Consider the following 112,586-nt stretch of genomic DNA (forward strand, 5'->3'; position numbering starts at 1 on the left):
TGCCAGAAAGTGGCGCCGGGGTTTTATCGCATTTATGCGATGCCGGAGAATGAAGAAAAGCGTGGTCGATCCGGCGTTGTCCTTAACGCCGCGCCGCGCGTGCGGCCGAAGAGATCAATGTTCCGGCTGTTCTTCCGCCAGTTGCGCCAACAGCATCTGCTCGATGAGTTCGCTGCGGCTGATGTTGCGCTGTTCCGCCAGTTTGTTCAGGGCGTCCACCGCATCCGCGTTGATTTTCAGCTCTACGCGCCGCAATCCACGCACTTTATCGCGCCGTAACTGATTGCGCTTATTGATTCTAAGCTGTTCATCGCGGGAGAGCGGGTTGGTTTTCGGGCGCCCCGGACGGCGTTCATCTGCGAACAGATCCAGCGTCGTGCGATCCGTTTGTTCTTTTGCCATAGGTAGCGGTACTGCAAGGGAGTTTGCATCAAAAAGCGCTCGCACGCTTCCGGAGGCATCGGTTAACACACTTCGGGCCAATAAACCCTAACCCAAATTCACCCCCGAACCGGCGTTCGTGAACGCGCTGGCGCGGCGGCAAAATTATAGCGCGCCATATTACCCCAGCAGATGGAGCGGCGACAATGCCTAACTGCGGGCTAAACGCGCTAAGCCGTTATCTTTAGCGCGTTTTTTCGCCAGGGGAGCGTGTTTTTCAGGCTTCGTCGAGGAAACGGTGGATGGCGCGCAGCACCGCTTCCGGTTTTTCGGCGTGCACCCAATGGCCGGTACCGGCGACGACGTGCGCGCGGGCCTGCGGGAACTGGCGGGCGATGTCCGCACGGTAACTGTCCTGCACGTACGGCGACAGGCCGCCGCGAATGAACAGGGTCGGGTGCGGCCAGGCCGGGACTTCCTGCCAGCCGGTGATGTCTTCGTAGCGTGCGATCAGCACCGGCAGGTTGAAGCGCCATTCGCCGTTGTGGAATGACTTCAGCAGGAACTGGATCACGCCTTCTTCCTGCAGGTAGTCGCGCATCAGCTCGGCGGCCGCCTGGCGCTGGGTGATGCCGGCGGCGCTGATGGCCTTCAGCGCGGCGAAAATCTCGTCGTGGCGGCGGGTCTGGTAATCCACCGGCGCGACGTCGATAACGATCAGCCTGGCGACGCGCTCGGGCGCGATGGCGGTCAGCGCCATCGCCGCTTTGCCGCCCATCGAATGGCCGATGACGATCGCTTTCTCCAGCTGCAGTTCGTCGAGCAGCGCCAGCAGATCCTGCGCCATGGCGGGGTAGTTCATGTCGTCGGCGCGCGGGGAGAGGCCGTGATTGCGCAGATCGACCTTGATCACCGTGTGCTGTTTATGCAGATCGCGCGCCAGCACGCCCAGGTTGTCCAGATTGCCGAACAGCCCGTGGATCAGCAGCACCGGCAGTGCGTCTGACTCGGCGGCCAGCAGTTGATAATGTAATTTCATGGCGAAGTTCATACTGAGAGAGATTCAGATTAGGGTATCATGATTGAATCGCACGATGAATCATGCGGAATTTTCGCGGCGCGGGCTTGGCAGTGCCGGCTATAGGTATTAGTCTGCATTTGCCGTCCGGAGGCACATTGTTGTGTTCGCCCCAGCGCTTTTAACCTTATAATCCCATGGCTTGAATGCAGGATCTGGCTTCAGGTTCTAAGTAGAAAAAACAGTATTGGATAAAGATGAAAACTATTGAAGTCGACGAAGAGCTTTACCGTTATATTGCCAGCCACACGCAACACATCGGTGAAAGCGCGTCCGATATTTTACGCCGCATGTTGAAATTCACCGCCGGGCAGCCGGTGCGCGCGTTGCCTGCCGCCAGTGCCCCGCAGTCCGTCGAGCTGGAAAAAGCGGCGCCGGCGCAGCGTCCGCGGGATCGCGTGCGCGCCATGCGTGAGCTGCTGTTATCGGATGAATACGCCGAGCAGAACAAAGCGGTCAACCGTTTCATGCTGGTGCTGTCCACGCTGTACACCCTCGATGCCGCCGGTTTCGCCGCCGCTACCGAGGCGTTGACCGGCCGTACCCGCACCTATTTCGCCGGCGATCAGCAGACCCTGCTGGCCAACGGCACGCACACCAAGCCGAAGCATGTACCGGGCACCCCTTACTGGGTGATCACCAATACCAATACCGGCCGCAAACGCAGCATGATCGAACACATCATGCAGGCGATGCAGTTCCCGGCGGAACTGATCGAGAAAGTTTGCGGTACCGTCTAATTTAGCGAACAGCCCGTCATGCTGGCCGTGCGCGACGTATTGCCCGGTCACCGACAGGGATGAGGGAGATATGTCGATGGCGAATAATCCACGTGCCGGGCAGCCCGCCCGCCAAAGCGATCTGATCAACGTAGCCCAGCTGACGTCGCAGTACTATGTGCTGCAACCTGAAGCCGGCAATGCCGCACACGCGGTGAAGTTTGGCACCTCCGGCCACCGCGGCAGCGCGCAGCGCCACAGCTTCAACGAAGCGCACATCCTCGCCATCGCTCAGGCGATCGCCGAAGTTCGTCATCAGCAGGGCACCACCGGCCCGTGCTACGTGGGCAAAGACACCCATGCGCTGTCTGAGCCGGCCTTCATTTCCGTGCTGGAAGTGCTGACCGCCAACGGCGTCGATGTGATCGTGCAGGAAAATAACGGTTTCACGCCAACGCCGGCGGTATCGCACGCCATTCTGTGCCACAACCGCCGCGGCGGCGCGCAGGCCGACGGCATCGTCATTACGCCGTCCCACAACCCGCCGGAAGACGGCGGCATCAAATACAATCCGCCGAACGGCGGCCCGGCTGACACCAACCTGACGTCGGTGATCGAGAAGCGCGCCAACGAACTGCTGGCGCAGCAGCTGAAAGGCGTTCAGCGCCAGTCGCTGGACAAGGCCTGGAACAGTGGCCACCTGCACGCCAAAGACCTGGTGCAGCCTTATGTCGAAGGCCTGGTTGAGGTGGTCGACATGCCGGCCATTCAACGCGCCGGCCTGAAGCTGGGCGTGGATCCGCTCGGCGGCTCCGGCATCGCCTATTGGCAGCGCGTGGCGGAACACTACAAGCTGGATCTGACGCTGGTGAACGATTCCATCGATCAGACCTTCCGCTTTATGCACCTGGATCACGACGGCATCATCCGCATGGACTGCTCGTCCGAGTCGGCGATGGCCGGCCTGCTGGCGCTGCGCGACAAATTCGATCTGGCGTTCGCCAACGATCCGGATTACGACCGCCACGGCATTGTCACGCCGAAAGGCCTGATGAACCCGAACCACTATCTGGCGGTAGCCATCAACTACCTGTTCCAACATCGCCCGCAGTGGGGCGCCGATGTCGCAGTCGGTAAAACGCTGGTGTCCAGCGCGATGATCGACCGCGTGGTGGCCGACCTGGGCCGCAAGCTGGTGGAAGTGCCGGTCGGTTTCAAATGGTTTGTGGACGGCCTGTTCGACGGCAGCCTGGGCTTCGGCGGCGAAGAGAGCGCCGGGGCTTCGTTCCTGCGCTTCAACGGCCAGCCGTGGTCGACGGACAAAGACGGCATCATCATGTGCCTGCTGGCGGCTGAAATCACCGCGGTAACCGGTGAGAATCCGCAGCATCACTATGACGATCTGGCCAAGCGTTTCGGTGCGCCGAGCTATAACCGCATCCAGGCGCCGGCAACCCATGCGCAGAAAGCGGCGCTGTCCAAGCTGTCGCCGGAGATGGTCAAGGCCAGTACGCTGGGCGGGGATCCGATCACCGCACGTTTGACCGCGGCACCGGGTAACGGCGCCTCGATCGGCGGGCTGAAAGTGATGACCGACAACGGCTGGTTCGCGGCCCGTCCTTCCGGTACCGAAGAGGCTTACAAGATCTATTGCGAGAGCTTCCTCGGCGCGGAACACCGCGAGAAGATTGAGCATGAAGCGGTCGAAATCGTCAGCGAAGTGCTGGCTTCCGCCAAGTAATCACTTTCCCTGATTGATAAAAAGCGCTGTTTTTACAGCGCTTTTTTTATGTCTTCAATTTAGATATATCTTTTTATTGGTGCGCGCTTGCGCATTTAGATATATCGATCTAGATTAGCGTTATCGACGCTGTTTAGATATATCTAAACAACCTCGTATTGATGTTCACTGTTAAAGCGAGGTATCACCCTATGTTTCATCGATTAGGTTTACACCGGCATCACCATCACCATCATGAATGTGAAGAGGGCCGCCGTCATCGCGGCGGGCGCCATCATTTCGGCGGCGACGGCGAAGAGCACGGCCGGGGTGGGCGCGGCGGCCGGGGCGGGCGTCACCGTCTGTTCGAGCACGGCGATCTGCGCCTGGTGCTGCTGGCGCTGGTGGCGCGCAAGCCCAGCCACGGCTATGAGCTGATCAAGGCGATCGAGGAAGCCTCTTCCGGCCTGTACGTGCCGAGCCCGGGGGTGATTTACCCCACGCTGACGCTGCTGGAAGAGCAGGATTTCCTTGAGCCGCTCACCACCGGCAACGGCCGCAAAAGCTACCGCATCACCGCGGCGGGCGAGGGCGAGCTGCAAAAGCATCAACAGGCGGTTGACGTCATTCTGGCGCGCCTGGCGGGCGCCGGCCGCGAGCATCATCGGCACGGCAACCTGGCGGAAGGCATCTACGACGCCATGAACCGCCTGCGCAGCCTGCTGCGCGGCAACGTGATGCGCGCCGATCTTACGCCGCAGCAGGTGGAGCGCATCAACGCCGCGTTGCTGACCGCCGTGGCGGCGATCGAAAGCGAAATGCATATTCAACCCACGCAGCAGGAGAAGAACTGATGCCCGGCCACCGTTTTACTATTACCGTTGAAGCCCTGAGCGATCGCCAGGGCAATCCCGTCGCGAAAGCGCCGCTGAGTTTTGAAGTGACCAACCACGACGATATTCTCGAGATCGTCGAGCGTATCCGGGCGCGTGACGATCTGAACTTCGGCCCCGAGCAGAGCGCGGCCTTCGCCGTGGGATTGAAGCTGTTCTCCGAAGTGATGATCGAAAACCGCAAACACCCGGTGTTCGCTCCGCTGCGCGATGCGTTTAAGGAATTTATGGTCGGATTGAAGAAAGGCCCGGCGGCGTAAAGGCGCGGCACACCGCGCCCGCCGGGGTTAAGGCATGAAGCGGTAGCCGACGCCGGTTTCGGTCAGCAGGTGTTTGGGCCGGGCCGGATCGGCTTCCAGCTTCTGCCGCAGATGGCCCATGTAGATGCGCAGGTAGTGGCTGTGCTCCACGTAGTTCGGCCCCCAGACGTGGCTCAACAGCTGACGTTGGGTGATCACCTTGCCGGCGTTGGCCAGCAGTTCCGCCAGCAGGCGAAACTCGATCGGCGTCAGGTGCAGGTCTTCGTCGTTGCGCAGCACCCGGCGATTCACCAGATCGACGGTGATCGCTGAAAAACTCACCAGCGGGCTTTCCTGCTGGCTGGCGGAGTGGCGGCGCAGCGCGACCCGCACCCGCGCCAGCAGCTCGCCGATGCCGAACGGCTTGCTGAGGTAGTCGTCGGCGCCGGCGTCCAGCGCGGCGATCTTGTCCTCCTCGGCGTTGCGCGCCGACAGCACGATCACCGGAATGGCGCTCCACTGCCGCAGATCGCGGATGTAGCTCAGCCCGTCGCCATCCGGCAACCCCAAATCAAGGATGATCAGATCCGGTTTGCGCGTGCCGGCTTCAATCAGCCCGCGCTGCAGCGTTTCACTTTCAAACACCCGCAGGCCTTCGCTCTCCAGCGCGGTGCGCACGAAGCGGCGGATCTCTTTTTCATCTTCAACAATCAGAATGTTGGTTGGCGTTATGCTCACGTTTCCCCTGCGTTGATTACAGATCGAAGGCGTCGCCGTCGATCTCGGGCGGTTTTTCCAGCGGCAGCACGAAGCGGAAGCTGGCGCCGCCGTTGGCGCCGTTTTCCGCCCAGATGCGGCCATCATGCACTTCAATAATGGCACGGCAAATCGCTAACCCCAAGCCGACGCCGGGGATCGCCGACTCTTTATTGCCGCGTGAAAACTTGTCGAAAATCAGCTGCAGCTGATCGGCGGGGATGCCGGGGCCGTTATCCCAGACCTCGACTTCCAGCCACTCGGGCAGCGTGCGGGCGCGAATGCCGATGGTGGCCTCGGCGCCGGCGTATTTATTGGCGTTTTCCAACAGGTTGGTGAACACCCGTTCCAGCAGGCTGCCGTCGCAGTTGACCAGGATCTGTTCCGGCGGCAGCTCGACCACGATCGGATGCTGGCTGAGCAGCGGCTCCAGCATGTGCAGCGAGGCGCCGACGATCTCTTCCAGCGACTGCCACTCTTTGCGCAGGCTGAAACCGCCGGACTGGATGCGCGCCATATCCAGCAGGTTGTTCACCAGCCGGGTGGTGCTCAGCACCTGCTGGCGGATCTGGCTGGCCTGGGTGGCGTGATTGGAGCCTTCGGCCGCCAGATCCAGCGTGAGGATTTCCGCCTGGCCGAACAGCACGGTCAGCGGCGTGCGCAGATCGTGCGACAGCGCCGCCAGCAGCGAGTTGCGCAGCTGTTCGCGCTCGGCGTCCAGCTTGGCTTCTTCGGCGCTGCGCGCCAGGTGCAGCCGCTCCAGCGCGCTGGCGATCAGCACCGCGAAGGTCTGCAGTAGCCGCTGCTGTTCCGGCACCATCAGCTGGCGCAGGTTGTTGGGCTCGATCGCCAGCAGGCCGAAGGTCTGCTTGGGGGTATTGAGCGGCAGCAGCTGGTAAGGCACGCCGGGCAGGGTGTCGGTGCCGGCACCTGCCGGCAGGCCTTTGTCGAAGCTCCAGCGCGCGATGGCCTCGTCTACCGACAGCAGCCCGCCTTCCTCGCCAACCATCTGTTGCAGGCGGCCGTCTTCCTGCGGCAGCAGCAGCACGGTTTTCGCCTGGAAACTGCTGGAGAGGAAGTGGCGGCTGGTGTTGGCGATGTCGGCCACGGTCAGCGCGCGGCTCAGCCCGCGCGACATTTCGTACAGGTGACGCGCCCGCTGCTCGCGGTAGCGCGCCACTCGGGCCTGATAACGCACCCCGGCGGTCAGGTTGCCGATGATGATGCCGACGGCGAGCATCACGCCGAAGGTCAGCAGATACTGCATATCGCTGACGGCGAACGACCATTCGGGCTGGACGAAGAACAGATCGAAGCTGGCGACGTTGATCACCGCCGCCAGCACCGACGGCCAGCGGCCGAAGAACAGCGCGACGATCGCCACGCCGAGCAGATAGATCATCACCAGGTTGGCCTGATCGAAGCCCGGCAGCAGCCACTGCGAGAGCAGGGTGATCAGCGCGCACAGCGCCACCGCCACCGCGCAGCCGCGCAGCTGCATGCGCCATTTCTCATTGAAGCTGCGGCCGTCGTGCTCCTTGCCCGGCGGCGGCTGCGCGGCGTCGTTCTCCAGCGCCACGATCACCAGATCGAGATCCGGGCCCAGTCGGCCGAGGCGATCGGCGAAGCTGCCGCGCAGCTTCCAGCGCTGTTCGCTGCGGCGGCCGATGATGATTTTGCCGAGGTTATGCTCGCGGGCGTAGCGCAGCACCGCGCGCTCTTCGGACGGATCGGCCAGGGTGGCGGTTTCTGCCCCCAGCTCCTGCGCCAGCCGCAGCGCGCGCAGAATGGCGCGGCGCTGGTTTTCCGGCAGCCGGTGCAGCTTGGGGGTTTCCACATAGACCGCATGCCAGTGGCAGCCGAGCCGCGCCGCCAGCCGGGCGGCGATGCGCACCAGCTTTTCGTTGCCGCTGTTGTGGCCGACGCACAGCAGAATGCTGTCGCGGGTGTGCCACACTTTCTCGCGCCCCTGGGTATCGCGAAACTCGCGCATCTGATCATCGACCCGATCGGCGGTGCGGCGCAGCGCCAGCTCGCGCAGGGCGATCAGGTTGCCTTTGCGAAAGAAGTGCTCGATGGCGCGCTCGGCCTGACCGGGAATATACACTTTGCCTTCGTGCAGCCGCCGGCGCAGATCGTCCGGCGGCAGATCGACCAGCACCACTTCGGCGGCTTCGTCAAACACGTGGTCGGGCACCGTTTCGCGCACCCGCACGCCGGTCACGCCGCCCACGACGTCGTTCAGGCTTTCCAGATGCTGCACGTTGACGGTAGTCAGCACGTCGATGCCGGCGTCCAGCAGCTCTTCCACATCCTGCCAGCGTTTGGGGTGGCGCGAACCCTGGGCGTTGCTGTGCGCCAGTTCGTCCATCAGCACCAGCGCCGGGTGGCGCGCCAGCGCGGCGTCGAGATCGAATTCATGCACCAGCCGGCCGCGATGCTGGATGCGTTTTTGCGGCAGCAGCGACAGGCCGTCGAGCAGGGCGGCGGTCTCGCTGCGGCCGTGGGTTTCCACCACGCCGACCAGCACGTCCAGCCCCTGAGCGCGCAAACGCTGGGCCTCCTGCAGCATGGCGTAGGTTTTGCCCACGCCGGCGCAGGCGCCGAAGAATACCTTCAACCGGCCGCGCGGCTTTTCATTGGCCAGCGCCAGCAGGCTATCGGGATCGGGGCGCTGCTGCTCTTCTTCGACCATGACAATTCCTTGTGTTACCAAGCAAAAAGGGGTTCGGCATGCCGAACCCTATCACTATGCTGAATACGGCGCGTTACTTCAACGCATCCAGCGCCAGGTTCAGCTTCAGCACGTTGACCACCGATTCCCCCATGAAGTTGGGCGTGGCCCGATCGGTATTGTCGTCGATCAGTTTGGCGACCTGTTCCGGCGGCAGATGACGCGCCGCCGCGACCCGCGCCAGCTGATATTGCGCGGCGGCGATCGAGATCTGCGGATCCAACCCGCTGCCGGAGGCGGTCAGCAGATCGACCGGGATCGGGCCGCTCATTGCCGGGTTGGCCTGGCGCAGCTGCGCTGCGCGTTCGGCGATAGCCTTATCCAGCGCCGGGTTGGTGGCCGCCAGGTTGCTGCCGGCGGAGGCCTGTGGATTATAGGCCGAATCGCCGGTGGCCGACGGGCGGCCCCAGAAATAGTCGGCGCGCATAAAGTTCTGGCCGATCAGTGCTGAGCCCACCGCCTTGTCGCCTTGGTACAGCAGCGAGCCGTTGGCCGCGGCCGGAAACAGCAGCTGCGCCAGCCCGGTGGTCAGCAGCGGATAGGCGATGCCGGTGATCAGCGTCAGCAAAATCAGCATCACCAGCGCAGGTCGTAAATAAGTCATGTTCATTTCCCTCAATGGTTAACCGGCGACGTGCAGCGCGACCAGGATCAGGTCGATCAATTTGATGCCGACGAACGGCACCAGCAGACCGCCGACCCCGTACAGCCACAGGTTGCGGCGCAGCAGGGCCGCGGCGCTCATCGGTTTATAGCTCACCCCTTTCAGCGCCAGCGGGATCAGGAACACGATCACCAGGGCGTTGAAGATCACCGCCGACATGATGGCGGAGGCGGGGGAGTGCAGGTGCATCACGTTCAGCGCGTTCAGCTGCGGGTAGGTGGCCGCGAACGCCGCCGGAATGATGGCGAAGTATTTGGCCACGTCGTTGGCGATGCTGAAGGTGGTCAGCGAGCCGCGCGTCATCAGCATCTGTTTGCCGATATGCACCACTTCGATCAGCTTGGTCGGGTTGGAATCCAGATCGACCATGTTGCCCGCCTCTTTGGCAGCCTGGGTGCCGGAGTTCATCGCCACCGCCACATCGGCCTGCGCCAGCGCCGGGGCGTCGTTGGTGCCGTCGCCGGTCATCGCCACCAAACGGCCTTCTCCCTGATACTGGCGGATCAGCGCCAGCTTGGCTTCCGGCGTGGCTTCCGACAGGAAATCGTCCACCCCGGCTTCGGCGGCGATCGCCGCCGCGGTCAGCGGGTTATCGCCGGTGATCATCACCGTTTTGATGCCCATCTTGCGCAGCTCATTGAAGCGTTCCTTGATGCCGCCCTTGACGATATCCTTCAGCGCCACCACGCCCAGCACCCGGGCGCCTTCCGCCACCACCAGCGGCGTGCCGCCGGTGCGCGCCACGCTTTCCACCAGATCGTCCACCGCCCGCGGGAAGTGGCCCTGATTGGTTTCGACGTGGCGGCGAATGGCGTCCACCGCGCCTTTGCGGATCATGCGCTCCTGCACGTTGACGCCGCTCATGCGGGTCTGGGCGGAGAAGGGCACGAAGGTGGCGTTCAGCGCCTGCAGATCGCGTTCGCGCAGGTTGAAGCGCTGTTTGGCCAGCACCACGATGCTGCGGCCTTCCGGCGTTTCGTCCGCCAGCGAGGCCAGCTGCGCGGCGTCCGCCAGCTCTTGCTCTTTCACGCCCGGCGCCGGCAGGAACTCCGAAGCCTGGCGGTTGCCCAGCGTGATGGTGCCGGTTTTATCCAGCAGCAGCACGTCCACGTCGCCGGCGGCTTCCACCGCGCGGCCGCTGGTGGCGATCACGTTGGCACCGAGCATGCGGCTCATCCCGGCCACGCCGATGGCGGACAGCAGGCCGCCGATAGTGGTGGGGATCAGGCAGACCAGCAGCGCGACCAGCACGGTGATGGTGACCACGCTGCCGCTGCCGGCCGCTTCCACGCTGTATTGCGAGAACGGGAACAGGGTGGCGGTGGCCAGAACGAACACGATGGTCAGCGCCACCAGCAGGATAGTCAGCGCGATCTCGTTCGGCGTTTTGCGGCGTTTGGCGCCTTCCACCATGGCGATCATGCGATCGAGGAAGGTTTCCCCCGGGTTGACGCTGCACTGCACCACCAGCCAGTCGGACAGCACTCGGGTGCCGCCGGTGACCGAGGAGAAGTCGCCGCCGGACTCGCGGATCACCGGCGCGGATTCGCCGGTGATGGCGCTTTCATCCACCGAGGCGCCGCCTTCCAGCACTTCGCCGTCGCACGGGATGGTATCGCCGGCTTCCACCAGCACGATATCGCCTTTGCGCAGGCTCTCGGCGGCCACTTTCTCCGTGGCGCCGTCGCGGCGCGGGCCGGCCAGCTTTTTCGCCCAGCTGGTTTTCTTGGTGCCCTTCAGGCTTTCCGCCTGGGCCTTGCTGCGCCCTTCGGCCAGCGCCTCGGCGAAGTTGGCGAACAGCACGGTGAACCACAGCCACAGGGCGACGCTGCCGGTGAAGGCGGCGGCGCCGTCGGTTTGGCCGGTGAGGATCGCCAGCCAGATGGCGGTGGTCAGAATGCTGCCGATATACACCACGAACATCACCGGGTTGCGCCATTGAACGCGAGGGTCCAGTTTTTTCACCGCATCGATCAGCGCGGTGCGCACCAGAGCCGGTTCAAACAGCGCGCGTTGTTTGCGAGTCATCTCTTATTCTCTCTCTGTGACGTCGATTAGTTTGCCAACCAAAGCTGCAAATGCTCGGCCACCGGGCCCAGCGCCAGCGCCGGCACGAAGGTCAGCGCGCCCACCAGCAGCACGGTGCCGATCAGCAGGCCGATAAACAGCGGCCCATAGGTCGGCAGGGTGCCGTTGCCCGCCGGCTGGCGTTGCTTGGCGCTCAGCGAGCCGGCGATCGCCAGCACCGGCAGGATCACCCCGAAGCGGCCGACGAACATGGCGAAGGCCAGCAGCAGGTTGTAGAACGGCGTATTGACGCTCAATCCGGCGAAGGCGCTGCCGTTGTTGTTGGCGGCGGAGGACAGGGCGTACAGCACTTCGCTGAAGCCGTGGGCGCCCGGGTTGAGGATGCCGGCGCGGCCCGCGTCGGTGCCGATGGCCAGCGCGCTGCCCAGCAGCACCAGCGTCGGCGTGACCAGGATCGCCAGCGCGGTCATCTTCATGTCGTAAACGTCGATCTTCTTGCCCAGATATTCCGGGGTGCGGCCGATCATCAGACCGGCGATAAACACCGTCAGCAGCACGAACAGCAGCATGCCGTACAGGCCGGAGCCGACGCCGCCGAACACCACTTCGCCGATCTGCATCAGCCACATCGGCACCATGCCGCCCAGCGCGGTGAAGGAGTCGTGCATGGCGTTGACTGCCCCGCAGGACGCGGCGGTGGTGACTACCGAGAACAGGCTGGTGGCGAGAATGCCGAAGCGCGACTCTTTGCCTTCCATATTGATGTTGCTGTCGGCGCCCAGCGCGCTCAGGTGCGGGTTGCCTGCCAGCTCGGCGACCATCACCGCCACCACCGCCGCCACGAAGATCAGCGCCATCGCCCAGATCAGCGCATGGCCCTGGCGGTTTTCACCGGCCAACTGGCCGAAGGAGAAGCACAGCGCGCAGGGGATCAGGAAGATGGCCAGCATCTGCACGAAGTTGGTCAGCACGGTTGGGTTCTCGAACGGGTGCGCCGAGTTGGCGCCGAAGAAGCCGCCGCCGTTGGTGCCGAGCATCTTGATCGCTTCCTGCGAGGCCACCGGCCCCATCGGCAGCGTCTGCTGCGCGCCTTCGAGCGTGGTGACGTGCAGGTAAGGCAGGAAGTTTTGCAGCGTGCCCTGGCTGACGAAGAACAGGGCGATCAGCAGCGCGATCGGCAGCAGCACATACAGCGTGATGCGGAACAGATCGGCCCAGGCGTTGCCGACGGTCTTGCCGGCGCGGCGGGTAAAGGCGCGGATCAGCGCAAAGGCCACGGCGATGCCGGTAGAGGCGGAGACGAAGTTCTGCACCGCCAGCCCGGCCATCTGGCTTAAATAGCTGAGGGCGCTTTCGCCGCTGTAGGCCTGCCAGTTGGTGTTGGTGACGAAGCTGACGGCGGTGTTGAGCGCCAGATCCCAGGAGAGGCCCGGGAAGCCTTGCGGGTTGAGCGGCAGCGAGCCCTGCGTCATCAGCAGGGCGAACAGCAGCGCCAGGCCGAGCAGGTTGAACACCAGTATTGCCAGCGCGTACTGCCACCAGTTCATCTCGGTGACGCGGATGCCGCAGGCGCGCCAGACGCCGGCTTCCACCCCGCGTAGCACAGGCAGCGGCTCACCTTCGATCAGGCGCGCCATAAAGCCGCCCAGCGGCCTGGCCAGCAGCAGAAGCACCAGCAGGAAGCTGGCGATCAGTAAAAAGGCTGAAGCCGCCATCAGAAATCCTCCGCGTTAAACAGGGCGTAGACCAGATAGGCCAACAGCAGCAGAACCAACAGCGCACCACCAATAACGCTGAAACTCACGGGACACCTCCAGAGGTGTTGTTTTTGATAGAAGCAGTGTAGGGAGAGGGGTAGAAAGAAGATGAAAAAATCGCGTGGGCGGGTGTAAAAAAAGTATAAAAATGGCTGAAATTTCAGCGAAAATTTAGCATTTCAATCATCAGGCCGGTGGCGAGATTGTCCCTGATGGGGGAGGGAGAACAGGCGTAAGCGGGAAATAATGAACCAGATAATAACCACAATGTAACTCATGGTAAGTTAAAAATTAACCTTGCTGTAACAAAATTACGGATCGCGGCGGTGGTTAGCGATTTTTTGTGCGATTTAGTGGTCGGATGAGTAGTAAACTTTCATCAAGTGCGCTAAAATTTTGTCCAGTTACCAAATTACCGATTGTTCATTTGATACGTCGACGCCGTTTTCCCTGACAAATCAACGGCAGGCGTTTTTAAGGAGGTTCGCATGTCTACGACCTATCACGCTTATTCACTGCATCGGATTCTCCTGCGCCGCAGCGCAGTGGTTATCGCGGGCATTTTGGCCCTGCCGGTGATGCTGTTCCGCAGCGATCGCGGGCGTTTTTACAGCTACCTGCACCGCGTCTGGTCAAAAACCAGCGATAAGCCGGTCTGGCTGCAGCAGGCGGAACTGGCGTCCTGCGATTTCTACTGAGCCACTGCCGATTCACGAAAAACCCTCGCCCTGCGGCGAGGGTTTTTTTATGCCTATAGTCGGCCCTATCAAGCGCAAGGTCGTATTCGGCAAGCCATTCTTCTACACTTTCCTCATCGGTCAACAACACGGGAGAGCGGTATGAGCGACAAGATCCCTATCGGCATCAGCGCCTGTTTACTGGGCGACGCGGTGCGTTTCGACGGCGGCCACAAACGGCTGGCCTTTGCGGTGGAACAGTTGGCGCCCTATGTGCGCTTTGAGCCCATTTGCCCGGAAATGGCGATCGGCCTGCCTACACCACGCCCGGCGCTGCGCTTGGTGAAGCAGGCGCAGCCGTGGCCGGCGATGCGCTACAGCAACGACGCCGGCGTGGATCTGACCGAGGAGATGCGCGGCTTCTCCGCGCAGCGCGTGGCGGCCTTGCAGCATCTGTGCGGCTATATCGTCTGCGCCAAGTCACCGAGCTGCGGCCTGGAGCGGGTGCGGGTCTACAGCGAAAACGGCAAGGACTCGCGTAAAAACGGCGTCGGGCTGTTTACCGCCGAACTGCTGCGCCAGATGCCGTGGCTGCCGGTGGAAGAAGACGGACGATTGCAGGATGCGGCATTGCGGGAAAACTTTATCGAGCGGGTGTACGCGCTGTACGAGTTGAACATGCTGTGGCGCCAGGGGCTGACCCGCGGCGGGCTGATCGCGTTTCACAGCCGCTACAAGCTGTCGCTGCTGGCGCATTCGCAGCCGGCGTATCGCGAATTGGGGCGCTTCGTCGCCGATATTCACCGCTGGGATTCGCTGGAGGCCTTCGCCGTGGAATACCGCAGCCGCCTGATGGCGCTATTGGCGCACAAGGCAACGCGGCGCAACCACACCAACGTGTTGATGCACGTGCAGGGCTACTTCCGCCGTCAGCTCAGCGCGGCGCAGCGCCAGGAGCTGGCGCACCTGATCGACCGCTACCGGCAGGGCATGCAGCCGCTGTTGGCGCCGATCGCGCTGCTCAAGCATTACATGGCGGAATACCCCGATCGCTATCTGGCGGAACAACGCTATTTCGAACCTTATCCGGAGGCGCTGCGTTTGCGTTACGGCCATTGATTGACAAGGAGTTTTATGACCACGCATCTGGTCTGGTTGCGTAACGATCTGCGTATCACCGACAACAAAGCGCTGCACGCCGCCTGCAGCGATCCCGAAGCCCGGGTGCTGGCGGTGTTTATCGCCACACCGCAGCAGTGGCGGCAACATGAGATGGCGGCGCGGCAGGCGGCGCTGATCCACGCCAGCCTGCAGGCGGTGCAGCAGGCGCTGGCGCACAAGGGCATTGCGCTGCATTGCCATTCCTGTGCGGACTTTGCCGCGTCGATCGACTGGCTGGCGGACTATTGCGAGCGAGAGCAGGTGGATGCGCTGTTTTACAATCGCCAGTACGAACTGAACGAACGGCGGCGCGATGCGCGGCTGGAACAGCGGTTGAGTGGCCGGGTGAGGTGCCACGGTTTCGATGACAGCCTGCTGTTGCCGCCAGGCAGCGTACTCACCGGCGGCGGCGAGATGTACAAGGTCTATACGCCGTTTCGCAACGCTTTTCTTCAACGCCTGACCGAGTCCGACGTGAGTTGCCTGCCGGCGCCGAAGACTCGCGCCGGTGGCGCGTTGCCTGCGCCTGAGGCGCCGGCGGCGTTCGATTACCCTATGGCGGAGACTGGGGATGGCTATCCCGCCGGCGAGGAGGCCGCGTTGCAGCGGCTGCGCGCCTTTTGCCGCGAGCAGGTGCAGGATTACCTCCGGCAGCGCGATCTGCCGGCCCTCGCCGGCACCAGTAGCCTGTCGCCCTATCTGGCGATCGGCGTGCTGTCGCCGCGCCAGTGCTTCAACCGCCTGCACGCCGAATGCCCGCAGCTGCTGGAAGATCGCGAGAGCGGCGCCTTCGCCTGGCTCAACGAGCTGATTTGGCGTGAGTTCTATCGCCATCTGCTGGTGGCCTATCCCGATCTGTGCCGCCATCGGCCGTTTATTGCCTGGACGGACAAGGTGCGCTGGTGCGATGACGCGGCGAAGCTGCACGCCTGGCAGCGGGGCGAGACTGGCTATCCGATCGTCGATGCCGCCATGCGCCAGCTGAACGCCACCGGCTGGATGCACAACCGGCTGCGCATGATCAGCGCCAGTTTTCTGGTGAAGGATCTGTTGATCGACTGGCGCGCCGGGGAGCGCTATTTCATGTCGCAACTGCTGGATGGGGATCTGGCGGCCAATAACGGCGGCTGGCAGTGGGCGGCATCCACCGGCACCGACGCCGCGCCGTATTTCCGCATCTTCAACCCGACGACTCAGGGTGAACGTTTTGATCCACAAGGCACTTTTATCCGTAAATGGTTGCCGGAACTGGCGGATGTGCCCGACAATGACATCCATCATCCCCATCGCTGGGCGGAAAAGCAGCGATGCACGCTGAACTACCCGCTGCCGATCGTCGATCATAAGCAAGCCCGGCTGGAGACGCTGGCGGCGTTCGAGGCGGCAAAACGGGGAGAGTCTTGAGGCAACTGCAAGGAGCGATGCAATGATGAAAAAGGTGCTGGCCCTGTGCCTGAGCGGCTATTCCGCGCTGGCGATCGCCGGCTTTGACGTGGTGGCGCTCGGCGTCGACGGCGGCGTCAGCGACGGCAACCTGACCTCCTACCTGATCCGCAGCGACAATCAGCCGCGGTATGTGGCGCTGGACGCCGGTTCGCTGCTGCCGGGCATCGCCAAAGGGCTGGAGAAGGGCAGCTTCCCGCAGGTGACGCCCGAGCTGGCCGCGCCTTACACGCCGCAGGGCTATGTGTTCCGGCAGTTGATCGGCAGCTACTTTATCAGCCACGGCCACCTGGACCACGTGGCGGGGCTGATCCTCGGCTCGCCCGAGGACAATAAAAAAACCGTTTACGCCCAGGCGGACACCGTGCTGACCCTGCGTAATCACTACTTCAACTGGAAGGCGTGGCCGAACTTTACCGACGCCGGCAACGGCTCGCGGCTGGGCACCTACCGGCTGCAAACGGTGCGGCCGCAGCAGCGGTTTACCCTCGGTCTGACCGGATTGACCGGCGTGATGTACCCGCTCAGCCACGATCGCTATCCTTCGTCGATGCTGCTGATTTCCAACGGCAACGAGTTCTTCGCCTACTTCGGCGATACCGGGCCGGATAAGGTGGAGCAGTCGCGCGATCTCGATACCGTCTGGCGCGCGCTGGGGCCGCTTGTCGAGCAGAAGAAGCTCAAGGGCATGATTATCGAAACCTCTTACCCTAACGGGGTGGAGGACAAACATCTGTACGGCCATTTGACGCCGGCCTGGCTGCTGAAGGAGCTGAAGAACCTGACGCAGTACAGCGGCGGCGAAGGCTCGCTGAACGGTTTGCCGGTGGTGATCAGCCACATCAAGCCCAGCCTGAAGCAGGGCGAAGACACGCGCGCCGCCATTGCGCAACAGCTGGCTCAGGGCAACGATCTGGGGGTGAAATTCATCCTGATGGCGCAGGGCGACCGGCAGACATTTTGACTATGAAGAGAGAAGAGAATGCGTAACCTCGATCTGGAACAACTGATCAACACGGAACTGAACGCCGCGGCGTTTCAGGACTACGCCCCCAACGGATTGCAGGTGGAAGGCCGCCCGCACGTGCAGCGCATCGTGACCGGCGTCACCGCCTGTCAGGCGCTGCTGGACGCCGCGGTGGCGCATCAGGCCGACGCGATTATCGTGCACCACGGCTATTTCTGGAAAAACGAGGCGCCGGCGGTGCGCGGCATGAAGCGCAACCGCCTGAAAACGCTGCTGACCCATGATATCAACCTGTACGGCTACCACCTGCCGCTGGACGCGCATCCGGTGCTGGGCAACAACGCGCAGCTGGCGCAGGCGCTGGGCATTCGGGTGATTGGCGACGTCGAGCCGCTGGTGCCGCACGGCGAATTTGAACAGCCGCTGACCGGCGAAGCGCTGCAGCAGCGTATCGAAAGCCGGCTGGGGCGCGCGGTGCTGCACTGCGGCGATAACGCGCCTGAGCACATTCGCCGGGTGGCCTGGTGCACCGGTGGCGGCCAGGGCTTTATCGACAGCGCGGCGCGCTTCGGCGTCGATGCGTTCATCAGCGGTGAAGTGTCTGAGCAGACCATTCACAGCGCGCGCGAAATGGGCGTGCATTTCTTTGCCGCCGGCCACCACGCCACCGAGCGCGGCGGCGTGAAGGCGCTGGGCGACTGGCTGGCGCAGCACCACGGCTTTGATGTGACCTTTATCGACATCCCGAATCCCGCCTGATTTTTTTCTTCCCCGGATCCAGCCCGGCCTGCGCGCCGGCTGAATCCTTCTACCGCGCTATTTCCTTATTTTCCCTATGGTTGCGTTCTATTGACAGCCGGGGCCGCGTCACGCATAACTGGTGTGTTTTTCATCGCGATAATAATAAGGAGAATAAGGGTGCAACAAGCACGTTATTACCTGTTGGGTGAAAGAGCGGTAGTGCTTGAACTGTCGCCGCCGGTGACCTTACCGAGCCAGCAGCGCATCTGGGCGCTGGCGGAAAAGCTGAATCACCACCCCGACGTGCGGGAAGTGGTGCCGGGGATGAATAACCTGACGCTGTTGCTGCATACGCCGCAGGCCGACGCCGAAGCGATGCTCGTGCTGCTGCAGCAAGGTTGGGAAAGCAAAGAGAGCCTGACGCCGGAATCGCGCCAGGTGGATATTCCGGTGGTCTACGGCGGGGAGCATGGCCCCGATCTGGATGAAGTGGCGCGCCATACCGGCATGACGCCGCGGCAGGTGGTGGAATGCCACGCGGCGGCGGCCTACGTGGTCTATTTCCTCGGCTTTCAGCCGGGCTTCTCCTATTTGGGCGGCATGCCGGAACTGCTGGCGACGCCGCGCCGCGCGGAACCGCGTCTGGCGGTGGCGGCCGGTTCCGTTGGCATCGGCGGCGGCCAGACCGGTATCTATCCGCTGGTGACGCCCGGCGGCTGGCAGCTGATCGGCCGCACGCCGCTGGCGCTGTTCAATCCGCATGAAATGCCGCCGACGCTGCTGCGCCCGGGCGATAACGTGCGCTTCGTGCCGCAGAAGGAGGGTGTATGCTGATTATTCTGCGTGCCGGCATCTATACCACGGTGCAGGATTTGGGCCGCGAGGGATTCCGCCGCCTGGGCATCAGCACCGGCGGGGCGCTGGATCAACCGGCGCTGAAGATCGCCAACCTGCTGGTGGGCAATGCGCCGGAGGCCGCCGGGCTGGAGATCACCCTCGGCCAGTTCGGCGCCGAGTTTACCCGACCTGGCTGGATCGCCTTGACCGGTGCCGGCTGCGACGCGCAGCTGGACGGCAAGCCGCTGTGGACCGGCTGGCGCTACCCGGTGAAAAAGGGGCAGCGGCTGGTGCTGGGCACGCCGAAACGCGGCATGCGCAGCTACCTGGCGATCTCGGGCGGCATCGCCGTGCCGGAAATGCTGGGATCGTGCAGCACCGACATGAAAGCCGCCTTTGGCGGCCACGAAGGCCGTAATCTGAAGGACGGCGATCGGCTGCCGCTGGGCAAATCCACCGCGCTGCCGCAACACCGCTGCGGCGTGAAGCAGCTGCTGTTCACCAACCGCATCCGCGCGCTGCCGGGGCCGGAGTACGCTGAATTCAGCGAAGAGGCGCAGGACACGTTCTGGCGCACCGCCTGGCAGCTCAGCCCGCAGAGCAACCGCATGGGCTACCGCCTGCACGGCGGCACGCCGCTGGAGCGCACCACCGATCGAGAGATGCTGTCGCACGGCCTGCTGCCCGGCGTGGTGCAGGTGCCGCACAACGGCCAGCCGATCGTGCTGATGGCCGATGCGCAAACCACCGGCGGTTACCCGCGTATCGCCTGCGTGATCGAGGCCGATCTCTACCACTTGGCGCAGATCCGTCTCGGCGAACCGGTCCACTTCGTTCTCTGCTCACTGGCCGAGGCGCAGCGCGCCAAAGCCGAGCAGGATCTCTTCCTTCGACAGATTGCCTGGGGGTTACATGATCGTTGATTTGAACGCCGATCTCGGCGAAGGCTGCGCCAACGACCAGGCGCTGTTGCAACTGGTGAGCTCGGCCAACATCGCCTGCGGCTTCCACGCCGGCGATGCGCAGACCATGCGTCAGTCGGTGCGCTGGGCATTGCAGTACGGCGTGGCGATCGGCGCTCACCCGAGTTTTCCCGATCGGGAGAACTTCGGCCGCACCCGCATGCAGCTGCCGCCGGAAACGGTGTACGCGCAGGTGGTGTATCAGCTCGGGGCGCTGGCGGCCATCGCCCGCGCCGAGGGCGGGGTGATGGTGCACGTTAAGCCGCACGGCATGCTGTACAACCAGGCGGCGGTTGAGCCGGCGCTGGCGGAAGCGATCGCCCGGGCGGTGCAGGCGGTCGATCCGGCGCTGCGGCTGGTGGGGCTGGCCGGCAGCGAGCTGATTCGCGCCGGGGAACAACTCGGTCTGACCACCCGACAGGAGGTGTTCGCCGATCGCGGCTATCAGGCTGACGGCACGCTGGTGCCGCGCGGTTTGCCGGGGGCGCTGATTGAGGATGACGAACAGGCGCTGGCGCAAACGCTGGAGATGGTGCGCCATCACCGGGTGCGCAGCGTGGATGGCGTCTGGACTGCCGTTCAGGCGGAAACCGTCTGCCTGCACGGGGACGGCGAGCATGCGCTGGCGTATGCGCGCAAGCTGCGGGACAGTTTTGTTCAGCAGGGCATCCGCGTCAGCGCGGAGCAGTAAAGCAATAAAGCAAGACACAACATCACAAGCAAAAAACTATTAGAAAATATCGAGGGAAGACTATGGAACAGGCCGTGAATCTCTGGCCACTGATTGGCATCGCCGCCATCGTGGTCGGGTTTGTATTGCGTTTCAACCCGGTGCTGGTGGTGATCGCCGCCGGTATCATCACCGGTCTGGCGGCGCTGATGCCGCTGGACGTCATTCTGGAAAAGCTCGGCGAGGGCTTTCTCAATACCCGCAACCTGCCGCTGATCCTGCTGTTGCCGCTGGCGGTGATCGGCCTGCTGGAGCGCCACGGGCTGAAAGAACGGGCGCAGGCGTGGATCGCCAGGATCAAAAGCGCCACCGCCGGCCGTCTGCTGATCGTCTACCTGTTCGTGCGCGAGATTACCGCGGCGATGGGGCTGACCAGCCTGGGCGGGCATCCGCAGATGGTGCGGCCGCTGCTGGCGCCGATGGCGGAAGGGGCAACGGAAAACCGCTACGGCGAGCTGCCGGAGCGCACGCGCCACCGTTTGCGAGCCATGTCGGCCGCGACCGACAACGTCGGGCTGTTCTTCGGCGAGGATATCTTCGTCGCCTTCGGCGCGATCATCTTCATGCACAACTTTATGCTGGAGTCCGGCGGCATTCAGACCGAGCCGCTGCATATCGCGCTGTGGGGCATTCCGACCGCGATTTTCGCTTTCCTGATCCACGCGTTCCGGCTGTATCGGATGGATAAGCAGCTGAGCGCCGAGCTGGCGCAGCTGAATCAGGCGGCGCTGCAGGCGAAGGGGGAGGCACGATGAACTTCCAGCAACAATATCTCTACTGGCTGGCCGGCGCGGTGCTGCTGATTGTGGCGGTGATGTCCTTCCGCGATCGCGCCAACCCGCGCCGCATCACCACCGGGCTGTTTTGGGGGCTGTACGGCCTGGTGTTCCTGGTCGGCGACTGGACTTACCGCCTGCTGGGCGACGTGCTGGGCGAGGGTAGCAACGAAAAACGCATGCTGCACATCATCGTTGGCGTGGTGGTGGTGGTGATGGCCCTGATTGCCGGTTTCGGCGGTGTGCGCCTCGGCAGCTATCATCAACGGACGCCGCAGGAGCGCGAGGCCAGCGCCAAGCGCCTGGGCAACAAGCTGTTTATCCCCGCTCTGGCAATCCCGGTGGTGACGGTGATCGGCGTGCTGCTGTTCAACAACGTGCCGGCGTTGCAAAGCGCGGTATTCGGCAGCGGCAACCATGCGACGCTGATCACCCTGTTCTCGATGACCGTCGGCTGCCTGATTGGCCTGGCGATCGCGGTGAAAATGACCCATGAGAAGGCCCTGCAGCCGATACAGGAAGCGCGGCGCCTGCTGGATTCGATCGGCTGGGCGTTCATTCTGCCGCAGATCCTCGCCACGCTGGGGCTGCTGTTTACCGTCGCCGGCGTCGGCACCGCGATCTCGCATTTGACCCAGGAGTATCTGGCGGTGGATAACCGCTTTATCGCCGTGGCGGTCTACGCTATCGGTATGGCTGTGCTGACCATGGTGATGGGCAACGCCTTCGCCGCTTTCCCGATCGTTACCGCCGGCATCGGCATTCCGATCCTGGTGTTGCAGCACGGCGGCAACCCGGCGGTGATGGCGGCGATCGGCATGTTCTCCGGTTATTGCGGCACCCTGATGACGCCGATGGCGGCGAACTTCAACATCGTGCCGGCGGCGCTGCTGGAGCTACCGGACAAGAATGCGGTGATCAAGGCGCAGGTGCCGACCGGCGTGCTGCTGCTGTTGGTTAACGTGTTCCTGCTGTATTTCCTGATGTTCCTGTAGGAGTAAGGATGCAAAAAGTATTGATTACCGGCTTTGAGCCGTTTGGCGGCGAGCGCCTCAACCCCTCCTGGGAAGTGGTGAAGCAGCTCAATGATATGGAACTGGTCGGCACGCGCATCGTGGCGCGCCAACTGCCGTGCGTGTTCGGCGCGGCGCTGGAGGCGCTCAATGCGGCGATCGACGAGGTGCAGCCGGTGATGGTGCTGGCTATCGGCCAGGCCGGCGGCCGCACCGACATCACGATTGAACGGGTGGCGATCAACGTCGACGATGCGCGTATCCCCGACAATCAGGGGCAACAGCCGGTGGACGAGCCGATCGTCGCCGGCGGCCCGGCGGCCTATTTCAGCACCTTGCCGATCAAGGCGATGGTCAGTTCGATGCGTGAGGCCGGCATTCCGGCCGCCGTTTCGCAGACCGCCGGCACCTACGTGTGCAACCATGTCATGTATGGCTTGCTGCACCGTTTGAGCGGCCAGCGCGAGGTGAAGGGCGGCTTTATCCATATCCCGTATCTGCCGGAGCAGGCGGCGGCGCACCCCGGCGCGCCGAGCATGGCGGCTTCGACGGTGCTGTTTGCATTGGAGCTGGCCGTTTCCATCGCTTTGCAGGTGGAGCACGATCTGAAAGTGGTGGGCGGCGCGACGCATTAATCATGTCATCCCCGGCGCATCGGGCTGCGCCGGGTCTACGCAAGGAGTGGTCTATGCCGGAAGGACCGGAGATTCGCCGGGCGGCGGACAAACTGGCGGCGGCGGTGATCGATCAGCCGCTGACCGACGTCGATTTCGCTTTTCCCCAGCTGAAACACTATCGCCAGCGTCTGCTCGGCGAGCGCATCGTCGCCATCGAGCCGCGCGGCAAGGCGCTGCTGACCCATTTCTCCAATGGGTTGACGATGTACAGCCACAACCAGCTGTATGGCGTGTGGAAAGTGGCGGCGGCCGGGGAGACGCCGGAGACCCGGCGCGATCTGCGGGTGCGGCTGGAAACCGCCCGCAGCGCGATATTGCTCTACAGCGCTTCCGACATTACCGTCGGGCCGCGCGAGGAGATAGAGCAACACCCGTTTTTGCAACGCATCGGCCCCGACGTGTTGGACATGTCGCTGACGGTAGACGATGTGGAGGAGCGGTTGCTGACGCCGCGTTTTCGCCGCCGGCAGCTGGGCGGCATGCTGCTCGACCAGGCGTTTCTCGCCGGATTGGGCAATTATCTGCGCGCCGAAATCCTGTGGCAGGCCGAACTGGCACCGCAGCACAAACCGCAGGATCTGCCGCCGGAAGCGCTGCGCCGCCTGGCGGAAGCATTGCTGGCGGTGCCGCGCCTTTCCTACCAGACGCGCGGGCAGGCGGATGACAACCGGCATCACGGCGCGCTGTTTCGCTTCAAGGTGTTTCATCGCAGCGGCGAGCCCTGCGAACGCTGCGGTGAGATGATCGTGCGTACCGAGCTATCGTCGCGGCCGTTTTATTGGTGCCCGGGCTGCCAGAAATAACCAAAAAAAAACGCCGCCCGAAGGGGGCGGCGCTGTGCAGCTTCAGCCGGGAAAGCGGCTTACTTGTTTTTCAGCTGGGATTTGAAATCACGCTCGGCATAGCCGGTGTACAGCTGACGCGGACGGGCAATTTTGATGCCTTCGTCGTGCATTTCGTTCCAGTGGGCGATCCAGCCGATGGTGCGCGCGATGGCGAAGATCACGGTGAACATGGAAGAAGGAATGCCCATCGCCTTCAGGATGATGCCGGAGTAGAAGTCGACGTTCGGGTACAGTTTCTTCTCGATGAAGTACGGGTCGTTCAGCGCGATGTGTTCCAGCTCCATCGCGACCTGCAGCAGGTTGTCGTCCTTCTTGTTCAGCTCTTTCAGCACTTCGTGACAGGTTTCGCGCATCACGGTAGCGCGCGGATCGTAGTTCTTGTACACGCGGTGGCCGAAGCCCATCAGGCGGAAGGAGTCGTTCTTGTCCTTGGCGCGCTTGATGAATTCCGGAATGTGCTCGACGGTCTTGATCTCTTCCAGCATTTTCAGCGCCGCTTCGTTGGCGCCGCCGTGTGCCGGCCCCCACAGGGAGGCGATGCCGGCCGCGATGCAGGCGAACGGGTTGGCGCCGGAAGAGCCGGCGGTGCGCACGGTAGAGGTAGAGGCGTTCTGCTCATGGTCGGCGTGCAGGATCAGGATGCGATCCATGGCGCGTTCCAACACCGGGTTCACCACGTACTCTTCGCACGGGGTGGCGAACATCATGTGCAGGAAGTTGCCGGCATAGGACAGATCGTTGCGCGGGTAAACGAACGGCTGGCCCAGGGAGTATTTGTAGCACATCGCCGCCACGGTCGGCATTTTGGACAGCAGGCGGAACGCGGTAATTTCACGGTGACGCTCGTTGTTGACGTCCAGCGCATCGTGGTAGAACGCCGCCAGCGCGCCGGTCACGCCGCACAGCACCGCCATCGGGTGCGAGTCACGACGGAAGCCACGGAACAGATGGGTGATCTGGTCGTGGATCATGGTGTGGCGGGTGACGGTGGTTTTGAAGGTCTCGAACTCTTCCGGCGTTGGGGTCTCGCCGTACAGCAGGATGTAGCACACTTCCAGGTAGGAAGATTCTTTCGCCAGCTGCTCGATAGGGAAGCCGCGGTGCAGCAGCACGCCTTTGTCGCCGTCGATGAAGGTAATCTTGGATTCGCAAGAAGCGGTGGAGGTAAAGCCGGGATCAAATGTGAAATAACCTTTGGAACCCAGAGCGCGGACATCGAGGACATCGGGGCCCAGTGTCGGTGTCAATACGCCCAGTTCGATCGGAGCTTCGCTGTCGTTAATGGTTAGCGTCGCTTTCTTATCAGTCATTTACTGTCTCCTTAGCGCCTTATTTTAAAAACCACTAACAACTGAAATACCTTAAATCTCTGCAGGTTGCCCGCAAAAAAATGGTGCGGACGCTAACTCTGTGAGCGACTGCGCAACTGTGCGCGGGTAGGGTACAGAGTGCTGACCAGGCGAACGAGACGGGTGACCAGTTGTTAACGATTCATAGTAATTCGTTATAGTCTGTTAATCTTACCTATGAGCTGTTCGAAGAGATGTGAACCTATCCCAATAATCTGTTTTTATTTGCTTTATTTGCTTTTTGACGCCGGCAAAATCGAGCGGGAAACAACGGCTATTGGGATAGGTTCGTCAAATACACTGTTGCACAACTCGAACCCGGGGGGAAGTGTATCTGCTGACCCATAGCGCATCATAGGACCGTTTGTGCCCCTATATGTAATGGAAATGTTGATCTCTTGTCAAATCAGATAATTAATTTTGCACTAATTGTGAAATCCGTGATCTGAATCACTGTTCGGGGGAAATGTTATCAAAGCGGTTGTATGAGAATTGTAATCAGAATGTGATCCTCCTATACTGCCGCCAGGTCTCCGGATTACCCTGAAGTAGGAGCACCCAGCGTTATAAATGCGCGCCGTTTGAGCACAGAGGATGTTGATGTTTGAGCGCGTGACGTGTAAGGGTTTTAGGCTCTTAACGCTGTCTGATCCCCGCCCAGGCCCGGAGGAAGGAAAATAATAAGAGCTGTGTGGGCAAATACGTGAAAAAACAACGACCTGTCAACTTGGATCTGCAAACGATCCGGTTCCCCGTAACTGCGATAGCGTCTATCTTACACCGAGTCTCTGGCGTAATTACCTTCGTTGCCGTGGGTATCCTCCTCTGGCTGCTGGGCCTGTCACTCTCTTCCCAAGAGGGGTTCCTGCAGGCGGCCGCCATCATGAATAGCTTCATCGTCAAATTCATATTCTGGGGCATCCTCACGGCGCTGGCCTATCACATTTGCGGTGGCATCCGTCACTTGTTAATGGATTTTGGCTACATCGAAGAGAGTTTGGCCGCCGGTACCCGTTCCGCCCAGGTGGCGATCGGCCTGACCGTCGTGCTGTCAGTTCTGGCTGGAGTCCTCGTATGGTAAACAACGTTTCTGCATTAGGGCGCAACGGCGTGCACGATTGGCTGCTGCTGCGCGCTTCCGCTATCATCATCACCCTGTACGTCCTGTATATCCTGGGCTTCTTCGTCACGGCTCCGGAACTCACTTATGACATCTGGCGCGGTTTCTTCGCCACTTCCATTACGAAAGTGTTCACTCTGCTGACCTTGCTGTCGATTCTGGTGCATGCCTGGATCGGGCTGTGGCAGGTGCTGACGGACTACGTCAAGCCGCTGGCGGTTCGCCTGGTGTTGCAGCTGGCTGTCGTGGTCGCGTTGCTGGTCTATTTACTGTACGGAACAATCGTAGTGTGGGGTGCTTAAATGAAACTGCCAGTCAGAGAGTTTGATGCCGTCGTAATCGGCGCCGGCGGTGCGGGCATGCGTGCCGCGCTGCAAATTTCCCAAGCGGGCTCGACCTGTGCCCTGCTGTCCAAAGTTTTCCCGACCCGTTCCCATACCGTGTCCGCACAGGGCGGCATCACCGTCGCGCTGGGCAACAGCCACGAGGACAACTGGGAATGGCATATGTACGACACGGTGAAAGGTTCCGACTATATCGGTGACCAGGACGCCATCGAATATATGTGTAAAACCGGCCCGGAAGCGATTCTGGAACTGGAACACATGGGCCTGCCGTTCTCTCGTCTGGACGACGGCCGCATCTATCAGCGCCCGTTCGGCGGCCAGTCGCTGAACTTCGGCGGCGAGCAGGCGGCGCGTACCGCAGCCGCAGCCGACCGTACCGGCCACGCGCTGCTGCACACCCTGTACCAACAGAACCTGAAAAACCACACCACCATCTTCTCCGAGTGGTATGCGCTCGATCTGGTGAAAAACCAGGACGGCGCGGTGGTTGGCACCACGGCTATCTGCATCGAAACCGGTGAAGTGGTTTACTTCAAAGCCAAGGCCACCGTGCTGGCGACCGGCGGCGCAGGCCGTATTTACCAGTCCACCACCAACGCCCACATCAACACCGGCGACGGTGTCGGCATGGCGCTGCGCGCCGGCGTGCCGGTGCAGGACATGGAAATGTGGCAGTTCCACCCGACCGGCATCGCCGGCGCGGGCGTGCTGGTGACCGAAGGCTGCCGCGGCGAAGGCGGTTACCTGCTGAACAAACACGGCGAGCGCTTCATGGAGCGTTATGCGCCGAACGCCAAAGATCTGGCGGGCCGCGACGTGGTTGCCCGTTCGATCATGATCGAAATCCGCGAAGGCCGCGGCTGCGACGGTCCTTGGGGCCCGCACGCCAAGCTGAAGCTGGATCACCTGGGCAAAGAGGTGCTGGAATCCCGTCTGCCGGGCATTCTGGAACTGTCCCGCACCTTCGCGCACGTCGATCCGGTGAAAGAGCCGATCCCGGTTATCCCGACCTGTCACTATATGATGGGCGGCATTCCGACCAAGGTGACCGGCCAGGCGCTGACCGTGAACGAGAAAGGCGAAGACGTGGTGATCCCGGGGCTGTTCGCGGTGGGCGAAATCGCCTGCGTATCGGTGCACGGCGCCAACCGCTTGGGCGGCAACTCGCTGCTCGACCTGGTGGTGTTCGGCCGTTCCGCCGGCATGCACCTGCAGGAATCGCTGGAAGAGCAGGGCGTGAGCCGTGACGCCAGCGACTCCGACGTGGAAGCCTCGCTGGATCGTCTGAACCGTTGGAACAACACCCGTTCCGGCGAAGACCCGGTCGAAATTCGCAAAGCGCTGCAGTCTTGCATGCAGCACAACTTCTCGGTATTCCGCGAAGGCGATGCGATGGCCAAGGGCCTGGAAGAACTGAAAGTGATCCGTGAACGTCTGAAGAACGCACGCCTGGACGATACCTCCAGCGAGTTCAACACCCAGCGCATCGAGTGCCTGGAGTTGGATAACCTGATGGAGACCGCGTATTCCACCGCCGTGTCGGCCAACTTCCGTACCGAGAGCCGTGGCGCACACAGCCGCTTCGACTACCCGGAACGCGATGACGCCAACTGGCTGTGCCATTCGCTGTATCTGCCGCAATCGGAAAGCATGACGCGTCGTGAAGTGAACATGCAACCGAAGCTGCGCCCGGCATTCCCGCCGAAAGTGCGTTCTTACTAATTGCGGAGATCGACAGATGAAACTCGAATTTTCCATTTATCGCTACAACCCGGATGTCGATGACGCGCCGCACATGCAGGATTACACCCTGGAAGCGGAAGAAGGTCGCGACATGATGCTGCTGGATGCGTTGATCCAGCTGAAAGAAAAAGACCCGACCCTGTCGTTCCGTCGCTCATGCCGCGAAGGCGTGTGCGGTTCCGACGGCCTGAACATGAACGGTAAAAACGGCCTGGCGTGCATCACCCCGATTTCGTCGCTGCGCAAAGGCAACGGCAAGATCGTGATCCGTCCGCTGCCGGGCCTGCCGGTGGTGCGCGATCTGGTGGTGGATATGGGCCAGTTCTATACCCAGTATGAAAAGATCAAGCCATACCTGCTGAACGACGGCAAGAACCCGCCGGCGCGCGAGCACCTGCAGTCGCCGGAGCAGCGCGCCAAGCTGGACGGTCTGTACGAGTGCATTCTGTGCGCCTGCTGCTCGACCTCTTGCCCATCGTTCTGGTGGAACCCGGACAAGTTCATCGGGCCTGCCGGTCTGCTGGCGGCGTATCGCTTCCTGATCGACAGCCGTGACACGGAAACGCAAGAACGTTTAGATGATCTGGACGACGCTTTTAGTGTTTTCCGCTGCCATAGCATTATGAATTGTGTCAGTGTATGTCCTAAAGGCTTGAACCCGACGCGTGCGATCGGGCATATCAAGTCCATGCTGCTGCAACGCGGCGCATAAACGGAATGAGATGCTGCGCCGGGCTCTTTTCCGGCGCACATCCCATAGGGGAGGGAACCTCTAAAAACTGACCCGCGGCTGCGGCGCTATGCAGCCTGGTTCTTCCGCCGGTTTTTAGAGGTTCCTTGTAAGGGACCGCAAGGTCCATAACAGAACGTATCGGGCCGTCATGGCCGCAAGTACGTCGAGTGAACCGTTTTACGGCAAACCGTATTCATCACGGTAATTATGTTAACCACGGCGAAAACTAAAGCTTCAAAGCTTAAGGGATCATGATGCAGAACGGCGCAATGAAGGCCTGGCTGGATTCCTCCTATCTGGCGGGCGCGAACCAGTCTTACATAGAGCAGCTCTATGAAGACTTCTTAACCGATCCGGGTTCCGTTGAAGATAGCTGGCGTTCCATTTTTCAACAGCTACCAACCGCGGGTGTCAAACCCGATCAGCTTCACTCTCAAACGCGCGATTACTTCCGCCGCCTGGCGAAAGACTCCGCGCGCTACAATACCACCATCACCGATCCGGAAACCGACGCCAAACAGGTCAAGGTACTGCAGCTGATCAACGCCTTCCGCTTCCGCGGGCATCAGCATGCCAACCTCGATCCGCTCGGCCTGTGGCAGCGCGAGCAAGTTCCTGACCTTGATCCCGCTTACCACAACCTGACCGAAGCCGATTTCCAGGAAACCTTCAACGTGGGCTCTTTCGCCATCGGCAAAGAAACCATGAAGCTGGGCGATCTGTACGCCGCGCTGAAGCAGACCTATTGCGGCTCGATCGGCGCTGAGTACATGCACATCACCAACACCGAAGAGAAACGCTGGATTCAACAGCGCATCGAGTCGGTGGTGGGGCGCGCCAGCTTTACCGCCGACGAAAAACGCCGTTTCCTGAACGAGCTGACCGCGGCGGAAGGCCTGGAACGTTACCTGGGCGCCAAATTCCCGGGCGCCAAACGCTTCTCGCTGGAAGGCGGCGACGCGCTGGTGCCGATGCTGAAAGAGATGGTGCGTCACGCCGGCAAGAACGGCACGCGCGAAGTGGTGCTGGGCATGGCCCACCGCGGCCGTCTGAACGTGCTGATCAACGTGCTGGGCAAAAAGCCGGCCGACCTGTTCGACGAATTCGCCGGCAAGCATAAAGAACACCTCGGCACCGGTGACGTGAAATATCACCAGGGCTTCTCTTCCGACGTCGAAACCGAAGGCGGCATGGTTCACCTAGCGCTGGCGTTCAACCCGTCGCACCTGGAGATCGTCAGCCCGGTGGTCATGGGCTCGGTTCGCGCCCGTCGCGATCGCTTGGACGAAGCGCGCAGCAACATGGTGCTGCCGATCACCATCCACGGCGACGCCGCCATTACCGGCCAGGGCGTGGTTCAGGAAACCCTGAACATGTCTCAGGCTCGCGGCTACGAAGTGGGCGGCACCGTGCGCATCGTCATCAACAACCAGGTTGGTTTCACCACCTCCAACCCGCTGGATGCGCGCTCTACCGAATACTGCACCGACATCGCCAAAATGGTTCAGGCACCGATCTTCCACGTCAACGCGGACGATCCGGAGGCCGTGGCCTTCGTCACCCGCCTGGCGTTGGATTTCCGTAACACCTTTAAGCGTGACGTGATGATCGATCTGGTCTGCTACCGTCGCCATGGGCACAACGAGGCCGACGAGCCGAGCGCCACCCAGCCGGTGATGTATCAGAAGATCAAGAAACACCCTACGCCGCGCAAAATCTATGCTGACGTTCTGACCGAGCAGAACGTGGCCAGCCTGGAAGATGCCACGGAAATGGTCAACCTGTACCGCGACGCGCTCGACCGCGGCGATTGCGTGGTTGAAGAGTGGCGTCCGATGAACCTGCACTCCTTCACCTGGTCACCGTACCTGAACCACGAGTGGGACGAAGAGTACCCGAGCAAGGTTGAGATGAAGCGCCTGCAGGAGCTGGGCCGCCGCATCAGCACCGTGCCGGAAGCGATCGAAATGCAGTCGCGCGTGGCGAAAATCTACGCGGACCGCGCCGAGATGGCGGCGGGCAACAAGCCGTTCGACTGGGGCGCTGCCGAAACGCTGGCTTACGCTACCATGGCGGATGAAGGCATTCCAATCCGCATCTCCGGTGAAGACGCCGGCCGCGGTACCTTCTTCCACCGTCACGCGGTGGTGCACAACCAGAAAAATGGTTCGGTCTACGTTCCGCTGGCGAACATCCACAGCGGCCAGGGCGAATTCAAGGTCTGGGACTCCGTGCTGTCCGAAGAGGCGGTGCTGGCGTTCGAATACGGCTACGCCACGGCGGAACCGCGCACGCTGACCATCTGGGAAGCGCAGTTCGGTGACTTCGCCAACGGCGCGCAGGTCGTTATCGACCAGTTCATCAGCTCCGGCGAGCAAAAATGGGGCCGTATGTGCGGCCTGGTGATGCTGCTGCCGCACGGCTATGAAGGCCAGGGCCCAGAGCACTCTTCCGCACGTCTGGAACGCTATCTGCAGCTGTGCGCAGAGCAGAACATGCAGGTGTGCGTCCCGTCCACGCCGGCGCAGGTTTACCATATGCTGCGCCGTCAGGCGCTGCGCGGTATGCGCCGTCCGCTGGTGGTGATGTCGCCGAAGTCGCTGCTGCGTCACCCACTGGCGATTTCTTCGCTGGACGAACTGGCCAACGGCACCTTCCTGCCGGCGATCGGCGAGATCGACGACTTGGATCCGAAAGCGGTCAAGCGCGTCGTGCTGTGCTCCGGCAAGGTCTACTACGACCTGCTGGAACAGCGTCGCAAGAACGAGCAGAAAGACGTGGCCATCGTGCGTATCGAGCAGCTGTATCCGTTCCCGCATCAGGCCGTGCAGGCCGTGCTGGAGCAATACTCGCACGTGCATGATTTCGTCTGGTGTCAGGAAGAGCCGCTGAACCAGGGCGCCTGGTACTGCAGCCAACACAACTTCCGTGAAGTGGTGCCGTTCGGGGCTTCTTTACGTTACGCAGGACGTCCGGCCTCCGCTTCTCCGGCGGTGGGCTATATGTCCGTACACCAGAAGCAGCAGCAGGCTCTGGTGAACGACGCGCTGAATATTGACTAATGTTCGCTCGCTTGCCGGCCGAGGGGCCGGCAAGCAGATGATAAAAAACTTAAGGGAAAGCTAAATGAGTAGCGTAGATATTCTGGTTCCTGACCTTCCTGAATCGGTTGCCGATGCGACCGTAGCCACCTGGCACAAAAAACCGGGCGACAGCGTGCAGCGTGATGAAGTCCTGGTTGAAATCGAAACCGACAAAGTGGTGTTGGAAGTGCCGGCCAGTGAAGCGGGCATTCTCGATGCTATCGTGGAAGAAGAGGGCGCGACCGTACTGTCTCGCCAGCTGCTCGGCCGCATCCGTCCGGGCGACAGCTCCGGCAAGCCGACCGCTGAGAAGAGCCAGGAGAAAGAAGCCACGCCTGCCCAGCGCGCTACCGCGAGCCTGGAAGAAGAAAGCAATGACGCGCTCAGCCCGGCGATTCGCCGCCTGATCGCCGAACACGATCTCGATGCCAGCGCCATCAAAGGCACCGGCGTGGGTGGCCGCATCACGCGTGAAGACGTGGAAGCGCACCTGGCCAAAGGCGGCGCCGCCGCCAAACCGGCCGCCGCTGCTGAAGCCGCGCCGCAGCCTGCTCTGGCCGGCCGCAGCGAAAAACGCGTGCCGATGACTCGCCTGCGCAAACGCGTCGCCGAGCGTCTGCTGGAAGCGAAGAACAGCACCGCGATGCTGACCACCTTCAACGAAATCAACATGCAGCCGATCATGGATCTGCGCAAGCAGTACGGCGAAGCCTTCGAGAAGCGCCACGGCGTGCGTCTGGGCTTCATGTCCTTCTACATCAAGGCGGTGGTTGAAGCGCTGAAGCGCTTCCCGGAAGTGAACGCGTCGATCGACGGTTCTGACGTGGTTTACCACAACTACTTCGACATCAGCATCGCGGTTTCGACTCCGCGCGGCCTGGTGACGCCGGTACTGCGCGATGTGGACGCCATGAGCATGGCTGACATCGAGAAGAAAATCAAAGAGCTGGCCGTTAAGGGCCGCGACGGCAAACTGACCGTGGAAGAGCTGACCGGCGGTAACTTCACCATTACCAACGGCGGCGTATTCGGCTCCCTGATGTCTACCCCGATCATCAACCCGCCGCAGAGCGCCATCCTGGGCATGCACGCCATTAAAGATCGCCCAATGGCGGTCAATGGTCAGGTGGTGATCCAGCCGATGATGTATCTGGCGCTGTCTTATGACCACCGCCTGATCGACGGTAAAGAATCCGTCGGTTATCTGGTGACGGTCAAAGAGATGCTGGAAGATCCGGCTCGTCTGCTGCTGGACGTCTAGTAACCCTTGCCGGGCGCGGCATGCCGCGCCCGCACTCTGTGCTATGTGGCCGGAAAACCATGCGGTTTACCGCGTAATAATGGTCCGGCTAAAAACCTTCAGAACTGAATGGATAGAACATCATGAATTTACACGAATATCAGGCAAAACAGCTGTTTGCTCGGTATGGCATGCCGGCACCAACCGGTTACGCCTGTACCACTCCGCGTGAAGCAGAAGAAGCCGCATCCAAAATCGGCTCCGGCCCGTGGGTGGTGAAATGTCAGGTTCATGCTGGCGGCCGCGGTAAAGCGGGCGGCGTAAAAGTCGTCAACAGCAAAGAAGATATCCGTGCTTTCGCGGAAGCCTGGTTGGGCAAGCGTCTGGTGACTTACCAGACTGACGCGCTGGGCCAGCCGGTTAACCAGATCCTGGTTGAAGCGGCGACCGACATCGATAAAGAACTGTACCTGGGCGCCGTCGTAGACCGTGCGACCCGTCGCATCGTGTTCATGGCGTCTACCGAAGGCGGCGTGGAAATCGAGAAGGTGGCGGAAGAAACCCCAGAACTGATCCACAAAATGACCATCGATCCGCTGGCGGGTCCACAGCCTTATCAGGGCCGTGAGCTGGCCTTCAAACTGGGCCTGACCGGTAAGCAAGTCAGCCAGTTCGCCAAGATCTTCATGGGCCTGGCGACGTTGTTCCTGGAGCGCGATCTGGCGATGGTTGAGATCAACCCGCTGGTGATCACCAAGCAGGGCGATCTGGTGTGCCTAGACGGCAAACTGGGCGCCGACGGCAACGCCCTGTTCCGCCAGCCGGAACTGCGTGAAATGCGTGACCCTTCCCAGGAAGACGAGCGCGAATCCCGTGCGGCTCAGTGGGAGCTGAACTACGTTGCCCTCGACGGCAACATCGGCTGCATGGTTAACGGCGCCGGTCTGGCGATGGGCACCATGGACATCGTTAAACTGCACGGCGGCGAACCGGCCAACTTCCTGGACGTTGGCGGCGGCGCGACCAAAGAGCGCGTGACCGAAGCGTTCAAAATCATCCTGTCCGACGACAAGGTGAAAGCGGTTCTGGTTAACATCTTCGGTGGTATCGTACGTTGCGATCTGATCGCCGACGGCATCATCGGCGCAGTGGCCGAAGTGGGCGTTAACGTCCCGGTGGTGGTGCGCTTGGAAGGGAACAACGCCGAACTGGGCGCCAAGAAACTGGCGGACAGCGGCCTGAATATCATTGCTGCGACCAGCCTGACTGATGCGGCTCAGCAAGTTGTTGCAGCAGTGGAGGGTAAATAATGTCCATTTTAATCGATAAGAACACCAAAGTAATTTGCCAGGGCTTCACCGGTAGCCAGGGGACTTTCCACTCCGAACAAGCTATCGCTTACGGCACCAAAATGGTTGGCGGCGTAACCCCGGGCAAAGGCGGCACTCAGCACCTGGGCCTGCCGGTGTTCAACACCGTGCGCGAAGCGGTTGAAGCGACCGGCGCCACTGCCTCGGTGATCTACGTTCCAGCGCCGTTCTGCAAAGACTCCATCCTGGAAGCGATCGATGCCGGTATCAAACTGATCATCACCATCACCGAAGGCATCCCGACCCTGGACATGCTGACCGTGAAAGTGAAGCTGGACGAAGCCGGCGTGCGCATGATCGGGCCGAACTGCCCAGGCGTGATCACCCCAGGCGAGTGCAAAATCGGCATCATGCCTGGCCACATCCACCTGCCGGGCAAAGTGGGCATCGTTTCCCGCTCCGGTACCCTGACCTATGAAGCGGTGAAACAAACCACCGATGCCGGTCTGGGCCAGTCCACCTGCGTGGGTATCGGCGGCGACCCGATCCCGGGCTCCAACTTCATCGATATCCTGAAGATGTTCCAGCAGGATCCGCAGACCGAAGCGATCGTGATGATCGGTGAGATCGGCGGCAGCGCTGAAGAAGAAGCGGCAGCTTACATCAAAGAACACGTCACCAAACCGGTTGTCGGCTACATCGCCGGCGTAACCGCGCCGAAAGGCAAGCGCATGGGCCACGCGGGCGCCATCATCGCAGGCGGCAAAGGCACGGCGGACGAGAAGTTTGCTGCGCTGGAAGCGGCGGGCGTGAAAACCGTTCGCAGCCTGGCGGACATCGGCGACGCGGTAAAAGCGGTGCTGAAGCGCTAAGCATTTAGTACGAAATAACACTATCTCGACATGTTTGGCCACCCATTGGGTGGCCTTTTTTATGGGCGACGATCAGAAGTCGTTGAGCGCCTTGATCAGCGCGATCCGATCCTGCAGGCGGCGCTGTTGCACCGGATCCACGGCGGCTTGGCGCTGTTGCTCCAGCGAGGTGAGGGCGGCGCGGTAATCGTCGGCGTTGCGGAACAGCGCGTTTTTGACGTTGATCGACGCGACGTTGGTGTAGCGGCCGTCGTCGGTGGTCGGTACCTGGATAACGCCCTCATTGAGCAGCCGTTTGACGATCGCCCGCTGCGGTTCGTATCCCTCCATGCCGATCAGCTTCCAGCGCTGCGGCGGCACGCCCTGATACTGGCCGTGTTTCACTTCCGTCAGGTAGCGCAGGGTCAGGTGGCGAATGGTGCCTTCTTCTTCACCGTATTGCGCTTTGCTGTCGAACAGCACCGGGAAGGATTGCCCCTCCAGCGCGCCACCCTTTTGCGTCAGGTGGCCCATGCGGTAACTGTTCATGCCCAGACGGATCGGCATATCGTCGGTGACCGGCGTGCCGTCCGTCAGGCGCAGATCGACGATGCGCGAGCCGGCGGGTTGGCGCAGGTCGATGGTGTAAGTGACGCCGTCGAAGAAATCGTTGGTGGAATATTTGGACGATCGCCGCGCCGGGTTAAAGCTGTAGGTGACGTCGCCCGGCTGCAGCTGATTGAAATAGTCGGCGGACCACTCCATGTAGCGTTTAAGCGCTTTGCCGTTGAGCTGATACACGGTGATCTCGCCGCCGGCGTATTGGTAGTTAAAGGCGATATCCTTGGCCTTGATGTCGCCGACGTCCAGTTTGGCGCGATCGTTGTCGATCTGTAGGGCGATCACCTGCGCCAGCGGCGCATAGTGGCGGGCGGCCTGCTGGAACAGCGCGCTGATGCCGGTATCCTGCACGTGCACCTGGGGAATGCCGCGGAATTCGTCGGCGGGCACCAGATCGCTGCCGCTCAGCTTCGCCACGACCCGGTTGGCATTGGCGCGCAAAATGTCATGGTACGGCTGGTAGAGCGCCTGCATGGCGCTGTCCGGCGTCATCCCCTTGATGGGATAGGTGTAGCTGTTTTTGTCGATCAGCGTGAATTTGCCGTCGCGGCGTACAAACTGCAGATCGATACGCGACAGCGCGCGGCCGTATTTATCCGGCTCGGTGATGATGACGCCGTTAACCACCGCTTTGTCGATCTTCACATGCATATGGCCGGCGACGATCGCCGCCAGCTCCGGGTTGGCGTTGGCGATGTCGGCCACGCCGGTGCCGGGGCGCTGGTTCTCATTGTCGATGCCCATATGCGCCACCAGCACGATGGCGTCGACCTGGCCGTCGATTTGCCTGATGACCTGCTTCACCGCCTGCACCGGATCGGTGAAGTTCAGCCCTTTGATGCGATCGGTGCCCTTGGCGAATTCCGCGGTCATCGGCGTGTCCATGCCGATAATGCCGATCTTCACGCCCTGGCGTTCGACGATGGTGTAGGCCGGCAGATAGGGCTTGCCGTTGTCCCAGACGATATTGCCCGCCAGCGCCGCGCCCTTGAACTGCTTGAGCGGCGTAGCCAGCACCGGCAGGCCGAAGTCGAACTCGTGGTTGCCCATCACCCAGACGTCATAATTGAGCGCGTTGAGGCCCAGCATCATCGGGCTGACGGCCTCATGCTTGAAGGTTTCGACGAAGTTGCCCTGAATGGTGTCGCCGGCGTCCACCAGGATCAGGTTGGGCTGCTCGGCGCGCACCTTTTTGACCTGGGTGGCTATCTGGCTCAGGCTGCCCGCCAGATTTTCCGTGTCGCTGGCGTAGTCCCAGGGCACGAAGGTGCCGTGTAGATCGGAGGTGCCCAGCAGGGTGATATTTACCGTTTCGGCGGCCATGGCGTTTCCCGAGAGTCCCAAGACAGAGGCAAAGATGATTTTTTTCATAAGTTATTGTCACTCAATGCAATTTTAACATAAGTGGTCATTCTGCTACAAAATCGCAACCTTTACGATCCCATCGCGAGAAATAGACTAATATTGGAGAGAGATTTGTTGTTTTGTGACTGCTATCACTGTCACGGCTTATTGGAAATAAAAGGTTAATTATGTCGCATAATAAGCGCGTAATAATACAATGGCGGCTCTTTTAAATTACATTTATTTAACACAAAAATATCATTAAAAAACAATTAAACCATTGCGCAACATGACCCTAAGAAAATTATGCGAAATGTGCTGATGAATATGGAAATAAGATGCGGATAGGCTTAAATTGTCTCAGATCAAATTAGCCCGAAGTACCTCTTTCGGCTAAGATTTGACCTGTAACCAAAAGTCTAACCCACGTCACGTAAAAACCTATTTATTGTGTGGGATTGGGCGAGTATCATCCATGTTGTGATTATGGATGGTTGATCTTGTTGCATTTGTTACCCGTTGTCGGTTTTCAGTGGCGTGCTTGTCGACGGCCCGAGGGGCTATTGGCCGAGTGTGCGGTTGAAAGCGGAGAAGCTGGATCAAATTTGTTGTGTTTAAGGGCATTCACTGCGGGGCGTTACTGGCGGCTTTGAAAGAGGCGTGCCGATAACCGCGTGTCGGAGTCTTCCTGCGAGGAGCAAGGAGTCAAGATGTTTGATATTGTCGAACTGTCGCGCTTACAGTTTGCTTTAACGGCGATGTACCATTTCTTATTTGTCCCATTAACGCTCGGTATGGCGTTCTTGCTGGCAATTATGGAAACGGTATATGTCCTGTCTGGCAAACAAATCTATAAAGACATGACCAAATTCTGGGGAAAGTTATTTGCGATTAACTTTGCTCTGGGTGTGGCCACCGGTTTGACCATGGAGTTCCAGTTCGGGACTAACTGGTCGTATTTCTCTCACTACGTCGGCGATATCTTCGGGGCCCCACTGGCTATCGAAGGTCTGATGGCGTTCTTCCTTGAATCGACGCTGGTCGGCCTGTTCTTCTTCGGCTGGGATCGTCTGAGCAAGGTGCAGCACATGGCGGTAACCTGGTTTGTGGCCCTCGGCTCCAACCTGTCCGCGCTGTGGATCCTGGTCGCCAACGGCTGGATGCAGAACCCGATCGCGTCGGATTTCAACTTCGAAACCATGCGCATGGAGATGGTCAGCTTCTCCGAACTGGTGCTTAACCCGGTTGCGCAGGTGAAATTCGTTCACACCGTGGCTTCCGGCTACACCTGCGGCGCGATGTTCGTTCTGGGCATCAGCTCCTACTACCTGCTGAAAGGCCGCGACATCGCCTTCGCCAAGCGCTCCTTCGCCATCGCTGCCAGCTTCGGTATGGCTGCCATTCTGTCCGTTATCGTTCTGGGTGATGAATCCGGCTACGAAATGGGCGACGTGCAGAAAACCAAACTGGCCGCTATCGAAGCGGAATGGGACACCCAGCCGGCGCCGGCGTCCTTCACCCTGTTCGGCATTCCCGATCAGGACAAGATGGAAAACTCCTTCTCTATTCAGATCCCGTATGCGCTTGGCCTGATCGCCACCCGCTCCACGGACACTCAGGTCACCGGCCTGAAAGATCTGATGGCGCAGCATGAAGTGCGCATCCGCAACGGGATGAAAGCCTACCAGCTGCTGGAAGAGCTGCGCGGCGGCAACACCGATCCTGCGGTGCGTGCCGAATTCAACAAAACCAAGCAAGACCTGGGCTACGGCATGCTGCTGAAGCGCTATACCCCGAACGTCACCGACGCGACGGAAGCGCAGATCCAGCTGGCGACCAAGGACTCCATTCCGCGCGTGGCGCCGCTGTACTTCGCCTTCCGCATCATGGTGGCCTGTGGCGTGATCATGCTGTTGATCATCGGCCTGTCGTTCTGGAACGTGATCCGCGGCCGCATCGGCCAGAAAAAATGGCTGCACCGCGCGGCGCTGTACGGTTTGCCGCTGCCTTGGATCGCGATCGAGTCCGGCTGGTTCGTGGCGGAATACGGCCGTCAACCGTGGGCGATTGGTGAGGTGCTGCCGACGGCGGTCGCCAACTCTTCGCTGACCGCGGGCGACATTCTGTTCTCGATGGGGCTGATCTGCGGCTTGTACACCCTATTCCTGGTGGCTGAATTGTACCTGATGTTCAAGTTTGCGCGTCTGGGTCCAAGCAGCCTGAAAACCGGCCGCTATCACTTTGAACAACCGACTGCCGCCGTGCAGGAAGCGCGCTAAACAGGAGTCCACGTATGTTTGATTATGAAGTACTGCGATTTATTTGGTGGGTCCTGGTTGGCGTACTGCTGATCGGCTTCGCCGTCACCGACGGTTTCGACATGGGCGTCGGCATTCTGGTGCGCATCATCGGGAAAACCGATACCGAGCGCCGGGTGATGATCAACTCCATCGCCCCGCACTGGGACGGTAACCAGGTGTGGCTGATCACCGCAGGCGGCGCGCTGTTCGCAGCCTGGCCGATGGTCTACGCAGCGGCCTTCTCCGGCTTCTACGTCGCCATGATCCTGGTGCTGGCCGCCTTGTTCTTCCGCCCGGTCGGTTTCGACTACCGTTCCAAGCTGGAGAGCAGCCGCTGGCGCAACATGTGGGACTGGGGCATCTTCATCGGCTCCTTTGTGCCTGCCGTGGTCTTCGGCGTGGCGTTCGGCAACCTGCTGCAGGGCGTGCCGTTCCACATGGACGAGTACATGCGCCTGTTCTACACCGGCAACTTCTTCCAACTGCTGAATCCGTTCGGTCTGTTGGCGGGCGTGGTCAGCCTGACCATGCTGGTCACCCAGGGGGCGACCTACCTGCAAATGCGCACCACCGGCGAGATCCACCTGCGTTCACGCGCTGCGGCGCAGATCGCGACGTTGATCATGGCGGTGTGCTTCCTGCTGGCGGGCGTATGGCTGGTGAAAGGCATCGACGGCTTCGTCGTGACGTCGGCGCTGGACACCCTGGCGGAATCCAACCCGATGCGTAAAGAAGTGGCGCATCAGGCCGGCGCCTGGCTGATCAACTTCAACAAGTATCCGCTGCTGTGGGCGTTGCCTGCGCTGGGCGTGGTGCTGCCGTTGTTCACCATCCTGTTCTCGCGTCTGGAGAAAGGCGCGCTGGCGTTCGTCACCTCGTCGCTGACCATCGCCTGCGTCATCCTCACCGCCGGGGTCACCATGTTCCCGTTCGTGATGCCGTCCAGCACCGTGCCTAACGTCAGCCTGACCATGTGGGACGCGACGTCGAGCCTGTTGACGCTGAAAGTGATGACCGTCGTGGCGGCGATCTTCGTGCCTATCGTTTTGGCGTACACCAGCTGGTCGTACTACAAAATGTTCGGTCGCCTCGACAAGAACTACATCGAAAACAACAAGCATTCGCTGTACTAAGGATAAGGAGCTAAACCATGTGGTATTTTGCCTGGATTCTCGGAACGCTTCTTGCCTGCGCCTTCGGCATCATCACGGCGCTGGCGCTTGAGCAGAGCGAAGCGACTAAAGCTCAGCAAGACGGTAAGTGATGAGCTCGTCCGTGATTGACAAGCTGTACGCTGTCACCGACAAGGGCCCGATCCGGGCCCTTTCCCTGGTGCTGGCGTTGGTTTTGGCGGGGTGCGTGTTCTGGGATCCGACGCGTTTCGCCGCCAAAACCAGCTCGCTGGAGATTTGGGAAGGGCTGCTGCTGATTTGGGCGGTGTGCGCCGGGGTGATCCACGGTTTCGGATTCCGCCCGCAGCGCAGCATTTGGCGGGCCTTTTTCGCGCCGCTTCCCGCAATTGTGATCTTGTGCGCAGGATTACTTTACGTTTCTTTATAATCTCCCCGATGTCCCCATGTTATGGGCCCTCACGGCCCATAATTATTTTCATTCCCATCTTGTAACCCATTCCCAACCCGATCCGTCTTGCGTATAGTAGCAGCGTTAAATTGCATTGCTGGGAAGTAGAGTGAGTAATACGTTGTTTCGATGGCCGGTTCGCGTTTACTACGAGGATACCGATGCCAGTGGTGTGGTCTATCACGCCCGCTACGTCGCCTTTTTTGAAAGAGCGCGCACAGAGATGCTGCGTCAGCACAACTTTCATCAACAGCAGCTGCTCAGTGAACAAGTCGCTTTTGTCGTCCGGCGCATGACGGTGGATTATCTGGCTCCGGCTCGTCTCGACGAGCAACTGGAGGTACAGAGCGAAATCACCTGTCTGCGCGGGGCTTCTCTCACGTTTGCTCAACGCATTGTCAATTCTGACGGGGCCCTACTGAGCCAGGCAGATGTCCTGATTGCCTGTATTGATCCACACCAAATGAAGCCGAGAGCGCTTCCTAAGTCTATTGTCGCGGAGTTTAAGCAGTGACTGACATGAACATCCTAGATTTATTCTTGAAGGCGAGCCTGCTGGTTAAGCTTATCATGTTGATTTTGATATGCTTCTCGGTAGCCTCCTGGGCGATCATCATTCAGCGCACCCGCATCCTCAATGCGGCGACGCGTGACGCCGAAGCCTTTGAAGACAAATTCTGGTCCGGTATCGAGCTTTCCCGTCTGTACCAGGAAAGTCAGGCGCGTCGCGATAGCCTGACCGGCTCCGAGCAGATCTTCCATTCCGGCTTCAAAGAGTTCGCCCGCCTGCACCGCGCCAACAACCATGCGCCGGAGTCGGTGATCGAAGGGGCGTCGCGCGCGATGCGCATTTCGATGAATCGCGAGCTGGAAACGCTGGAAACCCATATTCCGTTCCTCGGCACCGTCGGTTCGATCAGCCCGTACATCGGCCTGTTCGGCACCGTGTGGGGGATCATGCACGCCTTTATCGCGCTGGGCGCGGTGAAGCAAGCCACGCTGCAGATGGTGGCGCCGGGTATCGCCGAAGCGCTGATCGCCACCGCGATCGGTCTGTTCGCCGCCATCCCGGCGGTAATGGCCTACAACCGTCTCAACCAGCGTGTCAACAAGCTTGAGCAGAATTACGACAACTTTATGGAAGAGTTCACCGCTATTCTGCATCGTCAGGCCTTCTCCAGCGACAGCAAATAAGTAGGAGGTAGCATGGCGAGAGTACGTGGACGTAGTCGGCGCGAGCTGAAGTCCGAAATTAACATCGTTCCGCTGCTCGACGTGTTGCTGGTGCTGCTGCTGATCTTTATGGCAACCGCGCCAATCATCACGCAGAGCGTGGAGGTTGACCTGCCGGACGCCACCGATTCCAAAACGGTGTCCAGCGATGACAATCCGCCGGTGATCCTTGAGGTTTCCGGCGTAGGTCAATACACCCTGGTGGTGGATCACAACCGTATGGAGCTGTTGCCGCCTGAGCAAGTCGCGGCCGAAGCCAAGTCGCGTTTGGCGGCTAACCCGAAAACGGTCTTTTTGATCGGCGGTGCGAAGGAAGTCCCTTACGATGAGATTATCAAGGCATTGAATATTCTCCATCAGGCGGGCGTGGCTTCCGTGGGGCTGATGACCCAGCCAATCTGACCGTAAGGCGAACGGCAACCCGGTTCCTGCGCTGCGGCCCAGGAACCCCGTATAAGCAACACCAGTTTTTGGGAATCTATTTTGGTAAAGGCAACTGAGCAAAACGATAAGCTGAACCGCGCCGTTATTGTTTCGGTCGTTCTGCACTTCATACTGATTGCCCTGCTGATTTGGGGATCGCTGCAGGAAAATGTCGACATGGGCGCCGGCGGTGGCGGTGATGGCACCGTGGTGGGCGCGGTGATGGTCGATCCCGGCGCGGTGGTGGAGCAGTACAATCGCCAGCAGCAGCAGAGCAACGATGCGCAGCGTGCCGAAAAGCAGCGCCAGAAAAAGGCGGAGCAACAGGCCGAAGAGCTTCAGCAGAAGCAGGCGGAGCAACAGCAGCGCCTGAAAGAGCTGGAGAAAGAGCGTTTGGCGGCGAAGGAGAAAGCCGCGCAGGACGCCAAAGCGCAGGCTGAGCAACAGCAGAAGGCGGCGGAGCAGCAGAAACAGGCCGCCGAGCAGCAAAAAGCGGCGGAAGCCGCCGCAGCCAAGGCCAAAGAGCAACAGAAGGTCGCCGAGGCCGCCGCCGCGAAGGCGAAGGCTGAAGCGGACAAGATAGCCAAAGCGCAGGCGGACGCGCAGAAGAAAGCCGAAGCGGAAGCCAAGAAAGAAGCGGCCGCCGCTGCCGCCGCCAAGAAACAGGCGGAAGAGGCGAAGAAAGCCGCGGCCGCCGCCGCAGAGCAAAAAGCCGCAGAAGCTGCGGAGAAGAAAGCGGCCGCTGAAGCCGAGAAAAAAGCCGCAGCGGAAGCCGAGAAGAAAGCTGCGGCCGAGAAAGCCGCTGCCGCCAAGAAAGCAGCCGCGGACGCCAAGAAGAAGGCCGCCGCTGAGGCTGCGAAGCAATCGGAGGAGGTCAACGATCTGTTTGGTGGCCTGGCGGACGGCAAGAACGCGCCGAAAGGCGGCGGTGCCAAATCGAAGGGCGACGGTAAACCGGCCGGGCAGGGCAATGCCAAAACGGCTGGGGCCAGCGGGGCGGATATCAGCGGTTATATGGGGCAAATTCAGGGGGCGATTCAGAGCAAGTTCTATGACGCCAGCTCGTTCGCCGGCAAAACCTGCGATCTGCGTATCAAGCTGGCGCCGGACGGCCTGCTGATAAGCGTACAAGCGGCGGGCGGCGATCCGGCGCTGTGTCAGGCCGCGGTGTCTGCCGCCAAGTTGGCGCATATACCGAAGCCGCCGAGCGATGCCGTTTATCAGCACTTTAAGAATTCTATCCTTGAATTCAAACCGAAATAACGGTTGATTGACTGAGTGATATCACAGGGATGTACTAAGGTAACCAACAGGGATTATGTAGTTTTACGTAAGTTGGTTTGTTAAAATTCTGCTAATTTATCGCAGGCATCCCGCCTGGATAAGGGAGATGAGATGAAGCAGGCATTTCGAGTAGCGCTAGGTTTTTTAATTCTGTGGGCGTCCGTGCTGCACGCGGAAGTTCGCATTGAAATCACCCAAGGGGTCGACTCCGCTCGTCCGATTGGCGTGGTGCCGTTTAAATGGGCGGGCCCAGGCACGCCGCCGGAAGATATCGGCAAGATTGTCGGCGCGGATCTGCGTAACAGCGGCAAATTCAACCCGATCGACGTGGCGCGCATGCCGCAGCAACCGACCTCCGCGTCTGAAGTGACCCCGGCGGCCTGGACTGCGCTGGGCATCGACGCCGTGGTTGTCGGCCAGGTTCAACCTGGCGCCGACGGCAGCTACCTGATCTCCTACCAACTGGTGGACACCTCGGGTTCGCCGGGCACCGTATTGGCGCAGAATCAGTATAAAGTGACCAAACAGTGGTTGCGTTATTCTGCCCATACCGCCAGCGACGAAGTGTTCGAGAAGCTGACCGGCATCAAGGGCGCGTTCCGTACCCGTATCGCCTACGTGGTGCAGACCAACGGCGGGAAATTCCCGTATGAGCTGCGCGTAGCGGATTACGACGGTTACAACCAGTTTACGGTGCACCGTTCGCCTGAGCCGCTGATGTCCCCGGCCTGGTCGCCGGACGGCAGCAAACTGGCTTACGTGACCTTCGAGAGCGGCCGTTCCGCGCTGGTGGTGCAGACCCTGGCTAACGGCGCCATCCGCCAGATCGCCTCGTTCCCGCGCCACAACGGTGCGCCGGCGTTCTCGCCGGACGGCAGCAAGCTGGCCTTCGCGCTGTCCAAGAGCGGTAGCCTGAACCTGTACGTGATGAACCTCGGCTCCGGCCAGATCACGCAGCTGACCGATGGCCGCAACAACAACACCGAACCGACCTGGTTCCCGGATGGCCAGTCTCTGGCGTTTACCTCCGACCAGGGCGGGCGTCCGCAGATTTATAAAATCAGCGCCAGCGGCGGTGCCGCACAGCGCCTGACGTGGGAAGGCTCTCAGAACCAGGATTCTGAAGTCAGCTCCGACGGTAAATTCCTGGTGATGGTCAGCACCAACAGTGGTGCGCAACACATCGCCAAACAAGATCTTGGATCGGGCGCCGTTCAGGTTTTGACCGGTACCTTCCTCGATGAAACGCCTAGTATTGCGCCAAACGGCACCATGGTGATCTATAGCTCGACGCAAGGTATGGGCTCCGTGCTGCAGTTGGTGTCAACTGATGGGCGTTTCAAAGCGCGTCTTCCGGCAACTGATGGACAGGTCAAATTCCCTGCCTGGTCGCCGTATCTGTGATGCATGTGTAAATATGTATGGCAAACTATAAAAGGATCAAAGAAATGCAACTGAACAAAGTGCTGAAAGGGCTTCTGCTGGCACTGCCAGTTCTGGCTGTAGCAGCTTGTAGTTCTAACAAAAGCGCAAACAACGACCAATCTGGTATGGGCGCTGGCACTGGTATGGAAAACGGCAGCAGCAACCTGTCTTCCGAAGAACAAGCTCGTCTGCAGATGCAAGAACTGCAGAAGAACAACATCGTTTACTTCGGCCTGGACAAGTATGACGTAAGCTCCGAATTCGCTCAGATGCTGGACGCGCACGCTGCATTCCTGCGTAACAACCCGTCTTACAAAGTGACCGTTGAAGGCCACGCTGACGAACGCGGCACGCCGGAATACAACATCGCTCTGGGTGAGCGCCGTGCTAACGCCGTTAAAATGTACCTGCAGGGTAAAGGCGTTTCCGCTGACCAGATCTCTATCGTTTCTTACGGTAAAGAAAAACCAGCAGTACTGGGCCACGACGAAGCGGCTTATGCTAAAAACCGTCGTGCCGTTCTGGTTTACTAAGAGAATCGCATGAACAGTAACTTCAGACGTCACCTGTTGAGTCTGTCGTTACTGGTTGGCGTAGCGGCCCCCTGGGCCGCTACTGCCCAAGCGCCAATCAGTAATGTCGGCTCCGGCTCGGTCGAAGACCGCGTCACCTCGCTTGAGCGCATCAGCAATGCTCAAGGCCAGCTTTTAAATCAACTCCAGCAACAACTCTCTGATAACCAACGCGACATTGATTCTCTCCGTGGGCAAATCCAGGAAAGCCAGTATCAGTTGAATCAGGTGGTTGAACGCCAGAAGCAAATCTATCAGCAGATGGATAGCCTCAGCCAGGGCGGCGCTCAGAGCGCCTCTGCGGCCGCGGGCGCTGCCGGCGGGGCAGCCGCAGGCGCATCTTCCGATGCGGGCGGCAGCGCTCCCGCAGCCGCCTCCGCCACGCCGAGCGGCGGTGATGAGAACAGCGACTACAACGCCGCTGTTTCTCTGGCACTGGAAAAAAAACAGTATGACCAGGCGATTTCCGCCTTTCAGTCCTTCGTAAAACAGTACCCGAAGTCTACTTACCAGCCCAACGCCAACTATTGGCTGGGCCAGTTGTTCTACAACAAGGGTAAAAAAGACGACGCGGCCTACTATTTTGCGGTGGTGGTGAAGAATTACGCTAAATCACCGAAGGCGCCGGACGCCATGTACAAGGTGGGTATCATCATGCAGGAGAAAGGGCAGGCCGATAAAGCCAAAGCCGTGTTCCAGCAGGTGATTAAACAGTACCCAACCAGTGCGGCGGCCAAACAGGCGAAAAGTCGCGTAGGCGGTTAACAGTCAGAAAAATGAGCCCAGAAGTTAGTCGATTTGACCGATTTCTGGGCTCATTCGCGTGAAGAACAAGCAGTTGAACGCATCGGTAAAAAATTTAGGTTGCGCTGCCAAGATAAATTAGTAATATATGCCGCCGTTGCCAAGACATCTTGCAAGATGTTAAAGCGGCAGGGAAATTGGGTCGTTAGCTCAGTTGGTAGAGCAGTTGACTTTTAATCAATTGGTCGCAGGTTCGAATCCTGCACGACCCACCAATTTCTGAAGTAGCAGTAACCACAACAGTGGGTGATTAGCTCAGTTGGTAGAGCATCTCCTTTACACGGAGGGGGTCGGCGGTTCGAGCCCGTCATCACCCACCACACTGCGGGTCGTTAGCTCAGTTGGTAGAGCAGTTGACTTTTAATCAATTGGTCGCAGGTTCGAATCCTGCACGACCCACCATTCTTTAAGAAAGAATGGCAGCTTCAGAATCGGTTTGATGTGGCAAAGTAAAGGTCCGAGTCGAGTACCCGTCGAGTTGTCCTGAACATCCCCATCCTTGTTTTCCGCGAGTTGGTTTCAGTAACCCATTCGCCATCAGCAGTAAACCACATCAGTGGGTCGTTAGCTCAGTTGGTAGAGCAGTTGACTTTTAATCAATTGGTCGCAGGTTCGAATCCTGCACGACCCACCACTCTTTGATAGAGCAAGGTGTGAAAAATAGCAGTACCACAGCAGTGGGTGATTAGCTCAGTTGGTAGAGCATCTCCTTTACACGGAGGGGGTCGGCGGTTCGAGCCCGTCATCACCCACCACACTGCGGGTCGTTAGCTCAGTTGGTAGAGCAGTTGACTTTTAATCAATTGGTCGCAGGTTCGAATCCTGCACGACCCACCAATTCAGAAAAAAGCGCCTTTTGGCGCTTTTTTCGCATCTACGCCACCAGATTCTGCTTTATCCTCTTGCCAACAGAGTTCACCGAGTCGTGCGGGTGAGAGCCTGCGCTCAGGTTCGAGCATCGCGCAGCGATACGACAACGCGCAGCGTTGCCCGCAGGTGAGGCCACAGGCCGAATCAATCCTGCACGACCCCCCATTCAGAGAAAAGCGCCTTTTGGCGCTTTTTTCGCATCTGCAGCACCGTAATCTACATTCGTGCTTTCTCGTTTCAACAGCGCACCGATCATCACGCTGTTCTCTGAACGGCTATACGGTCTCGTCAGGCCATTTTCCGCTGTGAGCTGTGTAACCAATATCTGTGTTTTTTAATCCATTAAACACTAGGTGCGCAAATATGAAAATATCAGCGGACTTTTCGCGCAGTTTTAGGTATTTTGTTTAGTATATAAAACGAAGGGCGTTGCGGCAGGCGATATTCACGCGGCAGGCGCCCAGCCTAGCATGAGATTGCAGCGATGAGTGAAATGTTTGATGTCAATGCGGCGGTGTATCCCTTCCCGCCTAAACCGGTACCGCTGGACGTAGCCGAAAAAGCCTTTTATCGCGAGAAGATCAAAACCCTGCTCAAGCAGCGCAATGCGGTGATGGTCGCACACTATTATACCGATCCGGAAATCCAGGCGCTGGCGGAAGAAACCGGCGGCTGCGTGGCGGATTCGCTGGAAATGGCGCGCTTCGGCAGCGCCCATCCGGCTTCCACGCTGCTGGTGGCCGGCGTGCGTTTCATGGGGGAAACCGCCAAGATCCTCAGCCCGGAAAAACAGGTGCTGATGCCGACGCTGTTTGCCGAATGTTCGCTGGATCTGGGCTGCCCGGAAGAGGAGTTTCATGCGTTTTGCGACAGCCATCCCGATCGTACCGTGGTGGTCTATGCGAACACCTCGGCGGCGGTCAAAGCGCGCGCTGACTGGGTGGTCACTTCCAGCATCGCCGTCGAGCTGATCGAACACCTGGACAGCCTGGGCGAGAAGATCATCTGGGCGCCGGATCGCCATCTCGGCAGCTACGTGCAAAAGCAGACCGGCGCCGACGTGCTGTGCTGGCAAGGCGCCTGCATTGTCCATGACGAGTTCAAGACTCAGGCGCTGCGGCGCATGAAGGCGCTCTATCCGCAGGCGGCCATCCTGGTGCATCCCGAATCGCCACAGGCGGTGGTTGAATTGGCGGATGCGGTGGGATCGACCAGCCAACTGATCCAGGCGGCGAAAACATTGCCGCATCAACAGCTGATCGTCGCCACCGATCGCGGTATCTTTTACAAGATGCAGCAGGCCTGTCCGGACAAGGAGCTGTTCGAAGCGCCGACCGCCGGAGAAGGGGCGACCTGCCGCAGCTGTGCGCACTGCCCGTGGATGGCGATGAATGGCCTGAAGGCGATTGCCGAAGGGCTGGAGCAGGGGGGCGCGCAGCATGAGATCCACGTGGACGCCGCGCTGCGTGAAAAGGCGCTGGTGCCGCTGAACCGCATGCTGGATTTCGCCGCTCAACTTAAAATGCAGGTTAAAGGCAACGCTTAACCGTTTAAAAGGATGACCTCATGAGCTTCTTCAGTACCAGCAATATTCTGGTGCACATTCCGCTTGGCGCGGGCGGTTACGATCTGTCGTGGATCGAAGCCATCGGCACGCTGTTCGGGTTGCTGTGCATCTGGTACGCCAGCAAGGAAAAAATCATCAACTACCTGTTCGGCCTGATCAACGTCACGCTGTTCGCGGTGATTTTCTTCCAGATCCAGCTGTACGCCAGCCTGCTGCTGCAGCTGTTCTTCTTCGGCGCCAACATTTACGGTTGGTATGCCTGGAGCCGCCAGACCCAGGATAATCAGGCTGAGCTGCAGATCCGCTGGCTGCCGCTGCCTAAAGCGTTGGCCTGGGCGGCGGTTTGCGTCATCGGCATCGGCCTGATGACCTTCAATATCGACCGCGTGTTCGCCTGGCTGACGCAGATCGCGGTGGCGGTGATGCAAGGGCTGGGGCTGAACGTGCAGATGCCTGAGCTGCAGCCGGACGCGTTCCCGTTCTGGGATTCGGCGATGATGGTGCTCTCCATCGTGGCGATGATTCTGATGACGCGCAAGTACGTGGAAAACTGGCTGCTGTGGGTGGTTATCGATGTCATCAGCGTGGCGATCTTCGCCTACCAGGGGGTGTACGCGATGGCGCTGGAGTATGTCATTCTGACGCTGATCGCCCTGAATGGCTCCTGGCTGTGGATCAAGAGCGCCGGGCGCAACCGTTCCAACCCGCTCTCTTCCGCACCTTAACAACGCAGAGGGCGCCGTGATGGCGCCCTCTTGGCTTAGTGGCGATGTCCCAGATGGGAGTGGGCTTCGGCATGTGAGTGTTCACTCGGCTCCGGCGCCCGGTTGATACCGCAGTCCGGCGTCTCGCAGTGCCGGTACTCCATCTGAATGGTCACGTGGCCAATCTTGTAGTGTTCCAACAGATAAGCCTGAATGCGTTGCAACAGCCTATCGTGGTCATGAGGCGGGATCACCTGCGCATGCAGCGTCATCAGCTTCTGTTCGCCGATCTGCCAGACGTGCACGTGATGGATGTTGCGCACTTCCGGGATATTCAGGCACAGGTCTTTTTGCAGCTTGGCGATATCGACCTCCTGCGGCGTGCCTTCCAGCAGCTCGTGGAAACTCTCCTTCAGCAGCCGCCAGGCGCTGCGCAGCACCAGACAGGAGACGAGCACCGACAGGATCGGGTCAATCGGCGTCCAGCCGGTGGCAAGAATGACGATGGCGGCGACGATGGCGCCCACCGAGCCGAGCAGGTCGCCCAGCACATGCAGCGCGGCGGCGCGCACGTTGATATTTTTCTCTTCGCTGCCGCGATGCAGCAGCCAGAAGGCGAACAGGTTCGCCAGCAGCCCCGCTACGGCGATGATCAGCATCGGGGTACCCATCACCGGCTGCGGCTCGAAGAAACGCCGTATCGCCTCCCACAGGATGAATACCACGATCACCAGCAGCGCCGCGGCGTTGAGGAAGGCCGCCAGGGTGGTCAGGCGCAGGTAGCCGAAGGTGTGGCGCGCGTTGGGCTTGCGCTGAGAGAAATGCACCGCCATCAGCGCCACCAGCAGCGCGGCGGCATCGGTCAGCATGTGGCCGGCGTCGGCCAATAGCGCCAACGAGCCGGACAACAGGCCGCCGACCACCTCGGCCACCATAAAGACGGCGGTGACTAAAAAAGCGGTCAGTAGGCGTTTACTATTACTGTCTTTCGGCAGGTGTACGTGTGGAGTGTCCGACATTATTCATCCTTATGCATAGCCAAAGTGGGGGCGGCGGCGAGCAGAGCGTCCAGCTCCGGCACTATCTGCGCCACTAACGCCTTTAATTTAGTATAAGCGGCGGCGGCAAGCGCGCCCCGGCGTGCGGTTTCCACCAGCTGCTGGCACAGCTGCGCGGCTTCCGGCAGCTGCAGCATCAGCAGGCTGCCCTTGATGCGGTGCGCCGCCTGCTCCAGGCGCGGCCAGTCGTTCGCGGCGACGGCGTCCGCGAGCCGCTGCCGGTCTTGCCGCAGCGTATCGCCGAGCGTCTGCGCCAGCCGCTGCAGCATGGCGCGATCGCCACCCGCCATTTCGACCAGCGTTTGTCGCAGGTCAGTAAGGACTGACTTTGCTTCCTGAGCCTGCGGTTGCTGAGCCAATACCTGGCCGATCGCCGCCAGTGAAATCGGTTTGGTCAGGAAGTGGTCGATCGCCACCAGCCCCGGAGGAATGCGGGTAAACTCCTGCACGTCTGCCGAACAGAGCACGATGCGGCAAGGCGGGCGTTGCAGCCGCTGTTCGTCGCGGCGGATCAGCCTGGCCAGCGTCAGGCCGTCCGGGCGCGGCATGTTATAGTCGATAAACAGCAGATCGAACGGTTGCCGGCGTTGGGCCTTCAACAGCGCATAGCCTTGTTCGAAGCGGGCGGGTTGCAGCCCGAAGTGGCGCAGCTGGCGTTCCATCAGCAACAGATTGGTGGGGTGATCGTCGATCAGCGCGGTACGCAAGGCGGAAGACGGCAGAGCAAAGGGGCTTTCCTCCGGGGCGGCAACCGGCGCCGCGCCGCTCAGCTCGACCGGTATCGCGACCTCGACGCGGGTGCCTACGCCCGGCTGCGAGCGCAGCTCGATGCGGCCGCCCATCTGTTCGACGATCTCTTTGCAGATCGACAGCCCCAAACCGGTACCCTGCACCGAGATGCGTTGCGCGCCGCGCGCGCGGTAAAACGGTTGGAACAGCTTGTCTATTTCATCGGCGGCGATACCGCAGCCGCTGTCGTTCACCGTCAGATGCAATTCCCCCTGCCGCTCATCCTGCGCGCGCCAGCCGATCTCGACCTGAATGGCGCCGCGCGGCGTAAATTTTATCGCGTTGTTTATCAGGTTGTTAGCCACCTGAAGTAAACGCTCACCATCAATCACTACCGCCTCCGGCAATGCCGGATCCGCCACCACGCTCAGCGTCAACGGCCGCTCGCCGATCAGCGGCCGGTAGAGGGCGTCGATGCGCGCTACCCAAGGGCGCAGCACCACCGGTTTCGGTGCCAGCGTCAGCGAGCCGGTTTCCAACCGCGCGTGATCCTGCAGGTCGTTGAGCAGGTTGAGCAGCGATGAGGCCGAGCTGTATATCACCGGCAGGCCTTCCGGCGCGGGTTGGCGTTTGAGCTCCAGTTCCAGCAGGCCGAGGATGGCGTGCATCGGCGTGCGCAGCTCATGGCTGACGGTGGCGAGGAATTTGCTCTTCATGCGGTTTTCCGCTTCGGCGCGGCGGCGCGCGTGCTCGAGTTCTTCGCGTTCGCGTTTTTCACGGCGCTGCAGCATGAAACGGCGCAGCGTCAGCGCCAGCAGCAGCACGGTGGCGGCGGCCAGCAGCGCCAGCAGCCAGGTGGTCTGCGGCGGCATGCGGTTGTCGTTCACCGCGTCGATCAGGTTGCTGCGATCGACGATCCACTCGTCGCGCAGCGATTGCAGGGTGTCCGCCGGGATCTGCATCAGGTTCTTATCAAGGATCGCCAACAGAAGAGGTTGATCGCGGCGCACGCCGAAGGCCACCGGATAGGGAATGTTGTTGGCGGCGAAGGCCAGCTTGATGGCACCGGAATAGCGCGACAGCGCCAAAAAGTTGGCGGAGATGACGTTATCCACCAGCGCATCCAGTTGGCCGTTGGCCAGCGCGTCGTACATCGACTTGCTGTCGGCGAAGCTGATGGTTTGCTCCTGTTCCGGCACCAGCCCCTGCGCCAAATCGCCCTGCAGCACGCCGATGCGCTTGCCGGCCAAATCGTTCCAGGTGGAAATGCCGTCGGCGTGCTGGCCGACGTAAACCCCCCACAGCGAACGGTGGATCGGCATGCTGGCGCCGTAGCGAGCCTTGACGCCGCGCGCCAGCGGCAGGGCGGCGCGGAAGCTGGCCTGGCCGGACTGCACCAGCAGATCGGCCTGCTCGGCGTTGCGCGCCCACAGCGGCGCGAAACGCAGCCCGGTGTTTTGCGCGATGATGTTGAGAATGTCGATGGCGTAGCCGCGCGGCTGGCCGTCGGAGCCGCGGTAGGCGAACGGGAAGTTGTTCTCGATGGCGGCGTAGTAAACCACGCGGTGGCTCGCCACCCAATTCTTCTCCATCGTCGTCAGATCGGCATTGCCGGTATCGAGATAGCTGGGGATCTTCTTGCTCCAGCGGCCCTGCAGGGCGTTCATCAGCTCCATCGGCGCGTCGGCGATGGCGGTGTCCAGCGTGTCTATCAGCCGCGAGTCGTCGGCGGCGAACACGAAGGACAGGTTGCCCAGGTTCTCGTTGCTTTCAATCTGATAGAGCTGGCCGAGCTGCAGCTGATCGATGATAAAGCTGGCGCTGGCCTCGTCGGCGATAAAGTAGTCGCTGCTGCCGTTGAGCAGCGAGTAGACCGCCTGCAGATTGTTGTCGTAGCGCTGGATCTGCGACGCGACCGCCTGCAGAGCGCCGCCGGACTGCATGTCGGTCAGCGCGCCGATCGCGACGCGGGCGTTGGCGGAGTTGAGCATCACCGGCCGATCGTTGCTGCGATCGCGCAATACGCGCAGGTTGCTGACGTAATAGGGCTGAGAGATCGCCAGGCCGTGCAGCGCCTCACTCTGCGGGATGCCGTACAGAAGATCGATCTTGCCGTCGTGCAGCGCCTGCTCCAGCTGCGTCAGATCGGCAAAGCCGTAAATGGCGAAGCGAATGCCGGTCACCTGCTGGATATAGCCGAGGTAGTCGGCATTCAGCCCATACAGATCGTCATCCACGATGATGTTGTACGGGCTGGTGTTCTCACTGACGATGCCGACGCGCAGCGTACGGTCGCGCCAGGGGTTTTTCTCGCCGACGATCAGCATATTCTCGGGGGTATTCAGATTGCTGACCAGCTGATAGCGCACCGGCTCCGCCGCCTGCGCCAGACCGCACCACAGGAACAGCAGCAGCAGGACGCGGCGCATCATGGCGCCAGCTCTTTAAACACCGCCACCAGCTCCAGCAGGTTGCCGGCGCCGGTTTTGCGCTGGATGTTCTTCTTGTGGGTGCTGACGGTCTTGTTGCTGATGTGCAGCCGATCGGCGATCTGCAGGTTGGACAGCCCCTGGCTCAACAAGCCCAGCACCTCGAGCTCTTTGGGGGTGAGCAGCCCGCCGTCCGCCGTCGGCGCTTCTTCGGCCAGCGCGGCGGCGGGGAAATGGGTTTCACCGTCCAGCACCTGCTCGATCGCCTGCAACAACTCTGCCAACGAGCTGCCTTTGTTGACGAAACCGTTGGCGCCGGCGGCATGCGCCATGCGCGCATAGACCTCGGCCTCCTGCGCGGTATAGATCAGGATCGGCTGCTGCGGGTAGCGGCGGCGGATTTTTTTCAACAGCTGCAGCCCGTCGACCTGCGGCAGGCCGATATCCAGGATCACCAGGCCGAAAGCGGCCTCGGCCAGCAGGGCCAGCGCCTGGACGTCGTCCTGCGCCGCCTGCAGGCGGTAGGGGCGGGATGATTTCATTAGCGCCGCTTCCAGTGCGACATGAACCACCGGGTGGTCATCAACTAATAACAGAGAGGGCATGTTCAACTCGGGTCGCTTTATATTCCGATCGCTAGCATAGCGAAAAAGGAGGCTCTGCGCTCCCCTGATGAAACAGCACAATCTGCTGTTAATTTGGCGGTTCCAGCGGCGGGGGGCAAAGGTGATTTACAGCGCCATTCCCACAGGCTAGATTGTTGGGATCTACACCGTTACGCACTGCGAAATACCCCTCGATACCGAATGGAAAAGCTATGAATTACCAAAACGACGATTTACGCATTAATGATATTAAGGAACTCCTGCCGCCGGTGGCTTTGCTGGAGAAATTCCCGGCCACTGAACGCGCAGCAAAGACGGTGTCCCAGGCCCGCAGCGCAATTCACAATATCCTCCGCGGCAGCGACGATCGCCTGCTGGTGGTGATTGGCCCTTGCTCTATCCACGATACGAAAGCCGCCAAAGAGTACGCGGGGCGCCTGCTGGCGCTGCGTGAAGAACTGAGCGGCGAGCTGGAAGTGGTGATGCGCGTATACTTCGAAAAACCGCGCACCACCGTGGGCTGGAAAGGCCTGATCAACGATCCGCAGATGGACAACAGCTTCAACATCAACGACGGTCTGCGCCTGGCGCGCAAGCTGCTGGTGGAGATCAACGACAGCGGCCTGCCGGCCGCCGGCGAATTCCTCGACATGATCACGCCGCAGTACCTGGCGGATTTGATGAGCTGGGGCGCCATCGGCGCGCGCACCACGGAATCGCAGGTGCACCGCGAGCTGGCCTCCGGCCTTTCCTGCCCGGTCGGCTTCAAGAACGGCACCGACGGCACCATCAAGGTGGCGATCGACGCCATCAACGCCGCTGGCGCGCCGCACTGCTTCCTGTCGGTGACCAAATGGGGCCACTCGGCGATCGTTAACACCAGCGGCAACGGCGACTGCCACATTATCCTGCGCGGCGGCAAAGAGCCGAACTACAGCGCGGCGCACGTGAAGGACGTCAAAACCGGCCTGAGCAAAGCCGGGCTGCCGGCGCAGGTGATGATCGACTTCAGCCATGCCAACAGCAGCAAACAGTTCAAAAAGCAGATGGACGTGAGCGCTGACGTTTGCGGGCAAATTGGCGGCGGTGAAAAAGCGATCATCGGCGTGATGATCGAAAGCCACCTGGTGGAAGGCAACCAGAACCTTGAAAGCGGCGAACCGCTGGTTTACGGCAAGAGCGTGACCGACGGCTGCATCGGCTGGCAGGATACCGAAACCGTGCTGCGCGATCTGGCGGCGGCGGTGAAAGCGCGCCGCGGATAATAGCTAAAATGACAAGGGCCCGGCAGCGGGCCCTTGTTTTATCCTTGTCATTGCACCTCTATATATCCCACTCATTTAAGGCTTACACTTAATAGGCCAATGAAATCATTAAGCGGCCACCTTCGCATTATTCCTATTTAATAAAAGAATAATTGTCACTGCTCATGGCATTGTGCTTATATAAGACGCTTTTTTTATTCCACAAACCCCGCATGACAAATAAGCGGGGAGTGGTATGACCTATTCCTTTCAGGACGAAAGAATTATGACAAGCAATACCTCGCAGCCGCTGGGGCTGCACCGGATTAAATTTCATGGGAAAGGCGGCGAGTACTTCGCGATTTGGTTGGTTAACGCATTATTGACCATCGTGACGCTGGGCATCTATTCCGCCTGGGCGACGGTGCGCCGCCGCCGCTATTTTTACGGCAACACGGAATTGGACGGCGATCGTTTCGATTACCATGCGCAACCGCTGCAAATTCTGAAAGGGCGGCTGTTGGTGATCGGCGGCCTCATCGTATTTTATATCCTGTTGGCGGTAACGCCACTGCTGGGGCTGCTGGCTTTGCTGGTGTTGCTTGCTCTGCTGCCGTGGATCGTTATCCGCAGCTGGCGCTACAATGCGATTATGTCGAGCTATCGCGGCGTGCGTTTTAATTATGTATGCCGCACCGGGCGCGCTTATTGGGCGTTACTGTTCTGCCCGCTATTGCTGATTATCGGGCTTTATGTCGCCTTAATCATTTTGCTCAGCATTGGCAGCGGTTTTGAAAGTATCAACGCCATCGGACTGATGTTGGTGTTGACGCTGCTGTTGGCCGTGCCGGCATTCGCCGCCGTCAACGGTATTATTAGCGCGCTGCAGCACGATCTGTACGTTAATAACCTGTTTTTCGGGAATACGCCGTTTATTGCCGAGCTGAAAAAGTCGGCCTTTATCAAATTTGCCTTGATCGGCCTGCTCATTTTCCTGCCGTTTATGTTGGCAGCGCTGGTGTGTATGGGGTCGTTCATTCTGTCGCTGTACCAAATGGTATTGATGGGCATGCTGACGGATGAAACCGCCGATTTGCTGGTGTTGGAAAATATTGGCAGCCTGCTGCTGATGATGGTGGTGCTGCTGATTGGCGCCTTGATCGCCGGCAGCTACCAGGTCGTCGCCCAACGCAACTATCTGTTTAACCAGGCGACGCTGAACGGCAACGTTAAACTGCGCTCTTCCATGCAAACGCTGCCGTATATGGGGCTGTTGATCACCAATACCCTGATCACCCTGTTCTCGCTCGGTTTCGCCGTGCCAGTGGCGGAGGTGCGCCACGCCCGTTATCTGGCGGAGTGCACGGCGGTTGAAGGCGATCTGGCGTTGCTGGACATCGCGGCGCATCAGGAAACCGCCAACAGCGCGGTGGCCGAAGAAGCGGTGCAGGCGCTGGACCTGGGCGGCAGTTTCTGAGGCGCCAATGATCCTCGAGGGCGCCTACCAGTTGCCGGGGCGGGCCGCACGTGAGGCGGCCCGCCTGCTGGTGAACGAAAGCGGCGAGGGCGTGACGCTGCAGCGGCAGGATGAGCAACGTTACATCCCCTTGGCGGACATCACCGTCTCTGCGGCGCTGGGCAATATTCCGCTGACGCTGACCTTTAAGGACGGCGCGCGCTTTGTGCCGGACGACGATGCGGCGTTTCGCCGCTGGTTCTATCAGCGCCGTTCGCCGGGCTGGGTGCATCGCCTGGAACGCCACAAACGCGGCGTCGCTCTGGCGCTGCTGATGACGCTGCTGGCGGTCGTGGCCTACGTTTACGTCGTGCTGCCGTGGGCGAGCAGCGAGATCGCCATGCGCATCCCCACCTCGGTGGAACAGACGCTGGGCGAACACACGCAGACGTTTTTAAGCCAGAGCGGCTTCAAGCCTTCTGCACTCCCGGCCGAGCGGCAGCGGGCGTTGCAGCAGCTGTTCCGGCAGGTGATGCCGGCCGAAATGCGTGAGGAGCGTACGCCGCTGTCGTTGAAGCTGATGGCGGTGCCCGGTGCGCCGAACGCCTTTATGTTGCCGGACGGCACGCTGGTGCTCAGCGATAGTCTGGTCGCCCTGGCGAAAAACGACGATGGGCTGGCGGCAGTCATGTTGCATGAGATGGGGCACCACGCTCATCGCCACCCAATGCGCATGCTGGTGCGTTCGTCGCTGGTGGCGTTGACGCTGATGTGGATGACCGGTGACGTCAGCGGCATCGGCGATACGCTGCTGCAGTCTGCGTCCTTCGTGAATGAGATGCAGTTTTCCCGCGGCATGGAGCGCGAGGCGGATGCGTTCGCGATAGCGGAAATGCAGCGACAGGGGCGTTCGCTGGCGCAAATGGCAGCGATCTACCGCGCGTTGGCGCAGGCGCCTGAACGAGAACAGGCCGATGACTGGGCGCTGCCGGCCTGGCTCAGCACCCACCCGGCGATGCAGGAACGGCTGGACGCGGTGAACGAGGCGATGGCGCAGCAGCCGCCACAGTAATCAGTAATAAAAAAGCCCCCGGTTTTCACCGGGGGCTTTTTCGTTAACGGGCGAAATTACTTCGCTTTACCCTGGTTTGCCACGGCGGCCGCTTTTGCAGCGATCTCGTCGGCGTTACCCAGGTAGTAACGTTTGATTGGCTTGAAGTTCTCGTCGAACTCATACACCAACGGCACGCCGGTTGGGATGTTCAGCTCGAGGATTTCGTCTTCGCTCAGGTTATCCAGGTATTTCACCAGCGCGCGCAGCGAGTTGCCGTGCGCCGCAACGATCACGCGCTCGCCGCTCTTGATGCGTGGCAGGATCTCTTCGTCCCAGTAAGGAATAACGCGATCGATGGTCAGCGCCAGGCTTTCGGTCAGCGGCAGCTCTTGCTCGGTCAGCGAAGCGTAGCGCGGATCGTGGCCAGGGTAACGTTCGTCTTCTTTGGTCAGTTCAGGTGGGGTCACCGCGAAGCCGCGACGCCATTGTTTCACCTGCTCGTCGCCGTATTTTTCAGCGGTTTCCGCTTTGTTCAGACCCTGCAGCGCGCCGTAGTGACGTTCGTTCAGCTTCCAGGATTTTTCGGTCGGCAACCAGGCCTGATCCAGCTCGTCGAGGATGTTCCACAGGGTGTGGATCGCGCGCTTCAGTACGGAGGTGTAAGCGAAGTCGAAAGTGAAACCTTCCTCTTTCAACAGCTTGCCTGCTGCTTTCGCTTCGGTGCGGCCCTTGTCGGACAGATCAACATCGTACCAACCGGTGAAGCGGTTTTCTTGGTTCCACTGGCTTTCGCCGTGACGCACCAGAACCAGCTTAGTTACAGCCATAGCTTAACTCCTTAATAATCTGACATTTCAATGATAACGAAAATCATTATATTGCCGCGGGCCGGGGCTCGGCAATCGATAGTGTCTAACCATAGCCAATTTCTTGCCGCAAAGTAAGGGCTGGCGAAAGGAAAAAGCTGAATCGTTCAGGCTGGCGCTGCGAGGGGGGAAACGGCGCGCCAAAATCGCTTCGGGCGCGCCGTGGCGTGGGGAAAATCAGGCCGATTTTTTCAGGCAGTTGCTCATGAAGGTTTTACGCGCGTCGCCCTTCAGATCCTTGGTCTTGGCGTCGGCGTTGCAGTTCTTCATTTTCTGCTGCTGCGGCGTCAGGGTTTTGCCCGTCGCGGCGGAGCCTTCGGATTTCAGACAGGTGCTCATGAAGGTGGAACGATCGGCGCCTTTCAGCGATTTGGTGGATGCCTGCTGGTTGCAGTCGGTCATGCGTTTCTGTTGAGCCGCCTGCGCCGGCGAAGGCGTTTTCGTCGCCGTCGTCGCGTCGGCCGCCATCAGATTGGTGCTCAGCATTAAGCCAGCCAGCAATGGAAGTGCAGTAATCAGACGCATAGGTGTTCCTTCAGCTATTGATTGGCCGCCATCGGCCGAAAAAGGTGACGTTGCACAAGGCGTTGTGCTTATCACGGTAGCCTGAGTGTAGTGCGCGCTTTGGAATAAGGGAAGGCGGGCGCCGGTGGGGGGATAGCGTTAAAAGGTAAGCATTTATAACAAATTGCCCCCGGCCGCACGGCGAGGGGCGTGGCGGGTCAGATAGGATAAAACTGATAATGCGTGGCGCTGCGATAGCGGCTCCCCGGCTGCAGCCAGCAGTCCGGCTGCGGCCACTCGGGATGGTGCGGGCTGTCCGGCAAGAACTCGCTTTCCAGCGCCACGCCGGCATGGTCGGCGTAGCTGCCGCCATCGCGCGCCGGCGTGCCGGCCAGGTAATTGCCGCTGTAGAGTTGCAGCGCCGGCGCGTCGGTGAACACGCTCATTTGCACTTGCCCGTCGGCGGACCACAAATGGGCCGCCGGGCTCTCCAGCGCCCCACAGGTACGATGCAGCAGGAATGCGTGATCGTAGCCTTTCACCCGCTGCTGGTCGCTGTCGCGCAGGAAATCGTGCAGCAGCGTTTTCGGCTGGCGAAAATCCATGCCGCTGCCGTCCACCGGCGTCAGATCGGCGCAGGGAATGCCCTCGGCGTCGACGGGCAGATAGCGATCGGCGAACAGCTGCAGCCGCTGGGCGCGGGCGTCGGTGCCGGCGCCGTCCAGGTTGAAATAGGCGTGGTTGGTCAGGTTGACCGGGCAGGGTCGATCGACCTGCGCCAGATAGCTGATTTCCAGGCGATTGTCATGAGTCAGGCGGTAACAAACCTGCACGTCGAGATTGCCGGGAAAGCCCTGATCGCCCTCCGCCGAGTGCAGCACATAGCAGACCTGTTGCGCATCATGCTGTACCCGGCGCCAGCGGCGGGCATGAAAACCGTCGGGGCCGCCGTGCAGCTGGTGGGCGCCCTGATTGGCGGCCAGCGCATGGGGTTTCCCGTCGATGAGCAGACTGGCGTTGGCGATGCGGTTGGCGTAACGGCCGACGGTGGCGCCCAGATAGGCGCCCTGACGCGGGTAGTCCGCCGGGCTGCGGCAGCCGAGCAGCAACTCGCGTCTTTCGCCGGATTTGAGCGGCAAGACGGCGGACAGCCAGGTGGCGCCCCAATCCATCAGCGTCACCGTCATGCCGCCGGCGTTTTGCAGCTGCGTCAGCTGATAAGGTTGCCCATCAGGGGCGACTGCCGTGGTTGCGGTCAGCATAGGCCGGCGCCTTGCGAAGCCTGGCAGACATAGAAGGTTTCCTGTAATCCGCCGGTTTGCCGCGGATACTCGTGCGCTACGGCGGCACGCACCGTCTCCACGAGATCCTGCGGCATCAGCGCGACGACACAGCCGCCAAAGCCACCGCCGGTCATGCGCACGCCGCCGCGCGGGCCGATCGCCGCTTTGACGATCTCGACCAGCTTATCGATCGGCGGCACGGTGATTTCAAAGTCGTCGCGCATCGAGGCGTGCGACTCCGCCATCAGCCGGCCCATGCGTTGCAGATCGCCGGCCGCCAGCGCGTCGGCCGCCGCCAGCGTGCGGGCATTCTCGCTGATGACATGGCGCGCGCGTTTGGCCACCAGCGGATCCAACTGATGTTGACGCGCTTCGAACTCTTCCGGGCTGACGTCGCGCAGCGCCTTGACGCCGAAGAACCGCGCCGCTTCCTCGCACTGTTTGCGGCGGGTGTTGTATTCGCTGTCCACCAGCCCGCGTTGCACATTGGAGTTGACGATCACCACCGCGACGTTGTCCGGCATCGGCACCGCACGGGTCTCCAGCGATCGGCAGTCGATCAGCAGCGCGCTGTCGCGCCGGCCGAGCGCGGAGATCAGCTGGTCCATGATGCCGCAGTTGCAGCCGACGAACTGGTTCTCCGCTTCCTGGCCGTTCAGCGCCAGCGCTACGCCGTCCAGCGGCAGCTGATAGAGCGCCTGCAGCGCCTGGCCCACCGCCACTTCCAGCGCGGCGGAGGAGCTGAGCCCCGCGCCCTGCGGCACATTGCCGGCGATCACCAGATCCGCGCCGCCGAAGTCGGCGTTGCGGCGCTGAAGGTGCTTCACCACGCCGCGCACATAGTCCGACCAGCGCTGATCGGGGTGGCTGACGATCGGATCGTCGAGCGAGAATTGATCCTGCTGATGCTGATAATCGGCGGCCAGCACGCGGATCTGGCGGTCGTCGCGCTTGGCGCAGGCGATGACGGTTTGGTAATCGATAGCGCAGGGCAGCACGAAGCCGTCGTTGTAATCGGTATGTTCGCCGATCAGGTTCACCCGCCCCGGCGCCTGGATGGTCAACGCCGGCGCGTAGCCAAAGTGTTCGGTAAACAGAGAATGGGTAAGCGGTTTCAGGCTCATGCTTGGGCTCCGGCTTCACGGTAATGAATATCGCTGACGGCGCGCAGACGCTCTGCGGCCTGTTCGGCGGTCAGATCGCGCTGGGCTTCCGCCAGCATCTCGTAACCGACCATAAATTTGCGCACGCTGGCTGAACGCAGCAGCGGCGGATAGAAATGGGCGTGCAGCTGCCAGTGTCGGTTGTCGGCACCGTTGAACGGCGCGCCGTGCCATCCCATCGAATAGGGGAAGGAGCACTGGAACAGGTTGTCGTAGCGGCTGGTCAGCTTCTTCAGCGCCAGCGCCAGATCCTGGCTTTGCGCCGCGCTGAGATCGGTAATGCGCTGCACCGCCGCTTTCGGCAGCAGCAGCGTTTCAAACGGCCAGGCGGCCCAGTAGGGCACCACCGCCAGCCAGTGTTCGGTGTTTACCACGATGCGTTCGCCGGCGGCCAGCTCGCGCTGCGCATAGTCCAGCAGCAGCGGGGAGGCGTGTTCCCGAAAATACGCGTGCTGCAGGCGATCTTCGCGTTCGGCCTCGTTCGGCAAAAAACTGTTGGCCCAGACCTGCCCGTGCGGGTGCGGGTTGGAGCAGCCCATCGCCGCGCCTTTGTTTTCGAACAGCTGTACCCAGGGATAGTGCTTGCCCAGCTCATCGGTTTGCGCCTGCCAGGCGGCGATCACCTGCTCCAGCGCCGGCAGCGTCAGTTCGGGCAGGGTCTTGCTGTGATCGGGAGAGAAGCAGATCACCCGGCTGACGCCGCGCGCGCTCTGGCTGCGCATCAGCGGATCCTGGCTGTCGGGCGCCGGCGGCGTATCGCTCAGCAGCGCGGCGAAATCATTGGTGAAGACGTAGGTGCCGCGATAATCCGGATTGCGATCGCCGGTGATGCGCGCGTTTCCCGGGCACAGGAAACAGTCGGGATCGTGCGCCGGCAGCGTTTCCGTCGGGACGGTCTCCTGCTGGCCCTGCCAGGGGCGCTTGGCGCGGTGCGGTGAGACCAGCACCCATTGGCCGCTCAGCGGGTTGTAGCGGCGGTGCGGATGATCGATAGGGTTAAATTCTGTCATACGGTTCCTTTCTTGGCGTCGACGAGGGTGTAATCGCTTCCAATTACCGTCTTAATACGCCCTTTGCTGAACAGGGAGAGGTCATTGCGCAAAAAGATAGCACGCCCGCGGCGCTAAAAAGGTGATCTAACGCGAAAAATGGAATCGTTTACACTGTGATAAAAAGCGCCTGATGGGCGGAGAAAAGCCGTTGGCAACGTGATTGAGGGCATTGCGGTGCGCTGCCGATGATAGCGTTTTCACCCGACCTGCCGGCAGAGAAGGGCTCTCTGCCGGCGTCAGCCGTTAAGGATGCTGATACAGCGGGTAGGTAAAGAACAGCAGATGGGTCAGATTAAGCCCGAAATGGAACAGAATCGGCACCCACAGGCGGCCGCTCCACATCCACGCCAGGCCGTAGATTACCCCGGCCAGCGTCGCGAAGATCACCATCAGCATGCCGCCGGCCAAATGCGCGGCGCCGAACACCAGAGAAGCGACGATCAGCGCCGGCCAGGCGCCCAGCCACTGGCTGAGGCGCTGCTGCAGGTAGCCGCGAAACAGCGCTTCTTCGGCCATACAGACGAAGAACAGGTTCGCCATCACGAAAGGCAGGATCCAGGCGGGCGCATGCAGCTCGATTTTTAAGCCGCCCAGCGCCACGGCCAGCAGCAACAGCGCCGGCACGGCCAGCAGCAGCGCAATCCAGCCCGCTTTGCCGACGTTGCCGCCGCGTTCAGCGGAAAACAGCGTGGGCAAGCAGGCGAACAGCAGGAAGGGCACCATCGCCTTGTCGAAGTTGTAATACATGGTGAACGGCGCGCTGAGCGGGCCGGCTTTTTCACCGTCGATCATCAGCTGATTGTGGATGCCCGGCACCAGGTGCAAGAACAGCGCCACGCAGCCGGCGACCACCAACCCTTCGAACGCGATCGCCAGACTACGCCGCTCGCGAAAATGGTGACGCAGCCCCGCCAGCGCCACGATGGCCAACAGGCAACCCAGGCTGAGCGGCGTCAACACCCCATGATAAAGCCCCATGCCCGCCGAGGCGGCCAGGATAACCCAGGCTATCAGCCGGTTAAACGGTAAGAAAAATAACGAAGCAGCCAGTACGCCCCACATGATATGTCCCTTTAAAATATGTACACGGCGCTCAGCGCCTTTGCGGCGTGCGATGATGGCGAAATTGAGCGCTAGAGCGGATAGTAGCACACCAAGATGACGCTAAAGGTCGGGGCAGTGACGCATCCGTGCAGGGTGCCGGCCCACACGACCGGCGGTATTGAGGTCAGCCTTGCATCCAGGCCTGCGAACGGGCGATTTTCGCCAGGTTTTGCAGGGTGTCCAGGCTCTGCTGGTGGAGCTCCTGCGTGGGGGCTGCGCACAGATCGTGCAGCACGGTCACCTGGAAGCCGGCGTCGTGCGCCTGACGCGCGGTGCTCTCGATGGCGAGCGGCGTGCTGACGCCCGCCAGCAGCAGATGATGGCACCGATGTTGCCGCAGCCAGGCTAACAAATTGTTACCGGAGAAGGCGCTCACCGCCGTTTTATCAAACTGCAGATCGGTCTCCTCCTGATGCAGATCGGGCGTCCAGCGGCAGCCCGGGCCGTTTAGCCGCAGCGCGCCTATCTGTTTCAAATGGTTGAACAGCGGCGAGTGGAGCGGGATGTCATGATAATCGTCGGCAAATCCCGTCCGCACCCAAATCACCGGGATTTTTCGCACCCGGGCGTAGGCCGCGGCGGCATTGACGTTGGCGAGCAGGTGGCTTGCCGTCACCTGTTCGCGGCAGTGGTTGGCGCGCCCTTTGGGCCCGATCAGATCCTCGATCAGGTCGATGATAATCAACGCAGCGGACATGGCGTCTCCAGAAAATGGCCTTCTTTCTTTCTATGATAAAAGGCCAAATGTGATGTGCTGCGGTGAAGTGTTGCCGGATATGTTTACGCCGCGCTTCAGGCGGAGGTCGGCTCCAGCCGTTGCTGTTGGTAGCCGTAGCCGCCCTCGCCGTCGGGCACGAAGCTGAGGCGGTGTGTGATGCACTGCGGCGCGTCTTCGGCATGGTGCGAGACGAACAGCAGCTGGGTGGCGCCCTGGCCGATCAGCACGTCGATGAAGCGGCGCACCAGCTGGCGATTGAGCGGATCCAACCCTTGCAGCGGCTCGTCGAGGATCAGCAGCGCCGGGTGTTTCACCAGCGCGCGGGCGATCAGCGCCAGCCGCTGTTGGCCCCAGGAAAGGCTGTGGAACGGGGCGTCGCCGTGCGCGCCGTCGAGCCCGAGCAGCGCCAGCCATTGCTCGGTCAGCTGCCGCTGACGATCCGACACCGCCTGATAAATGCCGATCGAATCGAAGAACCCCGACAGCACCACGTTGCGCACGCTGGTGTTGACGCGATAATCCAGATGCAGGCTGCTGCTGACGTAGCCGATATGGCGCTTGATCTCCCAAATGGTTTCCCCGCTGCCGCGGCGGCGGCCGAACAGAGTCAGATCGTTGCTGTAGCCCTGCGGGTGATCGCCGGTGATCAAGCTGAGCAGCGTGGATTTGCCGGCGCCGTTCGGGCCGACGATCTGCCAATGTTCACCGGGGTTAACCTGCCAGTCGAGATGATTGAGGATCGGCCGATCGTTATAGCTGACTACGCCGTCGCGCAGGACGATCAGCGGCCGATCCGCCGGCAGCGCCACCTTTTGCGTTGGATCCTCCTCCTCCGGCAGCGCCAGCCCGCTGAGGTTTTCGCTGTGCGCCAGCTGCGCCACCAGCGCGTCCGCCATCACCTGGCGGCGCGGCCCGCGGTTGGTCAGGGTACAGTCCGCCAGCACGCCCACCTGCCGGACAAAATCCGGGATGTCGTCGAACCGGTTGAGCACCAGCACCACGGTCTGGCCCTGGGCGGAAAGCTCGCTCAGCAGCGTGGCGAGCTGCGCGCGCGAGTGCACGTCCAGCCCGTCGAAGGGTTCGTCGAGGATCAGCAGGTCAGGCTCGGGCATCAGCGCCCGGCACAGCAGGGTTTTGCGCGTTTCGCCGGTGGAGAGGTATTTGAAGCGGCGCGTCAGCAGGGCGGTGATGCCGAACTGCGCGGCCAGCCGCTCACAGCGCGCGGCGTCTTGCACCTCTTCCTGAATGATTTCCGCCGCGGTGCGGCCGGTGTCGTCCTCGTCCGCGCTGAGCAGATCGGTGTTGTTGCGTTGCCACTCGTCGCTGACCATTTTTTGCAGCTGTTCGAAGGAGATGCGCACCGCGTGCTGAAAGTCGCTGCGGCGCTCACCGCTCAGCAGAACCAGTTCGTCGGCCAGCGCGCGCGCCAGGGCGGATTTGCCGCTGCCGTTGGCGCCGACGAAGGCCCAGCTGTCGCCGGCCTGGATTTCCAGCGCGTCCAGCGTCAGGGTGCGGGTATCGCTTAAGCGGAATGAACCTTGCGAAATGTGCAACGACGACATCACCTGTTCCTTTTTTTGCAATTATTTGCCTTAGGAATAGGCGCATTGCAGGGTGATGTCAATCAACAAAAACGCAACGTTACGTTGCGCTTAACACAACGTGGCGACAATCACGCGATCGGCGTTGAACAGGGCGTGTACGGCGGTGCCGACGCTCAGCTGCAGGCGCTGCAGCTCCGCCGTCGTCAGGGTGGCGCACAGGGTTTCGCCGCCCGCCAGCGTCACCAGCACCTCGCTGTGTTCGGCGCCCGGCTGAATGCCGGCCACCACGCCCGCCAGCGCGTTATCCGCGCCGGCATGCTCCGCGGTATCGACGCTTAACCGCACCCAGGGCGCCTTGATCAGCGCCAGCACCTCTTTGCCCGGCGTCAGCTGCAGCCGGTCGGCGCTTTGCTGGGTGACGGCCGCCGTCAGGCGAGTGGTGCCGTCATTCAACAAAATCGCCAGGTGCTGCTGCACTTGCTGATGATCGCGTTCGATGACGGTACCGAAGAACTGATTGCGCGCGCTGGTTTGCAGCGAGAAGCGCGAGATGGCCGCCAGCAGGCTGTCGAGCGGCAGATCGTCCTGCTGCAACACGTCGAAAGCTTTTTGCTGCACCTGGCCCAGCAGGTCATACAGCTGGATCAACCGCTGGCCATAGTGCGTCAGCTGTGCGCCGCCGCCGCCTTTACCGCCGGTGGCGCGTTCCACCACCGTTTGTTCCGCCAACTGGTTCATCTCATTGATGGCGTCCCAGGCGCTTTTGTAGCTGATGCCCGCCAGTTTGGCGCCCTGGCTGATGGAGCCGGTGTGCTGCACCTGTTTCAGCAGCGCGATGCGGCGCGGATCGGCGAACAGCTTTTGCTGGAGTTTGAGAGTCAGAAGAATTTCGGCCTGCATAGCGCATCCTGTCGGCGGCAAAAATCTTATTGTCGCCGATTTGGCGGCAAAGCGCCAAGCGCAGTGCGCTGGAGGGCGGGGCAATAAAGACTGGTATTGCTTTGTTGTTATAATATAACATAACAGAAAAACGATAAGGCTTTACGCTGGCTGCGGCCGGTTTTTATTTCACCACAGGGATGCTTCACATGAGTACGACACGCTGGCGTCTTGTCACGCCCAGAAAATCGTTATGCCTTGCCGCCGCCTGGGTCGGCGGCGCACTGACGGCGCCGTTGGCTTTCGCCGCCGACTGCGATAAAGCCCGCAATGCCATGGGATGCGAAGAACAGCTCACCGTGGAGGCGGCGGCCCCCGCGGGGCGCTACGATGCGTTGAACGCCGTGAGCCGCAGCGCTTCGCAGCTTGGGCTGACCGCTCGGGAGACGCCGCGCAGCGTCGATATCATCAGCGCAAGAGCGATCCAACAGCGGGGCGATCGCTCGCTGGCCGCCGCCGTCGAGCACGCCACTGGCCTGTCCGGCGTCGCTTCGCCGACGCTGTCCAACAACTTTTCCGCGCGCGGTTTCCGGCCGATCGCCTGGCTGTATAACGGCGTGGAGATGCCCGGCAGCACGCTGCAGCTGGGCGATCCGGCGCATTACGACAGCATCGAGATACTGCGCGGGCCGGGATCGGCCTTGAACGGCCTGAGCGCCGCGGGCGGCAGCGTCAACCTGATCTCGCGGCGGCCGACCTTCAGCCGCCAGCCGCTTGAGCTCGATTATGGCTTCGGCAGCTACCGCAGCCAGCGATTGCATCTGGGAGCCGGCGGCGCGCTGGTGGACGATGCGGTGGCGTACCGGCTGGACGTCAGCGGCAACGACAGCGGCAGCAACGTGCAGTACGAACGCGATCGGCAGAAGCGGGTTTCCGGCTCGCTGCTGTTTAAACTGACGGACGATGCGCTGTTGACGCTGAGCCTGGACCGCACGCTCAACCGCACCAACAACCCTTACTACGGCACGCCGCTGCTGGACGGGCGCATTGCCGGCGAGCTGCGCGACATCAATTACAACAACCTGACCGACAGCCGCATCCAGAGCAACGCCACCGCATTTCAGGCTAGTCTGGACTGGTTTATGACGCCCGAAGTGGAGTGGCATAACCAATTCTATTACTACAGCGGCTTTCGCGAGTGGCGCAACGTCGAACGCTTTCGCGTCGCGGCGGCGGCCCGGCCCGGCGACGTCAACCGTGACTCCTTCGGCGCCCTGGCGCACGACGACGATCTGATCGGCAACCGCAGTTCGCTGGTGTTCGATCGCGCCATCGCCGGTTTCGATAACCGGTTGCTGGTCGGCCTCGATCTGAGCAAGCGGCATTTTCAGTACTACTCCAACGGCTTCCCCGGATCCGAAGACGTGCCGCTTGGCGCGCCGCCCCGAGAGCCGTTCGCCCAGGGAACCGACCGCCAACGCGCGCCGGTGCGCCACGTTACCCAGAACCAGTATGCCGCCTTTCTTGAAGATCGCTTCAGCCTGACCGAGCGTTTAGCGCTGCTGGGCCAGCTGCGCTACAACCATATGAACATGGACTGGCGCTTCCAGGGGCCGCAGGAAGAGAGCCGCGCGCATACCTACGTTTTCAGCACCTGGAGCCTGGGCCCCAGCTATGCATTGACCGATAACCTCACGCTCTACGCCAACTACACCACCGGCCAGGAGCCGGGCAACGATCTGTTCTTCCTCAGCCCAACGCAGACCGATCTGCCGCTGACGCGAGCGCGCCAGTGGGAGGCCGGCGCCAAAGGGCAGTTCTGGGGTAACAAAGGCGAGGCGACGCTGGCGCTGTACGAACTGCGCAAGGACAACCTGTTTGTGCCCGACGCGCAGCGGCCGGATGCGTTGAACGCGGTAGGCAGGCAGACGTCGCGCGGCATCGAGCTTGGCGTGGTGCTGCGTCCCGACGAGCGCTGGGAGCTGGCCGGCAACGCCGCCTACACGCATGCCCGCTACGACGACTATCGCGGCGGTAGCCCGCTGCGCAGCTACAACGGCAATCGCCCGGCCTATATTCCGGACTGGACTGCCAACCTCAGCGTGCATTATCAGGCGACGGAGCGCCTGGGGCTGGCTTCTTCGCTGCGCTACGTCGGCAGCAGTTACAACGACGACGCCAACCGGCGCAAGATGCGCGCGTATACCACGCTCGATCTGGCGGCGGACTATCAGCTGACGCCGATCGTCGATGTCGGTTTTCGCATTCGCAACGCCACCAACCAGCTGTACGCCTACCAGCGCACTTACCCGGATCAGGCGCTGATCGCGCCGCCGCGCAGTTATGAAACCTTTGTGTCGGTCAGGTTCTGACGGCGTGAAACGCCGGCTTGCTCTGCTGTTGTGCGCCCTGGGATTGGGCGGCGGCGCGCCGCTGCGCGCCGATGCCGTCAGCCTGCAAAATTGCGGGGTAACGCACGATTACCCGCAGCCGCCGCAGCGGGTGCTGGTTTACGCCAACCCGGCGCTGGAAAACCTGCTGGCGCTGGGGCTGGCCGCCCGCGCGATCGGCGTGGTCGGGTATGACCGCGCGCGCGATCCCGCGCCGACGGCCGATGCGCTGCAGGCGCCCACCAGCCCGGCGCCGCCCACGGCGGAAGCGTTGTTGCTGATGCGGCCGGATTTTGTCTATTCGGCCAGCTATTACTGGCTGCACAGCCCGGAAACGCCCGATCGGGCGCGGCTGGCAGAATGGGGCATCGGCACTTATCTCTCACCCGACGCCTGCAGCGGCCAGCAAAGCGCGATCGCCGCCGCGCTGACGTTTGAAGACATTTTCACCGAGCTGCGGGAGCTGGCGCGCATTTTCAACGTCAGCCGCGCCGGTGAAGCGCTGGTCGAACGGCTGCGCGGGCAGCTGAGGGCGCTCGAACCACAGCGTGCTCAGCTGCCGCATTTACGTCTGCTGTGGTGGTATGCCGGCGCGCAGACGCCCTACGTGGCCGGCTGCTGCGGCGCGCCAGGTTTGCTGAGCCGCAGCGTCGGCAGCGAGAACCTGTTCGGCGACCGGCCCGAGCTGTGGCCGACGGTGTCCTGGGAAATCATCGCCGCCCGCGATCCGGATGCGATCGTGCTTGGCGATCTGCCGCGTGGCGGCCTCGGCGACAGCGCGGCCGACAAGATCGCCTTTCTGGAGCATCACCCGCTGACCGCGACGCTGCGCGCCGTGCGTCAGCGGCGCTACGTGATCCTCCCCGGTTACGACATGGACCCTTCCGCCCGCACCGTGGCGGCGTTGGGCCGTTTGATTCGGGGCCTGGCGGCCTTGCCGCCGCAGGCGCCGACTTTTTCCAACAAGGAACCTTGATATGACTGCCGTTTCATTCTCTTCGCTGCTGGACTCCTGGGATCGCCAGCAGGCGGCCTACATCGCCGAGCGGGAAGCGCGTTTTAACGCCCAGCTGGACGTGCTGGCGCTGGCCGCCGGTCAGGATTTTCACGTGGTGGATCTGGCTTGCGGCCCGGGCTCGCTGAGCCTGCGCATTTTGCAGCGCTTTCCGCAGGCCAGGGTGACCGCCATCGATCTCGATCCGCTGCTGCTGGCGGTGGCGCGCGGCGCGCTGGCGGCCTACGGCGATCGGATCCGCATTCTGCAGGCCGATCTGGCGGATCCGGCCTGTTTTTCCGCGCTGTCCGGCCCCGCGCCGCAGGCGGCGGTGTCCAGCACGGCGCTGCACTGGCTGATGCCCGAGCAGCAGCTGGCGCTGTACCGCAACGTCGCCGGGCTGCTGGCCGACGGCGGCGTGTTCCTGAACGCCGATCATCAGCGCTATGACCAGCGCCAGCCGCGGCTGAAAGCGCTGGCGGAGCGGCACGACGAGCAGACCCAACAGCGCGCCTGGGACAGCGGCGTTGAGGATTGGGATCGCTGGTTCGCCGGCGCGCTGCAATCGCCGGCGCTGGCCGCTTATCAAGCCGAGCGTGAAGCGCTGTTCGCCGGCCGCCCGGTGCCGCCGCCGACGCCGGTGGATTTCCAGCTCGCGGCGCTTAGACAAGCCGGTTTCAGCGAGGCGGGGACGGTGTGGCAGCTGTTGGACGACTATGTGATCGCAGGCTGGAAATAGCATGATCCGGCGGTTACTGCCCGGCCGTGAGGCCGGCTGGCTGCTGTTGCTGGCGGCGGCGCTGCCGCTGGCCCTGCTGGGCGCCACCCTGTCGGGGCCCGCGCCGATCGCGTGGCACGACGCCTGGCGCATCGTGCTTGGCGTCAGCGGCGGTGCGGCGACCGACGCCGATGTGTATCAGCGCATCATCTGGTCGCTGCGGATGCCGCGCGCGCTGTTGGCGGCGCTGGCCGGCGCCGGGCTGGCGTTGGCGGGCACCGTGCTGCAGTCGCTGACCCGCAACCCGCTGGCCGATCCCTGGGTGCTGGGCATCTCCTCCGGCGCCGGCGTGGGGGCGGTAACGGTGCTGGTATTGGGGCTGGGCGGCGGCCTGTTGTCGGTGTCCGGCGGCGCGTTTATCGGCGCGCTGGGGGCGTTTGCGTTGGTGATGCTGCTGGCCGGGCGTTCGCTGCAGGGGGAGTCCACGCTGTTTATCCTGGCCGGGGTGGCGGTGACGCAGCTGCTCTCCGCGCTGACTTCGCTGATCACGCTCTGGCAGGCGGACGCCAACGCCACGCGCGGCGTGATGTTCTGGCTGCTGGGATCGTTCAGCGACGCGCGCTGGCCGCAGGTCGGGCTGTGCGGGTTGGCGCTGGCGGCGGCGCTGCTGCTGTGTTGGCTGCGGGCGGGTGAGCTGGACGCGCTGGCGTTTGGCGGCGTGACCGCCGCTTCGCTGGGGGTGGCGGTGGCTCCGCTGAAGCTGCTGCTGTATGTGGTGACCACCGCGCTGACGGCGGCGATCGTCGCGTTCAGCGGCGCGGTGGGATTTATCGGGCTGACGGTGCCGCATGTCGCCCGGCGGCTGGTCGGCTCGCGGCATCGGCTGCTGTTGCCGGCCAGCGCGCTGTGCGGTGCGCTGTTCGCCGTGGCGGCGGACACCCTGGCCAGAACGCTGTTTGCTCCGCGCGAGCTGCCGGTCGGCGTGCTGACGGCGCTGCTGGGGGTGCCGGTATTCCTGCTGTTGCTGTATCGGAAGGTCAATGCATGACGATTGAAAAAGCGCGATCCGGCCTGTGCGCCGAGGCGGTGAGCTGGCGAGCGGGCGAACGCACGGTGCTGGAAAATCTGGATTTCTGCGCCTTGCCCGGTGAGATCACCGGCGTGCTCGGCGTCAACGGCAGCGGTAAATCCACGTTGCTCAAGCTGCTGGCCGGGTTGCAGCCCGCCGCCGGGGGCCGCGTTTGGCTGGCAGGGCGCCAAATTACCGCGTTTTCCGGGCGGGAGCGCGCCAGGCGCATCGCCTTTCTCGAGCAATCCGCCCCCGGCGCCTTCGCGCTGCCGGTGAAGGAGGCGGTGCTGCTGGGGCGCCTGGCCCATGTCGGCCGCTGGCGAGGTTTTGGTACCGAGGATCGCCGCCTCGCCGGGCAGGCGATGGAGCAAGTGGGCATCAGCCACCTGGCCGATCGCGATTGGCAGCGGCTGTCCGGCGGTGAACAACAGCGGGTGCATCTGGCGCGCGCGCTGGCGCAGCAAACGCCGTGGCTGCTGCTGGATGAGCCCGCCAACCATCTGGATATCGCCCATCAGCAGCAGTTTATGGCCTTGCTGCGGCGGTTGAAACTCAGCGTGGTGGTGACGCTGCACGATCTGAATCTGGCGGCCTGTTATTGCGATCGGGTGGCGCTGCTGCAGCAGGGCGGGATCTGTGCGGCGGGCACGCCGCGGCAGGCGCTGACGCCGGAGCACATTCGCGCGGTGTACGGGGTGGAAGCCCGGCTGGCGGCGCCCGCCGGCTATGCGCCACCGCTGATCTACTATCCTGCGGCGGGATGAGCCGGTGGAAAGGGCACGTTTGGCCGATCACAATTTCGCCCCGCTGGCTAAAATAACTCCGGTTTTAGCGATTTTTTTGGGTTAGAATAACCCGATATGCGGTGAAAGGCATTTGCCGCTCAATGGGCAGTTAAGCGAGGCTATCATGTTGGAATTATTGAAAAGTCTGTTGTTTGCCGTGGTCATGGTGCCGGTGGTCATGGCGCTGATCCTCGGCCTGATCTACGGTTTTGGCGAAGTGTTCAACGTCTTCTCCAAAGTGGGCCGTTCGAAAGAAAACCGCACCCAGCACTGACCGTTCCCCATCCCGATACCCGCCGGCATCGCCCGGCGGGCATTCCTCAAGTTATCTCACGCTTTGCCGATAAACCGCATGACAAGCTTTCGCGCAACGTTATATTATTTTTTATATAACGAAGAGTGATAATGCACGTTAACTTGCGGAGAAAAACAATGAAACAGCAATGGACCAAATGGGTTGGCGGGATCGTGTTGGCATCGGGCCTGGTGGCACAGGCTTCGGCGGCGGAAAAGATCACCGTGTTCGCCGCCGCGTCGTTGACCAACGCGCTGCAGGACATCGCCACCCAGTATCAAAAAGGCAAGGACGTGCAGGTGGTTTCCTCCTTCGCGTCGTCCTCGACGCTGGCGCGCCAAATTGAGCAGGGCGCCCCGGCCGATCTGTTCATCTCCGCCGATCAACAGTGGATGGATTACGCCATCGACAAACAGCAGATGGTGAAAGACACCCGCTACACGCTGCTGGGCAACGAACTGGTGCTGATCGCCGCCAAGAGCGATAAGCAAGACAAGATCGCCATCGACAAGCAGACCAACTGGGCCAAGCTGCTCAACGGCGGCCGCCTGGCTGTGGGCGATCCGGATCACGTGCCGGCCGGCATCTACGCCAAAGAGGCGCTGGAATATCTGGGCGCCTGGAGCGCGCTGGAGCCGAAACTGGCGCGTGCCAACAACGTGCGCAGCGCGATGGCGCTGGTGGAGCGCGGTGAAGCACCGCTCGGCATCGTCTACGGCTCCGACGCGGTCGCCAGCGACAAGGTGAAAGTGGTGGGTGTATTCCCGGAAGACAGCCACAAACCGGTTGAATATCCGATGGCGATGGTGAAAGATCGTCAAAATCCGACGGTCAGCGCTTTCTATACCTATCTGAAGGGCCCGGAAGCGGCCGCTATTTTCGAACATTATGGATTCACCCCGCGTAAATGATTCTGAGTGAGTACGAGTGGCAGGCGGTTGAGCTGAGCCTGAAAGTCTCCGGTTTGGCGGTGGTCTGCAGCCTGCCGTTCGGCATTCTGATGGCCTGGGTGTTGGTGCGTTGCCGCTTTCCCGGCAAGGCGCTGCTGGACGGCGTCATTCATCTGCCGCTGGTGCTGCCGCCGGTGGTGGTCGGCTATTTGCTGCTGATCGCCATGGGGCGGCGCGGCGTCATCGGCGAGTGGCTGTACGACTGGTTCGGCTTCAGCTTTAGCTTTAGCTGGCGCGGCGCCGCGCTGGCATCGGCGGTGGTGGCGTTTCCATTGATGGTGCGCGCCATTCGGCTGGCGCTGGAGGCGGTAGATACCCGGCTGGAGCAGGCGGCGCGCACGCTGGGCGCCAACCCGTGGCGGGTGTTTTTCACCGTCACGCTGCCGCTGTCGCTGCCCGGCGTCATTGTCGGCGTGGTGCTAGCCTTCGCCCGCTCGCTGGGGGAGTTCGGCGCCACCATCACCTTTGTCTCCAACATTCCCGGTGAAACCCGCACCATTCCGCTGGCGATGTATACGCTGATCGAAACGCCGGGGGCGGAAGCCGCCGCCGCGCGGCTGTGCGCGATCGCCATCGTGCTGTCGCTGGCTTCGCTGATGGTGTCCGAATGGCTGGCCCGCTGGGGCCGCAAACGGATGGGGGTGTAAATGCTGGAGCTGGATTTCTCGCAGCAGCTGGGCGACCTTAATCTCAACGTCCGCGCCGATTTGCCGGCGCAGGGCATCACCGCGATTTTCGGCCTGTCCGGCGCGGGCAAAACTTCCCTGATCAACGCCATCGGCGGCCTGACCCGTTTGCAGCAGGGGCGCATCGCGCTCAATGGCCGCACGCTGGTGGATACCGCCGCGGGCCTTTGCCTGCCGCCGGAAAAGCGCCGTATCGGCTACGTGTTTCAGGATGCGCGGCTGTTCCCGCACTATCGGGTGCGCGGCAACCTGCAATACGGCATGGCGGCCGGCATGCGCGCGCAGTTCAACACCATCGTCGAGCTGCTGGGCATCGGGCCGCTGCTCAATCGGCTGCCGCTGACGCTCTCCGGCGGTGAAAAACAGCGGGTGGCGATCGGCCGCGCGCTGCTGACCGCGCCGGAACTGCTGCTGATGGACGAGCCGCTGGCCTCGCTCGATCTGCCGCGCAAACGTGAACTGCTGCCGTATCTGGAGCGGCTGGCGCAGGACGTCAACATCCCCATCCTCTACGTCAGCCATAGCCTGGACGAGATCCTGCGCCTGGCCGAGCAGGTGATGGTGTTGGATCGCGGCGAGGTGCGCGCGTTCGGCGGGCTGGAAGCCGTTTGGGCCAGCAGCGCGCTGCGGCCGTGGCTGCAGCGTGAAGATCAGAGCAGCGTGCTGCGCGTCAGCGTGATTGAGCATCATCAACGCTATGCCATGACCGCGCTGGCGCTCGGCGATCAAAGGCTGTGGGTCAGCGGCATCGACGCCGAACTGGGCACCCAGCTGCGCATTCGCATCAACGCCGCCGACGTCTCGCTGGTGCTGCAACCGCCGGTCAACAGCAGCATTCGCAACGTGTTGCCGGCCAAGGTAAGCGAGTGTCTGGACGTGGACGGGCAGGTGGAAGTGAAGCTGGCGGTCGGGGAACACGTGTTGTGGGCGCGGATCACGCCCTGGGCGCGCGATGAACTGGCGATCCGCCCTGGGCAGTGGCTGTACGCGCAGGTGAAGAGCGTGTCTATCAGCCGCGAGAGCCGCTAAGACAGACCCTCCCGGCGGGAGGGCGAAAAAACTAGAGTACGCGGGTGCGGATCACCTCGGCGATGCCCGGCTGCAGGTTATCGGCGATCACCAGATCGGCGCGTTCCTTGATCGCATCATCGGCGTTGCCCATCGCCACGCCCAACCCGACCGCTTCCAGCATGCTGATGTCGTTGTAGTTGTCGCCGAACGCCACCACCTGATCCATGCTCAGCCCCTGCGACTCCACCCATTGGCGCAGGCGCTTGCCTTTGCTGTTGCCGCCTTTGGCGATATCCACCTGATCGTGCCAGGACCATTCGCACGCCAGCCCCAGCTCTTTCTCCACCGTGTCGGCAAACTCGCGCAGCGCCAGGGTATCGGTGTGCGAGGTGGCGAATTTCCAGATCGCCTGCGCGTCGTCGGCCGCCTGCGCCAGGCTGCCGACCTGCAGCAGCGTCGGGCGCTGCGCCGCCGGCAGGGTTTCGGCCCAGGCCAGCGAGCGGATCACGTGGCCGCTCGGCTCCTGATACAGCATGGCGTCGTCGACGTACATCAGCCCGTGAATATCGGTCTGTTTGAGCATCTGCAGCACCTGCCTGGCCTGATCTTTCGCCAGCGGATCGGCTGCCAACACCTTCTTCTGCTGAAAATCATACAGATAGGTGCCGTTGCAGCAGATGGCCGGGGTATCTATCTGCAGCGCCTGGTAGAACGGATGGATAGCGACGTGGTGGCGGCCGGTGACCACCACCACCTGGATGCCGGCGGCGCGCGCCTGCGCCAGCGCTTCCAGCGATTGCGGTAAGATGCGTTTTTGGTTGTCCAGCAGGGTGCCGTCAAGATCGAGGGCGATGACGCGGTAGCTCATAGGGTTCTCGTTATCGTTAGCCATAAAATTAATCCGATGGTACACCGGATAGCCAACGGAGAAAACCGCGTGAGCTTACGGTGCTAAGCGGGGTTGCCATGCGACGGATGTGCGGTAAGCTAGGGGCAATCGAACGGCCTGAAACCGGTTCCTCTTTTACCCTTTGCAAGGAGAACACATGAAGCAAATCGTTTATGTCGCCAGCCCGGAGAGCCAGCAGATCCACGTTTGGCAGTTGGATGACGCCGGCGCGCTGGCGCTGCTGCAAACCGTTGACGTGCCGGGCCAGGTGCAGCCGATGACCCTTCATCCGGACAAGACCCACCTGTACGTCGGCGTGCGTCCGGCGTTCGGCATCGTCAGCTACCGCATCGAGGCGGACGGCACGCTGCAGCAGGCCGGCATGGCGCCGCTGCCGGGCAGCCCGACCCATATCTCCACCGATTTGCAGGGGCGTTACCTGTTCTCCGCCTCCTACAGCGGCAACTGCGCCAGCATCAGCCCGATCGGCCACGACGGCGTGGTGACGGCGCCTATTCAGCAGATCGACGGGCTGACCGCGCCGCACTCGGCGAACATCGATCCGACCAACCAGCTGGTGCTGGTGCCTTGCCTGAAAGAAGACCGCATCCGCCTGTTCAACCTGAGCCTGGCGGGCCAGCTGACGCCGCACGCGCAGGAAGCGGTGGCGACCGCCGCCGGCGCCGGCCCGCGTCATATGGCGTTCCACCACAACGACAAGTTCGCCTACTGCGTCAATGAGCTGGACGGCACGGTGGACGTGCTGGCCATCTCGGAAAACGGCGGCAAATACACCGTCACGCAGACGCTGGACATTATGCCGGCCGACTTCGACGGCACCCGCTGGGCGGCGGACATCCATATCACGCCGAACGGCCGCTTCCTGTACACCAGCGACCGCACCGCCAGCATTCTGACCATCTTCAGCGTTTCCGCAGACGGCGGCACGCTGAGCGTGGTCGGCTATCATCCGACCGAAGCGCAGCCGCGCGGTTTTAACATCGATCACAGCGGCCGTTTCGTGATTTCGTCCGGCCAGAAATCCGATCACATCGCGGTGCATGAAATTGACCAGGCCAGCGGTAAGCTGACCACGCTGGCGCGTTATCCGGTGGGCAAAGGCCCGATGTGGGTGAGCGTGCTGGCGAAGTAATTCGGCGGTCAGACGAGTATGGAAAAAGCGCGATTCGGTGGAATCGCGCTTTTTTATTGGCGGGGGATCAGTTGAACGTCACCGTCAGCGTGGCGCTGCCGAGGCTGTGGAAATGGACGTTAAAGCCCACCAGCGCGCCGCTGGAACCCTCATCCACCTCGATGCGCTCCACGTCCAGCGCATGCACGGTGAACTGGTAGCGGTGGCTTTCGCCACTCGGCGGCGCCGCGCCGCCGTAGCCGGCTGAGCCGAAGTCGGTGCGGGTCTGCAGCGCGCCGGCGGGCAGCGGAGCTTTGCCGGAGCCCGCGCCCTGCGGCAGCTCGCGCACGTCGGCGGGAATGTTGGCCACGATCCAGTGCCACCAGCCGGAGCCGGTCGGGGCATCGGGATCGTAAACGGCGATCACGAAGCTTTTGGTGCCGGCCGGCACGCCGTCCCAGGCCAGGTGGGGCGACAGGTTATCGCCGTGATAGCCCATGCCGTTGAAAACCTGCTGCTGCGGCAGTTTGCCGCCGTCCTGCAGATCGTTGCTGTACAAACGAAAAGCCATAGTGACTCCCAGTTGTCGGTAAACGCGAACCCTTAAGCTAGATCTTTTCGGTGGAACAATACAACCCCTTGCGCCAGCGGCGGACGGTTGATCTCGACGGTGACATGCACCAGTTCGGGACGCGCGGCCAACAGTTGGCGTACCCGATCGGGGGTGAGGGTGCGATCGGCGCTGCTCAAGGCGATGACGCAATGATACTTTCCTTTGCCGATGCGGCCTAAATGCAAATCGGTCAGCGTGAGCGAGTGGCCGGCAGTGGCCAGAGTTTGACGAATTTCTTGTGCAACGGGAGCGTCCATTTCGGCATCCAGCAAAATCTTTCCACTATCGCGCATCAGGCTATAGGCCCAGGCGGCCACCATCATCGCGCCGACGATGCCCATCAACGGATCGAGCCAGACGGCGCCCCAAAGCTTGCCGCCGAACAGCGCCACGATCGCCAGCACCGAAGTGGCGGCGTCGGCGATGACGTGGATATAGGCGGAACGCAGGTTGAGGTCATGATGATGGTCATCGTGGTCATCCCCGTGATGATGGTGGCCGCCGCCGCGCAGCAGCCAGGCGCAAAGCAGATTGACGGCCAGCCCAATCGTACCGATGGCGATGGCTTCGTTGTAATGAATCGGGCTGGGATTCATCAGCCTTTGCGCAGACTGGAACAGCATCAGCGCCGCCACCAGCACCAACAACACCGCGCTGGTGTAACCGGCCAGCACTTCTATCTTCCAGGTGCCGAGGCTGAAGCGGCGGTCTTTGGCCAGCCGTCGTGCGGCGCCGTAAGCCAGCACCGACAGGCCCAGAGCCAGCGCGTGTGAGCTCATATGCCAGCCGTCGGCCAGCAATGCCATCGAGTTAAACAGCCAGCCACCGGCGATCTCGATGGCCATCATACCGGCGGTGAGTATCACCGCCCATCTGGTGTTTCTTTCAGCCAATGGGTTACCATCGTCAAAAACGTGGCTGTGCTCGCGGTGCAAAGCGGGCGCGTGAGAAGTCATGGTGAAGTTCCTCAGCAAAAGGTAGTGTGCTGAAATATACTATACCCCAGTATAGTAAATGACAATCAGGCGGAAATGATGAGCCATACCATCAGAGATCAAAAGAAGCTGTTGGCGCGGGTGCGCCGCATTAAAGGGCAGGCCGAAGCGCTGGAGCGCGCGCTGGAAAGCGGCGGTGAGTGTTCTGCTATTCTGCAGCAGATCGCAGCGGTGCGCGGCGCGGTCAACGGTTTGATGGCGCAGGTGCTGGAAGGGCACGTGCGCGAACACTTGGCTGCTGCGGACGCCACGCCGCAGCAGCGTGAGCAAGACATCGAGCAATTGATGACCGTCTTACGTTCCTATATGAAATAAGCATGATCTCACTGAAAAAACGCACGCCGTGGTTCGGCTGGCTGCGCCGTTGGGCCAAAGGCATCAAGCGCGATATTTACGCGCTGTGGCTGGCCGCCCGTGATAAGCGCACCCCGTGGTACGCCAAACTGATCGCGCTGCTGGTGGCCGGCTATGCGATCTCGCCGATCGATCTGATCCCGGACTTCATTCCGGTGCTGGGCTATCTGGACGACGTGATTATCGTACCGTTGGGCATCATGCTGGCGGTGCGCCTGATCCCCAAGCCGCTGATGGCCGAGCTGCGCGAGAAGGCGCAAAAGCGCGTGGATAACCCCACCGGCCGCATGGCGGCGGTGATGATCATTTTACTCTGGCTGCTGTGTCTGGGGCTGCTGGCCCGCTATCTGGACCAGCATTGGTAAGCCATTAACGCGCGGCGGCGGCCACGGCGGCGGTCAGGCGGCTGAGCTGTTCCGCTTCGATGATGTAAGGCGGCATCAGGTAAATCAGCTTGCCGAACGGCCGGATCCACACCCCGCGTTCGACGAACCCGCGCTGCAGCTCGGCGACGTTCACCGGTTCACGCATCTCCACCACCCCAATCGCGCCCAGCACCCGCACGTCCGCCACCTTCGGCAGCGTCGCGAGCGGCAGCAGCTCCTGCTTCAGCTGGGCTTCGATGGCGCTCACCTGCGCCTGCCAGCGATTTTCTGCCAGCAGCGCCAGGCTGGCGTCCGCCACCGCGCAGGCCAGCGGGTTGGCCATAAAGGTCGGCCCGTGCATAAAGCAGCCGGCCGCGCCGTTGCTGATGGTCTCCGCCACGTGGCGGGTGGTCAGGGTGGCGGACAGCGTCATGTAGCCGCCGGTCAGCGCCTTGCCCAGGCAGAGAATGTCCGGCACCACCTGCGCGTGCTCGCAGGCGAACAGCTTGCCGGTGCGGCCGAAGCCGGTGGCGATCTCGTCGGCGATCAGCAGCACCTGATGGCGATCGCACAGCTCGCGCACCCGCTTGAGGTAGCTTGGGTGGTAGATGCGCATGCCGCCGGCGCCTTGCACCACCGGTTCCAGGATCACCGCCGCCACTTCACCGGCGTGCTGCTCCAGCAGCGCGGCGAACGGCGCGATGTCCTCTTCACGCCATTCTTCGTCGAAGCGGCACTGCGGCGCGGTGGCGAACAGGTGCGGCGCCAGATAGCCCTGATAGAGGCTGTGCATCGAGTTGTCCGGATCGCAGACCGACATCGCGCCGAAGGTATCGCCGTGATAGCCGTGGCGCAGCGTCAGGATGCGCTGCCGCCGCTCGCCGCGCGCCTGCCAATACTGCAGCGCCATCTTCAGCGACACTTCCACCGCCACCGAACCGGAATCCGCCAGGAACACGCACTGCAGCGCTTCCGGCGTCATCTCCACCAGCCGACGGCACAGCGAGATGGCGGACGGATGGGTAATACCGCCGAACATCACGTGCGACATCTTCTCCAACTGCTGGCTGGCGGCCTGATTCAGGCGAGGATGGTTGTAACCGTGGATCGCCGCCCACCAGGAGGACATGCCGTCCACCAGACGCCGGCCGTCCGCCAGCTGCAGCTCGACGCCGCTGGCCGACTCGATCGGGTAACAGGGTAACGGGCGGCTCATGGAGGTGTAGGGGTGCCAGATATGACGTTGGTCAAACGCCAGGTCGGAAGCGGTGACAGACATACTTGTAAACCAAATTGAATTAAGATTGGTTGACAGTATATCCACAATATTTAAACTGGCGACACTTTTTCGTTTTGGAGACGCCATGATGGCCGATCGCATTCACTGGACAGTAGGGCAAGCCCAGGCCCTGTTTGATAAACCGCTGCTTGAACTGCTGTTCGAAGCGCAAACCGTACACCGTCAGCACTTTGACCCGCGTCAGGTGCAGGTCAGCACGCTGCTGTCGATCAAAACCGGCGCTTGCCCGGAAGACTGCAAATACTGCCCGCAGAGTTCGCGCTACAAGACTGGCCTGGAGGCGGAGCGGCTGATGCAGGTCGAGCAGGTGCTGGAATCGGCGCGCAAGGCCAAGGCGAACGGATCGACCCGTTTTTGCATGGGCGCGGCGTGGAAGAACCCGCACGAGCGCGATATGCCTTATCTGCAGCAGATGGTGCAGGGCGTGAAAGCGATGGGCATGGAAACCTGCATGACCCTGGGCACGCTGGATGGCACTCAGGCCGAACGGCTGGCGGAGGCCGGGCTGGATTACTACAACCATAACCTCGACACCTCGCCGGAGTTCTACGGCAGCATCATCACCACCCGCAGCTACCAGGAACGCCTGGATACGCTCGACAAAGTGCGCGACGCCGGCATCAAAGTGTGCTCCGGCGGCATCGTCGGGCTGGGTGAAACGGTGCGTGACCGCGCCGGGCTGCTGGTGCAGCTGGCCAATCTGCCGAAGCCGCCGGAGAGCGTGCCGATCAACATGTTGGTGAAGGTGAAAGGCACGCCGCTGGCGGATAACGACGACGTCGATCCGTTCGATTTCATCCGCACCATCGCGGTGGCGCGCATCATGATGCCGTCTTCTTATGTCCGCCTTTCCGCCGGCCGTGAACAGATGAACGAACAGACGCAGGCGATGTGCTTCATGGCCGGCGCCAACTCGATCTTCTACGGCTGCAAGCTGCTGACCACGCCGAACCCGGAAGAAGACAAAGACCTGCAGCTGTTCCGCAAGCTGGGACTGAACCCGCAGCAGACCGCCACCGAACACGGCGACAACCAGCAACAGCAGGCGCTGGCTAAGCAACTGCTGACCGCCGATACCGCCGAGTTTTACAACGCGGCGCTGTGATGAGCTGGCAACAACGCATTGAGCAGGCGCTGGCAGAGCGGCGCCTCAACGCCGCCTACCGTCGGCGACAGACTACCGAGGGCGGCAATGGCCGCCAGATTCGGCTCGGCGATCGTTTCTACCTGAATTTCTCCGGCAACGACTACCTGGGGCTGAGCCAGGATGCGCGGGTGATCGCCGCCTGGCAGCAGGGCGCGCAGCGCTACGGCGTCGGCAGCGGCGGTTCCGGCCACGTCACCGGCTTTAGCGCGGCGCATCAGGCGCTGGAGGAGCAACTGGCGGCGTGGCTCGGCTATCCGCGCGCGCTGCTGTTCATCTCCGGTTACGCCGCCAACCAGGCGGTGCTGGCGGCGTTGATGCAAAAGGGCGATCGCATTTTGGCCGATCGCCTCAGCCACGCCTCGCTGCTGGAGGCGGCGGCGCAGTCGCCGGCCGAGCTGCGCCGCTTCCAGCACAATCAGCCGCAGGCGCTGGCAGATCTGCTGGCCAAACCCTGCGACGGGCAGCGGCTGGCGGTGACCGAAGGAGTGTTCAGCATGGACGGCGACGGTGCGCCGTTGGCGGAACTGCATCGCCTAACCCGCGCGGCGGGCGCCTGGCTGATGGTGGACGATGCCCACGGCGTCGGCGTGCGCGGCGAGCAAGGCCGCGGCAGCTGCTGGCAGCAGGGCGTGCGCCCTGAACTGCTGGTGGCGACCTTCGGCAAGGCGTTCGGCGTCAGCGGCGCGGCGGTGCTGTGTGATGAGCCGACCGCCGAGTATCTGCTGCAGTTCGCCCGTCATCTGATTTACAGCACCGCGATGCCGCCGGCGCAGGCCTGCGCGCTGCAGGCGGCGCTGGCCTGCATTCGAGAGGGCGATGAACTGCGCGCCCGGCTGCAGGACAACATCCGCCGTTTCCGCCAGGGCGCTGCGCCGCTGGCGCTGACCCTGACGGACTCCGACACCGCCATCCAGCCGCTGCTGGTGGGTGACAATCAACGCGCGCTCGATCTGGCGACCCGCCTGCGCGAGCGCGGGCTGTGGGTGAGCGCCATCCGCCCGCCGACGGTGCCGCCGGGCGGCGCGCGGCTGCGCATCACCCTGACGGCGGCGCATCAGCCGCAGGATATCGATCGCCTGCTGGAGGTATTGCATGACGTCAGCCAATGACTGGGTGAACAAACAGGCGGTCGCTTCGGCCTTCAGCCGCGCCGCCGGCAGCTACGACGCCGCCGCCGCGCTGCAGCGTGACGTTGGCGAGCGCTTACTGGGGATGGGGAGTGCCCATCCGGGTGAACGGCTGCTGGATGCCGGCTGCGGCACCGGCTATTTCAGCCGCCTGTGGCGCGAGCGCGGCAAGCAGGTGACCGCGCTCGATCTGGCGCCGGGCATGCTGGATGTCGCCCGTCAACGGCAGGCGGCGCACCATTATTTGCTGGGCGATATCGAACAGGTGCCGCTGCCCGACGCGGCGATGGACATCTGTTTCAGCAGCCTGGTGGTGCAGTGGTGCAGCGATCTGCCCGCCGCGTTGGCGGAGCTGTACCGCGTGACCCGCCCCGGCGGCGCGATCCTGTTTTCCACGCTGGCGGCGGGATCGCTGCAGGAACTGGGGGATGCCTGGCAACAGGTGGACGGCGAGCGCCACGTGAACGCCTTTCTGCCGCTGGCGCAGATCCGCGCCGCCTGTGCTGGCTATCGACACGAGCTGGTCACGGAGTTGCGCACTCTGAACTACCCGGACGTGATGACGCTGATGCGTTCGCTCAAGGGCATCGGGGCCACGCATCTGCATCAGGGGCGCGAGGGCGGCCTGATGTCGCGCGGCCGTCTCGCCGCGCTGCAGGCGGCTTACCCGTGCCGGCGGGGGCAGTTCCCGCTCAGCTATCATCTGGCTTATGGAGTGATTTATCGTGATTAAACGTTGGTTCGTAACCGGCACCGACACCGAAGTGGGGAAAACCGTCGCCAGCAGCGCCTTGCTGCAGGCCGCCAACCGGGCGGGCTACCGCAGCGCCGGGTATAAGCCGGTGGCTTCCGGCAGCGAGATGACCGCCGAGGGACTGCGCAACGGCGACGCGCTGGCGCTGCAGGCCAACAGCGGCGTGGCGCTCAGCTACGATGAAGTGAACCCTTACGTTTTTGCCGAACCCACCTCGCCGCATATCGTCAGCGCCGATGAAGGCCGGCCGATCGACGCGGCGCGGCTGTCCGACGGCCTGCGCCGGCTGGAGCAGAGCGCCGACTGGGTGCTGGTCGAGGGCGCGGGCGGGTGGTTTACCCCGCTGTCGGCGGAGTACACCTTTGCCGACTGGGTGCAGCAGGAGCAACTGCCGGTGATCCTGGTGGTGGGCATCAAACTAGGCTGCATCAACCACGCGGTGCTGACGGCGCAGGCGGTGCAGCAGGCCGGGCTGACGCTGGCCGGTTGGATCGCCAACGACGTGGCGCCGCCGGGGCGGCGGCATCAGGAATACCTGGCCACGCTGCGCCGCATGCTGCCGGCGCCGCTGCTGGGCGAAATCCCGCACCTGCCGCAGGCTGAGCGGGCGCCGCTGGGGCAGTATCTGGATATCAGCCTTCTATAAACTCTCAATGAGGGGAGCTTCTCTCCCTCATCCTTCTTCTTGCCCTGTCAACCCGGCGCCGATCAGCGCCTCATCCAGCTGCGCCAGCGCGCCGTGCGCCACCGTGCGCCCGCTGTCCAACAGGCAGAAGCGGTCCGCCACCCGGCGCACGAACGGCAGCTGATGCTCCACCAGTAAAATGGTCATGCCCAGTTCGCGGTTGAGCCGGCGGATCACGTTGCCGATGTCGGCGGCGATCGAGGGGGGGACGCCCGCCGTCGGTTCGTCGAGGATCAGCAGCGCCGGCTCCTGGGCCAGCGCCCGACCGATCGCCAGCTGGCGCTGAGCGCCCACGCACAGATCGCCGGCGCGGCGCGCGCGCATCTGGCGCAAATGGGGAAACAGGCTGTAGATCAGCGGCGGAATACGGCGAGGGGCGCCGCGCCCGGCCATTTGCGCCACCTGCAGATTCTCCTCCACGCTCAGCTGCGAGAAGAGCTGCCGCCCCTGGGGTACGTGGCTGATGCCCAGCGCGGCGCGGCGCTCCATCGGCTGCAGCAGCAGATTTTGCGGCGGCTGATCCGCCGGCTGCCAGGTCATGCTGCCGCTCACCACCGGCACATGCCCCATGATGCAGTTGACCAGCGTGGTCTTGCCCACGCCGTTGCGGCCGAGCAGGACGGTGCACTGGCCGCGTGGTAGCTCCAGGTTGATGTCCCACAGGGTATGGTTCTGCCCGTAAAATTGATTGACCGATCTCAGGCTCAGCATTTGGCATTCTCCTCATAGACGCTCGTTTCACTCGTTGGCGGGGGCTGCAAAGGCCGCATGAGCGGCGAATTTCCCGAGTGTGGCAATGTCTGGAACAAAATGCCGTCCGTCCGAGGAGCCAGAGCCAGGTCTGCGGTGGACGGAATGACAGTCAATATGTCGTTAAAAACGACGCTTGTGACGACTTGGTGTCGTTCTTGCGTTTTTACGGGCGATAACGCCGCGGCGGTGAAACTCCGCGGCCGGCAGCGCATCATGCTGCCGCACCGCATTTATACGCAGGAAGATAAAGCAACTCCCAGGCCAATTTTTGCCGCCGGGTGAAAACGGGGGATTGTTATCGCCTTGTTAACCGCACGTCAGGCCTGACGCGCGCTGCCGTGACGGCCTGGAAATACGCGGGCAAGTTAACCCGGACGTTTTTTGCACTCTTGTGGTGCTGTTCGGTGTGGGCATGGTGCAAGGCATTGCGCCGCCGTCAAGAGCGATCCACGTGAAAGGAGCCAATGCGATTTTGGCAATGGGGATTTTTAGTATTAATCGGCATAAACAAAGCGATATTTTTATGAAAAAATAACTAAAAAAGGCATTTTGGCCAGTGTAAAGGGCGAAAAGCTTTCTTTCTGCAACTCCCGCCCCGGGCGGGGCGGTGAGAGTTATCCACTATTCCTGTGGATAACCTTGTGTATTAGATTTAGAAAAACGCTGTAAAGCGAGAGCGGACGCGGGTTCTGTTCGCTTTGCCCGCATTCTCGTCTTTTTATTAAAGTAATTAATTATCAATAATTTAATTAAAATCAAGACGCGAGGGTATTGATCAGGTCTCTATGTATGATTTTTCGACGCGGTGCTATCAATAAGTTAATTCGCGGCAAGTTCTGGGGATAAATCTGTTATTGACAATAAAAATGTCACCGGACTGTAACGCCACGGTGCAACGGCGTTGCCGCGGTATCGGGCGCAGCGACGAATCCGCTTGAAGCTGGTTTTATATCCAGTATCATGGGCACTGGCGCAAATCGCCGACACTTTCCATAATTAGGGGCCATGCCCGGCGCAGAGTCGGCTGGCCGCCTGAGCGCGCGCATCTCCACAGGGTAGCCGAGCAATGAGTAAACTTTTCAAACTGCATTCTGATTTCAAACCGGCCGGCGATCAGCCGGAAGCCATCCGCAAGCTGGAAGAGGGGCTGGAAGACGGCCTGGCGCACCAGACGCTGCTGGGGGTCACCGGTTCGGGCAAGACATTCACCATCGCCAACGTGATAGCCGATCTGAATCGGCCGACCATGGTGCTGGCGCCGAACAAGACGCTGGCGGCGCAGCTGTACGGCGAGATGAAAGAGTTTTTCCCGGAGAATGCGGTGGAATACTTCGTCTCCTACTATGACTACTACCAGCCGGAAGCCTACGTGCCCAGCTCCGACACCTTCATTGAAAAAGACGCTTCGGTGAACGAGCACATCGAGCAGATGCGCCTTTCCGCCACCAAGGCGCTGCTGGAGCGGCGCGACGTGGTGGTGGTGGCGTCGGTGTCGGCGATCTACGGCCTGGGCGATCCGGATCTTTACCTGAAGATGATGCTGCACCTGACCCAGGGGATGATCATCGATCAGCGATCCATTTTGCGCCGGCTGGCGGAGCTGCAATATTCCCGCAACGATCAGGCCTTCCAGCGCGCTACCTTCCGCGTGCGCGGCGAGGTGATCGACATTTACCCGGCGGAGTCGGACGAGCTGGCGCTGCGCGTCGAGCTGTTCGACGAAGAAGTGGAGCGGCTGTCACTGTTCGATCCGCTGACCGGGCAGATCGAGCAAGTGGTGCCGCGCTTTACCATCTACCCGAAATCGCACTACGTGACGCCGCGTGAGCGGATCATGCAGGCGATGGAAGAGATCAAGGTCGATCTGGCGGACCGCCGCAAGGTGCTGCTGGCCAACAACAAGCTGCTGGAAGAGCAGCGCCTGACGCAGCGCACCCAGTTCGATCTGGAGATGATGAACGAGCTGGGCTACTGCTCGGGCATCGAAAACTACTCGCGCTACCTGTCCGGGCGCGCCGAGGGCGAGCCGCCGCCGACGCTGTTCGACTACCTGCCGGCGGACGGCCTGCTGGTGGTCGACGAATCCCACGTCACCATTCCGCAGATCGGCGCGATGTTCAAGGGCGACCGCGCGCGCAAGGAAACGCTGGTGGAGTACGGCTTCCGCCTGCCGTCGGCGCTGGACAACCGCCCGCTGCGCTTCGAGGAGTTCGAGGCGCTGGCGCCGCAGACCATCTATGTCTCCGCGACGCCGGGCAAATACGAGCTGGAGAAATCCGGCGGCGATCTGATCGATCAGGTGGTGCGGCCGACCGGGCTGCTGGATCCGATCGTGGAGGTGCGGCCGGTCGCCACCCAGGTGGACGATCTGCTCTCCGAGATCCGCAAGCGCGCGGCGATCAACGAGCGCGTGCTGGTGACCACCCTGACCAAACGCATGGCGGAAGACCTGACCGAATACCTGGAAGAGCATGGCGAGCGCGTGCGCTACCTGCACTCGGACATCGATACCGTGGAACGGGTCGAAATCATCCGTGACCTGCGTCTGGGCGAGTTCGACGTGCTGGTGGGCATCAACCTGCTGCGTGAGGGGCTCGACATGCCTGAGGTGTCGCTGGTGGCGATTCTGGACGCCGACAAGGAAGGTTTCCTGCGTTCCGAGCGTTCGCTGATCCAGACCATCGGACGCGCGGCGCGTAACCTGAACGGCAAGGCGATCCTGTATGGCGATCGCATCACCGATTCGATGGCCAAGGCGATCGGTGAAACCGAGCGGCGCCGCGCCAAGCAGCAGGCCTACAACGAAGCCAACGGCATCGTGCCGCAGGGGCTGAACAAGAAGATCGGCGACATTCTGCAGATCGGCCAGCCGGTCAACCGCGCCAAGAGCAAAGGCAAGGGCAAGGCGGCGGACGGCGGCGCTTCGCTGCAGAACCTTACGCCGAAAGCGCTGGATCAGAAAATCCGCGATCTGGAAGCGCAGATGTACACCCACGCGCAAAACCTGGAGTTCGAGCAGGCGGCTGCGCTGCGCGACCAGATCCACCAGCTGCGCGAGCAGTTTATTGCGATTTCCTGACCGTTGGATGGCGCCCGCGTAGCGGGCGTCGAAATTCCTTGTCGGCCGCGTCAAAGCTGTTAAGGTGTGCGGCCCGATTTGACCACGAAGAGTACCGAACATGAGCCAACACCAGTCCAAAGATCCGCTGCACGGCGTGACGCTGGAGCAACTGCTGAATAAGCTGGTGGATCACTACGGTTGGTCCGAGCTGGGCGCACGCATTCGCATCAACTGCTTCCGCAGCGATCCGAGCATCAAGTCCAGCCTGAAGTTTTTGCGTCGCACGCCCTGGGCGCGCAAAGAGGTGGAAGATCTGTATATCGATATGGTCAGCCATCCCGCCCCAGCCAGCGATAATCCCTGGCTGCGCGGGCGAGACGGTTAAATTCGGTCAGCGGCGGGCGGCCAGCGCCACCAGCGCCCGATCCAGCGCCTGGCGCAGCAGTTGGCGATCGTGTCTGTAGGGGATGTCGCTCGCTTCCAGCGGCTGTTGAATCACCACCCGATCCTGCACTTCACTGGCGTCTACCGCCGGGCCGACGATCAGCGCATCGATCATCCGGCGGCCAATCTTCTCTTCCATCAGCGTCAGCTTATCCTGTAGCGACAGCGCCGCGGCGGCCACGCTCAGCTCGCGGCCGAGGTTGCCGATATAGATCATGCTGGCGCTGCTGCGGCGCAGCGCCTGGGTGAGATCGTCCAGCAGCAGCAGCGGCATCAGGCTGGTGAGGAAACTGCCCGGCCCGATCAGGATCACGTCGGCCTGCGCGATGGCGTCCAGCGCTTCGCGCGTGGCGCTGACCGGCGGCGACAGCATCAACTCCTGCGGCATATGGGCCAGCTGATCGACATTCACTTCACCGTAAACGTGATTGCCTTCGTGATCGTGCGCCATCAAATCCACCGGCTGTTCCGACATCGGGATCAGCGCCGCGTCCACCTTCAGCAGGCTGCGCACCAGGTTGATCGCTTCCAGCGGGCGCACGCTCAGGTGATCCAGCGCTTTCAGCATCAGGTTGCCGAGGTTGTGGCCGGCCAGTTCGCCGTTGCCGCTGAAGCGGTATTCGAACATCGCCGAGGCGACGCTCGGTTCGGTGATCAGCTGGTTGAGACAGTTACGGGTATCGCCCCAGGCAATGCCGCCTTCCGAACGGCGGATGCGGCCGGTGGAACCGCCGTTGTCGGTGGTGGTGACGATGCCGGTCAGGCGGGAGCCTAAGGACGACAGGGCCGACATCACACGGCCCAGGCCGTGTCCGCCGCCTAACGCCACCACGCGGTCGAGATCGGCCAGGGTACGATTACGCATAAATTTCCTTACAAAGGGGCTGAACTGCCCGCATAAGGTAACGGATCCGGCATAAAAACGCGATATACCCGTCATCCTTGAAGTTGCCTCTGTGTTGGCTGCATTTAGTTACGTGGCCCGTCCATGGGCCACGCCCCTTCAGGGCCGCTGCAAGCAGCGTTCAAATCTGCTCCCGGCAGATTTGTCACCCCAGTCACTTACCTAAGTAAGCTCCTGGGGACTGATGAGCCTCGTCCTGAGGCCCCCCCTTCGGGCCAGCGCAAGCGCTGTTCAAATCGGTTCCCGACCGATTTGTCCCGCTCTTGCCGTCGGGAGGCAACTCCAATTATTTAGGGCATAAAGAGTGTCATTTGCGTGATTCCGGTCAATTCGTCCGCGCAAGTGATGTTTATCATGGTTTACCAGAATACGCGGCGTCTAAAAACGCTGTATAGACAATTATATAGCGAATTTACGCGTTGGCTATCGTTGCCGATTAGCGCTAGAATTCTGCTGAAAACCACGGTTTCGTTCCGGCTACTCAAGGTAGCGGGAAGAGAAATCAAACTCCTAGCCCCTGCGCCTACGTTGTTCATCCGGAACGATATGGCGCCTGGGCCGTGGCGAAGTCAGCCACCAGGGTGCAGAGGGGAAACGCTCGCATCTCCCGACTTTGGAAAGGTGTTATGGTGCCGCAACTCATTGATGCTTATGAGCGCAAGTTCTATTACCTGCGCTTGTCGATCACCGACGTGTGCAACTTTCGTTGCACCTATTGTCTGCCCGACGGCTACAAGCCGAGCGGCAGCCCGAAAAGCTTCCTGTCGCTGGATGAAATCCGCCGCGTCAGCCGCGCGTTCGCCGAACTGGGCACCGAAAAGGTGCGCCTGACCGGCGGCGAGCCTTCGCTGCGCCGCGATTTTACCGAGATCATCGCCGCCGTGCGGGAAAACCCGGCCATCCGTACCCTGGCGGTCACCACCAACGGCTACCGTCTGGCGCGCGACGTCGCCGCCTGGCGTGACGCCGGTCTGACGGCGATCAACGTCAGCATCGACAGCCTGGATCCCCGCCAGTTTCACGCCATCACCGGCCAGGACAAGTTCCGCCAGGTGATGGACGGCATCGACGCCGCCTTCAGCGCGGGTTTCAGCAAGGTCAAGGTCAACGCAGTGCTGATGCGCGACGTTAACCACCAGCAGCTCGGCGCCTTTCTCGCCTGGATCAAGGACCGGCCTATCCAGCTGCGCTTTATCGAACTGATGGAAACCGGCGAGGGCGGCGAGCTGTTTCGCAAACACCACGTTTCCGGCGAAGTGATTCGCCTGCAGTTGGAGCAGCAGGGCTGGCAGCGCCAGGCACGCGGCCGCAGCGACGGCCCGGCGCAGGTGTTCAGCCACCCGGACTACCAGGGCGAGGTGGGGCTTATCATGCCGTATGAAAAAGACTTTTGCGCCAGCTGTAACCGGCTGCGCGTCTCTTCCATCGGCAATCTGCACCTGTGCCTGTTCGGCGAGCAGGGGGTGCCCCTGCGCGATTTGTTGGCGGACGACGGCCAGCTCGACGCGCTGAAGGCGCGCATCCAGAGCGGGCTGCTGAGCAAGAAGCAGACCCATTTCCTGCATCAGGGCAACAGCGGGATCACCCAGAACCTGTCGTTTATCGGCGGCTGACAGCCAATAGGAGCCTATTGAACCATGAGCCATGCGAGCAGCGAGTTTATTGCGGCGCATATCGCCATCCTGACCGTCTCCGACAGCCGCGGCGCGGCGGAAGACACCTCCGGCCACTATCTGCAGGAAGCGGCGCAGGAAGCCGGCCATCAGGTGGTGGATCGCGCCATCGTCAAAGATGACATTTACCAGATCCGCGCGCGGGTTTCCGCCTGGATCGCCGATGACAACGTGCAGGCGGTGCTGATCACCGGCGGCACCGGTTTTACCGCCCGCGACAACACGCCGGAAGCGCTGCTGCCGCTGTTCGACAGAGAGGTGGAAGGGTTCGGCGAACTGTTCCGCATGGTGTCGTACGAAGAGATCGGCACCGCGACGATCCAGTCGCGCGCGCTGGCCGGCCTGGCCAACCGCACGGTGATCTTCGCCATGCCGGGCTCCACCCGCGCCTGCCGCACCGCCTGGGAGCGGATTATCGAAGAGCAGTTGGACGCGCGCCATCGCCCGTGCAACTTCCAGCCCCACTTGAAGAAGCCCTGAGTCATGACACAGCTAACCCACATTAACGCCGCCGGCGAAGCCCATATGGTTGACGTTTCCGCCAAGGCCGAAACGGTGCGCGAGGCGCGCGCCGAAGCCTTCGTCGAGATGCTGCCCGCCACGCTGGCGATGATCGTCGACGGCAGCCATCACAAGGGCGACGTGTTCGCCACGGCGCGCATCGCCGGCATTCAGGCGGCCAAACGCACCTGGGAGCTGATCCCGCTGTGCCACCCGCTGATGCTGAGCAAGGTCGAAGTGCAGCTGGAGGCGCAAACGCAGCACAGCCGGGTGCGCATCGAAACCTGCTGCCGGCTGACCGGCAAAACCGGCGTCGAGATGGAGGCGCTGACCGCCGCCTCGGTGGCGGCATTGACCATCTATGACATGTGCAAAGCGGTACAGAAAGACATGGTGATCGGCCCGGTGCGCCTGCTGGCGAAAAGCGGCGGCAAATCCGGCGATTTTAAGGTGAACGTATGATCGATATTCTTTTCTTCGCGCAGGTGCGCGAACTGGTGGGCACCGGCGGCCTGTCGATGCCGGCGGATTACCCGACCGTCGAGGCGTTGCGCCAGGCGCTGTGCGCGCGCGGCGATCGCTGGGCGCTGGCGCTGGAGTCCGGCAAATTGCTGGCGGCGGTCAATCAGTCGCTGGTGGCGGCGGACCATCCGCTGCGCGCCGGCGATGAAGTGGCCTTCTTCCCGCCGGTCACCGGGGGGTAAGCATGGAAAATACCCGCATTCGCGTGGGCGAAGCGCCGTTCAACGTCGGTGACGAGTACCAGTGGCTGGCGCAGTGCGACGCCGATGGCGCGGTGGTGACCTTCACCGGCAAGGTGCGCAACCATAATCTGGGTGACGACGTCAGCGCGCTGACGCTGGAACATTATCCCGGCATGACCGAGAAGGCGCTGGCGGAGATCGTGGCCGAGGCGCGCAGCCGTTGGCCGCTGCAGCGGGTGACGGTGATCCACCGCGTCGGCGCGCTGTATCCCGGCGACGAGATCGTGTTCGTCGGCGTGACCGGCGCGCACCGCAGCATGGCGTTCGCCGCCAGCGAGTTCATCATGGACTACCTGAAGACCCGCGCGCCGTTCTGGAAGCGCGAAGCCACCGGCCAGGGCGATCGTTGGGTGGACGCCCGCGACAGCGATCGCGAGGCCGCGCAGCGCTGGCACGACGCGGCTAAATAACGCGTCAACAGCGGAAACAAATCAAGACCTTTGCCGCTTTCGCCCGGCATATTCTGTGGTACGCTTATAGCAGGCGAAGCCCCGTTCGCGGGGCTTCGGAATCTTGTTTACAACGCAAAAGGTAACCGTCATGGACCGATATCCACGCTCTAATGGTTCAATCGTCGAACGTGCCAACAGCGGCATTCAGGCCTACATGGCGCAGGTTTACGGCTGGATGACCTGCGGTCTGCTGCTGACGGCGTTCGTTTCCTGGTATGCGGCCAACACGCCCGCGATCCTCAACTTCATCTTCTCCAGCCAGATCACCTTCTTCGGCCTGATCATCGCCCAGCTGGCGCTGGTGTTCGTGATCTCCGGCATGGTCAACCGCCTGAGCGGCGCGGTGGCCACTTCGCTGTTCATGCTGTACTCGGCGCTGACCGGGCTGACGCTGTCGAGCATCTTCATCGCCTACACCTACAGCTCGATCGCCAGCACCTTCGTGGTCACCGCCGGCATGTTCGGCGCCATGAGCCTGTATGGCTACACCACCAAGCGCGATCTGAGCGGCTTCGGCAGCATGCTGTTCATGGCGCTGATCGGCATCGTGCTGGCCTCGCTGGTGAACATCTGGCTGAAAAGCACCGCGCTGATGTGGGCGATCACCTACATCGGGGTGGTGGTGTTCGTCGGCCTGACCGCGTACGACACGCAAAAACTCAAGGCAATGGGCGAGCAGCTGAACGCCGATGATAAAGACAGCTTCCGCAAGTACGCCATCGTCGGCGCGCTGACGCTGTATCTCGATTTCATCAACCTGTTCCTGATGTTGCTGCGTATCTTCGGCAACCGCCGCTAAATCCTTGATCTTTCAAGCAGAAGCTTGAAATCCCTAGGACTTACCAGGCTCTGCATGTGACATGCAGAGCCTTTTTTATGCGATTTTGCGGCGGAACAGCGCGTAGGCGGCGCTGCCGGTGGTGGCGGTGATCACCAGCAGCGGCCACAGGCTGTGCCAGATGATGTCGAAGCTGGCGTCCTTCAGGTAGATCTGCTTGGTGATGTCGGTGAAGTGGCGTATCGGGTTAACCCAGGTCAGATCCTGCAGCCACACCGGCATATTTTCCACCGGCGAGACGTAACCCGAGAGCAGGATCGCCGGCATCATGAACACGAACACGCCGATGAACGCCTGCTGCTGAGTGGCGCACAGCGACGAGATCAGCAGGCCGAAACCGACCAGCGACAGCCCGTAGATCAGCATGGTGGCATAGAACAGCAGCAGCGATCCGGCGAACGGGATCTGATACAGGAAGATGCCGATCAGCAGCACGATGCTGGCCTGGAAGCTGGCGACGATCAGCGCCGGCACCGCCTTGCCGATAAAGATCTGCCAGGTGGTGAGCGGCGAGACCAGCAGCTGTTCCAGCGTGCCCTGTTCGCGTTCGCGCGCCACCGACAGCGAGGTGACGATCAGCACGCCGATGGTGGTGATCATGGCGATCAGCGACGGCACCACGAACCATTTGTAGTCCAGATTCGGGTTATACCAGTTGCGCACCACCAGCTCGCTGTTGTTGGGTTTAGCGCGGTTGCCGAGCAGCTCGTTCTGATATTCCTGCACGATCTGCTGCACGTAGTTGGCGGCGATCTGCGCGCTGTTGGAGTTGCGCCCGTCGAGCAGCAGCTGCAGCGGCGCGGTGTTGCCGGTGGCGATATCGCGCGAGAACTGCGCCGGGAAGCGGATCAGCAGCAGCGCCCGCTGGTTGTCGATGGTGGTCTTTATCTCCTGCGGGCTGCGCAGCAGCAGCACGTGTTGAAAGGCCTTGGCCTTGGCGAAGCGCTGGGTCAGCTCTACCGAGGCCTGGCCGCTGTCTTCGCTGTAGACCGCGATGGTGGCGTTGGTGACTTCCAGCGTCGCGGCGAACGGGAACAGCAGCACCTGCAGGATCACCGGCATGATTAAAATGGCGCGGGTTTGCGGATCGCGCAGCAGCGCCTGCATTTCCTTGATGATGAGCGTCAACAGACGATGAAACATCGCTTTTCTCCTCAATCCAGCCGGCGCTGGGTTTTCCAGGCCGTCAGGCCGATGAACACCACCGCGGAAGCGATCAGGAACAGCAGATTGATCAGCAGCACGGTGCCGACGTTGCCCGCCAGGAACAGCGTTTGCAGCGTGCTGACGAAGTAGCGCGCCGGAATGATGTAGGTCACCGCGCGCACGATGGCCGGCATGCTGTCGATCTGGAAGATGAAGCCGGACAGCATGATCGACGGCAGGAAGGCGGCGTTCAGCGCCACCATCGCCGCATTGAACTGATTGCGGGTGAGGGTGGAGATCAGCAGGCCCATGCCGAGGGTGCTGGCGAGGAACAGGCTGCTGATCAGCAGCAGGATCAGCAGCGAGCCGCGATAGGGTACGCCGAGCACCCACACTGCCACCGCCATGCACAGTGCCATGGCGGCCATGCCGAGGAAGTAATAAGGGATCAGCTTGGAGAGCAGCAGCTCGCTGCGCGTCACCTGGGTGGACAGCAGGGCCTCCATGGTGCCGCGCTCCCATTCGCGGGCGATCACCAGCGAGGTGAGGATGGCGCCGATCACCGTCATGATGATGGTGATGGCGCCGGGAATGATGTAGTGCCGGCTGATGGCCGCCGGGTTGAACCAGTAGCGCATCTGCACGTCAATCAGCGGCTTGTCGCTGTTACCCCGATCGGCGGCGCGCTGCTGCTGCCAAACTTGCCATACGCCCTGGGCGTAACCCTGCACGAAGTTGGCGGTGTTCGGCTCGCTGCCGTCGGTGATCACCTGGATAGGGGCGCTGTCGTGCGGGCGCGCCATGCGCTGGTCGAAATCCACCGGGATCACCACCAGGCCGCGGATCGTGCCGGCCTGCATCTGCTGGATCAGCCGTTGGCGGTTGTCGCTGATGGTCGGTTCGATATAGGGCGAGCCGGCGAAGGCGTGGGCCAGATCGCGCGCGTCTTCGCTCTGCTGCTCCATCAGAATGCCCAGATGCAGCTTGCTGGAGTCCAGGTTGATGCCGTAGCCGAAGATAAACAGCAGCATCAGCGGGATGACGAAGGCGATCAGGCCGCTGCTGGGATCGCGCAGTATCTGCCGCGTTTCCTTTAGGCACAGCGCGCGCAGCCGGCGCCAGGAGAAGCCGCCGTCGTCGATTGGGGTTCGGTTATCGCTCACCGTGATTCCTCCTCATCGTAGCCCTGCACCAGCTCGATAAACGCCTGCTCCATCGAGGGGTTGGGATTGTCGTCGCGCGCCACCTGCTGTTTGAGATCGTCCGGCGTGCCGGCGGCGATGATCTTGCCGCGGTACACCAGGCCGATGCGGTCGCAGTACTCCGCCTCGTCCATAAAGTGGGTGGTCACCATCACCGTGACGCCCTTGTCGACCATGCCGTTGATGTGCAACCAGAACTCGCGCCGCGTCAGCGGATCGACGCCGGAAGTCGGTTCGTCGAGGAACAGGATATCCGGTTCGTGCATCAGCGCGCAGGCCAGCGCCAGGCGCTGTTTGAAGCCGAGCGGCAGCGCGTCCGGCGTCTGATCGAGGATCGGCGCGAAGTTGAAGGCGCGGGACATCTCGTCGATTTTGTCGCGCTGCGCCTTGCCGCCCAGGCCGTAGACGCCGGAGAAGAACTTCAGGTTCTGCGCCACCGTCAGGTTGCCGTACAGCGAGAATTTTTGCGCCATGTAGCCGAGCCGCTGGCGCGCCTTGCCGGAGCTGGTCTTCAGATCCATCCCCAGCACCAGCGCCTTGCCGCCGGAGGGGATCAGCAGGCCGCACATCATTTTGAAGGTGGTGGACTTGCCGGCGCCGTTCGGCCCGAGCAGGCCGAAAATTTCGCCGCGCCGCACCTGGAAATCAACGTGATCGGTAGCGGCGAAGTCGCCGAATTTTTTGGTCAGCTGCACCGCTTCGATCACCGTTTCACCGCTTGCGCCGTTGACGGTCGGCATGATCTCCGCCAGCGCCGAGCGGTGATTGGGGCCGCCGCCGAGCAGATCGATAAACGCATCCTCGAAGCGGGGATCCGCTTCGTCCAGTTCGGCGTCCGGCAGATCCAGCGCTTGCAACAGCCGGCGGTGATCTTCGCCTTCCTTCAGGATCAGGCGCAGATACTTGCCCTGGATCACCCCGTCGGTGACCGCCGGCAGGCAGATCGCCCGCTGCAGCAGCGATCGATGGCTGCCGGGGGGCGCGGCGATCAACACCGTGCGCCCGGCCATACGGCGGGTCAGCGCCTGCGGCGCGCCGCTGAACAGCAGCTCGCCCTCGTTGAGCAGCAGCACTTCGCGGCACTGCTCGGCTTCGTCGAGATAAGACGTGCTCCACAGGATCAACATGCCGTCGTTGGCCAGCTCGTGCACCATGCGCCACAGCTCGCGGCGCGAGATCGGATCGACGCCGACGCCCGGCTCATCCAGCAACAGCACCTGAGGTTCGCCCAGCAGCGTGCAGGCCAGACCCAGCTTTTGCTTCATGCCGCCGGACAGCTTGCCCGCCAGGCGCTCGGTGAAGCGGGTCAGATCGGTGAATTTCAACAGCCGCTCGAAGGTCTGGCGGCGAAGATCGCCGGTGACGCCGCGCAGATCGGCGTACAGCGTCAGGTTCTCCATCACCGTCAGATCCTCATACAGCCCGAACTTCTGCGGCATGTAACCGAGGATCGCGTGTAGTTGACGATCCTGCGCGATCGGATCCAGCCCGGCGACCCGCAGTTTGCCGCTGCTGGGCTGCAGCAGCCCGGCCAGCATGCGCAGCAGGGTGGTTTTGCCGGCGCCGTCCGGGCCGACCAGCCCGATCACCGCGCCGCTGCGCAGGGTGGTGGTCAGGCTGGCGACCGCCGGTTTCTCAAGCGACGGGAAGCGCTTCTCCAGCCCTTCCAGCTCAATGGTGTGCGCCTGTTCCATGGCCGGCCTCAGGGTTTGGCGAAGCGCAGGGTGACCGGCATGCCCTGGCGCAGCGCGTCGTCGGCGTCGGTGACGATCACCCGCAGGCGGTACACCAGATCGGTACGCAGATCCGGCGTTTCAACGCTTTTCGGCGTGAATTCGGCGGTCGGCGAGACGAAGCCGATCTTGCCGTGATAAGGCTTGCCGGGGCGGCCGTCGGTGTAGATCTCCAGTTCGGTGCCGGGCACCGCTTGGCTCAGGCTGGTTTCGTTGACGTAGGCACGCACCCACACCGGCCGGGTCAGCGACAGGGTGAAGACCGTGCCGCCGGCGCCGAGCATGGTGCCCGGCTCCACCGCGCGGGTCAGCACCGTGCCGGCGGAAGGGGAAACCAGCGTGGCGTCTTGCAGGTTCAACTGTGCCTGCGCCAGCGCCGCCTCGCTCTGCGCCACGTCGGCCTTGGCCTGTTCGATTTCTTGCGGGCGGTTGCCGCTGCGGTATTGCGACAGCTTGTCCTTCGCCGCCTGCAGGTTGGCCTGCGCCTGATTGCGGGCGGTGCGCGCATCCTCCAGCGCGTCGGCGGAGGTAGCGTTTTTCGCCCACAGCCCCTGCTGGCGTTTCAGGAAGCTGTCGGCGTAGGCGAAGGCGGACTGGCGCTGCGCCATTTCCGACCGCACCTGGGCGATCTCTTCGGCGCGGTAACCGGCCTGCAGCAACGACAGCTTGGCGCGCGCGCTGCCGACGTTGGCTTCGGCCTGCTGCAGCGCGTTGCGGTAGGGCGCGTCGTCCAGCTTACCGAGCAGCTGGCCCGGCTGAACGGCATCGCCCTCATCCACCGTCAGCGACGCCAGGCGGCCGTCGACGCGAAAGCCGAGGTTCACCGTGCGGATGTCGACGTTGCCATACAGCGTCAGCGGCTTATCCTGCTGCTGTTGGTAATGCCATACCCCGTAAGCGGCGGCCGCGATCAGCAGAATTAACAACACGATCAAGGCACTGCGTTTTTTGTTCATAACACTCCCTGCCTGAATTTACGCGCCGTGACGTTGGCGCAGCCCAACAACCAGAATCTCGATATGTTCGCTCAGCACCGCCGCGATTTGCGTCGCTTCGCCCTCGCCAATCTCTTGCCAGCCGGCCTGAAGGCGGATGGTTTCGCGCGCCACGCGGAACGACAGCACCTCGCCGATCAGCGCATGGGTATGCAGCACGAGGCGGGGGGCGCGTTCGTCGATGCCGGTGGCGGCCGCCAGCAGGCGGCACAGCCGCTCGTGCATCGGCGCGATCACCTGGCTGTGGATCAGCGGGTAGGCGTCGGTCGGGGCGAGCTGTTCGCGCGACATGATTTTGCTCAGGTTCAGCGTGTGCGGCTGGGTCATCAGTTCGCTGAAGGCCAGCAGGCCACGCTGCAGCAAACGCAGCGCCGCGTCGGGTGAGCGCTGCGCGACGGGCTGTTGCCAGAAGCGATCGACCTCTTCGGCCAGCGGGGCGAACGCCTGCTGGATGAAATCGGCGAGCGACTGCGCCACGGCCAGGTACAGCCCCTCTTTGGAGCTGAAGTAATAGGTGATGGCGGCGATGTTCTGGCCGGCGCGCTGGGCGATATCGCGGGTGGTGGCGCCCTGCAGGCCATATTCACCGAACAGGTCGGTCGCCGCGGCGAGCAGCTGCCGGCGCGCTTGCTCGCCGCGCGCCCGGCCGGCGGCCTGATGAGGGACGGAAGCTGGCATGGGTCACGCTCGAAGTTAATCAATCATATGATTAACTTTATGCCAGATTGTTTAAAATGCAACCGCCAATCACAATGCGTTATGTGATCGGCTTCAGACAATGCTGAATTTACGGCAGATTGTGCTCTCCACGCGTAAAAGTGCTTTTTATTGCGCGACTTCTGTTACAATCGGCGCCTGGTGCACTGCAGTTTGTGCCAATCCCTCGTGGTCATGCTTAATGCCCCGTCTGATCATCCTCCCAGGAAACTGCACCGAACACCGTTAGGTTAGGGGGGATCTGGAGTTTTTCTCTTTATGTCATTTGAAACCCTCGGCTTAAGTGCTGAAATTGTGCGCGCTGTTGAAGAACAGGGCTATCGCGAACCGACGCCAATTCAGCGTCAGGCTATTCCTGTCGTGCTGGAAGGTCGTGACCTGATGGCCAGCGCCCAGACCGGCACCGGTAAAACCGCCGGTTTTACCCTGCCGCTGTTGCAGCTGCTGAGCAAGCATGACCATCCGGTCAAGGGCCGTCGCCCGGTGCGCGCGCTGATCCTGACGCCAACCCGTGAGCTGGCGGCGCAGATCGGCGAAAACGTCGATGCCTACAGCAAACACCTGCGCCTGCGTTCGCTGGTGGTGTTTGGCGGCGTGAGCATCAACCCGCAGATGATGAAGCTGCGCGGCGGCGTCGATATCCTGGTGGCGACGCCGGGTCGTCTGCTGGATCTGGAACATCAGAACGCGGTTGACCTGTCCAAAATCGAAATTCTGGTGCTGGACGAAGCGGACCGCATGCTGGACATGGGCTTTATCCACGACATCCGCCGCGTGCTGGCCAAGCTGCCGGCCAAGCGTCAGAACCTGCTGTTCTCCGCCACCTTCTCCGACGACATCAAGGCGCTGGCCAACAAGCTGCTGCACAACCCGGCTTCGGTAGAAGTGGCGCGCCGCAACACCGCGTCCGAGCAGATCGAACAGAGCGTGCATTTCGTCGACAAGAAGCGTAAGCGGGAACTGCTGTCGCAGATGATCGGCGAAGGCGACTGGAAACAGGTGCTGGTGTTTACCCGCACCAAGCACGGCGCCAACCACCTGGCGGAGCAGCTGAACAAAGACGGCATCACCGCCGCGGCGATCCACGGCAACAAGAGCCAGGGCGCCCGTACCCGTGCGCTGGCGGACTTCAAAGACGGCCGCATCCGCGTGCTGGTGGCCACCGACATCGCGGCGCGCGGTCTGGATATCGACCAGCTGCCGCACGTGGTGAACTACGAGCTGCCTAACGTGCCGGAAGACTACGTGCACCGTATCGGCCGTACCGGCCGCGCGGAGCGCACCGGCGAAGCTATCTCGCTGGTGTGCGTGGACGAGCACAAGCTGCTGCGCGACATCGAGCGTCTGCTGAAGCGTGAAATTCCACGCATCGCGCTGCCGGGCTACGAGCCGGATCCGACCATCAAGGCCGAGCCGATCATCAACGGCCGCCAGGGTGGCGGGCGCGGTGCGCCGCGCGGCAACGGCGGTGGCCAGCGTTCCGGTAACGGCGGCGGTCAGCGCAGCGGTAACGCGAACGGCGGCCAGCGTGAAAACCGCGGCAACGGCAACGGTAACGCCCGCCCGCAGGGTGACGGCCAGCGCCGTTCCGGCGCGCCTTCGCGCCGCCCGCGCAATCGCAAACCGGCCGAATAAGCCTGATTGCTCTAAGAGTAAGCCGCCGATACGGGCGGCTTTTTTTTGCCTGGCGGAAAGGCATTTTCGTACTAGGCTGGACGGTGGCTACCCCTAGATTCCAGGAGACGGAGATGAAATTGAAGTGCGCAATTCTCGATGATTACCAGCAGGTGGCGCTCAAGATGGCGGACTGGTCGGCGCTGGCCGAGCGGGTGGAGGTGTCCGCCATCAGCGCGCACTTTACCGATGAGGCGGAGCTGGCGGTGCATCTGCAGGAGTGCGACATTCTGGTCATCATGCGCGAGCGAACGCCGATGACCGCCTCGCTGCTGGCGCGGCTGCCGAAGCTGAAGCTGCTGATCACCTCCGGTATGCGCAACGCCGCTATCGATTTGGCCGCCGCCGCCGAGCGCGGCGTGGTGGTGTGCGGCACCAGCAGCGGATCGGCGGCGCCGATGGAGCTGACCTGGGCGCTGCTACTCGGGTTGGCGAAGCATATCGTGCCGGAAAGCGTCGGGCTGCAAAACAACGGCCCGTGGCAGCGGGATCTCGGTGTCACCCTGCAGGGGAAAACGCTGGGGCTGCTGGGGCTGGGCAAGATCGGCGGCCAGATGGCCCGGGTGGCGCAGGCGTTCGGCATGCGGGTGCTGGCCTGGAGCCAGAACCTGACGGCGGAAAGGGCGGCGCAGGAGGGGGCTGAACTGGCGCCGTCCAAACGGGCGTTGTTCGAGCAGAGCGATTTTGTCTCTATCCACCTGGTGCTGAGCGATCGCAGCCGCGGGCTGGTGGGGCGTGACGAATTGACGGCGATGAAGCCCACCGCTTACCTGCTCAACACCTCGCGTGCGGCGATCGTCGATCGGGCGGCGTTGGTGGACGTGCTGCAACAGCGGAAGATCGCCGGCGCCGGGCTGGACGTGTTCGAGACGGAGCCGCTGCCGGCCGACGATGCGTTTCGTCAGCTGCCCAACGTGCTGGCGACGCCGCATGTGGGCTACGTGGCGGACGACAACTACCGCGCCTACTTCACCGAGGCGGTCGAGGATATTGCGGCGTTCCTCGCCGGCCAACCGATCCGCCGGCTGGGCTGACGGCGCTTTTAATGCCCGCAGAGGCTTGTCTGGCGCGGGCATTCACCCGTATCATTGCGGGTCTTTTTTTAGCTGGGATTGGTCATGCGCGTATTATTGGCTCCGATGGAGGGCGTTCTCGATTCTTTGGTGCGTGAGTTGCTCACCGAGGTGAACGACTACGATCTGTGCATCACCGAATTTTTGCGCGTGGTCGATCAGCTGCTGCCGGCCAAGTCGTTCTACCGGCTGTGCCCGGAGCTGCGCCACGCCAGCCGCACGCCGTCGGGCACGCTGGTGCGCGTACAGCTGCTGGGGCAGCACCCGCAGTGGCTGGCGGAGAACGCCGCGCGCGCGGTGGAGCTGGGCTCTTACGGCGTCGATCTCAACTGCGGCTGCCCGTCCAAGCTGGTGAACGGCAGCGGCGGCGGGGCGACGCTGCTCAAAGATCCGGAATTGATCTACCAGGGCGCCAAAGCGATGCGCGCGGCGGTGCCGGCCCATCTGCCGGTCACGGTGAAGGTGCGTTTGGGTTGGGACTCCTCCAACCGCAGTTTTGAAATCGCCGATGCGGTGCAGCAGGCGGGCGCCAGTGAGCTGACGGTGCATGGCCGCACCAAAGAGGACGGCTACAAGGCGGATCGCATCAACTGGGCGGCGATCGGCGAGATCCGTCAGCGGCTGAGCATTCCGGTGATCGCCAACGGCGAGATCTGGGATTACCGGAGCGCGCAGGATTGCCTGCAGGCGACCGGCTGCGACGCCATCATGCTGGGGCGCGGCGCGCTCAACGTGCCGAACCTGAGCCGGGTGGTGAAGTACAACGAACCGCGCATGCCCTGGCCGCAGGTGGTTGAGCTGCTGCAAAAATACGTCCATCTGGAAAAGCAGGGCGACACCGGCCTGTATCACGTGGCGCGTATCAAACAGTGGCTGGGCTATTTGCGCAAGGAATATGACGAAGCCACCGAACTGTTCAGCGAAATACGCGCGCTGACGACCTCGGGGGATATTGCGCGCGTCATCTGCCGCAGCTAAAAATAAACCCGCACGCGGCGGGTTTATTTAAATCGGTATTATCAGGCGGCTTTGTCGAGACGGTTCAATTCTATCTCGATATCCTGAATGGTTTTTTCCAACCCTTCCAGACAGGCACCCTGTTTATTCAACAGGTCGTTAATGGCTTCGGCGAATGCCTTATTTTTGCATTCCCCCTGATCGAAGGCCAGCCAGTGTGCGGAGAGCGTCTCGGTATTCGACTGCGCATAGTGGCGCATTTCCTTCAGCTGGGAAGCGACGTTGCGTAAATTATCCAGCTGCGCCTGTGCGTTTGCATTGTTGCTCATGAATTTCTCCTTGAGTTGGCCGTTAAATAATTTCGACTGCGGGATAAAGCTTACCCTATCTAAATAAAAATATCACCCTTGTCGGCCCTGGCAGTTATTTTTGAATGAATGCGGCTGTATTTATTTTTCGATTGAACAAGGACTTGGGTGGAATTGTAAAAATAGATAAATACGGTTTTTGAGACGGTTATTTCCGGCCATTCCATGCGGAATGGCCGTTATTCTAACGCTTAAGAGTGATGCTTATTATGCTGCGTCCGCCAGCATAAACATGCCGTAGGGGTGAATTTCCAGATAATAATGTTCGCCGACGTTCGGCTGCAGGCGAGTGGCGTTAACCTGCAGCAAAATCTGCTGCCCATGCCACGCCACCGTCACCTCATACTGCGGCCCCATGTAGGCGACATGCTGGATCACGCAGCGCTGGCTTTCCTCGCCGTGCTCGCTCAGCGTGATCGCTTCCGGCCGCACGCCCACCGTGCCGGCGCCTTCGGTGGCAAAGTGCGCGGGGCGCGGCAGGCGATAGCCGCTGATATCGACATAGTCCGCGCTGAAGCCGGCCGGGAACAGGTTGGCGTCCCCCATGAAGCTCGCCATAAAGCGCGACGCCGGCTGCCGATAGAGATCCTGCGGCGAGCCTATCTGCATGATATGCCCCTTGTTCATCACCAGCACGGTGTCTGAGACCGCGAAAGCCTCGCTCTGATCGTGGGTGACGTACAGCGACGTGATATCAAACTGCTTTTGCAGCTCGCGGATCTTTTCGCGCATGCTGCGGCGCAGGTTGGCGTCGAGGTTGCTCAACGGCTCGTCGAACAGCAGCACTTTCGGCTTGAGGATCAGCGCGCGCGCCAGCGCCACGCGCTGCTGTTGGCCGCCGGAGATCTGATCGACATAGCGATCGTCGAACCCCGCCAGATCCACCATCGCCAGCGCTTCCTGCACGCGTGCTTTCACTTCGGCGCGCGGAATGCCGAGCATCTTCAGGCCATAGCCGACGTTTTCCCCCAGCGACATGTGCGGGAACAGGGCATAAGACTGGAACACCATGCAGATGTCACGCTGCTGGATGGAACGATGGGTGACGTCTTCGCCATCAATGAATATCTGCCCGTCGCTCGGTTTCTCCAGCCCGGCGACCAGGCGCAGAATGGTGGTCTTGCCGCAGCCGGAAGGGCCGAGCAGCGTCACCATCTGCCCCCGAGGGATGGTGAGCGCGATGTTATCGATCACCGTGTTGCTGCCGAACCGTTTGGAGACGCTGCGCAGTTCAACGAAATTTTTCTGGCTCATCATGGGCTCCATTACGCCTGGTTTTTGGCTTTTGAACGGGAGATGCGTGCCTCGCCGATCAGCCAGTCAAAGAGGAAAATAATCGCCAGCATCACCACGATCAGAATTGAACCGTAGGCGATCGCCACCCCGTATTCGCCGTCTTCCACGCGGTTGAGGATGTAGGCGGTGGCCACGCGGGTATCGGGGGTGACCAGGAAGACGATGGCGCTGACGGTGGTGATGGCGCGCACGAAGCTGTAGATCAGCGCCGACAGGATCGCCGGGCGCAGCAGCGGCAGCAGGATGTGCGTGATGGTGCGCAGCGAGCCGGCGCGCAGGCTGAGCGAGGCTTCGTCCAGCGATTTGTCTATCTGGCCCAGCCCGGCGATCCCGGCGCGAATGCCCACCGGCACGTTGCGCATCACCATCGAGATAATCACGATGGCGGCCGTCCCGGTGAGGTACACCGGCGCGCTGTTGAAGGCGAGAATGTAAGAGACGCCGGCCACGGTGCCCGGCACCGCAAAGCACAGCATGGTGGTGAACTCGATGGTCTTTTTGCCCCTGAACTGCTGGCGCACCACGATCCAGGCGATCAGCAGGCCGAACGCGGCGGTGATCGGCGCGGCGATCCCGGCGTACAGCAGCGTGTCGAGCAGCGAAGGCCACGCGCCGTCGCTCATGCCCTGGCCGAACAGCTTGATGAAGTTATCCAGCGTCAGCGTGTAATCCACCCCCCAGTTGACGGTGAAGCTGCCGTAGAAAATGCTGCCGTAGAGCAGGGCGTTAAAGGCTATCCACACCGCCAGCAGCGCGATCACGCTCCACACCAGCGTGACCGGCAGCGGCTGTACGTCGCCGCGGTAGGATTTGCCGGACACGGTGACGTAGGAACGCTTGCCGATCCACAGGTACTGAATGCAGAACACCAGCAGCGAGAACAGCAGCAGAAAGGCGCCGAGGGTGCTGGCGGCCTGATAGTCGAGCTGTGAGCCGGTGATGTAGAAATAGATTTGCGTCGCCAGCACGTCGAAGTTGCCGCCGAGCACCAGCGGGTTGCTGAAGTCGGCCAGCGATTGCACCACCACGATCAGAAACGCGTTGGCCAGCGCCGGTTTCAGCAGCGGCACGAACACGCCGTTAAAGGTTTGCCAACGGCTGGCGCGCAGGGTGTAGGAGGCCTCTTCCAGTGAAGGATGAATGGTCTTGATCGCGCCGTCGAGGATCATGAACGCCATCGGCGTGAACGCCAGCACCTGCGCCAGCCAGATGCCGGTAAAGCCGTACAGCCAGTTGGTGTTGGTCAGGCCGAACCAGGCCACCATCCACTCGGTGACGTAGCCGGAGCGCCCCATCATCAGCGTGACGCCCAGGCCGACGACGAACGGCGGCGTGACGATGGGCAGGATGGAGAAGATGCGGCCGATAATGGCGCTGCGCCTGGCGATGCGGGTGGTGTAAATCGCCAGCACCAGGCCGAAGAAGGTACAGCCGGCGCCCACCGCGATCGACAGGGCGATGGAGTTGAGGATCACCTGAACGATATGCGCCTGCGACAGCACGTTCATAAACGCCAGCGGCGCGAACGCACCCGTCTGGTCGGTGAACATCGGAATGAAAATCGCGATGCTCGGCCAGACGATGAAGACGCCGATCAGCGCCACGATGGTGACCAGCGCACCGATAACGAAACGGTCGCCACCCAGCCATTCGAGGCGGGTCAGCGCCAGCGTCATGATGGCGCCCAGCGCGGTCAATTGCACCAGGGTGGCGTAGCCTAAACCGCGCCCCGCCACCGTGGCGCTGACGACGATAAAGGCCATGCACAGCAGCGCCCAGCCGGCATCGAACGCGTGGCGCCGCCGCCGTTCACCGCCCGCCGGGGCGTAGGGGCGAAGCAGCAGCAGGCTCGGCAACAGGCACCATAGCCAGCTGACATTGCGGTGTGACCAGCCGTAGGCCGCGAGGATTTCATCGCCGGTGGACTCCAGCAGGCCGTAATCCAGGCTCCAGCTCGGCAGCAGGGCGAACGCCAGCCAGCCAAGCAAGACCCAAAGGAATATCGCATCTCGTTTTTCCACGAGATGGAGAGCATGTGTATGTGACATAAGTTTCCCGGATGTTCAGGCCGGGTAAGGCGTGAGGCTTACCCGGCAACAGGCGCAGAATGCGGGTTTATTTACCCATCTTGACTTCGCTGACCCATTTGTTGATCAGCGCCTTGCGGACCTCGGTCGAGCCGTATTTGTCCATGTCGTAGTTGATCAGTTTCAGATCGTCGAGCTTCAGCGAGTTCGGCGAGGTAGCGGCGGTGGTATTGGTCAGGATCTGATAGGACTTGCCCTTCTGCCATGCCAGTTCCTGCGCCTCTTTCGACAGCACCCAATCCACGAACAGCTTGGCGTTGTCGAGGTTGCGCGCGCCTTTGAGGATGCTGACGCCGCCGATTTCGTAGCCGGTGCCTTCACAAGGCGAGATCAGCTCAAGCGGCGCGCCCTGTTCCTTTTCGAGCGAGTAGTCATGCAGGAAACCGATGCCGATCGCCGTTTCACCGCGGGCGGCGTTGCGCGCCGGGGCAATGCCGGATTTGGTGTACTGCGAGACGTTGGCGTTCAGCTGCTTGAGGTAATCGAACGCCTGATCGTCTCCCCACAGCTGGGCAAAGGTCGCCAGCGCGGTGTAGGCGGTGCCGGAGCTCTGCGGATCGGCGATTTGAATCTCGCCTTTGTATTCCGGCTTGGTCAGGTCTTTCCAGCACTTGGGCACCGGCAGGTTTTTCTCTTTCAGGCGCTGGGTATTGACGCCAAAGCCGAGAATGCCGACGTAGACCGCCGAGGAGTAGTTGCCTTTCAGCTTCGCCGGATCGCGGAATTGTGGCATCACCTGTTCGAGGTTTGGCGATTTATATGGCTGCAGCAGCCCCATTTCACCGGCCTGGGATTGCGGATCGAGCGTGCCGCCGTACCAGACGTCCGCCTGCGGGTTTTTCTTCTCGGCGTCCACTTTCGCCAGCGTGCTGCCGGAGCCGTTGCGGATGAACGAGGTTTTCACGTCATATTTCTCGCCGAAGGCTTTGGTTTCCGCTTCGCACATTTCATTGGTGGCGCTGCAGTAGACCACCAGGCGGCCCTTGGCGTGCGCGGCGCCGCTCAGCGTGGCCAGCGCGATGCCGGAAGCTATCAGGGTAGTGACTAAGGTTTTTTTCATTGTTTTATCCTTCTCTCGGTAGAGGTGGTAACGCTCGCCATCAGCAGCGGCATCAGCAATAAACCCATAAGAACGGCGGCGATCGACAGCAAACTGAACATGCCTGACCAGCCGTAGCCTTCGATGATCTGCGACAGCGGCCAGCCCGCCAGCGCGGCCCCCAGGTAAGCGAACAGGCCGAGAAAACCGGTGATGGAGCCCGCTGCGCCTTTGTGCCCGCATTCCACGGCGGCGAGGCCAATCAGCATCTGTGGGCCGAAGACAAAAAAGCCCACCGTAAAGAAACAGCCCGCCAGCAGCGCGTAGTGATGCACCGGCGCCAGCCACAGCGCGGCGACGGAAACCATCAGCCCGAGCGTGAACAGCAAAATCATCGGCGCGCGCTGCCCGCCGAACAGCAAATCCGAGCCCCAGCCGGTGAACAGCGCGCCGAGCAGGCCGCCTACCTCGAACAGCATCACCGTGGCGTTGGCGCTGAGCAGGTTGACGCCGTGGCTTTCCGTCAGCCAGAGATTGCCCCAGTCGTTCAACGCGATGCGGATCAGATAGACCAGTACGTAAGAGACGCCGAGCAGCCAGATCATCGGGTTCTTCAGCATCGTGGTGCGCAACATCTGCCACAGCCCCATCGGCGGGCTTTGCTGTTCCTGGCGCAGCTCCAGCGGATCGTGGCGCCACCGGCCGACCGACGGCAGGCCTTCTTCCTGCGGCGTGCCCGTCAGCCGCCGCGTGAGCCAGATGCCCAACACGATGCTGACGGCGCCCGGGATCAGCATCGCCGCCTGCCAGCCCCAGCGCTGGGCGGCGAAGGCGCTGATCAGCGGCACGATCGCGCCGCCGAGGTTGATCGACATATTCCAGCAGCCCCACCAGAAGCCGCGCTCGTTGCGCGAATACCAGTGGGTCAGCAGCCGCGCGCAGGGCGGCCAGCCCCAGCCCTGAAAGAAGCCGTTCAGCGCCCAGACCGCCAGCAGCAGCGTCAGCGATTCGCCGAAGGCGAACGCCACGTTCAGCAAGCCGGTGGCGAACAGGCCGATCCCCATAAACCTGCGCTGCCCGTGGCCGTCGTGCCACAGTCCGGCGGCGAATTTCGACAGGCCGTAGCTCAGGTAAAACAGCGAGCCGAGCAGGCCGATGTCCCCTTTATCCAGCCCCAAATCCGTTTGCAGCGCCGGCAGCACGTAGTTCACGCTTTTGCGCGTCAGGTAAAAGGCGGCGTACCCGATGACCATGTACAGCAGCAGTCGCGGGCGCAGCGCGCGGTAACGATGATCGATTTCAGATGCCGAGCGTGCCTGCATAGCCGCCTCCCTGGTGCTGACTATAAGAAGGTGAAAAGGGAAAGGGGATGAGAGAAAGTCCGGAGTGGCTAAGACTTTTTCCTAGTTAGTCGATGGTTTGTTGCAAATTTGTGGGCAGGTTAACAATTACCCGCGTGCCGCAATGCGTTTCCAGCGTCAGCTCGCCGCCCAGCGCGCTGACCCGCTCGCGCATCCCCTGAATGCCGAGGCCGGGCGCCTTGTCCGCGCGGATGCCGACGCCGTTGTCCCGCACCTCGAGGTGCAAAAGCGCGCCCTGTTGATACAAGACGATGGCGACTTCGCTGGCTTCGGCATGTTTGCACACGTTGTTGAGCAGCTCTTGCAGCAGCCGGTAGAGGGTGAAGCGCACCGTTTCGCCGGCGGGCGTGTCTATGAGTCGGTAGTCGAAACGGCAGCGGATGCCCCGTTCGGCAAAGGCGAATTCGCTCAGCAGGTGGTGAAGCGCCTCTTTGAACGCCAGTTCGTCCAGCGCGGGCGGGCGAAGCTGGCGCAGCAGCTGGCGCGTGGAGTGATGAATGCGCCGGGCGAGCTCGCTTATCTGGTGCGCGGCGGCCTGGGTTTGCGCCGGATCGCGCGCCCGTTTGACCAGCTGCGACTGGATTTGAATCGCGGTGATGTTCTGGCCGATTTCATCGTGCAGCTCGCGCGCCAGATTTTTCCGCGTGTCTTCTTCGGTGTGGATCAGTTTTTCTGTCAGCGCCCGCCGCGCCGCCAGCTCTTCTTCCAGGCGACGCTGATAGTGGTGCAGGTTTTGCGCCAGGTGCTGCTGACGGCTGATGGCGATGCCCAAGCCGATGCCGAGCAGCGCCTGCGTCGCCAGAAAGATTTCCAGCTCGACCAGATTGCCGAACCCCACGCCGACCTGCCGGGCGAGGGTGATCATCATGCTGCCGAGCAGGCCGGACAGCACGCCGCCCTGCCAGCCGAACTTCCACGCCATCACCACGTTCGGCAGAAACACCACGATCAGCAGCAGGCGTTCGATTTCCGGCGACAGCACCATCTGCGTGCCGATGCCGATAACGAAAAACAGGCTGCACCAGATGATTAAGGACGCGCGCAGCGGCGGGTTGGGGGTGTCCAGCCCCAGCAGGTGGTAACGGTGCTGCTGGCGCAGAAATTCAAAGATCAGGTAGACGAACGGGGTCAGCAAGACGCCGCCGGTAAACGACGCCAGGCCAAGCAGCATCGCCGGGCTTGGCACAAACGGCGAAAGCAGGGCGGTGTTGAGCAGCGAGGCGGCGGTCACCGCAGCCAGCAGCAGCGTCAGCCGCTGCCAGTAGAGCGGAAAACGGTGCCAGAGTCGTTGCGCGACCG

Annotated in this window: 106 protein-coding genes, 6 tRNA genes, 1 other RNA gene and 1 riboswitch (1 of these 114 only partly in view); of the genes, 74 read left to right on the plus strand and 39 right to left on the minus strand. The window is 61.8% G+C overall.

The annotated features are described in order from the left end of the window. Window positions 1–114 precede the first annotated feature (114 nt). Together ybfE and ybfF are read right to left on the minus strand one after the other, a co-directional pair. The gene (gene ybfE, locus SSARUM2_RS05935) at window positions 115–402 is read right to left on the minus strand and encodes a LexA regulated protein (protein ID WP_004939936.1); all 288 of its coding nucleotides are present in this window, start codon (window positions 400–402) and stop codon (window positions 115–117) included. Between the two features lie 256 nt (window positions 403–658). After that, the gene (gene ybfF, locus SSARUM2_RS05940) at window positions 659–1,432 is read right to left on the minus strand and encodes an esterase (RefSeq protein ID WP_080437558.1); all 774 of its coding nucleotides are present in this window, start codon (window positions 1,430–1,432) and stop codon (window positions 659–661) included. Window positions 1,433–1,656: 224 nt separating this feature from the next. On the opposite strand from ybfF, the gene seqA reads away from it, so the two are divergent. The 4 genes from seqA (at window position 1,657) to SSARUM2_RS05960 (ending at window position 5,051) form a co-directional block, all read left to right on the plus strand. Further along, window positions 1,657–2,199: a replication initiation negative regulator SeqA gene (seqA, locus tag SSARUM2_RS05945; protein ID WP_033637454.1), complete on the plus strand. Its 543-nt coding sequence runs from the start codon at window positions 1,657–1,659 to the stop codon at window positions 2,197–2,199. 76 nt (window positions 2,200–2,275) lie between these two features. Next, window positions 2,276–3,919 carry a phosphoglucomutase (alpha-D-glucose-1,6-bisphosphate-dependent) gene (gene pgm, locus SSARUM2_RS05950; protein WP_033638690.1) on the plus strand — a complete coding sequence of 548 codons (1,644 nt, stop codon included), beginning with the start codon at window positions 2,276–2,278 and terminating at the stop codon, window positions 3,917–3,919. 191 nt (window positions 3,920–4,110) lie between these two features. After that, a complete protein-coding gene (locus tag SSARUM2_RS05955) occupies window positions 4,111–4,752 on the plus strand; it encodes a PadR family transcriptional regulator (protein WP_060420297.1) in 642 nt (213 codons plus the stop codon). Continuing rightward, window positions 4,752–5,051, plus strand: coding sequence for a DUF3861 domain-containing protein (locus SSARUM2_RS05960; RefSeq protein WP_033637457.1), 300 nt, complete (start codon window positions 4,752–4,754; stop codon window positions 5,049–5,051). The genes SSARUM2_RS05955 and SSARUM2_RS05960 overlap by 1 nt, the downstream gene beginning before the upstream one ends. A 27-nt stretch (window positions 5,052–5,078) precedes the next feature. On the opposite strand, the gene kdpE is transcribed toward SSARUM2_RS05960, so the two are convergent. The 6 genes from kdpE to SSARUM2_RS05990 form a co-directional block, all read right to left on the minus strand. Further along, a complete protein-coding gene (kdpE, locus tag SSARUM2_RS05965; RefSeq protein ID WP_033637458.1) occupies window positions 5,079–5,768 on the minus strand; it encodes a two-component system response regulator KdpE in 690 nt (229 codons plus the stop codon). A gap of 16 nt (window positions 5,769–5,784) precedes the next feature. Continuing rightward, window positions 5,785–8,481 carry a two-component system sensor histidine kinase KdpD gene (gene kdpD, locus SSARUM2_RS05970; protein ID WP_033637459.1) on the minus strand — a complete coding sequence of 899 codons (2,697 nt, stop codon included), beginning with the start codon at window positions 8,479–8,481 and terminating at the stop codon, window positions 5,785–5,787. Window positions 8,482–8,554: 73 nt separating this feature from the next. Next, on the minus strand, window positions 8,555–9,124 hold the full coding sequence (gene kdpC, locus SSARUM2_RS05975; RefSeq protein ID WP_041033885.1) for a potassium-transporting ATPase subunit KdpC: 570 nt from the start codon (window positions 9,122–9,124) through the stop codon (window positions 8,555–8,557). A gap of 18 nt (window positions 9,125–9,142) precedes the next feature. Beyond that, the gene (kdpB, locus tag SSARUM2_RS05980) at window positions 9,143–11,212 is read right to left on the minus strand and encodes a potassium-transporting ATPase subunit KdpB (RefSeq protein WP_033637460.1); all 2,070 of its coding nucleotides are present in this window, start codon (window positions 11,210–11,212) and stop codon (window positions 9,143–9,145) included. 26 nt (window positions 11,213–11,238) lie between these two features. Beyond that, on the minus strand, window positions 11,239–12,927 hold the full coding sequence (gene kdpA / locus SSARUM2_RS05985; protein ID WP_060452727.1) for a potassium-transporting ATPase subunit KdpA: 1,689 nt from the start codon (window positions 12,925–12,927) through the stop codon (window positions 11,239–11,241). Further along, on the minus strand, window positions 12,927–13,016 hold the full coding sequence (locus SSARUM2_RS05990; protein WP_016928742.1) for a K(+)-transporting ATPase subunit F: 90 nt from the start codon (window positions 13,014–13,016) through the stop codon (window positions 12,927–12,929). Before SSARUM2_RS05990 ends, kdpA begins: the two co-directional genes overlap by 1 nt. A 441-nt stretch (window positions 13,017–13,457) precedes the next feature. Here SSARUM2_RS05990 and SSARUM2_RS05995 point away from each other — a divergent pair, with 441 nt between their 5' ends. From SSARUM2_RS05995 to nei, 12 genes are all read left to right on the plus strand, one after another. Continuing rightward, on the plus strand, window positions 13,458–13,667 hold the full coding sequence (locus SSARUM2_RS05995) for a YbfA family protein (RefSeq protein WP_004939916.1): 210 nt from the start codon (window positions 13,458–13,460) through the stop codon (window positions 13,665–13,667). Window positions 13,668–13,808: 141 nt separating this feature from the next. Beyond that, complete coding sequence (locus SSARUM2_RS06000; RefSeq protein ID WP_060452728.1) at window positions 13,809–14,765, plus strand: DUF523 and DUF1722 domain-containing protein; 957 nt, start codon at window positions 13,809–13,811, stop codon at window positions 14,763–14,765. Between the two features lie 15 nt (window positions 14,766–14,780). Continuing rightward, window positions 14,781–16,211 carry a deoxyribodipyrimidine photo-lyase gene (phrB, locus tag SSARUM2_RS06005; protein WP_060452729.1) on the plus strand — a complete coding sequence of 477 codons (1,431 nt, stop codon included), beginning with the start codon at window positions 14,781–14,783 and terminating at the stop codon, window positions 16,209–16,211. Window positions 16,212–16,233: 22 nt separating this feature from the next. After that, window positions 16,234–17,214 (plus strand): MBL fold metallo-hydrolase, encoded by a 981-nt coding sequence (locus tag SSARUM2_RS06010; protein WP_049196284.1) that lies wholly within the window; start codon window positions 16,234–16,236, stop codon window positions 17,212–17,214. An 18-nt stretch (window positions 17,215–17,232) separates the two neighbouring features. After that, window positions 17,233–17,976 (plus strand): type 2 GTP cyclohydrolase I, encoded by a 744-nt coding sequence (locus tag SSARUM2_RS06015; protein WP_025301873.1) that lies wholly within the window; start codon window positions 17,233–17,235, stop codon window positions 17,974–17,976. Window positions 17,977–18,135: 159 nt separating this feature from the next. Next, a complete protein-coding gene (pxpB, locus tag SSARUM2_RS06020) occupies window positions 18,136–18,792 on the plus strand; it encodes a 5-oxoprolinase subunit PxpB (RefSeq protein WP_120150931.1) in 657 nt (218 codons plus the stop codon). Beyond that, complete coding sequence (gene pxpC / locus SSARUM2_RS06025; protein WP_060452730.1) at window positions 18,786–19,718, plus strand: 5-oxoprolinase subunit PxpC; 933 nt, start codon at window positions 18,786–18,788, stop codon at window positions 19,716–19,718. Before pxpB ends, pxpC begins: the two co-directional genes overlap by 7 nt. Then, the gene (gene pxpA, locus SSARUM2_RS06030; protein ID WP_033647161.1) at window positions 19,708–20,448 is read left to right on the plus strand and encodes a 5-oxoprolinase subunit PxpA; all 741 of its coding nucleotides are present in this window, start codon (window positions 19,708–19,710) and stop codon (window positions 20,446–20,448) included. The genes pxpC and pxpA overlap by 11 nt, the downstream gene beginning before the upstream one ends. 62 nt (window positions 20,449–20,510) lie before the next feature. Further along, complete coding sequence (locus SSARUM2_RS06035; protein WP_015376970.1) at window positions 20,511–21,242, plus strand: DUF969 domain-containing protein; 732 nt, start codon at window positions 20,511–20,513, stop codon at window positions 21,240–21,242. Next, window positions 21,239–22,258: a DUF979 domain-containing protein gene (locus SSARUM2_RS06040; RefSeq protein ID WP_033655164.1), complete on the plus strand. Its 1,020-nt coding sequence runs from the start codon at window positions 21,239–21,241 to the stop codon at window positions 22,256–22,258. The genes SSARUM2_RS06035 and SSARUM2_RS06040 overlap by 4 nt, the downstream gene beginning before the upstream one ends. An 8-nt stretch (window positions 22,259–22,266) precedes the next feature. Next, a complete protein-coding gene (gene pcp / locus SSARUM2_RS06045) occupies window positions 22,267–22,911 on the plus strand; it encodes a pyroglutamyl-peptidase I (protein WP_016928732.1) in 645 nt (214 codons plus the stop codon). 53 nt (window positions 22,912–22,964) lie between these two features. Then, entirely contained in the window at window positions 22,965–23,756 is a 792-nt protein-coding gene (gene nei, locus SSARUM2_RS06050; RefSeq protein WP_060452731.1) for an endonuclease VIII, read from the plus strand. Window positions 23,757–23,815: 59 nt separating this feature from the next. Here nei and SSARUM2_RS06055 read toward each other — a convergent pair whose 3' ends face one another. Beyond that, a complete protein-coding gene (locus tag SSARUM2_RS06055; RefSeq protein ID WP_016928730.1) occupies window positions 23,816–25,108 on the minus strand; it encodes a citrate synthase in 1,293 nt (430 codons plus the stop codon). 730 nt (window positions 25,109–25,838) lie between these two features. On the opposite strand from SSARUM2_RS06055, the gene sdhC reads away from it, so the two are divergent. The 8 genes from sdhC to sucD all read left to right on the plus strand — a co-directional run bounded on the left by sdhC (window position 25,839) and on the right by sucD (window position 35,595). After that, window positions 25,839–26,228, plus strand: coding sequence for a succinate dehydrogenase cytochrome b556 subunit (sdhC, locus tag SSARUM2_RS06060; RefSeq protein ID WP_004939893.1), 390 nt, complete (start codon window positions 25,839–25,841; stop codon window positions 26,226–26,228). After that, window positions 26,222–26,569: a succinate dehydrogenase membrane anchor subunit gene (gene sdhD / locus SSARUM2_RS06065; RefSeq protein ID WP_004939891.1), complete on the plus strand. Its 348-nt coding sequence runs from the start codon at window positions 26,222–26,224 to the stop codon at window positions 26,567–26,569. Before sdhC ends, sdhD begins: the two co-directional genes overlap by 7 nt. Further along, window positions 26,570–28,336, plus strand: a complete 1,767-nt coding sequence (gene sdhA / locus SSARUM2_RS06070) for a succinate dehydrogenase flavoprotein subunit (protein WP_015376974.1) — start codon at window positions 26,570–26,572, stop codon at window positions 28,334–28,336. A 16-nt stretch (window positions 28,337–28,352) separates the two neighbouring features. Continuing rightward, on the plus strand, window positions 28,353–29,069 hold the full coding sequence (locus SSARUM2_RS06075) for a succinate dehydrogenase iron-sulfur subunit (protein WP_004939885.1): 717 nt from the start codon (window positions 28,353–28,355) through the stop codon (window positions 29,067–29,069). Window positions 29,070–29,344: 275 nt separating this feature from the next. Beyond that, window positions 29,345–32,152: a 2-oxoglutarate dehydrogenase E1 component gene (gene sucA / locus SSARUM2_RS06080; protein ID WP_033647497.1), complete on the plus strand. Its 2,808-nt coding sequence runs from the start codon at window positions 29,345–29,347 to the stop codon at window positions 32,150–32,152. A 64-nt stretch (window positions 32,153–32,216) separates the two neighbouring features. Beyond that, window positions 32,217–33,434, plus strand: coding sequence for a 2-oxoglutarate dehydrogenase complex dihydrolipoyllysine-residue succinyltransferase (gene odhB, locus SSARUM2_RS06085; protein WP_049195548.1), 1,218 nt, complete (start codon window positions 32,217–32,219; stop codon window positions 33,432–33,434). Window positions 33,435–33,556: 122 nt separating this feature from the next. Beyond that, window positions 33,557–34,723, plus strand: a complete 1,167-nt coding sequence (sucC, locus tag SSARUM2_RS06090) for an ADP-forming succinate--CoA ligase subunit beta (protein ID WP_015376978.1) — start codon at window positions 33,557–33,559, stop codon at window positions 34,721–34,723. Beyond that, a complete protein-coding gene (gene sucD / locus SSARUM2_RS06095; RefSeq protein WP_004939878.1) occupies window positions 34,723–35,595 on the plus strand; it encodes a succinate--CoA ligase subunit alpha in 873 nt (290 codons plus the stop codon). Before sucC ends, sucD begins: the two co-directional genes overlap by 1 nt. A 72-nt stretch (window positions 35,596–35,667) precedes the next feature. On the opposite strand, the gene SSARUM2_RS06100 is transcribed toward sucD, so the two are convergent. After that, entirely contained in the window at window positions 35,668–37,566 is a 1,899-nt protein-coding gene (locus tag SSARUM2_RS06100; protein ID WP_049234521.1) for a 5'-nucleotidase C-terminal domain-containing protein, read from the minus strand. A 683-nt stretch (window positions 37,567–38,249) separates the two neighbouring features. Between SSARUM2_RS06100 and cydA the strand changes: the two genes are divergently transcribed. The 20 genes from cydA (at window position 38,250) to pnuC (ending at window position 50,323) form a co-directional block, all read left to right on the plus strand. Continuing rightward, window positions 38,250–39,818, plus strand: a complete 1,569-nt coding sequence (gene cydA / locus SSARUM2_RS06105) for a cytochrome ubiquinol oxidase subunit I (RefSeq protein WP_019454034.1) — start codon at window positions 38,250–38,252, stop codon at window positions 39,816–39,818. A gap of 14 nt (window positions 39,819–39,832) precedes the next feature. Further along, the gene (gene cydB, locus SSARUM2_RS06110; RefSeq protein WP_019454033.1) at window positions 39,833–40,972 is read left to right on the plus strand and encodes a cytochrome d ubiquinol oxidase subunit II; all 1,140 of its coding nucleotides are present in this window, start codon (window positions 39,833–39,835) and stop codon (window positions 40,970–40,972) included. 17 nt (window positions 40,973–40,989) lie between these two features. Then, window positions 40,990–41,103 carry a cytochrome bd-I oxidase subunit CydX gene (cydX, locus tag SSARUM2_RS06115; protein ID WP_004939868.1) on the plus strand — a complete coding sequence of 38 codons (114 nt, stop codon included), beginning with the start codon at window positions 40,990–40,992 and terminating at the stop codon, window positions 41,101–41,103. Beyond that, the gene (gene ybgE, locus SSARUM2_RS06120) at window positions 41,103–41,399 is read left to right on the plus strand and encodes a cyd operon protein YbgE (protein ID WP_033647158.1); all 297 of its coding nucleotides are present in this window, start codon (window positions 41,103–41,105) and stop codon (window positions 41,397–41,399) included. Before cydX ends, ybgE begins: the two co-directional genes overlap by 1 nt. A gap of 130 nt (window positions 41,400–41,529) precedes the next feature. Continuing rightward, on the plus strand, window positions 41,530–41,934 hold the full coding sequence (gene ybgC / locus SSARUM2_RS06125) for a tol-pal system-associated acyl-CoA thioesterase (RefSeq protein ID WP_025160034.1): 405 nt from the start codon (window positions 41,530–41,532) through the stop codon (window positions 41,932–41,934). Further along, the gene (gene tolQ, locus SSARUM2_RS06130; protein ID WP_004939862.1) at window positions 41,931–42,614 is read left to right on the plus strand and encodes a Tol-Pal system protein TolQ; all 684 of its coding nucleotides are present in this window, start codon (window positions 41,931–41,933) and stop codon (window positions 42,612–42,614) included. Before ybgC ends, tolQ begins: the two co-directional genes overlap by 4 nt. A 12-nt stretch (window positions 42,615–42,626) precedes the next feature. After that, window positions 42,627–43,055, plus strand: a complete 429-nt coding sequence (tolR, locus tag SSARUM2_RS06135) for a colicin uptake protein TolR (protein WP_004939859.1) — start codon at window positions 42,627–42,629, stop codon at window positions 43,053–43,055. An 81-nt stretch (window positions 43,056–43,136) separates the two neighbouring features. Beyond that, window positions 43,137–44,339 carry a cell envelope integrity protein TolA gene (gene tolA / locus SSARUM2_RS06140; protein WP_049234519.1) on the plus strand — a complete coding sequence of 401 codons (1,203 nt, stop codon included), beginning with the start codon at window positions 43,137–43,139 and terminating at the stop codon, window positions 44,337–44,339. A 132-nt stretch (window positions 44,340–44,471) separates the two neighbouring features. Further along, window positions 44,472–45,764: a Tol-Pal system beta propeller repeat protein TolB gene (tolB, locus tag SSARUM2_RS06145; protein ID WP_004939856.1), complete on the plus strand. Its 1,293-nt coding sequence runs from the start codon at window positions 44,472–44,474 to the stop codon at window positions 45,762–45,764. A gap of 44 nt (window positions 45,765–45,808) precedes the next feature. Further along, entirely contained in the window at window positions 45,809–46,318 is a 510-nt protein-coding gene (gene pal / locus SSARUM2_RS06150; RefSeq protein ID WP_025160033.1) for a peptidoglycan-associated lipoprotein Pal, read from the plus strand. A gap of 9 nt (window positions 46,319–46,327) precedes the next feature. Continuing rightward, window positions 46,328–47,122, plus strand: coding sequence for a cell division protein CpoB (gene cpoB / locus SSARUM2_RS06155; RefSeq protein WP_033647153.1), 795 nt, complete (start codon window positions 46,328–46,330; stop codon window positions 47,120–47,122). Window positions 47,123–47,300: 178 nt separating this feature from the next. Next, window positions 47,301–47,376 (plus strand) — tRNA-Lys (locus SSARUM2_RS06160). Between the two features lie 29 nt (window positions 47,377–47,405). Next, window positions 47,406–47,481: transfer RNA gene (locus tag SSARUM2_RS06165), tRNA-Val, on the plus strand. 6 nt (window positions 47,482–47,487) lie between these two features. Beyond that, window positions 47,488–47,563: transfer RNA gene (locus SSARUM2_RS06170), tRNA-Lys, on the plus strand. A 156-nt stretch (window positions 47,564–47,719) separates the two neighbouring features. Beyond that, window positions 47,720–47,795 (plus strand) — tRNA-Lys (locus tag SSARUM2_RS06175). Between the two features lie 45 nt (window positions 47,796–47,840). Next, a tRNA-Val gene (locus SSARUM2_RS06180) sits at window positions 47,841–47,916 on the plus strand. Between the two features lie 6 nt (window positions 47,917–47,922). Continuing rightward, a tRNA-Lys gene (locus SSARUM2_RS06185) sits at window positions 47,923–47,998 on the plus strand. Window positions 47,999–48,072: 74 nt separating this feature from the next. Beyond that, window positions 48,073–48,196: non-coding RNA, RtT sRNA (locus tag SSARUM2_RS06190), on the plus strand. Window positions 48,197–48,515: 319 nt separating this feature from the next. Continuing rightward, entirely contained in the window at window positions 48,516–49,577 is a 1,062-nt protein-coding gene (nadA, locus tag SSARUM2_RS06195; protein ID WP_015376982.1) for a quinolinate synthase NadA, read from the plus strand. 20 nt (window positions 49,578–49,597) lie between these two features. Then, a complete protein-coding gene (gene pnuC / locus SSARUM2_RS06200; protein WP_048232945.1) occupies window positions 49,598–50,323 on the plus strand; it encodes a nicotinamide riboside transporter PnuC in 726 nt (241 codons plus the stop codon). Window positions 50,324–50,358: 35 nt separating this feature from the next. Here the strand turns inward: pnuC and zitB are convergent, their stop codons facing one another. The 3 genes from zitB to SSARUM2_RS06215 are packed head-to-tail and all read right to left on the minus strand — an operon-like array spanning window position 50,359 to window position 55,123. Continuing rightward, the gene (gene zitB, locus SSARUM2_RS06205) at window positions 50,359–51,321 is read right to left on the minus strand and encodes a CDF family zinc transporter ZitB (protein WP_049235018.1); all 963 of its coding nucleotides are present in this window, start codon (window positions 51,319–51,321) and stop codon (window positions 50,359–50,361) included. Then, window positions 51,321–54,521: a transporter substrate-binding domain-containing protein gene (locus SSARUM2_RS06210; RefSeq protein ID WP_049235017.1), complete on the minus strand. Its 3,201-nt coding sequence runs from the start codon at window positions 54,519–54,521 to the stop codon at window positions 51,321–51,323. Before SSARUM2_RS06210 ends, zitB begins: the two co-directional genes overlap by 1 nt. Then, window positions 54,518–55,123, minus strand: coding sequence for a response regulator transcription factor (locus SSARUM2_RS06215; protein WP_033638694.1), 606 nt, complete (start codon window positions 55,121–55,123; stop codon window positions 54,518–54,520). Before SSARUM2_RS06215 ends, SSARUM2_RS06210 begins: the two co-directional genes overlap by 4 nt. 212 nt (window positions 55,124–55,335) lie before the next feature. Here SSARUM2_RS06215 and aroG point away from each other — a divergent pair, with 212 nt between their 5' ends. From aroG to SSARUM2_RS06230, 3 genes are all read left to right on the plus strand, one after another. After that, window positions 55,336–56,388 (plus strand): 3-deoxy-7-phosphoheptulonate synthase AroG, encoded by a 1,053-nt coding sequence (gene aroG, locus SSARUM2_RS06220; protein WP_049235016.1) that lies wholly within the window; start codon window positions 55,336–55,338, stop codon window positions 56,386–56,388. 265 nt (window positions 56,389–56,653) lie between these two features. Beyond that, window positions 56,654–57,844, plus strand: coding sequence for a DUF898 family protein (locus tag SSARUM2_RS06225; RefSeq protein WP_033647495.1), 1,191 nt, complete (start codon window positions 56,654–56,656; stop codon window positions 57,842–57,844). 7 nt (window positions 57,845–57,851) lie between these two features. Then, a complete protein-coding gene (locus SSARUM2_RS06230) occupies window positions 57,852–58,895 on the plus strand; it encodes a M48 family metallopeptidase (RefSeq protein ID WP_060438986.1) in 1,044 nt (347 codons plus the stop codon). A 56-nt stretch (window positions 58,896–58,951) separates the two neighbouring features. On the opposite strand, the gene gpmA is transcribed toward SSARUM2_RS06230, so the two are convergent. From gpmA to modE, 9 genes are all read right to left on the minus strand, one after another. Then, the gene (gene gpmA, locus SSARUM2_RS06235; RefSeq protein WP_033647147.1) at window positions 58,952–59,704 is read right to left on the minus strand and encodes a 2,3-diphosphoglycerate-dependent phosphoglycerate mutase; all 753 of its coding nucleotides are present in this window, start codon (window positions 59,702–59,704) and stop codon (window positions 58,952–58,954) included. A gap of 216 nt (window positions 59,705–59,920) precedes the next feature. Then, window positions 59,921–60,268: a PsiF family protein gene (locus SSARUM2_RS06240; protein ID WP_033637480.1), complete on the minus strand. Its 348-nt coding sequence runs from the start codon at window positions 60,266–60,268 to the stop codon at window positions 59,921–59,923. Window positions 60,269–60,465: 197 nt separating this feature from the next. After that, window positions 60,466–61,509 carry a galactose-1-epimerase gene (gene galM, locus SSARUM2_RS06245; protein WP_039566918.1) on the minus strand — a complete coding sequence of 348 codons (1,044 nt, stop codon included), beginning with the start codon at window positions 61,507–61,509 and terminating at the stop codon, window positions 60,466–60,468. Further along, window positions 61,503–62,654, minus strand: a complete 1,152-nt coding sequence (galK, locus tag SSARUM2_RS06250; protein WP_060438985.1) for a galactokinase — start codon at window positions 62,652–62,654, stop codon at window positions 61,503–61,505. Before galK ends, galM begins: the two co-directional genes overlap by 7 nt. Beyond that, a complete protein-coding gene (galT, locus tag SSARUM2_RS06255) occupies window positions 62,651–63,703 on the minus strand; it encodes a galactose-1-phosphate uridylyltransferase (RefSeq protein WP_060421193.1) in 1,053 nt (350 codons plus the stop codon). Before galT ends, galK begins: the two co-directional genes overlap by 4 nt. Before the next feature lie 285 nt (window positions 63,704–63,988). Further along, window positions 63,989–64,807 carry a CPBP family intramembrane glutamic endopeptidase gene (locus SSARUM2_RS06260; RefSeq protein WP_033647143.1) on the minus strand — a complete coding sequence of 273 codons (819 nt, stop codon included), beginning with the start codon at window positions 64,805–64,807 and terminating at the stop codon, window positions 63,989–63,991. A 166-nt stretch (window positions 64,808–64,973) separates the two neighbouring features. After that, window positions 64,974–65,546 carry a cysteine hydrolase gene (locus tag SSARUM2_RS06265; RefSeq protein WP_060452732.1) on the minus strand — a complete coding sequence of 191 codons (573 nt, stop codon included), beginning with the start codon at window positions 65,544–65,546 and terminating at the stop codon, window positions 64,974–64,976. 95 nt (window positions 65,547–65,641) lie between these two features. Continuing rightward, on the minus strand, window positions 65,642–67,129 hold the full coding sequence (gene modF / locus SSARUM2_RS06270) for a molybdate ABC transporter ATP-binding protein ModF (RefSeq protein ID WP_060439072.1): 1,488 nt from the start codon (window positions 67,127–67,129) through the stop codon (window positions 65,642–65,644). A 90-nt stretch (window positions 67,130–67,219) separates the two neighbouring features. Then, entirely contained in the window at window positions 67,220–68,011 is a 792-nt protein-coding gene (gene modE / locus SSARUM2_RS06275; protein ID WP_041033928.1) for a molybdenum-dependent transcriptional regulator, read from the minus strand. 188 nt (window positions 68,012–68,199) lie between these two features. Here modE and SSARUM2_RS06280 point away from each other — a divergent pair, with 188 nt between their 5' ends. The 9 genes from SSARUM2_RS06280 to modC all read left to right on the plus strand — a co-directional run bounded on the left by SSARUM2_RS06280 (window position 68,200) and on the right by modC (window position 76,906). Continuing rightward, window positions 68,200–70,362: a TonB-dependent receptor gene (locus SSARUM2_RS06280; RefSeq protein WP_060438984.1), complete on the plus strand. Its 2,163-nt coding sequence runs from the start codon at window positions 68,200–68,202 to the stop codon at window positions 70,360–70,362. Between the two features lie 4 nt (window positions 70,363–70,366). Beyond that, entirely contained in the window at window positions 70,367–71,356 is a 990-nt protein-coding gene (locus SSARUM2_RS06285; RefSeq protein ID WP_226907351.1) for an ABC transporter substrate-binding protein, read from the plus strand. Between the two features lies 1 nt (window position 71,357). Continuing rightward, a complete protein-coding gene (locus SSARUM2_RS06290) occupies window positions 71,358–72,113 on the plus strand; it encodes a class I SAM-dependent methyltransferase (RefSeq protein ID WP_033653521.1) in 756 nt (251 codons plus the stop codon). 1 nt (window position 72,114) lies between these two features. Next, window positions 72,115–73,140 carry an iron ABC transporter permease gene (locus SSARUM2_RS06295; protein ID WP_041033936.1) on the plus strand — a complete coding sequence of 342 codons (1,026 nt, stop codon included), beginning with the start codon at window positions 72,115–72,117 and terminating at the stop codon, window positions 73,138–73,140. Then, a complete protein-coding gene (locus SSARUM2_RS06300) occupies window positions 73,137–73,925 on the plus strand; it encodes an ABC transporter ATP-binding protein (protein WP_049235007.1) in 789 nt (262 codons plus the stop codon). The genes SSARUM2_RS06295 and SSARUM2_RS06300 overlap by 4 nt, the downstream gene beginning before the upstream one ends. A 145-nt stretch (window positions 73,926–74,070) precedes the next feature. After that, window positions 74,071–74,220, plus strand: coding sequence for an AcrZ family multidrug efflux pump-associated protein (locus tag SSARUM2_RS06305; protein ID WP_004939813.1), 150 nt, complete (start codon window positions 74,071–74,073; stop codon window positions 74,218–74,220). 158 nt (window positions 74,221–74,378) lie between these two features. Then, window positions 74,379–75,152 carry a molybdate ABC transporter substrate-binding protein gene (gene modA / locus SSARUM2_RS06310; RefSeq protein ID WP_060438982.1) on the plus strand — a complete coding sequence of 258 codons (774 nt, stop codon included), beginning with the start codon at window positions 74,379–74,381 and terminating at the stop codon, window positions 75,150–75,152. Further along, window positions 75,149–75,838 (plus strand): molybdate ABC transporter permease subunit, encoded by a 690-nt coding sequence (modB, locus tag SSARUM2_RS06315; protein WP_033653514.1) that lies wholly within the window; start codon window positions 75,149–75,151, stop codon window positions 75,836–75,838. The genes modA and modB overlap by 4 nt, the downstream gene beginning before the upstream one ends. After that, a complete protein-coding gene (gene modC / locus SSARUM2_RS06320) occupies window positions 75,839–76,906 on the plus strand; it encodes a molybdenum ABC transporter ATP-binding protein ModC (RefSeq protein WP_016928697.1) in 1,068 nt (355 codons plus the stop codon). A 31-nt stretch (window positions 76,907–76,937) separates the two neighbouring features. Here the strand turns inward: modC and SSARUM2_RS06325 are convergent, their stop codons facing one another. Further along, a complete protein-coding gene (locus SSARUM2_RS06325; RefSeq protein ID WP_049212871.1) occupies window positions 76,938–77,756 on the minus strand; it encodes a pyridoxal phosphatase in 819 nt (272 codons plus the stop codon). A 178-nt stretch (window positions 77,757–77,934) separates the two neighbouring features. On the opposite strand from SSARUM2_RS06325, the gene pgl reads away from it, so the two are divergent. Next, window positions 77,935–78,930, plus strand: coding sequence for a 6-phosphogluconolactonase (gene pgl / locus SSARUM2_RS06330; protein WP_033637496.1), 996 nt, complete (start codon window positions 77,935–77,937; stop codon window positions 78,928–78,930). A 67-nt stretch (window positions 78,931–78,997) separates the two neighbouring features. Here pgl and SSARUM2_RS06335 read toward each other — a convergent pair whose 3' ends face one another. Both SSARUM2_RS06335 and dmeF read right to left on the minus strand, forming a co-directional pair. Continuing rightward, window positions 78,998–79,480, minus strand: a complete 483-nt coding sequence (locus SSARUM2_RS06335) for a kinase inhibitor (protein ID WP_033637497.1) — start codon at window positions 79,478–79,480, stop codon at window positions 78,998–79,000. A 32-nt stretch (window positions 79,481–79,512) separates the two neighbouring features. Beyond that, window positions 79,513–80,478 (minus strand): CDF family Co(II)/Ni(II) efflux transporter DmeF, encoded by a 966-nt coding sequence (gene dmeF / locus SSARUM2_RS06340; protein WP_072269709.1) that lies wholly within the window; start codon window positions 80,476–80,478, stop codon window positions 79,513–79,515. 78 nt (window positions 80,479–80,556) lie between these two features. On the opposite strand from dmeF, the gene SSARUM2_RS06345 reads away from it, so the two are divergent. Continuing rightward, on the plus strand, window positions 80,557–80,832 hold the full coding sequence (locus tag SSARUM2_RS06345) for a metal/formaldehyde-sensitive transcriptional repressor (RefSeq protein ID WP_019453999.1): 276 nt from the start codon (window positions 80,557–80,559) through the stop codon (window positions 80,830–80,832). A gap of 2 nt (window positions 80,833–80,834) precedes the next feature. Then, window positions 80,835–81,236, plus strand: a complete 402-nt coding sequence (locus SSARUM2_RS06350) for a YkvA family protein (protein WP_016928691.1) — start codon at window positions 80,835–80,837, stop codon at window positions 81,234–81,236. Window positions 81,237–81,240: 4 nt separating this feature from the next. Here the strand turns inward: SSARUM2_RS06350 and bioA are convergent, their stop codons facing one another. Further along, window positions 81,241–82,515 (minus strand): adenosylmethionine--8-amino-7-oxononanoate transaminase, encoded by a 1,275-nt coding sequence (gene bioA / locus SSARUM2_RS06355; protein ID WP_041033952.1) that lies wholly within the window; start codon window positions 82,513–82,515, stop codon window positions 81,241–81,243. An 88-nt stretch (window positions 82,516–82,603) separates the two neighbouring features. On the opposite strand from bioA, the gene bioB reads away from it, so the two are divergent. From bioB to bioD, 4 genes are read left to right on the plus strand one after another with little or no spacing between them, the layout of a single operon-like run. Continuing rightward, entirely contained in the window at window positions 82,604–83,641 is a 1,038-nt protein-coding gene (bioB, locus tag SSARUM2_RS06360; RefSeq protein ID WP_033653544.1) for a biotin synthase BioB, read from the plus strand. Next, complete coding sequence (gene bioF / locus SSARUM2_RS06365) at window positions 83,641–84,792, plus strand: 8-amino-7-oxononanoate synthase (protein WP_060425492.1); 1,152 nt, start codon at window positions 83,641–83,643, stop codon at window positions 84,790–84,792. Before bioB ends, bioF begins: the two co-directional genes overlap by 1 nt. Next, on the plus strand, window positions 84,776–85,543 hold the full coding sequence (bioC, locus tag SSARUM2_RS06370; protein ID WP_033647122.1) for a malonyl-ACP O-methyltransferase BioC: 768 nt from the start codon (window positions 84,776–84,778) through the stop codon (window positions 85,541–85,543). Before bioF ends, bioC begins: the two co-directional genes overlap by 17 nt. Beyond that, a complete protein-coding gene (gene bioD, locus SSARUM2_RS06375) occupies window positions 85,536–86,210 on the plus strand; it encodes a dethiobiotin synthase (protein WP_033653509.1) in 675 nt (224 codons plus the stop codon). Before bioC ends, bioD begins: the two co-directional genes overlap by 8 nt. Window positions 86,211–86,237: 27 nt before the next feature. Here bioD and SSARUM2_RS06380 read toward each other — a convergent pair whose 3' ends face one another. After that, complete coding sequence (locus tag SSARUM2_RS06380) at window positions 86,238–86,960, minus strand: ATP-binding cassette domain-containing protein (RefSeq protein WP_060428818.1); 723 nt, start codon at window positions 86,958–86,960, stop codon at window positions 86,238–86,240. Window positions 86,961–88,068: 1,108 nt separating this feature from the next. Here SSARUM2_RS06380 and uvrB point away from each other — a divergent pair. Together uvrB and SSARUM2_RS06390 are read left to right on the plus strand one after the other, a co-directional pair. After that, window positions 88,069–90,081, plus strand: a complete 2,013-nt coding sequence (gene uvrB, locus SSARUM2_RS06385) for an excinuclease ABC subunit UvrB (RefSeq protein ID WP_033653507.1) — start codon at window positions 88,069–88,071, stop codon at window positions 90,079–90,081. A 100-nt stretch (window positions 90,082–90,181) separates the two neighbouring features. Continuing rightward, window positions 90,182–90,448: a VF530 family protein gene (locus tag SSARUM2_RS06390; protein ID WP_004939783.1), complete on the plus strand. Its 267-nt coding sequence runs from the start codon at window positions 90,182–90,184 to the stop codon at window positions 90,446–90,448. Between the two features lie 6 nt (window positions 90,449–90,454). Here the strand turns inward: SSARUM2_RS06390 and yvcK are convergent, their stop codons facing one another. Beyond that, on the minus strand, window positions 90,455–91,372 hold the full coding sequence (gene yvcK, locus SSARUM2_RS06395; protein WP_033637504.1) for a uridine diphosphate-N-acetylglucosamine-binding protein YvcK: 918 nt from the start codon (window positions 91,370–91,372) through the stop codon (window positions 90,455–90,457). A 534-nt stretch (window positions 91,373–91,906) separates the two neighbouring features. Beyond that, a riboswitch (molybdenum cofactor riboswitch) is annotated at window positions 91,907–92,051 on the plus strand. Between yvcK and moaA the strand changes: the two genes are divergently transcribed. The 6 genes from moaA to SSARUM2_RS06425 all read left to right on the plus strand — a co-directional run bounded on the left by moaA (window position 92,038) and on the right by SSARUM2_RS06425 (window position 95,600). Beyond that, window positions 92,038–93,024 carry a GTP 3',8-cyclase MoaA gene (gene moaA / locus SSARUM2_RS06400; protein WP_016928681.1) on the plus strand — a complete coding sequence of 329 codons (987 nt, stop codon included), beginning with the start codon at window positions 92,038–92,040 and terminating at the stop codon, window positions 93,022–93,024. It overlaps the preceding riboswitch by 14 nt. A 24-nt stretch (window positions 93,025–93,048) precedes the next feature. Continuing rightward, window positions 93,049–93,564, plus strand: a complete 516-nt coding sequence (gene moaB, locus SSARUM2_RS06405) for a molybdenum cofactor biosynthesis protein B (protein ID WP_033637505.1) — start codon at window positions 93,049–93,051, stop codon at window positions 93,562–93,564. Window positions 93,565–93,567: 3 nt separating this feature from the next. After that, window positions 93,568–94,047, plus strand: a complete 480-nt coding sequence (moaC, locus tag SSARUM2_RS06410) for a cyclic pyranopterin monophosphate synthase MoaC (RefSeq protein WP_033637506.1) — start codon at window positions 93,568–93,570, stop codon at window positions 94,045–94,047. Continuing rightward, window positions 94,044–94,289, plus strand: coding sequence for a molybdopterin synthase sulfur carrier subunit (gene moaD / locus SSARUM2_RS06415; RefSeq protein ID WP_019453985.1), 246 nt, complete (start codon window positions 94,044–94,046; stop codon window positions 94,287–94,289). Before moaC ends, moaD begins: the two co-directional genes overlap by 4 nt. A 2-nt stretch (window positions 94,290–94,291) precedes the next feature. Then, a complete protein-coding gene (moaE, locus tag SSARUM2_RS06420; RefSeq protein ID WP_004939764.1) occupies window positions 94,292–94,759 on the plus strand; it encodes a molybdopterin synthase catalytic subunit MoaE in 468 nt (155 codons plus the stop codon). A gap of 130 nt (window positions 94,760–94,889) precedes the next feature. Next, a complete protein-coding gene (locus SSARUM2_RS06425) occupies window positions 94,890–95,600 on the plus strand; it encodes a Bax inhibitor-1/YccA family protein (RefSeq protein WP_033637508.1) in 711 nt (236 codons plus the stop codon). 75 nt (window positions 95,601–95,675) lie between these two features. Here SSARUM2_RS06425 and SSARUM2_RS06430 read toward each other — a convergent pair whose 3' ends face one another. The 5 genes from SSARUM2_RS06430 to cecR are packed head-to-tail and all read right to left on the minus strand — an operon-like array spanning window position 95,676 to window position 101,393. Continuing rightward, complete coding sequence (locus SSARUM2_RS06430) at window positions 95,676–96,782, minus strand: ABC transporter permease (protein ID WP_033637509.1); 1,107 nt, start codon at window positions 96,780–96,782, stop codon at window positions 95,676–95,678. Window positions 96,783–96,793: 11 nt separating this feature from the next. Beyond that, window positions 96,794–97,948, minus strand: coding sequence for an ABC transporter permease (locus tag SSARUM2_RS06435; RefSeq protein ID WP_033637510.1), 1,155 nt, complete (start codon window positions 97,946–97,948; stop codon window positions 96,794–96,796). Then, window positions 97,945–99,681 carry an ATP-binding cassette domain-containing protein gene (locus tag SSARUM2_RS06440; RefSeq protein ID WP_060452733.1) on the minus strand — a complete coding sequence of 579 codons (1,737 nt, stop codon included), beginning with the start codon at window positions 99,679–99,681 and terminating at the stop codon, window positions 97,945–97,947. The genes SSARUM2_RS06435 and SSARUM2_RS06440 overlap by 4 nt, the downstream gene beginning before the upstream one ends. Before the next feature lie 8 nt (window positions 99,682–99,689). After that, a complete protein-coding gene (gene hlyD, locus SSARUM2_RS06445; RefSeq protein WP_033647110.1) occupies window positions 99,690–100,676 on the minus strand; it encodes a secretion protein HlyD in 987 nt (328 codons plus the stop codon). An 18-nt stretch (window positions 100,677–100,694) separates the two neighbouring features. Further along, window positions 100,695–101,393, minus strand: a complete 699-nt coding sequence (gene cecR, locus SSARUM2_RS06450; RefSeq protein WP_060438980.1) for a transcriptional regulator CecR — start codon at window positions 101,391–101,393, stop codon at window positions 100,695–100,697. 297 nt (window positions 101,394–101,690) lie between these two features. Between cecR and rhlE the strand changes: the two genes are divergently transcribed. The 3 genes from rhlE (at window position 101,691) to dusC (ending at window position 105,157) form a co-directional block, all read left to right on the plus strand. Next, window positions 101,691–103,067 (plus strand): ATP-dependent RNA helicase RhlE, encoded by a 1,377-nt coding sequence (rhlE, locus tag SSARUM2_RS06455; RefSeq protein ID WP_033637514.1) that lies wholly within the window; start codon window positions 101,691–101,693, stop codon window positions 103,065–103,067. A 113-nt stretch (window positions 103,068–103,180) separates the two neighbouring features. Next, a complete protein-coding gene (locus SSARUM2_RS06460) occupies window positions 103,181–104,140 on the plus strand; it encodes a D-2-hydroxyacid dehydrogenase family protein (RefSeq protein ID WP_047568809.1) in 960 nt (319 codons plus the stop codon). 84 nt (window positions 104,141–104,224) lie between these two features. Next, complete coding sequence (gene dusC / locus SSARUM2_RS06465) at window positions 104,225–105,157, plus strand: tRNA dihydrouridine(16) synthase DusC (RefSeq protein ID WP_047568807.1); 933 nt, start codon at window positions 104,225–104,227, stop codon at window positions 105,155–105,157. A gap of 41 nt (window positions 105,158–105,198) precedes the next feature. On the opposite strand, the gene SSARUM2_RS06470 is transcribed toward dusC, so the two are convergent. The 6 genes from SSARUM2_RS06470 to SSARUM2_RS06495 all read right to left on the minus strand — a co-directional run. After that, complete coding sequence (locus tag SSARUM2_RS06470; protein ID WP_049201133.1) at window positions 105,199–105,465, minus strand: hypothetical protein; 267 nt, start codon at window positions 105,463–105,465, stop codon at window positions 105,199–105,201. 246 nt (window positions 105,466–105,711) lie between these two features. Beyond that, on the minus strand, window positions 105,712–106,758 hold the full coding sequence (gene fbpC / locus SSARUM2_RS06475; RefSeq protein ID WP_049234998.1) for a ferric ABC transporter ATP-binding protein: 1,047 nt from the start codon (window positions 106,756–106,758) through the stop codon (window positions 105,712–105,714). An 11-nt stretch (window positions 106,759–106,769) separates the two neighbouring features. After that, on the minus strand, window positions 106,770–108,848 hold the full coding sequence (locus tag SSARUM2_RS06480) for an iron ABC transporter permease (protein ID WP_049234997.1): 2,079 nt from the start codon (window positions 108,846–108,848) through the stop codon (window positions 106,770–106,772). Between the two features lie 67 nt (window positions 108,849–108,915). Beyond that, entirely contained in the window at window positions 108,916–109,947 is a 1,032-nt protein-coding gene (locus SSARUM2_RS06485) for an ABC transporter substrate-binding protein (RefSeq protein ID WP_033647097.1), read from the minus strand. Then, window positions 109,944–111,248 (minus strand): MFS transporter family glucose-6-phosphate receptor UhpC, encoded by a 1,305-nt coding sequence (gene uhpC / locus SSARUM2_RS06490; protein WP_060438978.1) that lies wholly within the window; start codon window positions 111,246–111,248, stop codon window positions 109,944–109,946. The genes SSARUM2_RS06485 and uhpC overlap by 4 nt, the downstream gene beginning before the upstream one ends. A gap of 85 nt (window positions 111,249–111,333) precedes the next feature. Further along, a protein-coding gene (locus SSARUM2_RS06495) for an MASE1 domain-containing protein (protein ID WP_033653494.1) crosses the window boundary here: on the minus strand, window positions 111,334–112,586 show its 3' portion. 289 nt of this gene lie beyond the right edge of the window; 1,253 of the gene's 1,542 nt are visible here — the last part of the coding sequence; the start codon falls outside the window, past its right edge; the stop codon is at window positions 111,334–111,336.

This window comes from Serratia sp. K-E0102, from assembly GCF_029962625.1.
Taxonomy (GTDB): Bacteria; Pseudomonadota; Gammaproteobacteria; order Enterobacterales; family Enterobacteriaceae; genus Serratia; species Serratia sarumanii.

What these genes read in the sequence shown, in the direction of transcription:
- ybfE (WP_004939936.1), bottom strand. Translation starts at nt 402, where the DNA reads ATGGCAAAAGAACAAACGGATCGCACGACGCTGGATCTGTTCGCAGAT.
- ybfF (WP_080437558.1), bottom strand. Translation starts at nt 1,432, where the DNA reads ATGAACTTCGCCATGAAATTACATTATCAACTGCTGGCCGCCGAGTCA.
- seqA (WP_033637454.1), top strand. Translation starts at nt 1,657, where the DNA reads ATGAAAACTATTGAAGTCGACGAAGAGCTTTACCGTTATATTGCCAGC.
- pgm (WP_033638690.1), top strand. Translation starts at nt 2,276, where the DNA reads ATGGCGAATAATCCACGTGCCGGGCAGCCCGCCCGCCAAAGCGATCTG.
- SSARUM2_RS05955 (WP_060420297.1), top strand. Translation starts at nt 4,111, where the DNA reads ATGTTTCATCGATTAGGTTTACACCGGCATCACCATCACCATCATGAA.
- SSARUM2_RS05960 (WP_033637457.1), top strand. Translation starts at nt 4,752, where the DNA reads ATGCCCGGCCACCGTTTTACTATTACCGTTGAAGCCCTGAGCGATCGC.
- kdpD (WP_033637459.1), bottom strand. Translation starts at nt 8,481, where the DNA reads ATGGTCGAAGAAGAGCAGCAGCGCCCCGATCCCGATAGCCTGCTGGCG.
- kdpC (WP_041033885.1), bottom strand. Translation starts at nt 9,124, where the DNA reads ATGACTTATTTACGACCTGCGCTGGTGATGCTGATTTTGCTGACGCTG.
- kdpB (WP_033637460.1), bottom strand. Translation starts at nt 11,212, where the DNA reads ATGACTCGCAAACAACGCGCGCTGTTTGAACCGGCTCTGGTGCGCACC.
- kdpA (WP_060452727.1), bottom strand. Translation starts at nt 12,927, where the DNA reads ATGGCGGCTTCAGCCTTTTTACTGATCGCCAGCTTCCTGCTGGTGCTT.
- SSARUM2_RS05995 (WP_004939916.1), top strand. Translation starts at nt 13,458, where the DNA reads ATGTCTACGACCTATCACGCTTATTCACTGCATCGGATTCTCCTGCGC.
- SSARUM2_RS06000 (WP_060452728.1), top strand. Translation starts at nt 13,809, where the DNA reads ATGAGCGACAAGATCCCTATCGGCATCAGCGCCTGTTTACTGGGCGAC.
- phrB (WP_060452729.1), top strand. Translation starts at nt 14,781, where the DNA reads ATGACCACGCATCTGGTCTGGTTGCGTAACGATCTGCGTATCACCGAC.
- SSARUM2_RS06010 (WP_049196284.1), top strand. Translation starts at nt 16,234, where the DNA reads ATGATGAAAAAGGTGCTGGCCCTGTGCCTGAGCGGCTATTCCGCGCTG.
- SSARUM2_RS06015 (WP_025301873.1), top strand. Translation starts at nt 17,233, where the DNA reads ATGCGTAACCTCGATCTGGAACAACTGATCAACACGGAACTGAACGCC.
- pxpC (WP_060452730.1), top strand. Translation starts at nt 18,786, where the DNA reads ATGCTGATTATTCTGCGTGCCGGCATCTATACCACGGTGCAGGATTTG.
- pxpA (WP_033647161.1), top strand. Translation starts at nt 19,708, where the DNA reads ATGATCGTTGATTTGAACGCCGATCTCGGCGAAGGCTGCGCCAACGAC.
- SSARUM2_RS06035 (WP_015376970.1), top strand. Translation starts at nt 20,511, where the DNA reads ATGGAACAGGCCGTGAATCTCTGGCCACTGATTGGCATCGCCGCCATC.
- SSARUM2_RS06040 (WP_033655164.1), top strand. Translation starts at nt 21,239, where the DNA reads ATGAACTTCCAGCAACAATATCTCTACTGGCTGGCCGGCGCGGTGCTG.
- pcp (WP_016928732.1), top strand. Translation starts at nt 22,267, where the DNA reads ATGCAAAAAGTATTGATTACCGGCTTTGAGCCGTTTGGCGGCGAGCGC.
- nei (WP_060452731.1), top strand. Translation starts at nt 22,965, where the DNA reads ATGCCGGAAGGACCGGAGATTCGCCGGGCGGCGGACAAACTGGCGGCG.
- SSARUM2_RS06055 (WP_016928730.1), bottom strand. Translation starts at nt 25,108, where the DNA reads ATGACTGATAAGAAAGCGACGCTAACCATTAACGACAGCGAAGCTCCG.
- sdhD (WP_004939891.1), top strand. Translation starts at nt 26,222, where the DNA reads ATGGTAAACAACGTTTCTGCATTAGGGCGCAACGGCGTGCACGATTGG.
- sdhA (WP_015376974.1), top strand. Translation starts at nt 26,570, where the DNA reads ATGAAACTGCCAGTCAGAGAGTTTGATGCCGTCGTAATCGGCGCCGGC.
- SSARUM2_RS06075 (WP_004939885.1), top strand. Translation starts at nt 28,353, where the DNA reads ATGAAACTCGAATTTTCCATTTATCGCTACAACCCGGATGTCGATGAC.
- sucA (WP_033647497.1), top strand. Translation starts at nt 29,345, where the DNA reads ATGCAGAACGGCGCAATGAAGGCCTGGCTGGATTCCTCCTATCTGGCG.
- odhB (WP_049195548.1), top strand. Translation starts at nt 32,217, where the DNA reads ATGAGTAGCGTAGATATTCTGGTTCCTGACCTTCCTGAATCGGTTGCC.
- sucC (WP_015376978.1), top strand. Translation starts at nt 33,557, where the DNA reads ATGAATTTACACGAATATCAGGCAAAACAGCTGTTTGCTCGGTATGGC.
- sucD (WP_004939878.1), top strand. Translation starts at nt 34,723, where the DNA reads ATGTCCATTTTAATCGATAAGAACACCAAAGTAATTTGCCAGGGCTTC.
- SSARUM2_RS06100 (WP_049234521.1), bottom strand. Translation starts at nt 37,566, where the DNA reads ATGAAAAAAATCATCTTTGCCTCTGTCTTGGGACTCTCGGGAAACGCC.
- cydA (WP_019454034.1), top strand. Translation starts at nt 38,250, where the DNA reads ATGTTTGATATTGTCGAACTGTCGCGCTTACAGTTTGCTTTAACGGCG.
- cydB (WP_019454033.1), top strand. Translation starts at nt 39,833, where the DNA reads ATGTTTGATTATGAAGTACTGCGATTTATTTGGTGGGTCCTGGTTGGC.
- cydX (WP_004939868.1), top strand. Translation starts at nt 40,990, where the DNA reads ATGTGGTATTTTGCCTGGATTCTCGGAACGCTTCTTGCCTGCGCCTTC.
- ybgE (WP_033647158.1), top strand. Translation starts at nt 41,103, where the DNA reads ATGAGCTCGTCCGTGATTGACAAGCTGTACGCTGTCACCGACAAGGGC.
- tolR (WP_004939859.1), top strand. Translation starts at nt 42,627, where the DNA reads ATGGCGAGAGTACGTGGACGTAGTCGGCGCGAGCTGAAGTCCGAAATT.
- tolB (WP_004939856.1), top strand. Translation starts at nt 44,472, where the DNA reads ATGAAGCAGGCATTTCGAGTAGCGCTAGGTTTTTTAATTCTGTGGGCG.
- pal (WP_025160033.1), top strand. Translation starts at nt 45,809, where the DNA reads ATGCAACTGAACAAAGTGCTGAAAGGGCTTCTGCTGGCACTGCCAGTT.
- cpoB (WP_033647153.1), top strand. Translation starts at nt 46,328, where the DNA reads ATGAACAGTAACTTCAGACGTCACCTGTTGAGTCTGTCGTTACTGGTT.
- nadA (WP_015376982.1), top strand. Translation starts at nt 48,516, where the DNA reads ATGAGTGAAATGTTTGATGTCAATGCGGCGGTGTATCCCTTCCCGCCT.
- pnuC (WP_048232945.1), top strand. Translation starts at nt 49,598, where the DNA reads ATGAGCTTCTTCAGTACCAGCAATATTCTGGTGCACATTCCGCTTGGC.
- zitB (WP_049235018.1), bottom strand. Translation starts at nt 51,321, where the DNA reads ATGTCGGACACTCCACACGTACACCTGCCGAAAGACAGTAATAGTAAA.
- SSARUM2_RS06210 (WP_049235017.1), bottom strand. Translation starts at nt 54,521, where the DNA reads ATGATGCGCCGCGTCCTGCTGCTGCTGTTCCTGTGGTGCGGTCTGGCG.
- SSARUM2_RS06215 (WP_033638694.1), bottom strand. Translation starts at nt 55,123, where the DNA reads ATGCCCTCTCTGTTATTAGTTGATGACCACCCGGTGGTTCATGTCGCA.
- aroG (WP_049235016.1), top strand. Translation starts at nt 55,336, where the DNA reads ATGAATTACCAAAACGACGATTTACGCATTAATGATATTAAGGAACTC.
- SSARUM2_RS06225 (WP_033647495.1), top strand. Translation starts at nt 56,654, where the DNA reads ATGACAAGCAATACCTCGCAGCCGCTGGGGCTGCACCGGATTAAATTT.
- SSARUM2_RS06230 (WP_060438986.1), top strand. Translation starts at nt 57,852, where the DNA reads ATGATCCTCGAGGGCGCCTACCAGTTGCCGGGGCGGGCCGCACGTGAG.
- gpmA (WP_033647147.1), bottom strand. Translation starts at nt 59,704, where the DNA reads ATGGCTGTAACTAAGCTGGTTCTGGTGCGTCACGGCGAAAGCCAGTGG.
- SSARUM2_RS06240 (WP_033637480.1), bottom strand. Translation starts at nt 60,268, where the DNA reads ATGCGTCTGATTACTGCACTTCCATTGCTGGCTGGCTTAATGCTGAGC.
- galM (WP_039566918.1), bottom strand. Translation starts at nt 61,509, where the DNA reads ATGCTGACCGCAACCACGGCAGTCGCCCCTGATGGGCAACCTTATCAG.
- galK (WP_060438985.1), bottom strand. Translation starts at nt 62,654, where the DNA reads ATGAGCCTGAAACCGCTTACCCATTCTCTGTTTACCGAACACTTTGGC.
- galT (WP_060421193.1), bottom strand. Translation starts at nt 63,703, where the DNA reads ATGACAGAATTTAACCCTATCGATCATCCGCACCGCCGCTACAACCCG.
- SSARUM2_RS06260 (WP_033647143.1), bottom strand. Translation starts at nt 64,807, where the DNA reads ATGTGGGGCGTACTGGCTGCTTCGTTATTTTTCTTACCGTTTAACCGG.
- SSARUM2_RS06265 (WP_060452732.1), bottom strand. Translation starts at nt 65,546, where the DNA reads ATGTCCGCTGCGTTGATTATCATCGACCTGATCGAGGATCTGATCGGG.
- modF (WP_060439072.1), bottom strand. Translation starts at nt 67,129, where the DNA reads ATGTCGTCGTTGCACATTTCGCAAGGTTCATTCCGCTTAAGCGATACC.
- modE (WP_041033928.1), bottom strand. Translation starts at nt 68,011, where the DNA reads ATGCAGGCCGAAATTCTTCTGACTCTCAAACTCCAGCAAAAGCTGTTC.
- SSARUM2_RS06280 (WP_060438984.1), top strand. Translation starts at nt 68,200, where the DNA reads ATGAGTACGACACGCTGGCGTCTTGTCACGCCCAGAAAATCGTTATGC.
- SSARUM2_RS06290 (WP_033653521.1), top strand. Translation starts at nt 71,358, where the DNA reads ATGACTGCCGTTTCATTCTCTTCGCTGCTGGACTCCTGGGATCGCCAG.
- SSARUM2_RS06295 (WP_041033936.1), top strand. Translation starts at nt 72,115, where the DNA reads ATGATCCGGCGGTTACTGCCCGGCCGTGAGGCCGGCTGGCTGCTGTTG.
- SSARUM2_RS06300 (WP_049235007.1), top strand. Translation starts at nt 73,137, where the DNA reads ATGACGATTGAAAAAGCGCGATCCGGCCTGTGCGCCGAGGCGGTGAGC.
- SSARUM2_RS06305 (WP_004939813.1), top strand. Translation starts at nt 74,071, where the DNA reads ATGTTGGAATTATTGAAAAGTCTGTTGTTTGCCGTGGTCATGGTGCCG.
- modA (WP_060438982.1), top strand. Translation starts at nt 74,379, where the DNA reads ATGAAACAGCAATGGACCAAATGGGTTGGCGGGATCGTGTTGGCATCG.
- modB (WP_033653514.1), top strand. Translation starts at nt 75,149, where the DNA reads ATGATTCTGAGTGAGTACGAGTGGCAGGCGGTTGAGCTGAGCCTGAAA.
- modC (WP_016928697.1), top strand. Translation starts at nt 75,839, where the DNA reads ATGCTGGAGCTGGATTTCTCGCAGCAGCTGGGCGACCTTAATCTCAAC.
- SSARUM2_RS06325 (WP_049212871.1), bottom strand. Translation starts at nt 77,756, where the DNA reads ATGAGCTACCGCGTCATCGCCCTCGATCTTGACGGCACCCTGCTGGAC.
- pgl (WP_033637496.1), top strand. Translation starts at nt 77,935, where the DNA reads ATGAAGCAAATCGTTTATGTCGCCAGCCCGGAGAGCCAGCAGATCCAC.
- SSARUM2_RS06335 (WP_033637497.1), bottom strand. Translation starts at nt 79,480, where the DNA reads ATGGCTTTTCGTTTGTACAGCAACGATCTGCAGGACGGCGGCAAACTG.
- dmeF (WP_072269709.1), bottom strand. Translation starts at nt 80,478, where the DNA reads ATGACTTCTCACGCGCCCGCTTTGCACCGCGAGCACAGCCACGTTTTT.
- SSARUM2_RS06345 (WP_019453999.1), top strand. Translation starts at nt 80,557, where the DNA reads ATGAGCCATACCATCAGAGATCAAAAGAAGCTGTTGGCGCGGGTGCGC.
- SSARUM2_RS06350 (WP_016928691.1), top strand. Translation starts at nt 80,835, where the DNA reads ATGATCTCACTGAAAAAACGCACGCCGTGGTTCGGCTGGCTGCGCCGT.
- bioA (WP_041033952.1), bottom strand. Translation starts at nt 82,515, where the DNA reads ATGTCTGTCACCGCTTCCGACCTGGCGTTTGACCAACGTCATATCTGG.
- bioB (WP_033653544.1), top strand. Translation starts at nt 82,604, where the DNA reads ATGGCCGATCGCATTCACTGGACAGTAGGGCAAGCCCAGGCCCTGTTT.
- bioF (WP_060425492.1), top strand. Translation starts at nt 83,641, where the DNA reads ATGAGCTGGCAACAACGCATTGAGCAGGCGCTGGCAGAGCGGCGCCTC.
- bioC (WP_033647122.1), top strand. Translation starts at nt 84,776, where the DNA reads ATGACGTCAGCCAATGACTGGGTGAACAAACAGGCGGTCGCTTCGGCC.
- SSARUM2_RS06380 (WP_060428818.1), bottom strand. Translation starts at nt 86,960, where the DNA reads ATGCTGAGCCTGAGATCGGTCAATCAATTTTACGGGCAGAACCATACC.
- uvrB (WP_033653507.1), top strand. Translation starts at nt 88,069, where the DNA reads ATGAGTAAACTTTTCAAACTGCATTCTGATTTCAAACCGGCCGGCGAT.
- SSARUM2_RS06390 (WP_004939783.1), top strand. Translation starts at nt 90,182, where the DNA reads ATGAGCCAACACCAGTCCAAAGATCCGCTGCACGGCGTGACGCTGGAG.
- yvcK (WP_033637504.1), bottom strand. Translation starts at nt 91,372, where the DNA reads ATGCGTAATCGTACCCTGGCCGATCTCGACCGCGTGGTGGCGTTAGGC.
- moaA (WP_016928681.1), top strand. Translation starts at nt 92,038, where the DNA reads ATGGTGCCGCAACTCATTGATGCTTATGAGCGCAAGTTCTATTACCTG.
- moaB (WP_033637505.1), top strand. Translation starts at nt 93,049, where the DNA reads ATGAGCCATGCGAGCAGCGAGTTTATTGCGGCGCATATCGCCATCCTG.
- moaC (WP_033637506.1), top strand. Translation starts at nt 93,568, where the DNA reads ATGACACAGCTAACCCACATTAACGCCGCCGGCGAAGCCCATATGGTT.
- moaD (WP_019453985.1), top strand. Translation starts at nt 94,044, where the DNA reads ATGATCGATATTCTTTTCTTCGCGCAGGTGCGCGAACTGGTGGGCACC.
- moaE (WP_004939764.1), top strand. Translation starts at nt 94,292, where the DNA reads ATGGAAAATACCCGCATTCGCGTGGGCGAAGCGCCGTTCAACGTCGGT.
- SSARUM2_RS06425 (WP_033637508.1), top strand. Translation starts at nt 94,890, where the DNA reads ATGGACCGATATCCACGCTCTAATGGTTCAATCGTCGAACGTGCCAAC.
- SSARUM2_RS06430 (WP_033637509.1), bottom strand. Translation starts at nt 96,782, where the DNA reads ATGTTTCATCGTCTGTTGACGCTCATCATCAAGGAAATGCAGGCGCTG.
- SSARUM2_RS06440 (WP_060452733.1), bottom strand. Translation starts at nt 99,681, where the DNA reads ATGGAACAGGCGCACACCATTGAGCTGGAAGGGCTGGAGAAGCGCTTC.
- hlyD (WP_033647110.1), bottom strand. Translation starts at nt 100,676, where the DNA reads ATGAACAAAAAACGCAGTGCCTTGATCGTGTTGTTAATTCTGCTGATC.
- cecR (WP_060438980.1), bottom strand. Translation starts at nt 101,393, where the DNA reads ATGCCAGCTTCCGTCCCTCATCAGGCCGCCGGCCGGGCGCGCGGCGAG.
- rhlE (WP_033637514.1), top strand. Translation starts at nt 101,691, where the DNA reads ATGTCATTTGAAACCCTCGGCTTAAGTGCTGAAATTGTGCGCGCTGTT.
- SSARUM2_RS06460 (WP_047568809.1), top strand. Translation starts at nt 103,181, where the DNA reads ATGAAATTGAAGTGCGCAATTCTCGATGATTACCAGCAGGTGGCGCTC.
- dusC (WP_047568807.1), top strand. Translation starts at nt 104,225, where the DNA reads ATGCGCGTATTATTGGCTCCGATGGAGGGCGTTCTCGATTCTTTGGTG.
- SSARUM2_RS06470 (WP_049201133.1), bottom strand. Translation starts at nt 105,465, where the DNA reads ATGAGCAACAATGCAAACGCACAGGCGCAGCTGGATAATTTACGCAAC.
- fbpC (WP_049234998.1), bottom strand. Translation starts at nt 106,758, where the DNA reads ATGAGCCAGAAAAATTTCGTTGAACTGCGCAGCGTCTCCAAACGGTTC.
- SSARUM2_RS06480 (WP_049234997.1), bottom strand. Translation starts at nt 108,848, where the DNA reads ATGTCACATACACATGCTCTCCATCTCGTGGAAAAACGAGATGCGATA.
- SSARUM2_RS06485 (WP_033647097.1), bottom strand. Translation starts at nt 109,947, where the DNA reads ATGAAAAAAACCTTAGTCACTACCCTGATAGCTTCCGGCATCGCGCTG.
- uhpC (WP_060438978.1), bottom strand. Translation starts at nt 111,248, where the DNA reads ATGCAGGCACGCTCGGCATCTGAAATCGATCATCGTTACCGCGCGCTG.